This window comes from Paracoccus broussonetiae (assembly GCF_031854425.1).
GTDB lineage: Bacteria > Pseudomonadota > Alphaproteobacteria > Rhodobacterales > Rhodobacteraceae > Paracoccus > Paracoccus broussonetiae.
Window position 1 is genome coordinate 1 of sequence record NZ_JAVRQI010000020.1, and the last position, 84,044, is coordinate 84,044.

Sequence of the window (84,044 nt, forward strand, 5' to 3'; positions counted from 1 at the left end):
CCTCTACCAGGGCATGTGAACAAAACCGCAGCGCGGGACTATAAAAGCCCGCGCTGCGTCATCCGGCAAGCTGGGCGGGGACGAGACCGCGCAGCGAATTTCCAATCCACAGCCGGGCGCGGGCCAGATCCGCGCGTGGCAGGATCGCCTCGGCACATTGGCCGGTTTCCAGCAATTCCGCGCGAAGCGTGCCCGGCAGCAGCCCGCAATGCAGGGGTGGCGTGCGCATGCCCTGGCCGAGATCGAAGAAGACATTCGTGATCGTGCCTTCGCAGACCTCGTACCGTTCGTTTGCCAAAAGGAATTCGTCGATCCCGGCGGGCAACGCGGCCCGCGCGGCGTCATGAACGGGTCGGCGCGTCGACTTGACCCGCAACCAGGGATCGCCGGAATAGAGGTGCCGGTCCGACAGGGCGACCCGCCAAACCGTCAGCGCCGGGGGCAAGTTGGCGGCGACGACCTCCATCCGGCCGGTTTCGTCCATCGTCAAGCGCATCCGCGCCGGACCATCCGGCGTCGCCGCCAGAAGTGCCGCACGCGCCCCTTGCAAATCGCAACGCCAGCCGAGACGCGCGGCCGAGGCGGCCAACCGCTCAAGGTGCCGGGGCAGGTGGGACAGATCACGGCCGTCCCACAGCAACGTCTCGATCAGCCGCAGATCCGGGCCGGATCCGCGAAGCGCGCCTTCCATAGCGCCTCCTCCCATTCACCATCGGCGGTGGAATCGTGGATCACGCCACCACCCACGTTCACCATCAGCCGGCCGTCGTCGAACAGCCGCAGCGTGCGGATCGCGACGTTGAAGGCCGCGCGGCCATCCGGCGCCATCCATCCGATCGAGCCGCAATAGACGCTCCGCGCATGTGGTTCCAACTCGGCAATGATTTCCATCGCGCGGATCTTTGGGGCACCGGTGACGGACCCGCAGGGAAACAGCGCCTGCATCAGGGCTGACAGGCGTGGTCTTTCACTCAACTGGCCGATGATGCGCGAGGTCATCTGATGGACGGTCCGCAGGGTCTGGACGTGGAACAGCTCGGTGACGCGCACCGAGCCCACACGGGCGATGCGCGCGATATCATTCCGCAGCAGGTCCACGATCATCAGGTTTTCGGCGCGGGTCTTTTCATCTGCGGCCAGCGCGCGGGCCAAGGCATGATCGCGCGCCGGGTCGGGGTCGCGGGGGGCCGTGCCCTTCATCGGCCGGGTCTCGATCATGCCGTCGGCATCCAGCGCAAAGAATAACTCGGGTGAGCGCGACAGGATCGCGGGTCCACGACCCAGATCGACAAATGCGCCGTGCCCGACCGGCTGGACGCGGGCCAGAGCGCCGTAAAGCCCCGCTGCGCTGCCCTGCAAAAGCTGGCCCTGCATCGGGAATGTCAGGTTCACCTGATAACAGTCGCCCTGCGCGATATAATCGGCAAGGCGGGCAAAGCTGGCCCGATACTCCTGCTGGCCGATCAACGGCTGAAAAGGGGCAATGCGGACCCCGGCAGCCTGAGCGTCTGCCTGGGTATGGAATTCCCGCGCGGACAGGGGCTGTCGATAGACGCCGAAAGCCAGCAAGGGTTCATCCTGTGGCTGGCGCAGCAGCGGGCGCAGGCGCGATTCCAGCGCCATCCCAGCCTCATACCCGGCCCATCCGGCGATCCACGCGCCTTCGGCATGGGCGCGGTCCAGTTCCTCAAGCGCTGGCAGAACTTCGTCAGGGGTTTCGGCCAGGATCAGCCGGTCGGCGTCCCGAAAGATCGCGGGCCGGCCTTCAGGCCCGTTTTCCACAAGGATCATCGCCGTTCCCGATCTCGTTTGCCCCGGAATGCGCTTATCCCACCGGAAGCACCTGCTTTTCAAGCGCCGCCGATGGGCCTTTGGATCAATCAATTGACGCACTAGTATTTTAGTGTAACTTGACCTCGCGCCGTGACGACATCGCCGATGCAAGGCGCGATGCGAGGAGACGGCATGAACATCCAGAACCTGGCGAGGCTTGCCCGCGCTGCCCTGCCGGCTTCAAATCCGTCTTGCCGGGTTTGCCGCGACGGTCATGCCGCACAGCATGACGGGAGCATCTGAAATGGCGGGACAGCGCAGGATGGCGGTTCTGGCGATCCTGCTCGCGACCGTTCTGGCGGGGCTGGATGCCGTGATCGTGCGGACGCTGGCGGGCGGAGTCCATCCATTCATGATCGCCTTCTTTCGCGCCTTGTTCGGCCTGATCGCGGTCCTGCCCTGGATTCTGCGGCGGGTGGATCTGCGCGCCTCGCCCTATCGCGGATTGCATGTGCTGCGCGCGGCGCTGAAACAGGCCTCGCTTGTGTCGCTGTTCCTGGCTTTTACCCATGCGCCGCTGGCCGATGCGACCGCGATCACCTTTACCGCTCCGATCTTTCTGACCCTGGGGGCCGTGCTTTTCCTGGGCGAAAAGATCGGTCCTGCGCGCATCGCTGCCGTAGCGATTGGATTTCTGGGCATCCTGGTGCTGATCCGTCCCGGCGCGGCCGGGTTCGATCCCTGGCTGCTTTGCGCGCTGGCGGGGGCGATGCTGACCGCGACGATCCAGCTGGTCCTGCGTGGAATGACCCGCCACGACACCGCCGAAAGACTGGTTGCCTGGAACCTGCTTGCGATGGTGCCGCTGGGACTGGTGGCAGCCCTGCCGGTCTGGCAGATGCCGACATCGCCGCAACTTCTGCTGCTGGTCCTGCAAGGGGTGCTGGGCGCCGCCAACATGTCGCTGGTCACGCGCGCCTTTTCGCTGGCCGAGGCCTCGTTCCTGGCGCCGTTCGATTTTCTGCGCCTGCCGGTGGTGGCGGTACTGGCATTTCTGTTCTTCGATCAGCTTCCCGCCTGGACCACCTGGGCAGGGGCGGCGGTGATCGTCCTTGCAACCCTGATCGGCAGCATCGGCGGGCGCGAGCCGAAGCGCGAGAAATAAGGTTCACAAGAATTCTAGATATACTAATATATCACATAACGGGTTCCGATTCGGGACCCCGCTGAAGAGCGACGGAGGGCGCTCTTCGCTGCCACAGAGCCGAAAGGCGATGCCGCAAAAGCGGAGGCGGCTCCTGCAAGGGACCGCCGCCACCCGAAGGGAGGAGGGTGCCCCATGAATTCATTCATCGGCAAACGAGCATTGGCCAGCGGCGTGTCGCTGGTCGGGCTTGTGATCCTGGTGTTTTTCCTGTCGCGCCTGACCGGCGATCCGACGAACCTTTACCTGCCGCTGGACGCGACGACCGAGATGCGCGACCAGTTCCGGGAATTGCACGGCTTCAATGATCCGCTCGTTGTGCAGTTCGGCCGCTATGTCGGCGACTTGGTGCGCGGGGATTTCGGCGACTCGATCCGACAGGCGCGGCCGGCGATGGACGTCGTGCTGCAAGCCTTCACCTGGACCCTGTGGCTGGCCTTCATCACCATGAGCCTCGTTACGCTCGCGGCCATCGTCATCGGCTCGCTGGCCGCGTTCAAGGTCGGGGGGGTGTTCGACCGGATCGCGACCTTCTTTTCGCTGATCGGGGCCTCGGCGCCCGATTTCTGGATCGCAATCGTCGCGATCGTCATTTTCGCCGTGAACCTGCACTGGCTGCCGACATCCGGGACGGGAACGGCGCTGCATTGGGTGCTGCCGGTCGCGGTGCTGTTCATCCGTCCCTTCGGCCTGATCCTGCAAGTCGTGCGCGGCTCGATGATCACGGTGCTGTCTTCGGCCTATGTCAAGACGGCGAAGGCCAAGGGCGTGCGCACGCGGCCGATCATCTTTGTCCACGCCCTGCGCAATGCGATGCTGCCGGTCATCACCGTGATCGGCGATCAGGCGGCGGCGATCCTGAACGGCGCCGTGGTGATCGAGACGATCTTCGGCTTTCCCGGCATCGGCAAGCTGATGATCGACTCGATTTTGCTGCGCGACTTCTCGGTGGTGCTGGCCGCGATCATGGTTTCGGCGCTGGCGATCTTCATCATGAACTTGCTGATCGACCTGGCCTATGCCGCGCTCGATCCCCGCATCCGGTATTGAGCGATGTCCATGTCAGAAACACAGACTTTGACCGAATCCAAGGAACGCGGTGCTTTCTCGCGCTGGATCTCGATGCTCTGGGCCGACAAGCTGGCCTTCTTCGCGGCGTTGTTCCTGCTGATCGTGGTGCTGTGCGCGCTGTTCGGCCCCCTGCTGATGGAGACGCTGGCGACCAAGCAGAACCTGCGCGGCCGCAATGCCATGCCCTTCGATCTCAGCCGGGGCTGGGCCTATGTGCTGGGGGCTGACGCGCTTGGCCGACCGCTGCTGGCCCGCATCGTCGTTGCAGCGCAGAACACCATCATGGTCGCGGCAGGCGCGGTGCTTGGCTCGGCGGTGATCGGCTGCGGGCTTGGCCTGATTGCCGGCTACAGCCGCAAGCGCGCCGCGCAATGGATCATGCGACTGGGCGACGTCATCATGTCGTTCCCGTCGCTGCTGCTGGCGGTGATCGTGCTTTACATGCTGGAGCCTTCTGTCGGGAATATCGTCCTGGTTCTGGCGATCACGCGCATCCCCGTCTATCTGCGCACCACTCGGGCCGAGGTGCTGGAGATCCGCGAGCGGATGTTCGTGCAGGCCGCCAAGGTCATGGGCGCGTCCGACCGACGCATCGTGTTCCGCCATATCCTGCCGGTGGTGCTGCCGACGCTGGTGACCATTGCCACGCTCGACTTCGCCTTCGTCATGCTCGCCGAAAGCTCGCTTTCATTCCTGGGGATCGGCATTCAGGCGCCCGAGATCACCTGGGGCCTGATGGTCAGCCAGGGCCGGCAATACCTGACGACAGCGTGGTGGCTGTCCTTTTGGCCGGGCCTTGCGATCATCCTGACCACCCTGTCGCTGAACCTGCTGTCGAACTGGTTGCGCATTGCGCTGGACCCCGCCCAACGCTGGCGGCTGGAGATGAGGGGCCGCAAGAATGGCTGAGCACCTGTTGGAAGTCCGCGACCTCTCGGTCGAATTCCACACCGCCGCGGGCACGGTGAAGGCGGTCCAGAATGTCAGCTGGCATCTGGACCGGGGCGAGACGCTGGCGATCCTGGGCGAAAGCGGATCGGGAAAATCGGTGTCTGCCTCGGCGGTGATGAACCTGATCGACATGCCCCCCGGACGGATCACCAGCGGCCAGATCCTGCTGAACGGCCGCGACATGCTGAAGATGACGGACGAGCAGCGCCGCCAGATCAATGGTGCCAAGATCGCGATGATCTTTCAGGATCCGCTGGCGCATCTGAATCCGGTCTATACCGTCGGCTGGCAGATCGCCGAGATGGTGACGACGCATGGCGGTGCGCGTGACAAGGCTCAGGCCCGCGCGTTGGAGCTGCTGCGCCGCGTCGGCATTCCCGAAGCCGAACTGGCGATGGCGAAATATCCGCACCAGTTCTCGGGCGGGCAGCGCCAGCGGCTGATGATCGCGATGGCGCTGGCCTGCAAGCCCGATATCCTGATCGCGGACGAGCCGACCACCGCGCTTGACGTCACCGTCCAGGCGCAGGTGCTGGAACTGCTGAGCGAGCTTCAGGACGAAACCGGCATGGGGATCCTGATCATCACCCATGACCTTGGCGTCGTGGCCGAGATCGCGGACCGCGTCGTGGTGATGAATTCGGGCTGTATCGTCGAAACGGGCAACGCGCTTGAAGTCTATCGCAACCCCAAGAACCCCTATACGCGCAAGCTGATCGACGCCGCCCCCGGCAAGGGAGAGATGCCGGACGAACGCGACCGCTCGGGGCAGCCCCTGCTGCGCGCGGTCGGGCTGCACAAGCATTACGGGGCCTTCCATGCGCTGAAGGGCGTCGACCTGACCATCATGCCGGGCGAGACGGTGGCGGTGGTGGGTGAATCCGGGTCGGGAAAATCCACGCTGGCGCGAGCGATCCTGCGCTTGGACGACCCCGATCAGGGCCAGATCCTGTATCGTGGACAAGACCTGATGCGCATGTCCCCGCGCGAGATTTTTGGGTTGCGCCGCGATCTGCAGATGGTGTTCCAGGATCCCACGCAATCGCTGAACCCGCGCATGACCGTGTTCCAGCTGATCTCGGAAGCCTGGGTTATCCATCCCGACATCCTGCCGAAAGCCCGCTGGAAGGAACGCGTTGCCGAACTGCTGACCAAGGTCGGACTGCATCCCGATCACGCAAGACGCTATCCGCACCAGTTCTCGGGCGGGCAGCGCCAGCGCATCGCCATTGCCCGCGCGCTGGCGATGGAGCCCAAGCTGATCGTCTGCGACGAGGCGGTTTCGGCGCTGGACGTGTCCATTCAGGCGCAGGTGATCCAGTTGCTGGACGGGCTTCGGCGCGAATTCGGCCTGTCCTATCTGTTCATCGCCCATGACCTGCCGGTTGTGCGCGATTTCGCGGACCGCGTCATCGTGATGAAATCCGGCACCATCGTCGAGGAAGGGCCGGTGCGACAGATCTTCGAGGCGCCCCGCCAGCCCTATACCCAGGCCCTGCTGTCAGCCAGCCTTGACCCCGATCCCGAGGTTCAAGCCGCCCGCCGTCAATCCCGCGAAGAAACTGAAAGAGTCCCTGCATGAAGCCCGACGTCCTGGTCGCCTATCCCCTGCGTTCCCCGTTTATGGAGGAGCTTGGCCAGCGCTATACGCTGCATCGCCTGGATCAGGCCGACGACCGTGATGCCCTGCTGGAAAAGGCGGGGCCGGTCTGCACGGCGATGGTCGTCAACGGGCATGTCACCGTGGACAAGGCGCTGCTGGACCGGCTGCCCGCGTTGCGGCTGGCCGCGTGCTCATCGGCGGGGTTCGACCAGATGGATCTGGTCGAGATGACGCGCCGAGGTATCGCGCTGACCAACACTTCGGATGCGCTGGTCGACGAGGTGGCGAACATGGCCGTCCTGCTGGCACTCGCCTGTCAGCGGCGGCTGGTCGAGGCGGATGCCTATGTCCGTTCCGGCGAATGGGGGCGCAAGGGCATGTTCCCGCTGACCCCCTCGACCGTCGGGCGGCGCACCGGGATTGTCGGGCTGGGCAATATCGGCCATTCGATCGCCCGGCGCTGCGAGGCGTTGGGGCATGAGATCGGCTATTTCGGACGCAGCCGCAAACCCGTCGACTACCGCTTCTTCGACGATCTGGTGCGGCTTGCCGACTGGGCGGATATCCTGATCGTGGCGACTCCGGGCGGGGCAGGGACCGAGGGGCTGGTTTCGGCCGAGGTCATCCGCGCGCTCGGGCCCGAGGGCACGCTTGTCAATGTCGCCCGCGGCACCGTGGTCGACGAGGCGGCGCTGATTGCAGCCCTGCAAGGCGGCAAGCTGGGATCGGCCGGGATCGACGTCTACCTGAACGAGCCAACCCCCGACCCGGCGCTGGCGGCATTGTCGAACGTCATCCTGTATCCGCATCACGCGAGTGGCACGGTCGAGACCCGCGACCGCATGGCGCGCATGGCGCTGGACAACGTGGATGCTTTCTTTGCCGGCCAGCCGCTGCTGACGCCGGTCAACTGATCACCTGCGCCAGTTCAGGCGAAATAGTCCGGATAGAGCTGGCGCAGGTCCTCGATCTTGGCGATCGTGCGGCTCAGGTGGTCGCGCATCGCATCGACCGCACCCCCTGCCGAACGATCGGCTAGCGCATCGACGATCGCCACGTGACCGGCGATGGTCCCCTGCGCCTTGCCCTTTTCGGGCAGATGCAGGCGACGGATGCGGTCAAGATGGCCGGACCTGCCGCGCACCAGCATATGCAGCCCGCTGCGGTCGACCCCCGCGAACAGGGTCTGGTGGAACAGTTCGTCCAGTTCCTGAAACACCACCAGCTGCTCGGGATCGTCGGCGACCGCTTGCTGCATGCGGATCAGCGTGCGCGAGCGGTTCACCACCGTCGCATTATCCGTGTCCGCAAGCCTGCGCACGACCTCGGTTTCCAGCGCCACGCGCAGGAAATGCGCCTCGTGGATCTGGGGAATGTCGATCCGCGTCACAACCGTGCGCGACTGGGGATAGATGCGGACCAGACCTTCCTGCTTGAGAAGCTGCATCGCTTCGCGGATCGGTGTCTGGCTGACCTCATAGGTCTCGGTCAGGTCGGACCGCGTCAGCGTGGTGTCCGGCGGCAATTGCAGCGAGATGATCCGTCGCCGCAGGTCGTCATAGACACGCTGAACCGTTCCGCCTGCGAGCGTCCCCGCATGAGGTTCGGAAAAGCCGAAGGTCGAGGCGAGCGAAGAGTTCATGACGTGATCCTTTGCAACAAAATTCTAGGCGAGGACAGGCTGATATACAAGAATTCAAATAGCCGTTGATATAGGAGAGCAACTAAAATATTAGTATGAATGAGGAGCGCGCCATCATGATTCTGGCGCGGAAGGAGGGAAAATGGCAGCCAAGACACCCAGCGAGCTTCGTTCTGCCCGGTGGTTTGCGCCCGACGACCTGCGCAGCTTCGGGCACCGCTCGCGCATGATGCAGCTCGGCTATTCCGAGGCGGATTTCCGGGACAAACCGGTCATCGGGATCCTGAATACCTGGTCGGAACTGAACACCTGCCATTCGCATTTCCGCGAACGCGCCAAGGATGTCGCGCGCGGCGTGCTGCAAGGGGGCGGCCTGCCGGTCGAGATGCCCTCGCTTTCCGTGGACGAAAGCTTCACCAAGCCGACCTCGATGCTTTATCGCAACATGCTGGCGATGGAGACCGAAGAGATGATCCGCAGTCACCCGCTGGACGGTGTGGTGCTGATGGGCGGTTGTGACAAGACCACGCCGGGGCTGGTCATGGGCGCGATTTCGGCCGGTGTGCCGATGATCTATCTGCCTGCGGGACCGATGCTGCGCGGCAATTACGCGGGCAAGATCCTTGGCTCGGGCTCGGACGCCTGGAAATACTGGGACGAACGCCGCGCCGGGAACATCTCGGACAAGGAATGGCAGGGGGTCGAAGGCGGCATCGCGCGTTCGGCAGGGGTCTGCATGACGATGGGCACGGCCTCGACCATGACGGCGATCGCCGACGCGATGGGGATCACGCTACCTGGCGCGTCCTCGATCCCGGCGGTGGACAGCAACCACCAACGCATGGGCGCCGATTGCGGACGCCGCATCGTGGATATGGTGTGGGAAGACCTGACGCCCGACCGGATCATTACCGAGGCCGCATGCCGCAACGCCGCGGTGGTGGCGATGGCGACGGGCTGTTCGACCAATGCCGTCGTCCACCTGATCGCGATGGCGCGGCGCGCAGGCGTCGACCTGACGCTGGATGACCTTGATGCGCTGGGACGCATCACGCCGCTGATCGCCAATGTCCGGCCCGCGGGCAAGGACTACCTGATGGAAGATTTCTATTATGCGGGCGGCCTGCGCGCGCTGATGAAGCAGATCGAGGATCGGCTGGAACTGTCCTGCTTGACCGTCACGGGCAAGACCATGGGCGAGAACCTGGAAGGCGCGCAGGTCTATAACGACGACGTCATCCGGCCCCTGTCGAACCCGGTCTATGCCGAAGGCTCGCTTGCGGTCTTGCGGGGCAACCTGTGCCCGGATGGCGCGGTCATCAAGCCCGCTGCCTGCGACCCGAAATACCATGTCCATCAGGGACCCGCGCTGGTCTTTGACAGCTACCCCGAGATGAAGAAGGCGATCGACGACGAGCATCTGGACGTGACGCCCGACACGGTGATGGTCCTGCGCAATGCCGGGCCGCAAGGCGGGCCGGGCTTTCCCGAATGGGGAATGCTGCCGATCCCCAAGGCCCTGATCAAGCAGGGGCACCGCGACATGCTGCGGATTTCGGACGCGCGGATGTCGGGGACGTCATATGGCGCCTGCGTGCTGCACGTCGCTCCGGAAAGCTATGTCGGCGGGCCTCTGGCGCTGCTGCGGACTGGCGATATCGTGCGGCTGGACCTGCCTAACCGGACCCTCGACATGTTGGTGCCCGAGGATGAGCTGGCCACGCGCCGTGCCGCCTGGCAGGCGCCCGAGCCGCGCTTCGACCGCGGCTACGGCTGGATGTTCCAGCGCCACGTCACGCAGGCCGACCAGGGCTGCGACTTCGACTTCCTGCAATCGGATTTCGGCCGCACTGCCGGCGAACCCGACATTTTCTGAGGATCCCATGACAGAGCACAGCCTTTCGGACGCGACCCGCGCGAAACTGAAGAAAGTCTCGACCGCCTCGGTCGCGACGGCACTGTTCAAGCGTGGCCTGCGCAACCAGTTCATCCAGGGCGTCGGCCCGGTCTCGCCCAAGGACGAGAACATGGTCGGCCCGGCCTTCACGCTGCGCTATATCCCCGCGCGCGAGGACCGCAACCCGATCACCGTGTTCCGCAATCCCGATCACCCGCAGCGCGTCGCGATCGAGACTTGCCCGGCGGGACATGTGCTGGTGATGGACGGGCGCAAGGATGCACGCGCGGCGACCGCCGGCTCGATCCTGATCACCCGGCTGGCGCTGCGCGGTGCGGCGGGTGTCGTTACCGATGCGGGGATGCGCGACGCGGAAGGTATCGGCAAGCTGGACATGCCGGCCTATTTCGCCAAATCCTCGGCGCCCACGAACCTGACCCTGCACGAGGCGCTGGACATCAATGTCCCGATTTCCTGCGGTGACGCGCCGGTCTTTCCGGGCGATGTGATCGTTGGCGACAAGGACGGCGTGATGGTGATCCCCGCGCATCTGGCCGACGAGATCGCCGATGAATGCACCGGCATGGAAAGCTTTGAGGATTTCGTGCTGGAGCAGGTGAAGGATGGCGCCGCGATCATCGGCCTTTATCCCTGCACCAAGGACGAAAACCAGAAGAAATACGAAGAGTGGCGCGCCCGGACCGGCCGGTAACGTCGGGCGCCCTGACCGGGCCGCAGCCTTCCCTGGCGGCCCGGTCATCAGGCCGGACCGAAGGGTTGGACAGGTACCGGAGGCCTCCGGACCGGCCCCTTGCTTGGCGGATTTCGCCAGACGCTTTCCCGCTCAGACAAGAAACGTCGCAGAACCGTTAATTGAAATATTAGCGTTCATGCGTATAAGATAAATGCAGCAGTCCGGGGAATCACACGGTTGAGGAGCCGCCCCCGGCGCCAATCGCCCCGCAGCCGGGGCCCATAGGGAGGAATAGCATGACCATCCACAAGGCCGCCTTCTGGCTTTCGGGCACGATCCTTGCCGCGGGCCTCAGCCCCGCCTTCGCCCAGCAGGGCAATGATGTCACCGTGGTCCTGGCCGAAACCGTCGATGTCGTCGAACCCTGCATGGCCGCCCGCCAGGACGTGGGCCGAGTCATCTCGGAAAACGTGAACGAGATGCTGGTCGAGTTCGATTACGTGAATGGCGGGCTGAAGCCGCGCCTTGCGACCGAATGGAGCCAGGTCGACAACGACACCTGGGAATTCAAGCTGCGGCCCGGCGTCAAATGGCATGACGGCACCCCCCTGACGGCCAAGGACGTCCAGTTCACCATCGAGCGGAACAAGAACCCGAAGCTGTCCTGCGAGACCGGAGGCAAGTATTTCGGCGGGACTGAGTTCAGCTTTGAAATTCCCGACGACAACACCATCCGCATCACCACCAACCCGCCGCAACCGATCCTGCCGCTGCTGATGACAGTGATGCCGGTGCAGTCGGCGGCGACCACGCCCCCGGACGAATTCGACCGCAAGCCCGTGGGTACCGGTCCTTATGTCTTCAGCGACTGGCAGGTCGGGCAATCGATCACCGTAAGCCGCAATCCCGATTACTGGGGCGAGCAGCCGCAGGTCGAGAAGGCGACGTATCTGTTCCGTTCCGACAGTGCCGTCGCTGCTGCGATGGTCGAGGCGGGAGAGGCCGATATCGTGCCCTCGATCGCGCTGCAGGATGCGAACAACAAGGAAACCGATTTCTCCTATCCGAACTCGGAAACCACCTCGCTGCGCATCGATACCCGCGTCGCGCCGACCAATGACCGCCGCATCCGCGAGGCGATGAACCTTGCCATCGACCGCGAGGCGATGGTGGGCACGCTGTTCCCGGCGGATGCCCAGATCGCGACGCACTTGGTTGTGCCGACGACCATCGGCTACAACCCCGACGTTCCGGTCTGGCCCTTCGATCCCGAGAAGGCCAAGGAACTGGTGGCCGAGGCCAAGGCCGACGGCGTTCCGGTCGACACCCAGATCCGCATCATCGGCCGCAACGGGCAATACCCGAACGCGACCGAGGCGATGGAAGCGATCATGGCGATGCTTCAGGATGTCGGCCTGAACGTGAAACTCGACATGTATGATGTCTCGGTCTGGAACAACTACTTCGTCTCGCCCTTCGTTGCCGATGCCGGCCCGACCCTGACCCAGTCCCAGCATGACAACGCGACCGGTGACCCGGTGTTTACCGCCTTCGTGAAATATGCCTCGGAAGGCAGCCACTCGATGCTGCGCGACCCGGCCGTCGACGAGCTGATCGCCAAGGCCACCGCGGCCACCGGGGAGGAACGGACGAAGCTGTGGCAGGAGCTTTTCGCCAAGGTGAACACCGACATCATCGCGGACATTCCAATGTTCCACATGGTCGGCTTCACCCGCGTCTCGCCGCGCCTCGACTTCAAGCCGACCATCGCGACCAACTCGGAACTGCAGCTTTCGCAGATCAAGTTCAAGTGACGCATCTGCGGGCCGGGGGCTTTCCCGGCCCGCATCTTTGACAAGAGGATCCCATGCCCAGATTTGACCGCGCCGCGTTGCTGAGCTTTGCCGAAACCCTGCTGATCCGGGGCGGGATGGAGGCAGACAAGGCCTCCGCCACCGCCGAAGTGCTGGTCGAGGGCGACATGATCGGCCACGAAACCCACGGTCTGCAACTGATGCACTGGTATCTGGAATGCCTTGCGGATGGCAGCCTGAACGGCAAGGGCAGCTATGAGGTCGTGGCCGACAAGGGCGCTGGTTTCGTCTGGGACGGCCGGCTTCTGCCCGGTGCCTGGCTGATGTCGCAGGCGATCGAGCAGGCAATGGAGCGGGTTGGTGACCACGGCATCGTCGGCGCCGCGATCCGCAACTCGCATCATACCTGCGCGCTTTCAGCCTATATGCGCAAGGCGACCGATCGGGGATTGATCGTGCAGATCTCGGTTTCGAACCCGGCCGCGGCACGGGTGGCGCCCTATGGTGGGACCAAGCCTGTGCTGACGCCCAACCCGCTTGCCATGGGGTTCCCGACCTCGGGAGATCCGATCCTGGTCGATGTCTCGGCCTCGATCACGACGACGACGATGACGCAGCTTATGGCCAAGCGGGGCGAGCGCTACCCCGAAAAATGGGGGCTGACCGCCGATGGCGAGCCAACCGACGACCCGCGCGAGATTACCGAGCACGGCGGCACCATGATGCCGCTGGGTGGCGCGCTGAAAGGGCACAAAGGCTATGGGATGGCGCTGATCGTCGATCTGCTGGGGCAGGGGCTATCGGGCAAGGGGCGGGCCAATACCGCCCAACCCGGGCCGCTGGCGCAAAGCGCCTTCATCCAGGTGATCGACCCGGACTTCTTCGCGGGGCTTGGCGCATTTACCGAGCAATCGGATTGGCTGGCCGAGGCTTGCCGCAGCAATCCCCCTGCGCCCTGGAACAAGGGGCCGGTCCGGGTGCCGGGTGATAGTGCCACGCGCAAGCGGGCCGAGGCGCTGCGGGACGGCGTGCCCGTTGCCGAGAATGACATCGCGCGCATGGCCCGCCACGCCGAGCGGCTTGGCGTTCCGCTTCCGCAGGCGCTGTCCGCCTGAAGGAACCAACATAATCGAACCGGCCCCCGCATCCTGCGGGGGCCGTGTCGTTTTCAGACCACCTTCATCGAGATTTCCGCGACACCGGCGACCCGGCCGGTGATGAAATCGCCCCGAACCACGGGGCTGACGCCCGCCGGCGTCCCGGCAAATATCACGTCGCCCGGCTGCAATTCGAACAGCCGCGACAGGTACGAGATCATTTCCGGCACCTTCCAGATCATCTGGTTCAGGTCGCCGCGCTGCCGCGTCTCGCCGTTCACCTCGACTTCGACAGAGCCTTCGGCCGGATGCCCGACCTCGGAAACCGGATGAAGGGCCGAGCAGGGCGCAGAGGCTTCGAAGGATTTCGCGGTCTCCCACGGGCGTCCCATCTTTTTCGAAACCGCCTGCAAATCGCGCCGCGTCATGTCCAGGCCCACGCCATAGCCGAAGACGCAGTCCAGCGCCTTGTCCAGCGGGATGTCCGTGCCGCCAGATTTCAGCGCGACGACCAACTCGATCTCGTGGTGAACGTCACTGGATTCGGTCGGATAGGGGAAGTCCCCGCCCGGAGGGACAATGGCGTCGGGGTTCTTCTGGAAGAAGAAAGGAGGCTCGCGGTCGGGATCGTGCCCCATCTCGATCGCGTGTTCCGCAAAGTTCCGTCCCACGCAATAGATGCGGCGCACGGGAAAAAGCTTGTCGCTGCCGGCAACCGGAATCGTGGGCGTCGGGGCGGGTGCGAATACATAGTCACCAACCGTTGTCATGTCGTTCATCATCTTGCTCCTGCGTAATATTCAATGCGTTTCTCTGCCCGTTCCACGATCGACGACAGCACCATCGCCGCCGCGAAAAGGACGAAGGTCAATGCCCAGAAGCGCTCCATATCGAAGCTTCTGGAGTAAAGTTCGAAAAGCTCGCCATAGCCGATCACGGCGACCAGGATCTGGCCGATCACCACGCCCTTGACGCCGCGGATCAACCCGATGCGGATGCCGGCCAGGATCTCGGGCAGGGCCGACAGGAAGACGATCTTGCGCATGATCGTCGCGGGGGACGCGCCATAGGATGCCGCCATCTCGATCAGCGAGGGCGGGATCTGCATCACACCTGCCCGCGTGTCCAGCACGATGATCCAGACCGCGAACAGGAAGACGGTGACGACGATGGTCGTCTCTCCCATGCCGAACAGGATCATCAGCACAGGCACCAGCGCCGAGAGCGGTGCGCTGACAAACATGTTGACCCAAAGACCAAGGATATTGTCGATGATCTTCACCCGGCCCATCAACATGCCCACCGGCACGCCCACCGCGATGGCCAGCGCCATTCCGATCGTGAACGAACGTATGGTGATGACTGTGGCCTTTTGCCACGATACGGTCTGGACCAGATCGATGCCCGCACCAAGGATTGCGCTGATGGGCGGCATCAGGAAGACAAGGTCCAAGCGCCCGACAATTTCCCAGACCAGCGCCCAGACCAGAAGCGAGGCCATCATCGGAATGCGGAAACCCAAGATGGTCATGCTGCTTCACTCCGCATAGTGGCGCAGGCCCTGCCAGATTTCCTCGACCGCGTCGAGATAGCGGGGGTCACGACGGATATCGTCGGGATCCGCGGTGCGGTCGATGCGGGGGTCGATGATGTTGGAAACCCGCCCTGGCCGGGGTGACAGCAGGATGATGCGGTCCGAGACATAGACCGCTTCTTCGATCGAATGGGTGACGAAGATGAAGGTCTTGCCCTCCAGTTCGACCAGCCGCAGCAGATCTTCCTGGAACTTGCGCCGGTTCTGCTCGTCCACCGCCGAGAACGGTTCGTCCAGCAGCAGCACATCGGCATTCACGGCAAAGGCGCGGGCAATGCCGACACGTTGGCGCATCCCCCCGGACAACTCGTGCGGATAGCGGTCCTCGAAACCTTGCAGGCCGACCTGCTCGATATAGTTGCGCGCGATCCGGTTCCGTTCGGCCTGCGCCACGCCCTTCAGCTCCAACCCGAAGGCGACGTTGCGCAGAACCGTGGCCCAGGGCATCAGGGCAAAATCCTGAAAGACGAAGGCGCGTTCCGGCCCCGGCCCGGTCACGGCGCGGTCATTGATGACGATCCGCCCCGATGTTGCCGGAACCAGACCCGCGATGATCTTCAGCAGCGTGGTCTTGCCGCAGCCTGATGGCCCGAGCAGGGTCGTCAGCTTGCCACGTTCAAATTGCAGGTCGATGTCACGCAGGGCTTCGACCGCGCCATAACGCTTGCAAATTCCTTCGACCCTGACGACCGGATCTCGGGTTTCGACCAGTGCAGGGTCGAATGCTTCGGGGGCGGGGGCGGCGACAGCCATCCTATTTCCTCCTCTTTTCGGGGCGCAGGACGTTCGTCTCGACATATTGCAGGCCCGCGAGCGTCAGCGTTGAGGCCGCGATGATCGCTGCGACCGAGGCATACATGTGGGCATAATTGGCCACCGAGCGGTGGTAGGTGATCAGGTCGCCGATCCCCGTGGGCGTGATGAGCAGTTCGGCCAACATCACCCCGATGAAACCGGCGGCCACCCCAAGCCGCAAACCAGCGAAAAGCACGGGTGCGGCATCGGGGATGATGATCTTGAAGATCTGCTGTCGCCTGTTGCCCTGAAAGGATCGGCACATGTCGATCAGTGACGGATTGACGTGCCGCACGGCTTTGTAGGAGTTCAGCACGATCACTGGCAGCGCCAGCATGATGACCGCCAGCGTCTTCGACGTCAGACCGATGCCATAGATGAACGTCACCAGCGGAACCAGCGCGGCCATCGGCGCGGCCTGCAGGACAATGAAGACGGGGGCGAGCAGCCATTCCAGCCTGTCGGAAAGTCCCATCCCGATCCCAAGCGCGATCCCAAGCACGGCCGAAATGGCGACGCCCATGACCAGGGGCTGAAGCGTCAGGAAGAAGGCATAGGGCAGCGTGCCGTCCAGCATCATCTCGACAAAGGCGGCAAGCGTGTCGAGGAAGGTCGGAAAGGCAAAGCTGATCGGGATGCGGCCCGCGATCTCCCATGCGCCGAACAGACAGGCCAGCGACAGTACAACCCAGAAGGAACGCCGGTTCTCGGCGAAAAGACGCAGCGCCTCGCGCGGGGTGACCGCCGGGGCGGCCACCTTGCTTTCCTCGGTCATCACGCTCATCTCACTGTGTCCCGGTGCGGGCCAGGACCGCGTTCAGAACGGACAGATCCCAGAAATCCTCGACCTTCAAACTTGCCGGATCGCCCTGCAAGGCGCCCGATACCGTATAGAAGGCGAAATCGTTCCGGGCTGCTTCCTCGCCCCCGCCATTCAAAGGCATGGCATCCTTCATGCCCGCATAGAATGGCTCGATCTCGGCCACCATTTCGGGGGTGGCGTCGGGCAGCAGGGCATATTTCTCGCGCAGCTTCAGCGGCGCGGCGGGATCGGCCGCAATCTCGCGCCAGGTCGTCACGATTGCTTCGACCAGGACCTCTGCCTCTTTCGCATGGTCCTTGAGATAGTCGGTATTGGCAAACAGCGCCTCGTCCGTGGCCGAGATGTCGCCTAGCGGAAGAAAGGCGAAGCGGTCCGGGGCCTCTGCCTCAAGCACGCGCTTGCCCGAGGAGTCGACGATAGAGGCCTTGATATTGCCCTGCAGCAGCGCGCCGGTCCGCACCTCGGCCCCCGGAACATAGGTGATGTTGGAATATTTGATGCCCTTTTCCGCAGCGAGCAGCTGCATGATCGCCTCGGTCCCCGATCCGCGCGAATGGACCGCGACCTCTTGCCCGTCAAGATCGGCCCATTCCTTGTAGAACTCGGTGTTCACGACAGGATACATCTGCAGCTCGCTCAGCTGCATGAAGATGCGGATCGGCGCCTTGACCTTCTGCAGCAGGGCATATGGTCCACCGATCCCGATATCGGCCTGCCCGCTGACCACGGCCTGGGCTGCAATATCTTCGCTTTTCAGAAAGACCGGCTCGATTTCGACGCCCTGTTCTTTCGCGCGTTCCAGCGCGATCAGCAGGCCCAGCGTCTCGATTGTGGCAATGTCGCCAAAGGCGACGCGCATCGGTTCGGACTGTGCTGCGCCTGGAAGCGCGACTGTCATTCCCAGTGCGGCGATGACGGCGAGAGGCCGCATCTTGTCGGCAAGATATCCCATCTTCTCCTCCCATCAATCGGGCTCCCTCCAGCCCAATTAAAACCAATGCTGAACTTGATTCTGCATTGAGTCAACATTGTCGTGGGATTTGTGATCCAGCCAAGTGCTGTGTTAATTCTAACATGCAGATTAATAGTAATTAATCTATGTTTGACATCCTCTCAGCCTGTAAGCGATAATAAACCAATTGCAAATTGGTTTCAAAAATGAAGCAGATTGACGAGACTCAGCCCCTTGAACGGCTGCGCACCTTTCTAGAGACGGCCGATCTGGGCGAAGACGGTCGCTTGCCGCCCGAACGCGAACTGGCCGAAGCCCTGGGAATGGGGCGCGCGGTTCTGCGCAAGGCGCTGGCGACGTTGCAGGCGCAGGGTGTCCTGTGGCGTCATGTCGGAAAGGGCACCTTCATGGGCGACCGGCCCATTGGCACCCAGGCCGATATCAACGCGCTTGTCCAGGGCACGAACCCGATGGAGGTGATGGCGGCCCGAATCGCCTTTGAACCCGAGATCGCGCGGCTGGCTGCCGGAAACGCCACCGCCGCGCAGCTGTCGGAATTGCGGAGTTGCGCCCAGAAATGCCGCGCTGCGACCAGCTGGCGTCAATACGAACATTGGGACAACCGCCTGCACCGCAACCTGGGCGAGGCCGCGCAGAACACCTTGCTGCTGGGTTTGCTGGATACGCTGACCGCCGTCCGGCGCGCAATCACCTGGAGCAGGCGGCGAAGTCATCCCGACCGTCCGCCGCGGGATCATCACAGCTTTGGCGAACATGACGTGATCGTGGATGCGGTCGCCGCGCGGGACGGGCCCGCGGCGGCGGATGCGATGCGGCGGCATTTGCGCACGGTGGAACAGAAACTGCGCGAAAGCCTTGGGTGCTGAGGGACCGAAGGCATCGGCCCCCGCAAGACCGGGTCAGCCGAGGCCCAGCTTGCCGCGCAGCGTCGACAGGTCTTCGGCCAGGGTATTGACCTTGGCGGACAGGACGTTCCGGTCGGCGTCGGTCAGTTCCTCATACGAAACATAGCCGCCTTCGGCGGTACGATATTTGGTCAGGACATCGTCCACCGCCTTGAAGTTTCCATCGACCTTCTGGACGAAGTCGGCGTCTTTCTCGACCAGCGGGCGCAGCAGAGTGTAGATCTTCTGAGCGCCTTCGAAGTTCGCGTCGAAATCCCACAGGTCGGTACGGCTGTAGCGGTCCTCCTCGCCCGAGATCTTGGTGGCCGCGACCTCTTCCATCAGGACGGCCGCGCCGCCCACGACCACTTCCGGCGGGAAGGTCAGGTCGTTGATGCGCTGGTCCAGCGTCTTGACGTCGGCCAGAAGGCGGTCGGCATATTCGTCCAGCCCCTCGGTCGAGCCCTTTTCCCAAAGCCCGTATTCAAGCCGGTGGAAGCCGGTAAAGGCGGGGTCCTGCTCGGCCTTTTCATAGTCGTCGGCGCGGGCATCGATCGAGACGTCAAGGTCCGAGAACAGCTCGGCGATCGGTTCGATCCGTTCATAGCTGGTGCGGGTCGCGGCAAAAAGCGACTTGGCCTTGTCGACATCCCCTGCCTTGACCGCGCCCGTGAACGCCTCGACATCCGTGACGAGCTTCGCGGTATTTTCGGCCACGAAGATCTTGTACTCGGACAGCGGCCCGACAAGATCCAGCGAGGGGTCGGCGGCAAGGGCTACATGCCCCCAGCCGCCAAGCGCCAGGGCAATGGCAGTCGTCTTCAGAAAGTTTCCGGTCATGGTCACGCTCCCCGTGTCTTCCGGTTCGATTGGCGGCTTGGCGGTTCAGACCCGCCTGGCTTCAGAAATCAGGCCCGCGCCAAGGTAATCCTCGGCCCCCGCGACGCCGGGCGGGGCGAAGAAATAGCCGCCGCCGACGGGCTTCACGTATTCTTCAAGCGGTTCGCCGTTCAGGCGTTCCTGCACGGTGATGAATCCCCGACGCAGGTCAGCCTGGTAGCAGATGAACAGCAGCCCTTGATCAAGCTGACCGTTCATCACCGCGCCGCGGGTATAGTTGAAGGGTCGCCGCAGGATCTGGTTCTGTGCGCTGTCCTTGGCACGCGGATTGGCCAGCCGGATATGGGCGTCCATCGCCGTCCATTGGCCGTCGGGATCGGCCGCATAATCGGGCAGGTGATGCTCGGTCGCGTCGGGGCCGCCATCCAGCGGGGCGCCGCTGATCTTGGAACGGCCAAAGATCCGCTCCTGCTCAGACAGGGGCGTGCGGTCCCAGCGTTCGACGAAATTGCGGATGATGCGGACCGCCTGATAGCTGCCGCCCCTGGCCCAGCCCGGCTCTGACGGGTCCGAGACCCAGACCAGTCGATCCATCAAGTCTGCATCGGTTGAGTCCGGATTGGCCGAACCGTCGCGGAAGCCCAGGAAGTTGCGCGCACTTGGGGTCGAACCATCCGGCGCCGGCGTCACCGGGGGTACCGAACCTTCGATCATCCAGCGCAGGACGAGGAACTCGGACATGTTCTTCAGCACGTCGCGCAGCGCGTGGACATTGGTGTCCTGCACGTTGGCACAGAATTGCAACGAGATGTCGCCGTGGCATTCCGCAGCGTTCAGCGCGTCATTCGGGAATTGGACCATCCGCTCAAGCCGCGCCGGTTTCAGGGACTGCAACTCGGGCAGTTTCTCGAAAAAGGAGGCTCCAAAACCCAGGGTGATGGTCAGATTGTCGGGCGCGATGACCGGGCCCAGCAGCCCGGAATCGGTCGGGGGCAGCTTCGGGTCACGCTGCGGAACCTCGCCACCCTGTGTCAGGAAAGCCGCGCGTTCGGTCAGCAGGCGCAGCATCCGTTCGATATCGTCCAGTGAACCCGCGACCACGTCGAAAGCGGCGATGATCCCGGTCGCAGGACGCGGCGTCGTGATCCCGGCCTGGTGGGGGCCGTGAAATGCCACGCGGCGCGCAGCGACCTCGGCCTCTTGCGCGGGGGCGTCGACGACCTGCGGTGTAGCGGCCGGGGCAGGCGTTTCGGCATGGGCCGCGACCGCTAATCCCACCGGTGCAAGGCCAAGGCCCAATAGGACGTTCCTGCGGCTGGTGCCGGGGTGCATGGGGCATTTCGACATGTCAGTTCATCCCGATCACGGGTTTCAAGCGCGCCAGGTTGTCAGCCAGGCGCGAGAAGTCGTTGGCCAGCGCGGTGCGCGCATCCGCCGGCACATCGCCATAAGCGGCGCCCTTGGCCTGCAGCGTGGCAAGCGCGTCGCGGCTGTCCTGCAATGCCTTGGCGATGTCCTTGTCCAAGGCGGGGTCGACGGCGCCGGCCACCTGGCCCAGCAGACCCGCCAGCTTGCCGATCCCGTCGAGACTGGCCTGAAGTTCATCCGCGTCGTTTCCGGCATAGGCGTTGTCGCCTTGCGGGATCTGGCCGGTCGCGATCTGCTCGGCCATGTCGCCGGGCAATGAGATCAGCAGTTGCGGATCAAGCGGCGTTTCCTGAAGCCGCTGTGCGAGCGCGGTCAAGTCCGCGACCAGCCGGTCGGCCACGGGCTGCAGCCCATCGGTGCTGTTCTGGTCGAAAAGTCCGTATTCAATGCGGTGATAGCCGGTAAAGGCGGGATCCTTTTCGCGCCCCTCAAGATAGGCGGCGCGGGGATCGATCGCGTTTTCCAGGTCGGACAGCCGATAAGCCAGCGGCTCGATCCGACGATAGGGCAGGCGGGCCTGCCGCCAGGCATCCTGCGCCGCGGCAAGGTCGCCCGCGGCAATGGCGTCGCGCAGGGTCTCGGCCGATTTCACGGCCTGCTTGCCTTGCATGACAAGATAGACGCGGTACTCCGAAAGCGGCCCCAGGAACTTGCGCAGCGTCACCTCGGAAGCCGCGGCGCTTGCTTCGTCCGAGGCGGTGACGACCAGCTTGCCGCGTGGGTTCGACAACAGGCCGCAGGTCATCTCGTATTCGCCGGGCGCAAGGTCCGCCGACAGCGAGGTGCGGAAGCCGGGGGCGATGTTCTCGCGCTCCGCCACGACCATCACGCCATTCAGGATTTCCCATTCGATGGGGCGGTCAGAGCTGTTCACGATCTCGAAGCTGCGGCGACCGCCGGGCAAGGTAATCTCGTTCGGCTGGCAGCTTTGGGCGTCGACGGTGACAACCTGATCCGCCGTGCCGCCGCGTGTGGTGGCTTGCTGCGAGGCATACCAGAAGGCGGCCCCACCAAGGATGACCAGCCCCCCGGCGCCGGCGATGGCCAGATAGATGGCGCGTGACGGGCTGCTCATTTCGAGACCTCCATCCCTGAACGCAGGGGCGGCGCCGAGGCGGGGCGCAGAAACAGCGTCAGAGTGACGGCCAGGAAGCCCGCCCAGGCGATGAATTCGCTGAGCGAGGGCGCGTCGCGATAGCCGATCAGGCCGGACAGGATGCTGCCGACAAGGCCGGTTTCGGGCAAAGTGCCGCTCAGGTCATAGACTGGCGACTGCAACGCGTTCCACAGGCCGGCCTCGTGCAGTGCCCGCAGCGCGCCTGAAAACAGTCCCGCCGCGACGAAAAGGATGAAGATACCGGTCCAGCGGAAGAACCTGCGCAGGTCGATCCTGAGCGCTCCGGCATAGATGGCCCATCCCGCGCCCAGCGAGACGAGAAGTCCCAGCGCGGCCCCGATTGGCGCAGCCGCGTCGCGGCTTTGCTGGAAGATCGCAAGCAGGAAGAAAACCGACTCGAGCCCTTCGCGCGCCACGGCCAGAAAGACCATCCCGATCAGGCCCCAGGTGGCCATGCTGCCCTTGTGCTTCAGGGCCTCGTCCACGGAATGCTGCAGCTCAGCCTTGATCGAGCGCGCGGCGCGGCGCATCCAGAAGACCATTCCGACCAGCACCGTGACGGCGATCAGCGCGATCACGGCCTCGATCAGCTCCTGCGTTCTTTGCGGAAAACTGGCGCTGGCCAGTTGCAGGCCGGCGCCAACGAAAAGCGAAACGGCGACAGCCAGAAGCACGCCAAGCCAGATGGCGGGCAGCCAGCCCCGGCGGCCGGTCTGGCGCAGATAGCCGGCAATGATGCCGACGATCAGGGCCGCCTCCAGCCCCTCGCGCAGCATGATCAGAAACGGTGCTAGCATCCCCCGGTCCCAGTTCTTGTCGTGGTGCGGGTCCGTCGCAGGGAAGCTGCGCCAGAAGGGCATCGCGGCGTTGATCTCGCGCCAGACTGGCGCCTTTTCGCAGATGAAACCTGTCGCCCCGCGAATGTCAATCCAGACGGAAACTGTCAGACGCACGATGGCTTGATGCACCCCTGAGGGGGCCTTTCGGAAGGTGGCGTTAAGCCCGCCCGACTCGGGCACGCAAAGGGCCGCAGATCAAGGCAGTGCAGGCAGGATGCGGCCTGCGCAAGGGCCGAAACCGATCCGATAGCCATCCCCTTGGGCATGGGCGAAAAGGTCGATCTCATCCCCGTCCTGAATGAAGCAGCGACTTTCCCCGTTCACAAGGATCGGGTTCTGTCCGTTTTCGGTCATTTCCAGCAGGGCGCCGCGGGCATTCCGCTCGGGGCCGGAAATTGTGCCGCTGCCCAGCAGATCACCGACGCGCATCGGGCAGCCCGAGCCGGTATGATGGGCGAGTTGCTGCGCGCTTGAGTAATACATCTGCGCGTAATTGGTCTGCGCCGTATCCTGACCGTTCATTCGCCAGCCGACGGTCAGATCATAGAATCCCGGCCGCGCCTCGTGCAGATAGGGTAGCAGCGGGTTGCTGCGTGGCGCGCCGGGACATCGGAACGGCTCCAGCGCGGCCTGCGTCACGATCCACGGGCTGATCGTGGTCGCGAAGGCCTTGGACTGGAACGGTCCCAACGGCTGGTATTCCCAAGTCTGGATGTCGCGCGCTGACCAGTCATTCAACAGGACATAGCCGAAGATCATCTGCTCGGCGCGCTCGACATCCACCCTTTCCCCCATGGCGCTGTCGGCGCCGATTATGGCACCCAGTTCCAGCTCAAGATCCAGGCGGCGCGAGGGGCCCCATTCAGGTCCGTGATCGCCCAGGATCTGACCCATCGGCCGCCTGATCGGCGTCCCGGAGACCACCACGGATGAGGCACGCCCGTTATAGCCGATGGGCATATGCGTCCATTGCGCGGGCAGCGCGTTCGCGGCCCCGCGAAACATCGCGCCGACATTGAAGGCGTGGTGGCGAGAAGCGTAGAAGTCGGTGAACTCGCTGACCTTGATCGGCAAATGCAGCCGGGCGGCGGTCATCGGGACAAGGGGCAGGCGCGCATCGCCGCCCTCGGCCAGCAATTCGGTCAGAAGGCTGCGGGTATGGTCCCAGGTCGCCCGGCCCAAGGCCATGAAATCGTTCAGCTGCGGCTGCGCGAACGCCCTGCCAGTTTCCAACACGCCGCTATCTTCGCAGGCGGCAAGATCAAGGATCATGTCTCCAATCGCGACACCGCAGCGTCGCGCCGTGCCGTCCGTGGAGAAGACGCCATAGGGAAGGTTCTGGATCGGGAATTCGCATCCCGCCCTGTTTGCCGAGGCAACCCAGCTTTTGGCCAGACCGGTCATGCGCCCCCCGTGATCCCTGTTTCCGCATTCCTAGCAGATTTCGTTTCACTGGCAACGATCATGCCAGGATCCACCATTGGGGAACATTCCTGGCCGGGACCGGTTGTCTTGCCGGGCGGACGGCGACCGCCTTGCGAGGCACGGAGCAGGATCATGGCCCCCCGTTCGTTCTGGAAAGGCTATCTCAAGCTGTCGCTGGTGACCTGTCCGGTCTCGATGATGCCCGCCACAACCGAGAACGAAAAAGTGCGCTTCCACACGCTGAATGCGCGCACCGGGCATCGTGTCGTCAGCCGCTATGTCGATGCCGTGACGGGCAAACCAGTCGCGCCCGAGGATGAGGTCAAGGGTTATGCCAGGGGCGAGGACGACTATATCCTGCTGGAAGATGACGAGATCGAGGCCGTTGGCCTGGAAAGCACGCGCACGATCGATATCGACATGTTCGTCCCGTCCGACAGCATCGAATGGATCTGGTATGACCGTCCGCACTATCTGACCCCAGCCGACAATATGGGAGAGGAGGCGTTCTCGGTGATCCGGGATGCAATGGCGGCGACGCGCATGGTCGGGATCTCGCGTCTTGTGCTGTATCGCCGCGAACGCGCCGTCATGCTTGAGCCGCGTGGCAAGGGGATCATCCTTTGGACCCTGCGCTATGGTGACGAGGTGCGGGACGAGGCGGATTATTTCGCGGGGATCGGCAAGGCAAAGCCCGATGCCGCCGCCATGAAGCTGGTCACGCGTCTGATTGGCGAACGCAGCAAGGACTGGACTCCAGAAATGGTTCACGACCCAGTTCAAGAGAACCTGCTTGCCCTGATCGCGAACCGGAAAAAGGGACGCAAACAGAAGAAAGCCGCAGGCGCGAAAGTCCAGGAAACATCAGGAAACGTCGTCAACATCATGGATGCGCTGAAAAAAAGCCTTGCGGCAGAGGGCAAGGGGAAGGCTCGTTAGCCCGGATTCTTGGCCTTGCGCCCCGCGCCCGGCAGGACCACCGCCTCGGACCTGAAACCGTCCCAGGGATCCGACGACAGGGCAGCAAGCCGCGTCGGCATGTTCTCGACCGTGAAGTAGTTCGGGCGGATGTCCGGACCAAGCTCATCCCAAGCCAAAGGGGCAGAAACCGGCGCGCCTTCGCGGGCACGCGTCGAATAGGCCGCCACGGCCGTCGCGCCGCGCTGGTTGCGCAGATAATCGACCAGGATCTTGCCGCGCCGCCGGGACTTGGCAATGGTGGCGACGAAGCGATCGGGCGCGTCCGCGGCCATCGCCTCGGCCATGGCCTTGGTGAAGGCCTTGACGGCAGGCCAGTCCGCCGCCGGTTTCAACGGGGCGACGACGTGCAGGCCCTTGCCGCCCGAAGTCTTGACGAAGCTGGCAAGGCCCGCGTCCTGCATCCGCTGCCGCACCTCTTGCGCCGTATCAACGATGGTCGGCCAATCGACGCCTTCGCCTGGGTCGAGGTCCATGATGATCGTGTCGGGGCGCTCCCAATCCGCGATGGTCGAGCCCCAAGGGTGGATCTCAAGCGTCGCGGACTGGACCAGCGCGATCATCCCGTCGAGGTCGCTGATGCTGATGAGCGGCTGGCCGGACTTGTCGCGGGGATCCTTGACCAGGTCGATTTTGGGGTTCAGCCCCTTCCACGCGTGCTTTTGAAAGAACTGTTCGCCCGTGATCCCGTTCGGACAGCGCAGCAGCGCAAGCGCGCGACCGGTGACAAAGGGCGCGATGTGGCGCCAGACCTGCGCATAGTAATCGGCCAGCCCTTCCTTGGTGACGCCCGTTTCGGGCCAATAAAGGCGGTCAGGATGGGTCAGAGCTACCGTACGTTTTTGCGCAGCGCCGGGCTTCACGGCTGATTTCGGGCTTTCGCGCATGACGCTTTCCGCCTCCTTGTCTTCTCGCAGTCCCCGGAATGAGGCATGGCGCAGATGCCCGTCCGCGGTCCAGGCGCGAAATTCCACCTCGGCCACCAGATCGGGACGGACGAAGACGGCGCCGCGTGTTTCGTCCGCTGTCAGCTTGCCATCGAAGTCCGGAGCAGGCTGGCGCATCTGGTCAAGTCGCGCGAACAGATCTTCGGCTACGGTGCGGCTGAAGCCGGTTCCGACGCGGCCGGCATGGTGCAGTGCACCATCCTCGTAGACGCCCAGGATCAGCGAACCGATCGCCTTGCGCGAGGTGGTCGAGGGCACGAAGCCGCCGATGACGAATTCCTGCCGGGCCGAGCATTTCGACTTGACCCAAGATCGCCCGCGTCCCGCCCGATAGGGAGAATTGCGCAGCTTTGACACCACCCCCTCAAGGCTGAGACGGCAGGCATGGCGCAGGACCATGCTGCCGCTGGCCTCGAAATGCTCGCTGAAGCGCAAGATCGCCTGGGTTCCGGGCAGCAGGGGGCGCAGAAGATCCTTGCGGTCGACCAGAGGAACGGATTGCAGGTCGAAACCGTCAAGATACATCAGATCAAAGACATAAAGGCGAAACCTGTCGCTTCGCCCGGCGCTGAGATCGGCCTGCAGCGCCGAGAAATCCGACGCGCCGCTGTCATTTTCGACGACAAGTTCGGTGTCAAGGATGGCGCTTCCGACCGGCAGATCCCGCAAGGCCTCGACCAAGGGCTTGCCGAAGCGCTCGGTCCAGTCCAGACCGCTGCGCGTCAGCAGCTTGACCCGCCCCGCCTCGATCCGGGCCTGCAGGCGGTAGCCGTCGAACTTGATTTCGTGCAACCAGCGATCATCCGCGGGGGCCGAGGTGACCAGTGTCGCCAACATCGGCTGGATGAACGCAGGCATCGAAGCCCTTTTCGCGCCCTTGATTTGGGTCAGGTCGGTTGTCGACGACTCTGGCAGGGCAGAGTTGCGCGCCGGCTTGCGCTTCAAGGGCGGGGTGTCGCGGGCAACTTCGGCCAAATCGCGACCGGTCTTGGCCGATTCCGGGCGCTCTGCAAGGATATCCGGGCCGTCGGGGCGGGCAAAGTCGTCGTCGCCCTTGATAAGCAGCCAGTTCTCGCGCTTTTCGCCGGGCTTGTGCTGCATGCGCACAAGATGCCAGCGTCCACGCAGCTTTTCGCCCTGCAGTTCGAATTCCAGATGCCCCTTGGCATAGGCCTTTTCGGGATCTCCCAGGGGCTTCCACTCCCCCTTGTCCCAGACAATGACGGTTCCGCCGCCATACTGGCCCTTCGGAATGGTGCCCTCGAAATCGCCATAGTCCAGCGGGTGATCCTCGACATGGACCGCCAGGCGCTTTTCGCCCGGATCCAGGCTGGGTCCCCTGGTCACGGCCCAGCTTTTCAGGACACCCTGCATCTCCAGCCGAAAATCATAATGCAGACGTGTCGCATCGTGTTTCTGGATGACGAAGCTGTGGCCATGCTTGCGGGTCTTTGCGCCCTTCGGTTCCGAGGTCGCCTTGAAGTCTCGCTTGCTGCGATAGGCTTCCAGCGCCATGACCTAGCCCGACTTCCGGCGCGTTCCGGTGCTGGCAGGCTTGCGCGCGGGCTTGGCGGCCATCCCCGCGCTTTCGCGCAGCGCCGCCATCAGGTCGACAACCTTGCCGGCGCGGTTGGGCTGTTTGCGCGCGATCTTGCGCCCCTCGGCCTTGGCCTTGACCAGATCGGCAAGCGCGCCTTCATATCGATCTTCGAAGGCGGTGGGATCGAAGCTGCCTTTCTTGGTGTCGATGATGTGGCGGGCCAGATCCAGCATCTCGCCCTTGATCTTCAGGTCAGGGATGTCATGGAACGCCTCGACGGCCGAGCGGACCTCGTAGTCGAAGTTCAACGTATTGGCGATCATGCCATCGTCATGGGCGCGGATCAGGACGGTCCGTACCCGACGAAACAGGACCGTCTGGGCCAGGGCGGCGACACCCTTCCGGCGCATTCCGTCGCGGATCAGCGCGAAGGCCTCGGCCGCGGTTTGCTGAGCCGGGCTCAGATAATAGGGCTTGTCGAAATAGACCTTGTCGATCTCGCCACATCCGACAAAGGCTGAAACGGCCAGCGTCTTGTCGCTGTCGGGCACGGCGGCGGCGATTTCGTCGGGCTCAAGGATGACGTAATCGTCCGGGCTGATCTCATACCCCTTGACCTGGTCGTCGCGTTCAACCGGCTTGCCGTTGTCGCTGTCGACGAACTCCCGCCGGACGCGATGCCCTGTCGCACGGTTGATGGTGTGAAAGGCGATCCGGTCCGAGGTCGATGCCGCCGTGTAAAGCGCCACCGGACAGGTCAGTTCGGCGACTTGCAGGATACCCTTCCAATTGGCGCGGGGTGCCATACCGATCCTCGCTGGGACGAGTGGGAGTGTCGGTCGCTCAACCTTTCAGCGCCCCGATTGTTCCGGCTGACAGTCAGCCAAGCCGCTTGATCATTGCCATTGCGGCCTGCGGGTTATGTGCCTTGTGGCCGCTGATCACGAACAGAAAGACGTCGCGTGGCGCCCCCGGCTTTGGCGTTGCGACGTAGTCCAGACCCTCGGGGACGCCACCATCGGCCCAAATTCGGGCGCGTTCCGTCCACGCATCCAGTTGGGCCGACGTGTAGCCCAATGGCTCGCTTTCCGTCGTTCCCATGATCCGGGCATAGATGAAGGATGCGGTCGGATCCGCGATCTGGGGAAACTCTCCATCGGCCGAAATAATCGCCGCCACATCATGCGCCCGCACCAGATCCAGAAACTCGGGGTGGCGAAAGCTGTCATGGCGAACTTCGACCGCGTGGCGCAGATGCATTCCTTCGACCGTTTTGGGAAGCAGTTTCAGGAAAGCTTCGAAATCCTCGGGATCGAACTTCTTTGTCGCCATGAATTGCCAGTTGATCGGTCCCAGCTTGTTTCCAAGCCTTGCGATGCCGCCGGTAACGAAACGCTCGATGGACTCGCCGGATTCAGCCAGAACCTTGCGGTTGGTGGCGAAACGAGGTGCCTTCAGCGCAAAGACGAAATCGTCTGGCGTTTCGTCATGCCATTTCTGGTAACTGTCCGGGCTTTGGCTGCGGTAATATGTCCCGTTCACCTCGATCGCAGTCAGGTGGCGGCTGGCATATTCCAGTTCGCGTTTCTGGGGCAGGTCGTCCGGATAGAAACTTCCCCGCCATGGTTCAAATGTCCATCCACCGATTCCGATCCGGATTTTCCCGCCTCCAGTATTTTTCATTCCGCCCTCATATTTTCAGCAAAGGTTGGTGCAGAAAGAACACATCGGCATCCGGATTCCTGCTGTCAAAGCCGATGGATGTGTCGCCGCAATGCACGAGCGATGACACAGAAAGAATGAATATTAAAATTAATGAAATCAAGATTAATGGCTTGCGAAGACTTGGCTATGGCGGAAACGCGCCAAACGCGCTCGCGCCAGGGTGTAGTTGACGTAACGGAAGCGCGAGCGGACGTGATGTCGAACCATCCAGCGAACTGTCGCCTTTAAGGCGCATTCTGAAAAGGATTGTCCAATGCCCTATGTTACAGCAATGCCGGACGCCACCATCGACCTGACGGCGGACACTCCCGTCGTTTCCCTGGGCGATAACCTGGTCCTGAACGACCTGAGCGCATCACAGGAATTCGATCTTTACGACATTCAGGAAACCTCTGGCGCGACGGTCGATCCCGGCGACCAATTCGATGCCGTGCAAAGCGACGGAACCCCCGTCGTGAGTGGACAATATGCGGGCGATGCGACGATCTCGACCGCATCCTCGACCGTCAACGTGCTCGGCGCTCTGGGCGTCAACCTTGGCAGCCTGACCCTCGATGTAAACTCGATCTCGGGCGAGATGATGATCGATGGCTCCGGCAACGCCTATTTCGTTTCCGACGATCCGCTTGACGAAGACCACATGCAGGTGACGGTGAACTTTGCGCTGTTGGGCATCAACACACCTTCGATCACCGTTCCGATTTCCGGTCTGGCCGATGCGTTGGCGGCGAACCCGCTTCTGGCAGGAATCATCGGTCCGGTGACCACAGCTGCGACCAATGCCGTGCAGGGCATCCTGGATACCGCAATTGTCAACGTCGACTACGACCCGGACGCCACTTTGACACTGGCGGATGATCAGGTCTTCTGCTTTGTCGCCGGCACGATGATCCAGACCGAGACGGGTCCGGTCGCGGTCGAGACGCTGGTGGCGGGCGACATGGTGCTGACACGGGATCGCGGCTATCAACCCATCCTGTGGGTCGGCAGCGTCCGTCTGGCCGATGCGTCGCTGCGCCGCAATCCCCGCCTGCGCCCGATCCGGATCAAGGCCGGGGCGCTGGGTATGGGTACGCCCGAGGCTGATCTGCTGGTCTCGCCACAGCACCGCGTCCTTGTCCGCTCGAAGATCGCGGTAAAGATGTTCGGCACCAGTGAGGTGCTGATCGCGGCCAAGCAGCTTCTTCAGGTCGACGGCATCGATTACGCCGATGACGTGAACGAGGTCCTGTATGTCCACTTCACCTTTGACCGCCACGAGGTCGTACTGTCGAACGGCGCGGAGACCGAAAGTTTCTATACCGGTGAACAGGCGCTGAAATCCGTGGACAAGGCTGCGCGGGAAGAGATCTTTTCCTTGTTCCCGATGCTGAGGGACCCGGCTTTCGTGCCTGAACCGGCGCGCCTTGTTCCCTCGGGGCGGCGTTCGCGCAAGATGGTCACGCGCCACGTTCAGCACGGTCGCGAACTGGTCGGCTGAGGTTTGGGGCTGATGGGACGGGCCGCGATTGCGGCCCGTTTTTCGTCGTCTTGTCAGGTGGCTGCCGGTCCCTCGGCACGCAGCACGCAGCGGAAGCTGAGATGGCTGGTCGATGTGTCCACCGCCTCGGCGTGGCGCGCGGCGGGGCGATAGCGGCGGCAATAGTTCGGTGCGCAAAGATGCGAGCCGCCCTTGATGACGCGGCGCGGAATGCGGATCGCCGGTTGCAGGGGGTCGAAGCTGCCGTCCATCGCGGCGCCGCGGGGGTTTTCGGGGATGCAGCAAGCCTTTGCGGCGTCGGCTGGGTGCTTGCTGGAAAACCAGTCCTGCGTCCATTCCCAGCAATTGCCGATCATGTCCTGCAGCCCATAGCCATTGGCCGGAAAGGCCGTCACGGGCGAGGTGCGGTCAAAGCCGTCCAGGGACAGGTTCTCGACCGGGAAATTGCCCTGCCAGGTATTGGCCATCTGGCGCCCCTCGGGGTTGAGTTCGTCCCCCCAGGCGAACTCAGCGCCATCAAGCCCCGCGCGCGCCGCAAATTCCCATTCTGCCTCGGTCGGAAGATCCTTGCCCGCCCAGGCGGCATAGGCCAGCGCGTCGGCATAGGCGACATGGACCACCGGATGGTCGTCCAGCCCGTGGATATGGCTGCCTTTGCCATAGGGGTGCCGCCAATCCGCGCCCTTCATGAAGTTCCACCATTGCGACCAGTCGCGCAGGTCGGTGATGCCGGGCCGGGGCAGAAAGACCAGCGAACCCGCATAAAGCATCTCGGGCAGGGCGCCCGGATATTGCTTTGGGTCGGGCCTGCGCTCGGCCTGGGTGACATGGCCGGTGGCCTTTACGAAGCGCTTGAACTGCCCGTTGGTGACCGGAGTCGTGTCCATCCAGAAGCCATCGACCTTGACGCGGTGGCTGGGCGCTTCTTCGGGGTAATGGTCGTCAGACCCCATGCGGAAGGTTCCGCCCGGCACCCAGGTCATGCCCCGTTGCGCCCGCTCGGCCTTGCCGTCGGGGCGGGTCGCGGCGGAACGGGTTGCGGTCTGGTCGTTCATCCGTTTCTCCTTTTGGCCGGGCGGGCGGCTGTCATGCCCGGCGCCGGTCAGTCTGCATCTTTTGCATCGCGCTTGGCAATCGCGGGCAGATCGGTCGCTTTACCAAGGGTTCAGCGGCGGAAGTGCCGGGGCGCTTTCCGCTTTTCGCCGGTGCAGCAGGTCGTGCCGCGCGGCACGCAATGCCTCGGCCAAGGCCCGTCTGGAGGCGTCCGAGGGATGGGTCCGTGTTCCCTCCGGTCCCCAGATCTCACGGTCGGCCAGGGTCAGGGCGTCAGCAACGCCCGCGGGGGTGCCAGTTGCCCCGATGCGGTCAAGCCAGTCGGCCAGGGCGGCGCGGATCGCGCCCGGATCACCCCGACGCGTCTGGCGGCGCAGGCGGTGGAACACCACAGGCTCCGACCGGGACAGGCGGACCAGCGCTGCCCGCGCGGGACGCCGCCCCAGCCATAGCAGGGCCAGGACCAACGCGCCAATGCCCGCGGCCCAGCTGAGCGCCCGCAGTCTTGGATCAGGGGTGCCGGGCGGATGCCAGCCGGGCGGCGCCGGGATCGAGAAGGAGATGCCCTTTGCTGTCGCGCTTTCGACCTGCGCGGCAGGGCTGTTCCACCAGTCCAGCCGGACCTCGGGCAAGGTATAATCCCCCGGTGCCTCGGCGACATAGGTGATGCTTTCGACACGCCGCGCGATGTCGGGCCCGCCCCTTTGGCCCGGCTCGTCCGAAAGCTCGGGTTCTCGGGGATAGGCGCGCAGGCCGGGAGGAGGATCGCCGCCCAGCAGCGCGGGCAGCAGCATGGACTGCGTTCCCTGCGCCTCGATCGTCAGCGTCCGGGTCACGGCCGAGCCGGGGCGGGCATCGTCGCCGGGCCCCTCGACGGTCTGGGTCATCGTCAGCGCATCCGCGGCAACAAAGGGCGACAGTCCCTCGGCCCCCTTCGGAACGCTGGCCGTGAACGAGATCGCGGGAACTTCAACCGTGGCCGGTACGGGCTGGTTGGTCTGCGGATCGGCATAGGTCAGCGTGATCTGGTGGGGTTCCAGCGCGTAATCGGCGGCGCGCTGCGCGGTGATCTCATAGATGCGCGAGACGACAGTCCATGTCTGCCCGCCGATACGGCGTGATGCCGGCCGCGCGGCATTCGCGGGCGTGCGCGTAATTGCATCCGCAATCTGCATGTCCGGCCAGTCCGGCGGCTGCACCAGATAGTTGGGGGTCAGTACGCTTAGCGTGATCCGCAGGGGCGTGCCCACCGTGACCCCATCGGTCGGATCAAGCGTCACTTCGACCTGCGGCGCATCGGCCGCATCCTGGGCAAAGGCCGAAGGGGCCAGAAACGTCAGCAGAAGCATGGCCAGAAGGATGCGCGGCAACCTCATTCCTGGCCTCCGGACGAGGGCGTCGCGGGTGCGGCCGGGGGAGCGTTGGCGCGCGTCGCATCTTCGACCGCGAAGCGCGAACGCAGGAAGTCGGCAGGCTTGGTCTGGACCTGCTTCATCCATTGCTCGGCCGCGTCCTCCGACAATTGGGTATCGCCAGTGATGCGCATCATCTTGCCCTGGTCCCCGGTCAGATCCTCGACGGTGCCATCGGCGGCATTGTCCTTGTCGTCGGCTTGGGGATCCTCGTCCGCGCGGGTCTCGGCCAGATAGGCAATGATGCGCTTGGCGAGATCCAGGTTTTCCTGAGCTTGGCGGTCCGTTGGGTCAAGGGCGACGGTGGCGGTGAATGCGTCGACCGCGCCTTGGTAATCGCGACCATGGACCAGTGCGACACCACGGTTGAACTGGGCATCGCGGTTCTGGCTCGGCTCCAGCAGCTTCGCGGCATCCGTGTACTTGCCTGCCCGCATCAAGGCCACCGCCTTCCAGGCGGGTATGGTGAAATGCTCTGCAGCAGTGGGGAAGTCGCGCGCGGCATAGGCTCGGGCTCCCTGCTGATCGGGTGTCCAGAACAGGTCCGCAAGCGGTCCGGCGTGGGCGTCGGGGGGCGCCGCCAGCAGGGCCATCGCCGCAATCGCCCAGTGCATGGTCGTGCCGCGCCGGAACCACAGCAGAAGCAGCAGCGCGGCCGGGATGGCCAGAAGCCAGCCATCGTCCTGCAGTTGGCCCTGTTCCCCGGCCGCCCGCGCCAGGTTCGAGGATACCGCCCGGTTGACCGCGCGCAGGTCGCTGTCATCGACGGTGACGGCGACGGTCGTGACATCGGCATCCCGCGCCCAACGGTCAAGCTCGGCCCCGCCGCCGTCTGCGGCGACGACCAGAGCCACGCGGCCCGGCCCGTCCTTGGGGAAGTTCGCGATGTCGGTCGGATCGACCCCGTCGGTGACAAAAAGGACGGTGCCCGCCTGATCCTCGGTCGAAAGCAGCGTCGCGGCGAGGCGCATCGCCTCGGACGGGCGTTGTCCCGCACGCGGCATGACTCCCGGCGCCAGCCCCTCAAGAAAGCTTTGCAGAACCGTCGGATCCTCGGTCGGGGGCATGACCAGATGCGCGCTGCCGGCATAGGCGATCAGGCCGGTCCGCCCCCCGGCGCGCAGGGCGATCAGGTCCCGGATCTTCTGCTTCGCGCGTTCCAGCCGCGAGGGCGGGACATCGCCATTCGCCATCCCGTCGGACAGGTCCAGCGCAATGACCAGAGGCGCAGTCTCGGTCACGAAGGGCGAGGGGGCAGGGCGAAAGGCCGGACCCGCCGCCGCGATCGCCATCAGCGCCGCCGCGCCAAGGATCAGCTGCGCCGCGCGGGTCCGGCCCGCCTCGCCCCCGCCGATGATAAGTGCAGCCAGAAGATGGGGCGCGATTTGCGGCAGGCTTGGCCGTTCAGCGACCTCACGCCGGCGCAGACCCCACCAAAGCAGCGCCAGGACCGGCAAAGCCAGCAGCCAAAGTGGTCGCAGCAAGGTCAGGTGGGCAAGATCCTGCAGGATGTTCATGCCGCGGCCTCGTCACTTGACCCGGCTCGCGCCTTTTCGTGTTGCCCGACGGTCCGTCTGTGCCAGCCACGCCTTGCCAGCATCCAGGCATAGCCCAGCACGGTCATCAGGACGAAGGCTGCGGTCGTCCACTGACCCAAGGGCAGGCGCGGACGCCACGACACCGACTTTGCCTCGACCGGGTGCAGGGTGTCGATCTGCTCATAGATCCGGGTCAGCCCCGCCGCGTCCTCGGCCCGGTTGAACGTGCCCCCGGCGGTGGTGGCGATGGATTGCAGCGTGGCCAGGTCGACACGGTCCTGCTCATCCTTGCCATTGGGATCGCCGACTGCGATCGTGTGGATGGTGACGTTGTTCTTTGCCGCGATATCGGCGGCCTTGGCCGGAGCCATGCGAGACGAGGTGTCCGAGCCATCCGACAGCAGGATCAGCACGCGCTCGTCGACGTTACTGGCTGCGAAGGATTGGATCGCAAGGCCGATCGCGTCGCCCAGCACGGTGTTCTGGCCCGCCATGCCTGGCGAGAGCGTGGCCAGCAACTGGCGCGCTGCCGTCGTGTCGCGCGTGAACGGAACCAGCACATAGGCGGCCGAGCCAAAGGCGATCATTCCCACCCGATCATCCTTGCGCGCGGCGATGAAGCCGTCCAGCACCTGCTTGACTCCGTCCATCCGAGTGCCGCGCTGCCCGTCCGACCCGATGAAATCACCGGTTTCCATCGAACCCGAGATGTCGACGGCCAGCATGATGTCTCGCGCGGCCTCGGTCCGGGTGACGGGATCACCCAAGCGGACGGGACGGGCGATGGTGGTGATGGCCAGCGCCCAAAGCAAGGCGACGAACACGATCTGGACGGCGCGCCGGGCCGGAACTACCGCGCCTTCGCCGGTGGGCAGCCCGGCACTGACCCGTTCGAAAAACGGCAGGCGGATGGCCTGCACCCGCTGACGCCGCGGCGGCGTCAGCCACCAGACGAGGATCGGCAAGGGCAGGGCCAGAAAGGCAAGGGGGGCGTCGAATTCAAGCATGATGATGCCGGATCCAGTGCCGCGCCAATTCGGCCAGCCGTGCGCCCTGAACATCACCGGGTTGCCGCATATAGGGCGTATCGGCAAGCGAGGGCGAAAGCTCGCGGAAACCACCATGCGGCAGCTCCGGATCGGTATGGTCCAGGTAATCCGCCCAGGCTGGGCCGGTCAGCGCAGCGACATCCTTGCGCGGGAATGCGGCCAGCGCAGTTCGTCGCAACAGCAGGTCAAGCTGCGCCAGCGCCGGGACGTCACCGCGGGCCAGCGCCGGTTCGATCGCACGCAGCGCCGCCAGCGCCGCCCGCCGATAGGCATTTGCCCGGCGCCGTTGCCGCCAGCGCCAGGCGACGAACAGAAGCAGCAGTGTCACAGCGGCGGCCAGAACCCACCAGATTGGAGTCGCCGGCCACATCGACACCGCCGCCGGCTCGCGCAGCTCGTGAAGCTGCGAGATCAGCGAGACCAGGTCGTCGGCCTTCGCGGCGGGCTCGGCTGCATCGTCCGGGTTCACGACATGTCCCCCTTGACCATGGCGTCGTCGGGCAAGCTCAGGCCGCGGGGTGCGCGGCCCGACCCGAACAGACGCAGGACCTGGGGCAGGGTCTCCTCGGCCGCGGTGATCGGCAGGATGGCGGCGTCCAGCCGCTCTTGCCAAGCCAGCAGACGCCGCAGGCGTTTACCGCCGGTTTCGGCCAGGTTTTGCTGGACCTTGCGCGCCGACAGGTCCAGTTCAACCTGCAGGCGCCCGTTCCCGACCACAAGCCGCCCTTCGGCCGGCAGTTCATGGGCCATCGGGTCAAAGACCAGACCCAGCACCAGGTCGTTGTTCCGGGAAAGCCGCGACAGCGCATGGAAGGTCTCGTCATCGGCGCCGTCGAAATCCGACAGGATCACCACCAGCCAGTCATGCTTGACGATCCTTGCTGCCTGCTCAAGCGCAAGGTTCAGCATCCCCGGCGCATCGTCGACCACCGGAGCCTCGGCCGACAGCGCGGCGTTTCGCTGGGCGATCAGCGACAGCAGGCGCAGAACCGCGCCGCGGCTGCGGGCGGGACGCTGATCCTCGATCCCGCTGTCCGACAGGACAAGCCCTCCGACCCTGTCCCCTGCGGCGAGAATGCGCCAGGCGGTCAGCGCCGCCAGTTCGGCGGCCGAGACGGATTTCATGTTGAGCCGTGTGCCGAAGAACATCGCCTGTCGCTGGTCCACGACGATCAGGGCGGGGCGGTCGCGTTCCTCGCGCGTTACCCGGACATGCGGGCTGCCGGTCCGGGCGGTGACGCGCCAGTCCATGCTGCGGGGGTCATCGCCGGGCAGATAGGCGCGGATTTCTTCGAACTCCAACCCGCGACCGCGCAGGCGCGAGGCGCGCCGGCCCGACAGAACGCTGCCCACCGGCTGGCGCGGCAGAAAGTCAAAGCGCCGCGCCCGCCCCTCCAGCGCGACAAGGTGCTGCAGGGTGGTGTGAACCCGCGGGTCGCCGCCCGCCAGCTGGGGCGCCTGACCCGCTGACAGGGACGGCTTTCGCATCACTTGGCGTCCGGATAGACGCGCGACCAGTCCTTGGCCATGTCGACCAGCAGCCAGCCGCGTTCCGGGGCCGCGTCCAGCGCCTTGTCCAGCTTGCCGAAATGACTGTCGCGGTCATAGGCATATTCGCGCTCGGCATCCGTGTGATGGACAATGACGCCCAACCGCGGACCTTCGCCGGTGGTCGTATATTCCAGCATCTGGAAATCGCCATCGGAATTGCCGAAGGCCATGACCGGACGCCTGCCGATATGGCGGTCGATGCCCACCGGCTTTCCGGCACCGTCATCGATGAAGAAGATGTCGGGCTTGCGCATGAATTGCGGCTTGCCGTCGATCACTTCGTAATCCTTGGCGATCTGCGAGCCGACCACCTGCTGCGGGGGAATGCCATAGGCCTTTTCCGCCCAGGGTCGCATGAAGTCGATGCCGCCGCCCGACACGATCCAGGTCTGGAACCCGTTCGCGCGCAGGTAATCAAGCATCTCCACCATTGGGGCATAGATCATTTCGGTATAGGGGCGCTGGCTTTTGGGATGGCGCGCCTCGGCGAGCCATTTTTCAAGTATGTCGTCGAAGCCTTCGTCGGTCATCCCGGCATGGGTCGCGGCCAGAAGCTCCATCAGCCCCTTCTCGCCCGAGGAGGCCAACCCGGCCATATCGTTTTCCAGCACGTATTTGAACGGGGGCTGCTCTTTCCATTCGGGATGGCGCGGGGCCATTTCCTTGACCCGGTCGAACACGAAGAAGGCTTGGAAATAGGCCGGCTGCTCGGTCCACAGCGTGCCGTCATTGTCGAAGACGGCGATCCGATCCTCGGGCGCGATCCAGCCCGGTCCGCCCTCGGTCGTGGCGGCCTTGACGAAGTCGACGATGGCGGTCTTGGTCGCGCCGTCATTCCAGCTGGCCAGATCCTGCGCAAGGGCGGCGACGGGCAGCACCACGGCAAGGGCCGCGGCACGGGCAAGGGCAAGAATACGATCCATGTCCGGTCTCCTCAGGGAATTGCGACAAGGCGAAGCAGGTCTGCGATGACGTCGTCGGCTGGGCGGCCCGCACCCTGCGCCTCGTAACTCAGCGCGATGCGGTGGCGCAGCACGTCCGGCGCGATCGCCTGGACGTCGCCCGGCGATACGAAGTCCTGTCCCCGCAACCAGGCATAGGCGCGGGCACAGCGATCAAGGGCGATGCCGCCGCGCGGACTGGCCCCCAGCTCGATCATCCGGCCGAGGTCGTCGGACAGCTTGGCGGGTTGGCGTGTCGCGGTGATGATGTCGATGATGTAACGCTCGATCCCCTCTGCGACATGGATGTCCGCAATTTCGGCGCGCGCCGCGTCCAGCGCCGCGCGCGCGACGCCGTGCCCGTCGGACGCCTGCCCCGCAGCAGGCTCGGCGGTCGGGGCCGCGGGTGGATCCAGCGCTGCCTTCTCCTCGGATCGGACGAGGCGCAGGACATTGCGTTCATCCTGTGGGGCGGGATAGTCGACCAGCACCTTCATCAGGAAGCGGTCGGTCTGCGCTTCGGGAAGGGGATAAGTCCCTTCCTGTTCGATGGGGTTCTGAGTTGCCAGCACCATGAAGGGCGACGGCAGCGGATGGCTTGCTTCGCCCACGGTGACCTGCCGTTCTTCCATCGCCTCCAGCAGCGCGGCCTGCACCTTGGCCGGCGCGCGGTTGATCTCGTCGGCAAGAAGGATGTTGCCAAAGACCGGGCCGGGCTGGAAACGGAACTCTCCCGCGCCGTCCTTGGAAAAATAGACATCCGAACCGGTCACGTCCGCAGGCAGCAGGTCCGGCGTGAACTGGATCCGGGTGAAGTCGAAATCCAGCGCCTGCGCCATCGCCTTGACCGCGCGTGTCTTGGCAAGGCCGGGCAGGCCCTCGATCAGGACATGGCCATCGGCAAGCAGGCCGACCACCATCCGTTCCACCAAGCGTTCCTGCCCGATGACGGATTTGTTCATGGTCGCCATCAATGCCGTGAATGAGTCACGCGCAGGCATCGGGAACACCTCTGTTCTGGTTCTCGCGAAGGCGGGCAGGGGCGGGAACGCCGCCTCTGCCCGGGTTCGTCACTGGCCGCCGCCCATATTGTCCAGCGACTGCATCAGATCGGCCTGCACCTGGTCGATCGAGAAGCTGTCGGGCCGCTGTGCCGGCGGGAATTCCTTGAATGTCGCAAGGAACTTGCCCACTTCGGCACTGGCCGGAGCAACCAGGAAGGCGTGGTCGAGCAGCCAGTCGTAATAGGTGTTCGAGGTGACGTCGGCACGCTCATAGGGGTCGGCGCGCAGGTCGAACATCTTCGGCACGCGCAGTTTGGTGAAGGGTTCGGCCCAGATGGCCATCGTGCCCTTGGCGCGCTGTTCGGCAAAGACGAACTTCCAGTTTTCGTAGCGCAGGCCGACCACCTCGCCATCGTCGTTGAAATAGAAGAACTCGTTGCGGGCGCCCTCGTCCGACTTGCCGGTCAGGTAGTCGAGCTGGTTATACCCATCCAGGTGGTTCTTGTAGTCCTTGCCGGCGATGGTCGTGCCTTTCAGCAGGCGGTCCTTGATATCGGTATCGCCGGTGGCTGCCAGCAGCGTGGGGAACCAGTCCAGCCCCGAAACGATGTCATTGGCAGTCGAACCGGCTTCGATATGGCCGGGCCAGCGGATCATCGCCGGAACACGGAATGCGCCTTCCCAGTTGGTGTTCTTTTCGCTGCGGAAAGGCGTCGTGCCTGCATCCGGCCACGAGTTCTGGTGCGGCCCGTTGTCGGTCGTGTAGATAACGATCGTGTTGTCCGCGATCCCCATGTCGTCCAGCGACTTCAGCAGGGTGCCGATCACGTTGTCATGCTCGACCATCCCATCCGCATATTCGGTCAGCGCGCTCAGGCCGGGCTCGCTGCGATGTTCGGGGCGGACATGGGTGCGGAAGTGCATCCGGGTCGTGTTCATCCAGGTGAAGAATGGCTTCCCGGCATCATGCTGGCGTTTCATGAAGTCGATCGCGGCGGAAGAAGTCTCGTCGTCGATCGTCTCCATCCGCTTGCGGGTCAGCGGCCCGGTATCCTCGATCTTGCCATCGGCCGAGGACTTGATAACGCCCCGCGGTCCGAATTTCTGAGCGAAAGCCGGATCCCGCGGATAGTTGAAGTTCTCGGGCTCTTCCTCGGCGTTCAGGTGATAAAGGTTGCCAAAGAATTCGTCGAAGCCGTGCGCGGTCGGCAGGAATTCGTCGCGGTCGCCCAGGTGGTTCTTACCGAACTGGCCGGTCGCGTAACCCTCGTCCTTCAGGGCCGAGGCGATGGTCACGTCCGATGCCTGCAGCCCGGCGTTTGCCCCCGGCAGGCCGACTTTCGACAGGCCGGTGCGGAAGGTCGTCTGGCCGGTGATGAAGGTTGACCGGCCTGCCGTGCAGCTTTGCTCGGCATAGTAATCGGTAAAGATCATCCCTTCATTGGCGATGCGGTCGATATTCGGGGTGCGATACCCCATCACGCCCTTGGTATAGGCGGAAATATTGCCCTGTCCGATATCGTCACCGAAAATGACCAAGATGTTCGGCTTTGAAGTATCGGGCGCGCTTTGGGCCATCGCTAGGCCGCTTGCACAGAATGTCAGTGCGGCCGCCAGTCCGATCTTTCGTAGCATGGGTCTCTCCACTCTGAATTATCACCGCGGTCGTGCGAATATCGCACCCTTCGGTCCATCAGGATGGAAAGGCCTCTTGCTGCCCGCGTTCGGTCGGGACGCGTTCAGACGATGCATTCCCTTCACGATGGCGTCAGGGCTTCCGCCCCCGCGGAATTGACTATGAGCAGGATAGGAAGCCTCACGCAAGACCTTATCGCGCTTGGTAAAAATTCGGCGGCATTCTATTGCCTATCGCGGAAAAATGGGAATCGGTGTCCGGCCGAATCTCTCGGAGGCTCGCGTCAATGCGAGCAGTTGACGCGGTCAGTTTCATGGCACGCCATGCGGAAAGTCGGATCCAAATAGCGTTATCGCGCGCGATGTTCTTTTGCTTGACGCTTCGGCAAACCGATCACTACTAATGGGAACAGGAACGTCGGCATTTGTTGAAATGCCTGTGGTTCAACGCGATGAAGGAAGGTTCTCGATGCTGAAGCATCTGTTCATGACTTCTTCGGTTGCGATCCTGCTGATGACATCCCAGGGTCACGCCCAAACGGCACCGGCCACGACGCCGCCGCCGCCGCAGAAGCCTGCTGCAACGCCCGCTGCCGCCACCGACCCGGCCTTTACCCAGGCCGAGCTGGAGACGATGGTCGCGCCGGTCGCGCTTTATCCGGACACCCTGCTTATGCAGATCCTGGTGTCCTCGACCGAGCCGCTCGACGTGATGAAGGCGGATCAATACCTGCTCAGCAACGACGCCGATGATGCCACCCGAAAGCAATATGCCGAGTCCCAGGATTGGGATGAAAGCGTCAAGGTTCTGACCAGCGCATTTCCCGACGTGGTCGAGGATATGGCAGATCACATCGACTGGACCGAAAACATGGGCAACGCGATGCTGACGCAAAGCGATGACGTCATGAGCGCGGTGCAGACCATGCGCCGTCTTGCGGTGGACAACGGAACCCTGACCAGCGGCGATCAGCAAAAGGTGGACGTGCAACAGGCACCGGGCAGCAGCGACAGTGCGGCCCGGACGGTGGTGGTCACACCAACGGATCCGCAAAGGGTCTATGTCCCGCAATATAATCCCAGCACCGTCTATTCCAACAACCTTGGAAATATCGTCGCGACGACCGCGGTGGCTTTTGGAACTGCGGCGCTTATCAATGACATCTTCGACGATGACGATGATTGGGGTCATTATTGGGGATGTCATGACTGCGGCGGCTGGAACGGCCAGCCGATCATCCGCGACCCGAATGTCAATCTGAATGTCGACGGCAATGTCCGGATCGGCAACCGGGTCGATATTGACCGCGACAAGCTGGCCTGGAAGCCAGACCGCAACAAGGTCCAGACGGCCCGCACCCGCATCGACTCGGAGCGTCGCAACAACAACGGGCGACTGACTGCGATCAACAAGAACGCCTCGGTCCAGGACGACCTGCGCAACCGCCTGCAGGCCCGGCCCGGTCGCGGGGATCTTGGCGGCGCGCGCGCGGGCATCCCCTCGGGTGCGGCAAAGGCTCGGTTGGACCATCGGCCGGATATCGACCGAACTTCGCATTTCAGCGCGGCCGACAAGGCCAAGGCCATCAACCGGACCAAGGTGGCGCATCATCCCCAGCCGGGGGCCGGGGCCAATCGTGCCGCCGTCGCAGCGAAGAAGCCGGTCGCCCATCGGGCCCAGCACCCCAAGAAGCCCGCGGTGCACCAGGCGAGCCACAAGAAACCGACCGCGATCAAACGTCAGGCCTCGGGGTCGCGCACCAAGATGGCGTCCCAGCGCGGCCATGCCAGCCGCGGTCACCATGCGCATCGGAGGTGACATGAGCAGCCTGCGCAAGTTCCGCATCGCCACCGTCCTTGCATTCCTGCCTTTTGCGGCCCATGCCGCGCCCGAGGTCTTTGCGACCGGGCAGGACGCATTGGACGCCATGATTGCCGCCACCAAGGGACAGGACCGTGACGGCCTGCTGAAGGTCTTTGGCCCCGAGGCCGAGGATCTGATCTTTTCCGGCGACCCTGACGAGGACAAGCAGAACCGCGAACAAGTCCTGACGATGTATCAGCAGGGCTTTCGCCTGACACCCCAAGAGGACGGCTCACTGCAGATCGAATTGGGCGAGGATGACTGGCCCTTTCCGATCCCGCTGGTGAAGGGGGCGGACGGGTGGAGCTTCGATATCGCGGCGGGCCGGGATGAGGTCACCAGCCGCACCGTCGGCCTGAATGAGATTGAAGTGCTGACCCTGATGGACGCCTATGGCGACCTTCAGGCCAAGTTCCGCCTGACCGATCAGGATGGCGATGGGGTGATGGAGTTCGCGAAATCCGTGATCTCGACCAGCGAGGAACGCAGCGGTCTTTACTGGCCGGGTGGCGACAGCCCGCTGGGCGAGGCTGCGGCCCGCGCCTCACTGGACGGCTATAGCGACGGGGATGCCGATCAAGAGGCCGAGCCGTTCGACGGCTATTTCTTCCGGGTGCTCGACCAGCAGGGCGAACATGCGCCGGGCGGGGCAATGAACTATGTCATCAACGGAAATATGGTCGGCGGTCATGCCTTGCTGGCTGTTCCCGCCGAATATGGCGTGACGGGGGTGCACAGCTTCATGGTGTCCGAAAACGGCATCATTTTGCAGGCCGACCTGGGGCCGGACAGCCTGACGAAGGGGTTCGACATCGTCAGCTATGACCCCGACGATGCCTGGACCCCCGCCGAAGTGCCGGCCGAAGGAGATGACGCACCCTAGCGGGACAACCGCCAGAGCCGCCCTTCGCTGGTATCCTCGATGGCCCAGATTGCGCCATCTGCCGCGACGGCCACGTCCCGGACGCGGCCGCCGATGCTCCAGCGGTTACCTTCGGTCACACCGCCCTTGTCATCGAAAGCGAGCCTGACCAGCAGCTCGGAGGCGAGCCCGCCGACAAATGCCGACCCCTTCCATTCGGGGAACATGTCGCCCTGATAAAAGGCCATCCCGGTGGGGGCGATGATGGGGGACCAATACAGCAGCGGAGGCGTAAATTCCGGCCGGGTGGCGTGGCGCGGGATCGGCGTGCCATCGTAATTGTCCCCCTCGGAGACCTCTGGCCAACCATAGTTCTTGCCGGGTTCGATCAGGTTGACCTCATCCCCGCCAAACGGTCCCATCTCGATCGACCAGAGCTTGCCGTTGGCGTCAAAGGCCAGGCCATAGGGATTGCGGTGCCCGGTCGTCCAAGTTTGGGCGCGGACGCCGCCGCTGGCGAACTGCGGATTGTCCTCGGGCGTCGTTCCATCCAGGTTCAGCCGCAGGATCTTGCCGCGGGCCTCATCAGGGTTCTGCGCGCTTTCCGCAGTCATCCGATCCCCAAGCGCCAGGAACAGGTGCTGTCCGTCCGGGTCGAAGGCGATGACCCCGCCGGGCTGTTCGCCGCCATTGGGAGGAGTCTGCGTCCAGATTTTCCTGAAATCCTCCAGCCTTGCCCCTGTGGCGTCCTCGACCAGCCGTGCCTTGGCCAGAACCAGCATCCCGCGCTGGTCTCCGGGCTGCAGATAGGTAATGTAGAATTCGTTGCTGGACGCAAAGTCGGGGGCCAGCGCCACATCCAGCAGACCGTTCTGGCCCACGAACTCGACCTTTGGCACGTTGTCGAGCGAGGTTTTCTTGCCCTCTGGCGTGACGATGAACATGCGTCCCGGTTTTTCGGTGATCAGCATCCTTCCGTCCGGCATCATCGCGATGGCCCATGGCGTGTCGAGCGTGGCCACCGCGGTGATCGTGAAGGGCATCGGCGCTTCGACATAGGGAACTTCCCCGACATGGACCGGTGCGGCCTGTGCCATCGTCGCGGTCAGTGCGATCAGGGTCAGTCCCAGGAAGGTGTTGCGGCGGGGCGACATCGTGTTCTCCGTTCAGGTGGGGAGGAAGGCGGGTCGTCATCGGGAAGCGGTCCAGCCCATTGTTAAGCCACGCGGGCTTTGCCGCAATGCCCCGCGTCGTCCGCCGCGCAAATGCACAATGCCGAAGCAGGCCGACTTCATCGGAAGATCCGGGAAAAGCGCGCGGAAATCATTGCAAAAGCGGGAGGCCTGTCAGATGCTGCACTGCGGAATGCCGATCCGGACCATAGCGGAGCGACAGATGACCGACGCTGAACTTCCGATCAATCTTGCACTCCAGGGCGGAGGGGCGCATGGCGCGCTCGCCTGGGGCGTGCTGGACCGCCTGCTGGAGGAGCCGCGCCTGCGGATCACCGAAATCAGCGGCGCCAGCGCCGGGGCCATGAACGCGGTCGTCCTGGCCCAGGGCATGGAGGTCGGCGGGCGGCAGGGCGCACGCGACGCGCTGTCGGCGTTCTGGAAGGCGGTCAGCCGGGCCGCGCGATTTTCTCCGATCCAGCGCAGTTATTGGGACCGGGTCAGGGGCAGTTTCTCGCTGGACGCTTCGCCGGGTTACCTGATCTCGGAAACGCTCAGCCGGATCTTTTCGCCCTATCAACTCAACCCGTTCGACATCAATCCCCTGCGCGCGGTACTGAAGCAGGCAGTGGATTTCGACGCTGTCAACCGCTCGCAGGTCAGGTTGCATGTGACGGCGACGAATGTGCGCACCGGCCAACCTCGCATCTTTAGCAGCGGTGAAATCACGGTCGAGGCGGTCATGGCCTCGGCCTGCCTGCCGCTGATGTATCACGCGGTCGAAATCGACGGCGAGGCCTATTGGGATGGCGGCTTTTCGGCAAACCCGGCTTTGACGCCGCTGATCCTGGACAGCAAGGTCGTGGATGTCCTCATCGTGCAGCTCAATCCACTGCGGCGCGAGGAATTGCCCCGCACCGCGCGCGAGATCATCAACCGCATGAACGAGATCAGCTTCAACACCAGTCTTGTCAAGGAATTGCGCGCGCTGAGTACCTTGGGCCGGATGATCGACGAGGGCATCGTCACCCTGACCGAGGGCAATGACCTGCGCCTGCATCTGATCCACGGAGAAGCGGACCTGCAGGAGCTTTCGGCCTCAAGCAAGCTGAATGCCGAATGGGCCTATCTTCAGGATTTGTTCGCGCGGGGTCGTATCTGGGCCGACGACTGGCTGGCAAAGAACCTCGACCAGGTGGGCAAGCGTTCGACCTTTTCCGTCGACGAATTGATGTCGATCCCGCAAAGACCTGCGGGGCTGGCCCCGTTGCGTGACAAATGACACGAAAAAAGGGCCGGAAATGTATGATATTGCGGTGATCCTTTCCTGCCTTTGCCTGTTGATGCTGCTGGCTTTTCGCGGCGGGAACATGGTGTTGCTGGCCCCGGTCATGGCGACGCTTGCCGTCCTTGCGGCGGAACAGGGTCGACTGCTTGCAAGCTTCACCCAGATCTTCATGCCCGCAATGGGCGAGTTCATCATTTCGTTCTTTCCACTGTTCCTGCTGGGCGCGGTGTTCGGCAAACTGATGGATACGACGGGTTCGGCCCGTGCGCTGGCCCATGGCATCGTGCGCTGGCTGGGACCAGAGCGGGCGATCCTTGCGGTCGTGCTGTCCTGCGCGGTGATGACCTTTGGCGGCGTGTCGCTGTTCGTCGTGGCCTTTGCCACCTATCCGGTTGCGGTCGGGCTGTTCCGGCAGGCCGACATTCCCCGCCGGCTGATGCCTGCGACCATCGGGCTGGGCGCCTTTACGTTCACAATGTCGGCGCTGCCGGGATCCCCCTCGATCCAGAACGCGATCCCGATGCCGTTCTTCGGAACCACGCCCTTTGCCGCGCCGGGATTGGGGCTGATCGCGGCGGCGATCATGTTCCTTGGCGGTTGGCGCTGGCTGGAATGGAAGGCCGGCCGCATGTCCGAGGGTTTCGGAGCAGGCGATCCGCAAGAGGACGGCGAAGCGCGACCGAACCCGCCGCTTGTCCTTGCTGCCTTGCCTTTGGTGCTGGTGCTAATCCTGAACGCGCTGTTCACCTGGGTTCTGATCCCCCGGATGGATACCTCGTATCTGGCGCTGCCGGTCTATGGGGAGACGACGGTCGAGGATCTACGGGGGATCTGGTCGGTGATCGCGGCGCTTGGCATTTCCATCCTGACCCTTCTTGCGATGAACCTGCGGCATCGCAGGCTGGTCGTCGCCGCGCTTTATCAGGGGGCGGACGATTCACTTCAGCCGATCTTCAACACTGCAAGCCTTGTCGGTTTCGGCGCCGTGGTCGCCTCGCTGTCCGGGTTCCGGTTGATAACCGAACGAATGATGGAACTGGGGACCGAAAATATCCTGGTCTCTCTGGCACTTGCGGCCAGCTTCCTTGCCGGTCTGACCGGATCGGCCTCGGGCGGAATGTCGATCGCGCTGTCGACGCTGGGTGATAATTACCTGGCGCTGGCCGAGGCGCGGGGCGTGGCGCCCGAGCTGCTTCACCGGGTCACGACGCTGGCGACCGGCAGCCTAGACACGCTTCCCCATAACGGCGCGGTCATCACGCTGCTGACCATCTGCGGGGTGACCCATCGCCAGGCCTATGGCGCGATGGCGATGGTCTGTATTCTGTTCCCGGTATTGGCCTTGCTGGCGGTGATCCTGCTGGGTTCGGTCTTTGGCAGCTTCTGAGCCGCTATAGATCGGCGCCAAATTCCTCGATCAGATGCATGACGACCGCGCGATGCGCCTCGTCACGGCTGGCGCCGGCGGTGACCGCGGCGTTGAAGATCGCGCGCTGGCGGTCGGAGGAATTTCCGAGCGCCACGATGTCGCGGACGCGCGCGGCTGCGGGCTGGCAGTTCAGGCGGTCGGCATCTTCGGCGATCATGGCAAGCCAATCCTCGGCAATCTGGGTGAACGGCTGGATGCGCCCGGCTCCGAAATCGATCAGCCCCTCGGACAGGCCATAGCGCAGCGCGCGCCAGCGGTTCTCTCCGATCAGGAAGTTGTCATATTGGCGCCAACGCTGGTTTCGGCGCGACAGGCGCAGCAACATGCGCAGGGTGGTCTGGATCAGCGCGGCCATTGTGATCGTGTCGGAAAGACGTGGGCAGGCATCGCAGATCCGAGTTTCCAGCGTCGGAAACCGCGCCGATGGGCGCAGATCCCACCAGATCTCACTGCTGTCCTCGATGATGCCCAGATCGGTCAACGTCTGCGAAGCTCGTTCGAATTCGTGCCAGCTGGTGAAATGCGGCGGCAGGCCGGTGCGGGGATAGCCGCCAAAGACGGTCGTTCGATACGAGGCAAGGCCCGTATCCTCGCCCTGCCAAAAGGGGCTGGATGCGGAAAGTGCAAGAAGATGCGGCAGGAAGTAGCTGAACTGGTTCATCAAATCGATACGCGTCGCCGGGTCGGGCAGGCCGACATGGACATGCATCCCGCAGATCAGCATGCGCCGGGCCATGCCGCGCATCTGGTGCGACAGGCGGTGATAACGCTCCTTGTCGGTGCGGCCTTGTTCGCGCCAGTCGGCCGAGGGGTGACACGCGACCGAAATCGGGGCCAGTCCGAATTCCCCGGCGTGACGGGAGATGGCGCGGCGCAGTGTCGCCAATTGCGCCCGCGCCTCGGTGATGTCCGCCGCGACCGGGGTGCCGATCTCGATCTGGCAGCGCAGGAACTCCGGGCTGACCTGATCGCTCAACTCGGCCTTGCAGGCCTGCATCAGGGCGTCGGGCGCGTCGCTGAGATCGCCCGTCGCGGCATCGACCAGCAGATACTCTTCTTCGATGCCAAGGGTCAGGTCGGGAAGGTCGTCCATATTGCCTCCATCCGTCAGGTTCACTGGGACAAGGCAGATCAGGGCGTCTTCGTTCCCGCCGCGTCAGGCCAGCCAGTCCAGGAAACGGCGCTCTCCCTCGGCCGAAAAGCGCAGCACGCGCGAGCCGGGAAGGCGCTTTGCCCAGCCCAGATCCAGGACCCGCTGCAGGATCATCTTGCCAACGGTTCCCGCCAGATGTGGACGGCGCTCGCTCCAATCCAGGCAGGCGCGACATGGCGGCCGATTGCTGCGCGGCAGATCGTCCCGGCGCAGTCCGATCACCGCCAGCCGGTGCCAGCCTTGCTCGGTCACGTCGGGCTGGCCCGATGCCTGCGACAGCGCGCCTTCGGCGCCAAGCCGGTCGAACATGGCGACGCCCAGCTCTCCGGCAAGGTGGTCATAGCACAGGCGCGCTCGTCGCAATGCGGGATCGTTCGGCCCGGTGCGCAAGGGCGGCGCGGCGTCCGAAGAAAACACCATCAGCGCCTCAAGCAGCTGAGCGACATGCGCGCCTGCGAGACTGAAATACCTGTGTCGACCCTGGGTGCGCAGGACCAGCACGTCGGCATCGGTCAGTTGGGACAGGTGGCTGCTGGCTGTCTGGCGGGTGACGCCGGCGATGGTTGCAAGCTCGGTCGCCGTCAGCGCACGGCCATCCATCAAGGCCAGCAGCATCATGCTGCGGGCGGGATCGCCGACCAAAGCGGCAATGCGGGCAATGTCCGGACCTTCGCGCATGGTTCGATGCTAATCGAAGCATCGGGCCCGGGCAATCGGCTAGGCTGTGGGCATCAACAGGAAAGGCCAACCATGATCACCTGCATCATCACCTATGACATCGACCCGAACCGACGCGAACTTTTCGACGAATATGCCCGGAACTGGGGGCAGGCGATCCCGCGAAGCGGCGCGGATCTTTTCGGATATTTTTCCCCTCATGAGGGCTGCGCCAGCACCGCCTATGGGATCTACTCGCTTCCCTCGCTTGCCGATTACGAAGCGTATCGCGCGCGTCTGGCTGCCGACCCGCTGGGGCGCGAGAATTACGACTTTGCCCGGCGCGAGGGATTCATCCGGCGGGAGAGCAGGCTGTTCCTGCGCCGAAGCTCGGCCCCACATGGAAAGCAAGCAGCATGATCGCGGTAATCTTCGAGGTCGTCATCAAGGACGGTCACCGCGACGAGTATCTGGATTTCGCCGCCGCATTGCGACCCGAGCTTGAGCAGATCGACGGCTTCCTGTCGATCGAACGGTTCCAAAGCCTGACGACGCCCGGCAAGCTGCTGTCGCTTTCGTTCTGGAGGGACGAGGATGCGGTCGCCCGCTGGCGCGCCTTGCCGCAGCATCGTGCCGCTCAGGCGGCCGGGCGCGATCATGTGTTCCAGGACTATCGTCTGCGGGTTGCCGCCGTGCAGCGGGATTATGGCATGGCGCGGCGGGACGAAGCGCCTGAAGACAGCAGACAGGCCCATCAGGCCCACTGATCTGGTACGCAGGATTTGAAAGGGGCCGGCATTGCTGCCGGCCCCAAGGGCATCAGGCTGCGTTGGCGCGAACTGCGCCCGGCAGTTTCGACCAGTTGGCATACCAGGTGTCGAACAGCTTCAGCTGCGCTTCGGCATAGCCGCGCTGGCTGTCGGTCAGGGCGTCGTCCTCGTTGAAGTGCAGGACGTATTCCGGGTTCCCCTTCAGCACCATCATGTGCTTGAAATACAGGACCAGGTCCGGGCCTTCGTCGAACGAGGACAGGATGGCGAGCGCGGCCTCAAGCTCCAGCGCGCGCTGACGTGCCTCGACGTCGCCCTGTGCGGCAGCCTTGCTCAGCGCCACCAGATGCAGCACCTCGCGCGGCAGCACGCAGCCGATGCCGGTGATCGCGCCGCTGGCGCCGCAATTGACGTAGCCGTGGAAGACGCAGGTATCGACGCCGACCATCAGTGCGACTTCATCATCGCGGCTGGTGATGTTTTCGGCTGCATAGCGCAGATCGTCCGGCCCGCCGAATTCCTTGAAACCGACAAGGTTCGGATGTTCGGCGCGCAGGGCGAAGAACAGGTCGGCACGCGTGGCGAAGCCGTAATAGGGGCTGTTATAGATGACCGCAGGCAGGTCCGGCGCCGCAGCAAGCACGGCCTTGAAGTGGTTGCGCTGCGCCGTGATCGACGGGCCACGCGACAGAACGCGCGGGATCACCATCAGGCCCTGTGCGCCGACTTTCTGGGCATGGGCGGCCAGAGCGACAGCCTTGGCCGTATTGATCGCGCCAGTTCCGACGATCACCGGAACGCCAGCGGCAACCAGGCGGGCAACGCCTTCCATCCGCTCTTCGTCCGAGATCAGCGGCCAGTCGCCCATCGAACCGCAATAGATCACCGCCGACATCCCGGTGGCGATCAGTTCCTTGCCCTTGCGGACCAGCGCATCGAAGTCGGGACGGCGATCCGCGGTGCAGGGGGTCATCAGCGCCGGCATGCAGCCGGAAAAGATCTGGGCGTTCATCAGGGACTCCTGTTGGCTATGGCATCGAACGGCGGCAGGGCGCGACAATGCGTCCCGAATCGCTTCCGGTCGACTGTTAGAATACCGTTTGTATTTTTTATGTCGACAACTTTTCGGCGCATGCGGAAACTCGGCGCATCCCTGCCATTGATGGGGTCAAAGAGAGATCTGTTGGCGTCGGTCGCGCGAGAACATCTGCTGGATCTGCAGCACGATCTGGTCGGCATGCTGCTTGGCCAACCGGTCCGCGGTGGCAATGTCACGCGCCTCGATTGCGCCGATGATGTCCTGGTGCTCGTCGACGAAACGCTGGGGCAAGCGATCGTTATAGGATGAGTAATAGATCCGCAGGATCCGGCGTCCCTCGTCCAGCAGGCGGCAGAACAGCCCTGTATAATAGGGGTTGCGCCCGGCCTCGGCGATGGCTGCGTGGAATTCTCGGTTGGTGGCGATCATGGCCAGAGCATCCTGGGCGTCGACCGCGGCAGCGAACTCGGCCTGGCGCGCGCGGATGATCTCAAGATCCGAGGCGCTGCGATACTCGGCCGCCAGCCGTGTCGTCACCCGATACATCAGCGTCAACGCATCGAAGAATGTGTGCAGGTTCAAGACATCGATATTCGACACCACGGTCGAGCGGTTCGGCAGCGTCGTGACCAGCCCCTCGCCGGCCAGCCTGACCAATGCCTCGCGGATGGGTGTGCGCGACATCGACAGGCGCTCGGCCAGCTGGATCTCGTCGATCGGGCTGCCCGGAGGCAGCACCAATCCCAGAATGTCGTCGCGCAGGATGTCGTAGACCAGCTTGGCGCCTTCGCCGCGCTTGCGTTCGGAAAGGGCGCTCGATGCGGGTTTCTTTGTCATTTTGGGCACTTTCATGGCGACGAATATGCTGGTCGAAAACTGGCTAAACCAAGGTCGCAGCCGCTAGCGCGCGCCCCAGCTGTCCGTCAAGCGATATCCTTCGGGCCAGGGGTCCGAGGGGTCCAGCATGTGTTGGTGAATTCCCGTGATCCAGCCCCGGCCCGAGATTTCGGGAAGGATCGCCGGGGTGTCCCCGACCGAGGTGGTGCCAAGGATCCGGCCGCCGAAGGTCGATCCGATCAGCGACACCGTGGTCAGGCGGTCGTCCAAGCCCATCTGGCCCCGCGCGTGCAGCACCGCCATGCGGGCCGAAAGCGCGGTCCCGGTGGGCGAGCGGTCGACCTTACCCGGCTGGATCGCGACCGCCGCGCCGGCGCGCAGATCGTTTCCGTCGCGCTGGACCGGCCCCGCGAACAGGCAGAACGAGAAATGCCGCCAGTCGGGCAGCGTCGGGTGGCGGAAGGACAGGGCCTTGTTCGCCGCATCCGTGATACGCACGCCAAGCCGGGCAATGTCATGGGCTTCATCAGCCTGCAAGGAAAAGCCCATCGCGGCCGCGTCGACGATGACAAAGCTGTCGCCGCCAAAGGCCGTGTCCACGGTCAGCGTTCCCAGGCCCTCGACCTCAAGCGCCTGGTCCAGCGGCCCGGCGAAGCTGGGCAGGTTCTGGACAAAAATCCGCTCGGCCTTGCCATTGTGGCACTCGGCGCGGACCCGAACCAGACCACCGGGCGCTTCAAGAACCAGATGCGTCTCGGGCTCCTGCATCGGGATCAGGCCGCCATCGAGCAGCACGGTCGATACGCAGATCGAGTTCGAGCCGGACATGGGCGGAGTGTCCTCGGGCTCCATGATGATGAAGGCGGCATCGGCCTCGGGGTGGCGGGGGGGAACCAGCAGGTTCACGTGCCGAAAGACGCCGCCGCGCGGCTCGTTCAGAACAAAGTTGCGCAGGCGCCCGTCGCGGGCGATCCACCGGCTCTGTTCCCACACCGTTTCTCCGGGAGGGGGCATGACGCCGCCCACGATGACGTCGCCGACTTCGCCTTCTGCATGAGCAGAGATAACGTGGATTGTCTTTGTACTGCGCATGGTTGCTGTTTCTTCCTAGAAAGATTCAAATGAATTTCCGCGATGCCCGCCAAGCCATTCTGGCGGTCCCGCAGGCGCCCGTCCTGTCAGGGCGGCCGCCGCGCAATCGGCCATGCTGCCAAAGCGGATGGCGCGGCCGGACAAGCCGGGTCCGTAATGGGCGTATTTGCCGGAGTTGGTCATGACGGTCCGGGCGGCGGGGGGAAAGACCGGCTCGGTGATCGAGCACCAGCACAGATCCGGGATCACCTGCACGCCAGCCGTCTCAAGCCGCTCCAGCGCCCCGTCAAGGCGGAGTTCCTCGATGATCTGGCGTCCGGCGGTGACGATGACCGGGATCGACGGACGATCTCCGTCCAGCGCCATCGCCAATGCGCGGCATTCCGTGGCCGAGGCATGGGGACTGCCGATGGCGATCAGGTCCACGTCCTGCGGCCCCTTATTCAGCAGGTTCCATGCCCGCGCCAGATCCTCGGGACCGATGTGGTACTGGTCCGCATCGGCGGCAACAGGGCCGGCCTCGGGCGTGACACCGTCGATATGCAGCATGGGCGCGGCGGAAGTGGTGCCAAAGGCCGCGCAAAGCGCCTTCAGATCGTCGGACGTCGGAGACAGCGCCGCAAGTCCTCGCAAAAGCGGGATACGGTCAGGAGAGGTCAGCCCGGCCAGATAGCCCAGCAGCGGCCAGATTGCGTCGTCATGGTCCGGGGGCGGCGCGATGTCGATCACGCGGCGGGGCAGGCGGCCTTCGTCCAGATAGACGCCCGTCAGCGGCGCGCGCCCGGTGACCGCCATGCACAGGTCCAGAAAGTCTGGATGCTTGGGCGAACGCGCGCCCAGCACGCTATTGGCATAGACGACTGCGTTCGACTCGGCCCATGCGATGGGTTCGGCAAGTCCGGGCCGATCCTCCAGCAGATAGGGTGCGCAGGTAAAGCTGGGCCGGCAACCCATGCGGACATAGGCATCCGCCAGCCGCGAGGCCTGGTTGCCAAAAACCGGCGGGACGCCTTGTTCGTGCCAATGCTGTCGGTCGACCGAAATAGCGTTGATCGTGGTGGGGACCCGGACCCTTGCTCCCAACTCGTCCATCTTTTCGGCGAAGATCAGGTTCGCCGGATGGGCCAGAATGCAGCCGTCGATATGCCCTCGGGAAATGTCGGTCAGCCGCGTTGCACCCTGCTGCCGCGCCATTGCGCAAATGATGCGCATGGAAAGCGCCGCCGCCTTGCCGTCGCGCCCGTCAAGGATGGCGCGGTCATCCTCGGTCAGGCTCAGTGAGGTATCGCGCGGCGCCAGGACGGGCATGCGGGTTCCGTCCGCGACGATTTCCCCTTCGCGGATCGACAGCCGGGGCTGCGCAGCCAGCCGGGCAAAGTCGCCCTCGGCAACACGCAGGACCGGAAAGCTGCGCCCGAACATCTCGGCCCCGATCAGGCTGCCGAGCGTCAGGATGTCCTCGGGTTCGGAAAAGATCAGCGCAGCCGGGGCATTGCCCTTCAACAGCAGGTCCAGCACCACGCCAGAGCCGGAGCAAGAGCCCCGGCTGGTCGGCATCATCACCACCGCGCCCGCAAGGCAGGCACCGTGCAGTGGATGATGCGCATCGATCACGCGCGCGGTCGCCGGGTCCACCCCGCCCCAGAAGCTGAGCCCCTCGGTCATCGCGAGGACGGGCCCCTCGGCATTGCCGGGCAGGATGGACAGGGCCGCGGTCATTTCACGACGAAGCCATGCGCAAAGGGATCGCGCTCGTCGATAAAGATGGTGTTGTAGCCGGTCATCCGCGCCCAGCCCGCGATCGAGGGGATGATTGCGGGACGGCCCGCCACGGTGGTCTCGGCCTCGACCCGGCCCTTGAAGATCGAGCCGATGATGGATTCGTGCCAGAACTCGTCCCCGGCCTTCAGCTTGCCCTTGGCGGCCAACTGCGCCATCCGGGCCGAGGTGCCGGTCCCGCAGGGGCTGCGGTCGATGGCCTTTTCGCCATAGAACACAGCGTTGCGGGCATGGGCCCCTTCGACCGTCGGTGCGCCGGTCCATTGGATATGGGACAGGCCGTTGATCTCGGGATGCTCGGGATGGACGAATTCGTATTTCGCGTTCAGCGCCGCGCGCAGCTTCGGCGACCAGCCGACCAGTTCGGTTGCGGTGTGATCTGCCATGTCGCGGAAGTTCTTCTGCGGCTCGACGATGGCGTAGAAATTGCCGCCATAGGCCACGTCGACGACAATCTCGCCCAGCCCCTCGACCTCGGCTGTCAGGCCCTCGGCGTAAAGGAAGCCGGGGACGTTGGTCAGGCGGACTTCCTCGACGAAGCGGCCTTCCTGGCGATAGGTGATGTCGACCTTGCCCGCGGGTGCGTCGATCGACAGCTTACCCGGTTCGCGCGGCTGGATCAGCCCGTTCTCGATTCCCATGGTGATGGTGCCGATGGTGCCATGGCCGCACATCGGCAGGCAGCCCGAGGTCTCGATGAACAGGACCGCGACGTCGCAATCGGGTCGGGTCGGCGGATAGAGGATGCTGCCCGACATCATGTCATGGCCGCGCGGCTCGAACATCAGGCCGGTGCGGACCCAATCGAATTCGCGCAGGAAATGGGCACGCCGCTCCAGCATGTTCGCCCCTTCAAGGCGGGGGCCGCCCCCCGAGACAAGGCGGACGGGGTTGCCGCAAGTATGCCCGTCGATGCAGGAGAAGGTATGGGTCGTCATGGCTTAGAACCTTTGGGGCGAGAAGGGGGTAAGGTCGATGGCGGGGGCGCGGCCCGTCACCAGATCGGCAACAAGGCGCGCGGTCCCGGTGGATTGGGTCTTGCCCAGGTGGCCATGCCCGAAGGCATAGATCACGCGCGGGGTGGCGCGGGCGCGGCCGATCACGGGCAAGCTGTCGGGAAGCGAGGGGCGGAAGCCCATCCATTTCACGCCGCCTTCGGTCCGAAGCGCGGGCAGGAAGGTTTTCGCCTTGGCCAGCATCGCATCGGAGCGCTTGAAGTTCGGAGGCAGGTCCAGCCCGCCCAGCTCCACCGCGCCGCCGACGCGGATGCCGGTCGAAAGGTTCGTGACGACGAAGCCGTGACCGCCGAAGGTGATTTGGGTGCGCAGGTCCAGCGCGCCGGGCGGCAAGGTGGTGTTGTAGCCGCGCTCTGTCTCAAGCGGGATCTTCTCGCCCAGGGACCGCGCGACGCGGTGCGAGAATGCTCCGGCCGCCAGAACGACATGGCTGGCGCGACGGCTGCCGTCGATCTCGACCCCGCCCTCCACTGGGCGCAGGGAGGTAACCTCCGCCCGCTCGATCTCTCCGCCAAGGCTGCGGAAGTGATCGGCCAAGGCCAGCGTGTAAATCCGCGGGTCATCGATGGAGAACCATCCAGGGGTGAAGGTGCCCTTGATGAAGCGCGGCGCGATGCCGGGCTGGATCGTTGCCATCTCGGCTGCGTCCATGTGCCGGAATTCGATGCCGTGGCGGGCACGGATCTCCCATCCGGGAAGGGAAGCCTGAAACTCGGCCTCGGATTCATAGACTTGCAGATTGCCGTTCTTGCGCAGCATCGGCATCGTGCCCGATGCGGCGAGGAAGGGTTCCAGTTCCGACCGCGACAGGTCCATCAGCGCAGTTTGCGCCGCCGTCGATTGGGCGACGCGGGCGGGCGAACAGGCCCGCCAGAACCGATACATCCAGGGCAGGATCCGCATCGCATAGGACGGCCGCACGGTCAGCGGACCCAGCGGATCAAGCAACCATTTAGGCGCCTTCCTGAGAATGCCGGGAGAGGCGAGCGGCAGGATGTCGGTAAAGGCGAAGGCGCCGGCATTGCCGGCCGAAGCGCCGGCAGCCGGTCCTTCGCGGTCAAGGACCAACACCGTCAGCCCACGGTTCTGCAGGGCGATCGCGGCCGAAAGGCCGACGACACCCGCGCCGATGACGGTTACGTCGTATTGTGGTTGCATCATTCTCTCAATGCGTCGCGGCCAGGAACTTTTGCAGCTCCGGGTCTTTCGGTGTGCCGAACAACTCGGCCGGGGGGGCGATCTCGGCAAGAACGCCCTTGTGGAAGAAGGCAACGCGATCAGATACTTCGCGCGCAAACTTCATCTCGTGTGTCACGCAGATCATCGTCATGCCTTCCGATGCCAGCATGCGCAGCGTATCCAGAACCTCGCCCACCAGCTGCGGGTCCAGTGCCGATGTCACCTCGTCGAACAGCATGTATTCGGGCGACATGGCCAATGCGCGGGCAATGGCCATCCGCTGCTGCTGTCCCCCCGACATGCGCGAGGGATAGACTTTCAGCTTTTCGCCAAGGCCGACATGGGTCAGCTGCTTGACGGCAATCGCCTCGGCCTCGGCCTTTGGAATGCCCAGCACCTTGCGGGGCGCCAGCATGACGTTTTCCAGCACGGTCAGGTGGGGAAAGGCATTCCACTGCTGGAACACGATCCCGATCTTCTGGCGCAGCTTGTTCAGGTCGGTGCCCTTGGCATGAACCTCGGTCCCATTGACCAGGATCTTGCCGGAATCGATCGGCTCGAGCCCGTTGATGCAAGTCAGAAGCGTCGATTTCCCAGACCCCGACCCGCCGATCACGGTGACGACTTCACCCTTTTGCACGGTCAGGTCGATGCCCTTCAGCACTTCCAGCTGGCCAAAGGATTTGCGGACGTTCTGGATCTCAATCATTGGGGGACCACCGTTTTTCCAGGTACCCGCCAAGCCGGGCAATGGGGAAGCTGAGAAGGAAATAGATCAGGCCGCAGATCGACAGAATGAACAGCGGCTCCTGCAGGCGGGTGACCAGAACCTGGGATGCCCGCAGCAGCTCGATCAGGCCCAGCCACAGGACAAGCGAACTGTCCTTCATCACGCCCAGCGTCAGGCCGATCCACGAGGGAAGCGCGATCCGCGTCGCCAGCGGCGCCACGATAAAGCGCATGTCCTGACCCCAGGTCATCCCAAGCGAACGTGCCGCGCGCCGCGTCGTTCCGGGCACCGCGTCGATGGCGCCCCGCACGATCTCGGTGCAATAGGCGGCGGTGTAAAGCGACAGGATCACGCAGGAGGTGGTGAAGGGCCCCCAGCCCAGCTTGGCGATGGACTGGAAGGCGTTGCCCAGCACAAGCTGGATCAGCAGCGGGACTGAACGGAAGATGTCCAGCACGAAGGTCAGCGGCGCGGCCCACCAGGCGCCCAGCTGGACGCGGACGACGCCGAACAGGATCCCCATGACGGTGCCCGCGGCGACGGAAACTCCGGTCACCGCCAGCGTCATGCCCGCGCCCTTGGCCAGGAACAGCAGGTCGTTCGCTGTCATTGCAGTATCAAACATGCGTTCCTCCCTTCAGTAGCGGAACATGCGCCAGGCGATCAGCCGCGCGCCAAGGGTGACGACCTTGGCGATCAGGTAATAGATCGCGGCAGCAAGCGCGAAGAACTCGAAGGTGCGGAAGGTCCGCGCGTTCAGTTCCTGCGTGATCCCGGCCAGGTCCGTGTTCATGCCGACGGTGACGCCCAGCGAGGTCATCAGGATCGCCCAGACCATCTGGTTGGTGATCGGCAGGAAGGCGATGCGCAGCATCTGTGGCAGCACGATCAGGCGAAAGGCCTGCAGCGCGCTCATCCCCAGCGAGCGTCCGGCGCGGGTCTGGGTGTCGGGAATGGCCTTCAGCGCACCGCGGAAATTCTCGGCCAGGTAGCCCGCGTTGTTGAACGCGATCCCGACCAGCAGCGCGGTATAGGGGCTCAGATGGATGCCGAAGCTGCCCAATCCGAAATGCGCCATGTAGATCTGGAAAAGCGCCGGAGTGTTCCGCGCCACCTCGACCCAGGTTTTTGCAACTCCGCGCAAGACACGGCTGCCCGAAAGCCGCATGAGGGTCAGAAGCAAAGCGCAGGCAAGCCCGATGGCCATTGACAGCAACGCGATCTGAAGCGTGACCAGCGCGCCTTCGAGCATTTGCGGCAGGGCGCGCAGCGCCTGGTGCCAGTGGAAGGTATAGTTGAACATCAGCGTCCCGCCTCTGATCGAGGGCCGCCGGCGCGGCAGGGCAGCGCCGGCAACCGTTCCGTCATATCAGCGGTAGACGTTCGGCACCGTCAGGTCCGGCAGATCGCCACCCACCCACTTTTCATACAGTTCGGCATAGCGGCCGGTCCGCACCTGCTGGTTTACGAACAGGTTCAGGTAGTTGATCAGGCCGTATTCCTCGCGGTTGGTGAAAAGCGCGACGTAGTCGGTGTCGAAGGGCGCCTTGCCGACGACCGAGATGCCGGGGAAGTTGCCGGTCTTGACGTTTGCCTGCGCCACGGTCGAGGTCGAGACGGTGGCGTCGATCTGGCCCTGGCTCAGTGCCAGGAAGACATCGGCCTGGGTCTGATACGGACGGAATTCGCCCGAGCCCCATTCCTTGACCTGCTTTTCAAGCGCGATCGCCTCGAACGTGCCCGCGGTGGCGCCGACGGTCTTGCCCTTCATGTCGTCAAAGGACTTGATGCCCGACTTGTCGTTCGAGGTCACTGCCATCTCGAAGGCGAAATAGGGGACCGACATACCGACGGTCTTGGCGCGCTCAAGCGTGTCCGAGGTCGAGGCGACGCCGACATCGACGCGGCCCGACATCAGCGCGGGAATGCGCTCGGGGAAGGGTGTCTCGACGATCTCCGCGGTGACGCCCAGGGCGGTCGCAAGATCGTTGCAGTAATCCACGTCGAAACCCACGGGATTGTTGTTCGCATCGCGCGCGCCCATCGGCGGGAAGTCCAGCACGACCGCGCAGCGCAGCGTACCCGAGGCGATGATGTCGTCCAGCTTGTCGGCAAATGCGGGTGCCGCAAGAGCCGTCGCCATCGCGGCCAGCGCGAGAACCGAGGATTTCATGTCTTCTCTCCCATATTGGTGTGTCGGATCACTTTGGACCGATTCCGTTCAATTTGTATCTGACCAGTCGGAGCGAAAATCAAATGAAAAATACATAAAGTATACAAACGGGCAGTCAAATGCGGGGAATGCGCGGGTTGCCCAATTTGCATACAAATAGTATGCACAGAAAACGCAAGACTTGACGAGCGAGGGATAAGATGACCCCAACCACCACGCTGAGTGTGCCGCGCCTGACCGAAATGGTGACCGGGATCCTTGCCGATGCCGGCCTTTCGGATCTGCAGGCACGGACAGTCGCCGAGGTCATCGTCGCCGGAGAACGGGATGCCTGCAAGTCCCATGGCATCTATCGCATCGAGGGATGCTTGCGGACTCTGCGCGCGGGCAAGGTGCAGGGCAAGGCCGAGCCTGTCCTGACTGACGACGGCAGCGCGGTGATCCGCGTCGATGCGCGCGGGGCCTTTTCCCCGGCGGCCTTCGCAATCGGCGCGCCGGTGTTGGCCGTTCGTGCGCGGGAACTGGGCATAGCGGCATTGGCGATCAATTCCTGCACGCATTTCTCGGCCCTGTGGCCCGAGATCGAGGTATTGACCGATCAGGGGCTGGCGGCGCTTGCAATGTGCCCCAGCTATGCGACCGTCGCGCCTGCCGGAGGCAGCAGGCCGCTGCTGGGCACGAACCCTCTGGCATTCGGATGGCCGCGGCCGGGCAAGCCGCCTTATGTCTTCGATTTTGCCACATCTGTCGCCGCGCGGGGCGAGATTGAGTTGCACCGCCGCAGCGGCAGCCCGTTGCCCGAGGGATGGGCCATCGATGGCGACGGGGCGCCCACGACCGATCCGACAAGCGCCCTGCAAGGCGCGATGCTGACCTTCGGCGGGCACAAGGGATCCGCGATCTCGACCATGATCGAACTGCTTGCCGGGGCCATGATCGGCGACCTGACCAGTCCAGAGGCCCTTGATTTCCTGGGCAGCACCGATCTTCTGCCCCACCATGGCGAGTTGATCATCGCCCTGTCGCCCGAGAAATTCTCGGCCGGTCGTCCCGGCGCTGCTTTCGACCGGGCCGAGCGGCTGTTCGAGGCCATCGTGGGGCAGGGCGCGCGCCTGCCTTCGCAACGCCGCTTCACCGCCCGTGCCCGTTCGCTGGCCGAGGGGATCGATCTGACCGCCGACGAAATGGCGGGGCTGGAGCGACTGGCACAGTCGGTGCGCAGTTGATGCGCGGCGGCGCGGTTGCTGGCCCAAGGGGCGCAGCGCCGCGCGGCCACCCGCTATTGATACCCGAAGGAAATGTTTGAAGCTTCCGCTTTTCATCCTCAAGATGGGGATGATCACGGGCGGGGCGGATGATTATGGCAAAGACCTGGTCTCGAAGCTTTCGACAGGGCAATGCGATCTACAAACTGAACATGCTGGCCACCGAATCCATCCGCTCAGTCGAGGACCGGTTCGTCAATCTTGTCGGCCTCGACATCCGCACGATCCGGGTGCTGAGGCTGATTGGGGACGACCCCGGAACCACCTTCGCCGAATTGACGGTCATGACGGCGATGGAGCGCAGCCTTGTTTCGCGCATGATCCAAAACCTTGTACGAAGCGGCTATGTCGAGCGCCGGAACGACCAGTCGGATGCGCGTCGCTTTGGCCTGTTCATCACCGCCGCCGGACAGGATGCGCGCACCCGAGCTGACCTGCTGTCCGAGCGCGGGCTCGAGGCGGTCTTCGAGCCGCTGACGAGGGCCGAGGTTCGGGCATTCATCGCCACGATGGACCGGCTGGCTGACTGGCTCGACAGCGAGGAATTCCTGCGCAAGTCCGAGCATGTCTTTGACCGGATCGAAGATGGCGGGGAAGCTGACCGCCCAATGATGCTGCCGGAACGATGACTGCCATGGGCCATGCGCAGGCTCAATCACAGCGACATGGTTCGCGGGATCAAACCGGGACGGCGGTGCGGTGCTTGACGCGGCGCAGCACAAAGATTGAGGAAGAACTCGCGATTGCCTCGTGATCCAGGATGCCGTGCATCAGTACCCGTTCGTAATCAGCGACATCCTCGGCGACGATGTGCAGCAGATAGTCCCAGTCACCGCTGATCGAATAGCATTCGACCACGTCGCGCTGCGCCTCGATGAACTCTTCAAAGGTGGCGCGCATGGCGCGTCCCTGGGACTTCATGCGGATCTGGCAGAACACGTCCAGACCCCGCCCCAGTCGCGCGGGATCGACAAGCCTGACGGCAGGACCAAGCACGCCCGCCTCTTCCAGCGCCTTGACCCGGCGCCAGCAGGATGCGGCAGAGGAACCGACACGCTCGGCCAGTTCCTGGTTCGACAGCGAGGCGTCTTCCTGCAAGGCGCGAAGGATCTTTCGGTCAAGCGCGTCAATCTGGATCATTTGGTTCACTGCATGGCTAAGAGTGAATTGAATGAACCAATATTCACCCTGGAAGTGAAGCGATTGAAAGCCTGTTCCACCACTTGCGCGTAAAATGGTTTCAAATGCGGGCAGGAGGACGGCATGGCACGACAGGCAGCGGCACTGGTTCACGGATCGGCAGCACCCGAGGTCGATTGGCGCGCGGTCATGCGCCACATGGCGCTAAGCCGTGCGCTTGACGAGATCGAAGAAACCCGGCTCGTCCCTGAACGCAAGGTTCTGTATCAGTTTTCGGCCCGCGGGCACGACATGGCCCAAATCCTGCTGGGATTGCAGCTTGATGGTCCGCATGACGCTGTCTGCGGCTATTACCGATCTCGGCCGCTTTTGCTGGCGCTGGGGGTCGATCCGGTCGATGCGCTGGCTTCTGCGATGGGGCGCTCGGGTGGTTACTCCGACGGGCGCGACATCGGGGTCGTCTTCAACTTCCCAAACCGCGAAGGCACCATTGCGCTGCCGATGTGCGGCGGGGTGGGCGCGCAGTTCACACCTACCGCAGGATGGGCGCAGGCGCTGGAGTACCACGCCGAGGTGTTGGGATCGAGCGCGCATCGACGTTCGATCGCGGTCGTGTTGGGTGGAGACGGTGCGGTCGCCTCGAACGGGTTCTGGTCGGCGCTGACCATTGCAACCACCAAACGCCTGCCGATGCTTTTCTATGTCGAGGATAATGGCTTCGGCATCTCGGTCCCCTCGACGCTGCAGACGCCGGGCGGGAACATTGCCGCCAATCTTGGTGCGTGGCAGGGCCTGAAGATCCTGTCCGGCGATGGCACCAACCCGGCCGAAGCAGCAGGCCTTGTCGCCGACGCCGTCGCCTTCGTGCGCGACGAGCGCGCCCCCGCGCTGCTGCGCCTGACCGTCCCCCGGCTGGAGGGGCACAGCTTTCAGGACACCCAGGCCTATAAGCCCGCCGCTTTGGTCGCTGCCGAGCAGGCACGCGATCCCTGGCCTAAGTTGCGCACGCATCTTGTCCCCGGCCGGATCAGCGCCAGCGAATGGGATGCTGCCATCGCCCGAGCCGCCCAGACGGTCGAGGCCGCACGCATTGCCGCCGAGGCCCGTCCGGTTTCAGATCCTGCCTCGATCCTGGGGCATGTCTTTTACGAAGGCGAGATCCAGCAGGTGGGCGGTCTGATGCCGCAGGGCTGGACCCCGCCACCCGCGGACGACACGCCCCGGCCGCAGGGGCAGCGCCTGAACATGGTCACGGCCATTCGGCGCGTGCTGGACCAGGAAATGACAGCCAACCCGCGCATGGTGATCTTTGGCGAGGATGTCGGGCCAAAGGGCGGGGTCCATGCCGTCACCCTGGGTCTGCAAGAGCGCCATGGGGCTGCCCGTGTCTTTGACACCTCGCTGTCCGAAGAAGGGATCATCGGTCGTGCGGTCGGGATGGCGCTGGCGGGTCTTCTGCCCGTCCCCGAGATCCAGTTCCGCAAGTATGCCGAACCCGCGACCGAGCAGTTGAACGATTGTGGCTCGATGCGCTGGCGTACCAACAACCGCTTTGCCGCGCCTATGGTGGTGCGGATGCCGGTCGGCTTCTTCAAATGCGGCGACCCGTGGCACAGCCAGACGAACGAGGTCGCATTCGTTCACAGTCCCGGCTGGAAGGTCGCGGTACCCTCGAATGCCGAGGATGCGGCCGGCCTTCTGCGCGGTGCGCTGCGCGGCAACGATCCGGTGATCTTCCTTGAGCATCGGGCGATGCTGGACCACGCTTGGGCGCGGCGCGCATGGCCCGGCGATGACTATATCCTGCCGTTTGGCAAGGCGCGCATGGTCGCACAAGGTGAGCGGGCCACCATCGTCACCTGGGGCGGGCTGGTCGATCGCTGCGAACAAGCCGCGCAGGGGCTGTCGGTCGACGTGATCGACCTGCGCAGCTTGGTGCCCTGGGATCGCGAGGCCGTGCTTGCCTCGGTCGCGCGTACCCATCGCTGCCTGATCGTGCACGAGGATCTGCGCACGGCGGGCTTCGGCGCCGAGATTGCTGCGGTGATCGCGGACGAGGCCTTTACCGATCTCGACGCCCCGGTGGCGCGGCTGACCATGCCCGACATCCCCAGCCCGCATAATCCGGCCTTTCTGGACTGGGCCGTGCCCTCGGTCGCAGCGATCCGCGATCGGCTGACCGAATTGCTGGAGTTCTAAGATGGTCGATGTGCTGGTGCCGCTTGAACAGGAAGGAACGCAGGCCACAGTTTCGGCCTGGGTGCACAAAGTGGGTGAACTGGTCGCCAAGGATGACCCGCTGGTCGAATTGGAGACGGACAAGGTCTCGGTCGAGGTGCCCGCCCCGGTGGCAGGCCGCCTGAGCGAGATCCTGATCGCAGCGGGCGCCGAGGCGCGCCCCGGAACGGTTCTGGCGCGGATCGAGGTCGGGAACGAGTCCGCTGGGGCGCCATCCTCGCCTGCCGGTCCCGCTGGCGCGCCCACGGGAGGGGAAAGGGACATGTCGTCCTGGCACTCACCTGCGGTGCGACGGGCGCTTGCGGAAACTGGCATTGATCCGGCGTCGATCAAAGGAACCGGTCGTGACGGCCGGCTGACTCGCGCCGATGTCGAGACCGCGGCGCGAACCGCCCACGCGCCCGCAGCCGTGGCCAGCAACAATGCTGGCCGGTTTGTTCCCCACGACCGGATGCGACTTGCCATCGCGCGAAACATGCTGGCCTCGGTCTCAGAGGCGCCGCAGGTGACTGCCGTGTTCGAGGCCGATTTCAGCGCCGTGACCGCCCATCGCAAGCGGCACCGTGATGGTTTTGCGGCGGCTGGGATCGCGCTGTCCTTTACGCCCTATATCATCCTTGCCGCCGCGCGGGCGATGCGCGCGGTGCCACAGGTGAACAGTCGCTGGCACCCCGACCGGCTGGAAGTTTTCGACCGGGTGAATATCGGGATCGGCACCGCGCTGGGGGACAAGGGACTTGTCGTCCCGGTCATCCGCGACGTTCAGGACCTGTCCCTGCGCGGCGTCGCGACGCGTCTTCAGGACCTGACTGCGCGAGCCCGGCAGGGCCAGCTTGCACCGGCAGACATGGCGGGCGGAACGTTCACCATTTCGAACCATGGAGTCTCGGGCTCGCTTCTGGCGGCACCGGTCATCATCCAGCAGCCGCAATCCGCGATCCTGGGCATCGGCAAGCTGGAAAAGCGGGTCGTCGTACGCGAGGTCGAAGGCGTCGACACGATCCAGATCCGCCCAATGTGCTATGTCACGCTGACCATCGACCACCGTGTCCTTGATGGCCACCAGACGAATGCCTGGCTGGCCGCCTTTGTCTCGGCGATCGAGGGTTGGGCGGTCGACGCCGACGAACACCCGGCGCAAGACTGACATCTGGACTGGCACGCCGTCCCGATTTACCCGAAGCTTGCGGCCAGCTTCGGGCGGAAACACGGGCGTGCCGCCTGAACTTCTTTCGCCGCCCGGCGTTCTGGCTGGACGTCGCAAGGGGACAGGACATGAAGCCACGCACCGATCTGACGACGGGGCCGATCACCTCGACCCTGCTGCTTTTCGCGCTTCCGACGCTGGGATCGTCGGTCCTGCAATCGGCGAACGGGTCGATCGACGCGGTCTGGGTTGGCAATCTGCTGGGCGAGAATGCACTGGCCGCGACCACCAACGGCAACCTTGTGATGTTCCTGCTGACCGCCTTTGTCTTTGGCTTCGGCATGGCGGCTACGATCCTGATCGGGCAGGCGATCGGGCGAGGATCGATGCACGAGGCGAAGGAGGTTGTCGGCACCGCTGTCGGAACATTCGCCCCGCTGGCGGTGCTGATCGCCGTGGTTGGCTGGTTTCTTGCGCCGCATCTGCTGGCGGTTCTGGGGACCGGCCCTGAAATCACGCCCCTCGCCCGCGCCTTCCTGCGGGTGACGTTTCTGGCGATGCCAGCGATCCTGATGCAGACGATGCTGATGATGGCGCTGCGCGGCGCGGGTGATGCGCTGACCCCGCTGATCTTCATGGCATTGGCGGTCGTGCTGGACGTGATCCTGAACCCGCTGTTCATCCTGGGCAAGGGTCCTTTCCCACAAATGGGGATCGGGGGATCGGCCTTTGCGATGGCAGTTGCGAACTATACCAGCCTTGTCGCGATGCTGGTCTATGTCTACCTGCGCCGCCACCCGCTGAGACTGACGGGAACCGAACTGCAGATGCTGCGCCCCGCGCCGCATATCCTGCGCCTGATGCTGTCGAAGGGCCTGCCGATCGGTTTGCAGATGGTCGTCGTTTCCAGCGCGATGCTGACGATGATGTCGCTGGTCAACCGTGAGGGCGTCGATACGACGGCGGCCTTCGGCGCAAACCAGCAACTTTGGACCTATGTCCAGATGCCCGCGATGGCGCTGGGGGCGGCGGTCAGCGCCATGGCCGCGCAGAATATCGGGGCGGGGCGTTGGGACAGGGTGTCGCGGATCACGCGTGTCGGGATCGCGTTGAACTTTCTGCTGACCGGCGGGCTGGTGCTGGCACTTGCCTTTGCCGACCGCTATGCGCTGGCGCTTTTTCTGGGCGCGGACAGCCCAGCCATCGCGATCGGGCAGCATATTGCGAATGTCGCCACCTGGGGCTTCATCGCTTTCGGGATCACGATGGTTCTGTTCGGAACCATCCGGGCCAATGGGCAGGTGATCTGGCCGCTGATCATTCTGACGATCTCGCTTTATCCGGTTCGGTTGGGAGTCGCGCTTGGCTTGCGCGGCTGGCTGGGTGTCGATGCGCTGTGGCTCAGCTTTCCGGTCGCGATGGTGGCGACGATGCTGATGGCGGGCGCCCTTTACCTGCATGGCGGCTGGCGCCGTGAAAGCGCCATTTCCCATCTTGAGGATGCCGAGGTGGCCGAACTGGGGCCGCAGCTGTCCGTCACGACAGAAGCGAGCCCGCCGACCAGTCCTCGCAACCCTGGCTTGCCTCCAGCGCGCGAGACGACCCCGGCCGAGTGATCCATCGGGCGTTCCCTTTCCGTTCCGAATTGGTTAACCTTGCCGAAAAACGGGGGCGGGCATGGGATATCTGGAAAAGCTGAACGACCGCCAGCGGCAGGCGGTCGAGTTCGGGAACGGCCCGCTGCTGGTCATTGCGGGGGCGGGTTCGGGCAAGACCAATACCATCGCCCATCGCGTCGCGCATCTGCTGGCGACGGGGTCCGATCCCCGCCGGATCCTGCTGATGACCTTTTCGCGCCGCGCTGCCAGCGAACTGGCCCGCCGGGTCGAGCGGATCACGATGCAGGCCATGGGTCAGGGCTTTGCGGCTGAGGCCCTGACCTGGGCCGGGACATTCCACGGGATCGGCGCCCGCATCCTGCGCGAACACGCCTTGCAGATCGGGCTGAACCCGGACTTCACCATTCATGACCGCGAGGATTCCGCCGACCTGATGAACCTGTGCCGGCACGAGCTGGGCCTGTCCCGGACCGAGGCACGCTTTCCCACCAAGGGCACCTGCCTGTCGATTTATTCCACCGTCGTCAATGCCGATGAGCCGCTTGCCGACGTGCTGCGCGATCGCTTTCCCTGGTGCGCGCAATGGGAAGCCGAGCTTCGGCGGCTGTTCGGTCATTACGTCGCCGCCAAGCAGGCTCAGGGTGTGCTGGACTATGACGATCTGTTGCTGGCCTGGGCGCAGGTGGTCGATGAACCGGCATTCGCCAGCCATCTGGGGGCGATGTGGGATCATGTGCTGATCGACGAATACCAGGACACGAACCGCCTGCAATCCCACATCCTGCTGGGGCTGAAACCGGACGGACAGGGGCTGACAGTCGTCGGCGACGATGCCCAGTCGATCTATGGCTTTCGGGCGGCGACGGTGCGCAACATCCTTGATTTTCCCGAGGCGTTCAGCCCGCCTGCGGGAGTGGTGACGCTTGATCGCAACTATCGTTCGACCCAGCCCATCCTTGCGGCTGCGAATGCGGTGATTGCGGGCGCGCGCGAACGCTTCACCAAGGATCTGTGGACCGAGCGGGAATCGGTCGAGCGTCCGCGGCTGGTCACCTATGGCAGCGAGGCCGAGCAGGCGCGGCACTTCGTCGATCAGGTTCTTGCCAATCGAGAAGCAGGCATGACCCTGCGCCAGCAGGCCGTGCTGTTCCGCACCTCCAGCCATTCCAGCCAGCTTGAGGTCGAGCTGACCCGCCGGAATGTGCCCTTCGTCAAGTTCGGTGGGCTGAAGTTTCTCGACTCGGCCCACGTCAAGGACATGCTGGCTGTTCTTCGCTTTGCCCAGAACCCGCGGGATCGCGTCGCGGGTTTCCGCGTCCTGCAATTGCTGCCGGGGATCGGGCCGGGCAGCGCGGGGAAGGTGCTGGACCGCATCCAGTCCGATCGCGATCCGCTGCAGGCGCTTCGGGACATAGCTCCGCCCCGCTGCACCGGTTGGCCCGACCTGATGGATGCGCTTGCCCCCTGGAACTGGCCTGAGCAGGTGGCCCGGATCCGCTGCTGGTACGACCCGCATCTTGACCGCATCCATGAGGATGCCGAGTTCCGGCGCGCCGATCTGTTGCAGCTTGAACAGATCGCCACGGCCAGCCCGTCGCGCGAGCGGTTCCTGACCGACCTGACGCTGGACCCACCCGACGCCACCAGCGGCCCGGCGGGCGTTCCATTGAAGGACGAGGATTACCTGATCCTGTCGACCATCCATTCGTCGAAGGGTCAGGAATGGAAGTCCGTCTTCGTCCTGAACGTCGTCGATGGATGCATTCCTTCGGATCTGGGGACCGGCCAAACCGCCGAAATCGAAGAGGAACGCAGGCTGCTTTACGTTGCGATGACGCGTGCCAAGGATCGCCTGACCTTGGGCGTGCCGCTGAAATTCTACGTCACCCAGCAGACCCGTCGCGGCGATCGCCACGTCTATGCCGCGCGCAGCCGCTTTATCCCGCGCGATCTGCTGGAGCGGTTCGAGGTCATGCACTGGTCTGCGGCACCCGTGACGGGGGGACCATCGCCGACAATGCCCGTCATCGATATCGGGCAAAGGATGCGCGGGATGTGGGGTTGATCGGGCGTCTGCAACGGGTTGCCGGATTGAATTGAATTTCCCGAAAGTCCGCACCACAGTCGATTTCGCACAAGGCAGGCGAAATGAAGAACAGCAGTCTATCTCAATCCTCCGACCGGTTTCGCGCCCTTGCCTGCTGGCGGAGACGCGCGGGTTCGGCAAGCCTGATCCTGTTGATGGCATTGTCGGGCTGTGCGGCCCGTCCCGGACCGGAAACGCTGCAGCCCGTGGTCCAGCCGGCGGGCGGACCTGCGCCGATCACGCTGTTCGCGGTCACCGACCGGGCACCGGGCGCGGGTACGCCACCTGTGCCCGGCAGCGGGCGGGGCGATGCCTCGTATGAACAGCTGATGTTCCAGCCGCGCCCGAAGCCGGCACAGAAGGACGGCAAGGTCAGTGGTCCGGATGCCGATCCGTCGAAGGATTTCGTCACCACCGGACGGCGACTGATGAGCGCGCCTGCCTTTGACGCCGAGGTCGCGCGTCTTGCGCGGTCACGAGACAAGACGATCATGGTTTTTGTCCACGGCTATAACTACAACTACCAGGAGGCGGTGTTCCGCGTCGCCCAACTCAGCGCCGAAACCGGAGAGGGGGCGGTGCCGATCCTGTTCTCCTGGCCCTCGGATGCGCGCGCCACTGGCTATCTGGCGGATCGCGACGGCGCGACCTATGCGCGCGACGATCTGGCCCGGCTGCTTATCCGGCTGAGCGAGGGGCATGGCGAACGCCAGATTGCCGTGGTCGGGCACAGCATGGGCGCATGGCTGGTGATGGAGACGTTGCGCCAGTTGCGCTTGCAGGGCAGGGGCGATGTCGTCGACCCGCTGCGCGTCGTGCTGGCGGCACCGGATATCGACATGGATGTTTTCCGCCGGCAAAGCGAGGTGGTGGGACCGCTGAGGACTCCGATGGCGGTGCTGGTCTCCTCGGACGACCGCGTGCTGGGAGTCTCGGGCAGTCTGTCGGGCGGGCGTCTTCGCGTCGGTAACGCGCCCCTGAATGACCCGCGCCTTCTGGCCGTTGCCGAACAGAACGGGATGCGCATCTTCGATATCACGGCCGTGCCCGCGACCGATGCCCTGAACCATGACCGTTATATCGGCTTTGCCGCGCGCTATGCCGCCGCCGCCGAAGATCATCACGGTGGCGGTTTGCGGCGGGCCGGCACCTATCTGCTGGACGCCACCGGGCGCATCCTGTCCAGCCCGTTCGACGCGGCGTCGCGGGCACTCGGCGGATCCTGACCCCGCGATCGGATGCATCCTCCTGGGGAAAGTGGGGGGCATTCTTCTCTCTCCGGTGCGAAAAACCGGCCCGACCTGCTGTCGGGCTGTCGGGATTCCGACCGCCAATCCCGGCGCGCTTTTGCCGAAACAGCAGCGGATTTCCTTTCCGGCCCCCCAAAGGGGGATGGCGTCCTATTTCCTGCCCGGGCTTTGGAATGGCACGGCGCAGGCGTCGGGCGGATATTCCAAGCTACAAGAGGCCGGGACAATCGGCCGCAAGCATGAGGAGCACGGGCGGTGTCTGCACCCATCGAAACCCAGGTCAGGCCGTCGGCCCAGGGCCGCGACGATATACTTGTCTGCTCGTTCCACACGCCCGACGACTATTACGCCGAAGCCGCCGAACAGCTTCGCGGCTCGCTGTCGGGGCTGGGCATACCCCATCGCATCGCCGAGGTGCAAAAGGCCCCCGGCGAGGAATGGATCGAACTTTGCCGCAAGAAGATCCCCTTCCTTCATTCCGTGTGCGAGGATCACCCTGACAAGCGGATCTTCTGGATCGACATCGATTGCGACATCGATTACCTGCCCGGATTTGTTGCCGATTTTTCCGCCGATATCATAGGGTTCCAGCGCGGATTTAATACTCCGCTGCGGATCGGATATGGGCACAGCGCGCGCTTCTGGGAACCGTGCTTCTGGGGGATCAACACGACCCCCGCTGCCCGCGCCTATATCTCGGACGCGGCGCGTGCCTCGGCCAGCATGTCCATTCGTGCCACCGACGACTATTTCTTCGAAGAAGCGTGGCGCCGCAACGCAGACCGACTGAGCTTTCAGGTGATCCCGGCCTCGATGCTGGGCGGACGCACTGCGCAGGATGGAACGGGCGCGCGTCCCTTCTTCTTCTTCGGCTCCAGCGGCAATGTCGCGACGTTCAAGGGGCTGGCCGCGCAGCATGACCGTCGGGCGCGGCCGAACCCGATGAAACCTGCGCCGGGGGTCAAATCCATTGCCCTGCAGACCGCACGCCAGATGCAAGGCGTCCTGCCGTCGCGCATTGCTGGGCCACTGCGGCGGCTTTCCGACCGGATCGGCGTTACCGAGTTCCTGTCGCCCACATTGCCGGCGACCAGCAATGGTGGCAGCGGGCTGTCGCCGAACAGCATCTATCACCTTGTCCACGAGGCACGAGAGGGGCGCGCCGAGGCAGTGCGGGACCGGATCGCGGCAATGGATGCCCGCCGATTGCCCGCCGCGACCGACCTTGCCGTGATCGGTGCCGCCAATGCGTTCCTGGAGCACGCCGGGCAAGTGTCCGAAGACGCGCTGCGCCTGCACTGGTGGGACAAGCCTTATCCGGGGAACTACGGCGATTGGCTGTCACCGCTGATCCTTGGCAAGCTGACCGCGCGGCCCGTCCGCTTTCAGCGCCATGACGAGGCGGATGCACCGCCGCATCTGATGGCCCTTGGTTCGATCGGGCGCTTCGCACAGACCTCGTCGATCCTAGTCGGGACCGGGATCAGCCGCAGCGATGCGGCGCTGGCGCCGGACGCGACATATATTTCGCTGCGCGGACCGTATTCCGCGCAGGCGGTGGCGGCGGCGGGCGGTCCCAAGGTCGAGCGCTTCGGCGATCCGGCTGCAATCCTGCCAAGGCTGTTTCCGCATCCCCATCCCGCCAACAGCAATGGCCGGATCGCGCTGGTCCGCCACTTTTCGCACCGGTCAATTCCGCTGCGGATGCCCGAGCATGTCGACGAACTCTCGATCCTGAGGTCCGGCCGGGACGCCATCCTGGCGTTGATCCACAAACTGCATGAATACGATGCCGTGCTGACCAGCGCGATGCATGTCTATATCACCTGCCATGCCTACGGCATCCCAGTCGCGCTTGTCACTTTCGAAGGGCACGAAAACGCGGTCCACGGCGATCAGGTGAAATATCGCGATTATGCGGCCGGGATCGGGTTGCCCGAACGAATGCCGATCCCGATCGGCCCGGACCTGCGCCGCCGTGCACTTCTGGACCTTGTCGAGCATGACCGCATTTCCGAAACCGCGATGGACGAAGTGACGGCGGCACTGCACGATGCCGTGGCCCTGTATGACCGGGTCGAGCGGCGTCCGGCAGAACGACGGGCAGCGCGGTCATGAAGGATCTTGAGACCCCCCTTCAGCCGCGAGTGCGTTCGGCCAACCCTCGCATCCCACCTCCGGTCGCGCGGGCGGGATGGCGTCTGCGGCACAGCATCGTGGGCCTAAGCTTTGTGCTGGGTTTCCTGCTGCCCGCCGGGCTTGTCGCCACCTATATGTTCGCGATTGCACGGGACCAGTTCGTTTCCGAGGTGTCCTTCGTCGTCCGTGACGACGAGTCGACCAACCTTGGAATGCTGGCGGGACTGGGACTATCGACGGCGGGAAATGCCACCACCGACGCAAAGATGCTGTACGAATACCTGCGCAGCCCTGGCTTCGTGGCAGATCTGGACCGCACGGTGGATCTGCGGGCGATCTATTCACGGGCGGCGGGCGACCCGGTCTTTGCCCTGAAGAAGGACGCGACGCGCGAGGAGCTGGTCGATTACTGGCGGCACATGGCGACGATCAGCGTCGATTCCGCCACCGGGATGATCGGGATCCATGTCCGTGCCTTTGCCCCTGACGACGCACAAAGGATTGCGGTGGCCGTGCATGATGCGGCGGCGCGGCTGGTCAACGCGGTCTCGGACGAGGCGCGCGACAGTTCGTTGCGGCACGCCGAGCGCGATCTTGCGGAAACCGAGCAGCGCCTGAGCGCGGCCCGCGTCGCCATTGCACGGTTTCGCGACGAGCACCGCCTGATGGACCCGCAGGCGGCGCTGAACATAAACTCCGCAGTCATCGCGGGTCTGTCGCAGGAACTGACCGAGGCGATCATCCAGCTTGAGACACTGCGCGAACAGGGCACCGCGGATATCCGTCTGGCTCAGGCACAGAAGCGCATCGACGTGCTGCGCCGTCGCCTGCAGGATGAACAGCAAAGCTATATCGGGGCCGAAGGCAGCGCGCTAAGCTTCAGCGCCGTGCTTGACGGCTATACCAAGCTGCAACTCGATCTGGAACTGGCCGAAAAGAGCTATTCCCTGGCTCTTGCGGGGGTCGAAGCCACGCGTTCGAAGTCCGAGCAGGACAACCGATATCTGGCGACATTCGTGCAGCCATCGCTGCCGGAAGCCGCGACCCGCCCGCGTCGGGGCACGATCACGCTGCTTGCCACGGTCTTCATCTTCATCGGCTGGCTCAGCGTCGTTCTGATCGGCATCAGCAACCGCGATCGGGCATCATGATCCGGCTGGAGAACCTGTCGAAAAGCTTCACGGTCAATGGGCGAACGACCGTGGTGGCCAGAAACATCAATGTCAGTTTTCCGGATCGCACCGCCATCGGGCTGCTGGGGCATAATGGCGCGGGGAAGTCGACCCTGCTGCGCATGATCGCCGGCGTGGTCCGGCCGGACCGGGGCAACGTGGTCACGACCGGGACCGTATCATGGCCGGTCGGCTTCTCAGGCAGCTTTCACCCCGATCTGACGGGCGCGCAGAACACGCGCTTCATCGCGCGGGTCTATGACATCGACGCCGAGGGGCTGTTGGGTTTCGTCGCCCGGTTTTCGGATCTGGGGCATCACCTTTATCTGCCGTTCAGGAACTACAGCTCCGGGATGCGGTCGCGGCTCGCCTTTGGCGTGTCGATGGGGATCCATTTCGACACCTATCTTGTCGATGAGGTGACCAGCGTCGGCGACGGGTATTTCCGCGAGAAAAGCAAGGCCTATTTCCGCAACCGCCTGCTCAACAGCGGCGCCATCATGGTGTCCCATTCGATGAGTATGATCCGCTCGATCTGCGACGCGGCGGCGGTGCTTCATCAGGGACGGCTGACCTATTTCCCCGATGTCGAAGAGGCCATCGCCACCCACACCGCCAATATGGGCGGCGCCGTGGACGAGGATGATGATGAATAGCCGCGCCCGCCGCCACCCGTTGAGCCGGACCCGGGGACTGCGCACGCTGGGGGCGCTGATCTTTCGCGAAATGGCCACATCCTATGGAAAGTCTCCTGGTGGTTTTGTCTGGGCCATTCTCGAGCCGGTCGGGGGGATCGCGCTGCTGACGGTGATCTTTTCGCTTGCCGTCAGGGTGCCGCCGGTCGGATCCAGCTTCGCACTTTTCTATGCGACCGGGCTGCTGCCGTTTCTGATGTTTCTGGATATCGCCCGCAAGATCGCGCAATCGCTTTCATTTTCGAAACAGCTTCTGTTTTATCCCGGCGTGACGTTTACCGATGCGATCTTCGCGCGGTTCACGCTGTCCTGCGTCGTCCATGCCATCGTCTTCACGACGGTGATCATCGGCATTGTGCTTTACGACCGGGTCGAGCTGATCCTGAATCTGCCGCAGATCGTGACAGCGTTTTTCATGGCCGCCGGGCTGGGTCTTGGGGTCGGCTGCATGAATTGCTTCCTGATGCGCAGGTTTCCGATCTGGTCGAATATCTTGGCCATCGCGACACGGCCGCTGTTCCTGCTGTCCTGCATCTTTATCCCCTTCGATTCATTGCCCGAGGGATTCCGGAATGTCCTGTGGTTCAACCCGGTGGTGCATATCGTCGGCATGAACCGCAGCGGATTTTATTCCACCTATCGCGCGGAATATGTCGAGCCGACCTATGTCGCGCTGGTCGCCGCGTCGCTGTTCGGATTGGGGCTGGCGCTGCTGTTCCGCTGGCACCGCGACCTGGTCCTTCGCTAGATCGCGGCGGTGGCGTCACCCAGACGTGCCGCCGCCATCTGGGCAAGTCGCTGCTGGCTGTTCGTGATCATGCCCCGATACCTGCGATTGCTGAATCCCCAGGCGGTCGAGGACAGGGCATCGCAGTGATCCACCAGGAAAGGCATGGTCGTCACCGCCCGCAATCCCGGCATCGATTCCAGGTGCGCGTCTATGGTGATGCCCTGCCGACCATGTTCGTCATAGCGCCAGGCGGCCAGCCGCTCCAGCGCGCGGCGGTTGACGATGTTGAAGACCATGCCTGTGGTGCGGTTCAGGTGCAGGAATGTCTCGCCACGAAAGCTTTCGACCTGTTCGGCATGATAGCCCTGCCGCACATGGGTCGACAGACCCGAGAACACGTCCCAGTCGCGACTTTTCAGATAGGCCATGACCTTTTCCAACCGGATCTCGAAATCCGGTGCGATCTCGACGTCGTCTTCGCAAAAGATCGCCTGTCCGATCCCTCTGGCCAGGCAGGCTTGGGCCATTGCGCGATAGCCCATGGCGGCGCCGATCCAGCCCGGATCCTGCCGCAGCCCGTCGCAGATCACGAAACCGCGCGGTCCCTGCTGCAGGAAAAACTGCCGACGGAACTTCACCTCTCCCAAGCTGAGGCACAGGCGCGGCATGCGGTCATGCCCGACCTGGAAATCCGGCACCATCGAGCGCCAATCGACAGCGTCCGGTTCGACCGCCCGCGCCGCCAGCAAGAAGCGATAGATGCCAAGCGCAAAGCCATCAAGTCCGCCAACCGCAAGGAACAGACGGTCGCGCCCCATCCCGGCCGCCGCCAGTTTCTGATAACGCTCGGGGCACATTTCGACCACAGCCTGGGCCGACTTGCCGTGCTGCACGATCTGGTCCAGATGCGGACCGGCTTTGCGCGATAGGACAAGGATGTCGTTCGACCCATAGGATTCAAAGGGGCCAAGCGCGGGGTCGATGTGAAAGCGGGTCAATTCGTGCCCGCGCCGATCCCGGATCACCTGCCGACCGGCGCGGCGCAAGACGCAGCGCAAACGGTCCTGCAGGTCGGGACGGCCACCAGTGACCGAAACCTCGGGCGTGATGGGAGAGGGGGACCAGCCGCCCGACGCCGCCTTGGGAAAGCGAAGCCGCGAGTACAGGCCCGTCACGCCTTCGTCGTGAAGAATTTCGGAAATCCTGATGATCCGCATCGCGCGCCTCCGAAAAGTCACCACATTCGCAATCCCGATCGGGAAAGGCCGGTACCGGAGTAAGGAGCCGGCGGCCGGAACATTCTGAAATCATATGGTTGAAGTCGAAAAAACTCTATAGTTGCCGGATGTTTACCTTTTGCGTCTCGCAGGATCTGCCTTCCCTGTGATGCCTGCGGGGGAAATTTCCCTTCTCTTGCCGCGACGCTAGAAAGCGACCCCGCGGCTCTGATGCAGGGCAGGGGATCCGACTGGTTCGACCTCGGCGCGCCACAGCTTTTGGTTGCGCCCGCTCAGCAGGTCGGCGATCGCGGCGCGGGGGGATCTTGTCAGTACACTCAGCGGATTCCCGTTGAAATTTGGCACCTCTCCGGTCCGGCGATCAATCAGCCTGACCGCGAACAACTGTTCGCCTTCGGCATTCGGGGCGGTTCCATTCGTCACGTTGGGTCTGCTCATCTCGCTTCGATCCTCCACGATCTGGCGCTGCACATAACTACATTATACACGACTCACCCTATCGACAATAGTGATAAAACGGAGGATAGTGCACCCGGTTGTGCCGAACTGGGGGAAGGCGGGAAGGAATGCAGAGTCTGGATCTGATCGACCGGAAGATCGTCGCCGAGCTGATGCGGGACGCGACCCTGCCCATTGCGCAGATTGCGGAAAAGGTCGGTCTTTCGCAGACACCTTGCTGGAAACGTATCCAGAAGCTTGAAACTCTGGGGGTGCTGACCGGGCGCGTCGCCCTGGCCGATCCCGGCAAATTGGGCTTCGGCATCCTGGTCTTTGTCGAGGTGGAGGCCCCGAACCATTCCCATGAATGGCGCGAAGAGTTCACCCAAGCCGTGGCGCAGCTTCCCGAGGTGATGGAGGTCTATCGCATGGCCGGGCGCATGGATTACATGCTGCGCGTTGCCGTGCCCGACATGGATTCCTTCGATCGGCTTTACAAGCGCCTGACCGATGCGGTGCCGATCAAGAACGTCACATCGCATTTCTCGATGGAGCGGATCCGCTTCAGCACCGCCTATCCGGTCGATACCCGCAATCGCTGACCTGACCGGAGGATCCGTTTCGACGTTATGTGATCCGCAGACGCCGCGCCGGAGCCAATGAAAAACCGCCCTGCTCTTTCGGGCAGGGCGGTTTTCCGACTTTCAGGCGTGGTTCAGTGAACCTGCTTCTCGCGCACCTTGGCCACGTCGGCGGCGGTCACGGCCGCTGCGTCATTGCCCCAGCCCTTGCGCAGGAAGCTTGCCAGCTCGGCAACTTCATCGTCGTTCATGCGATCGGCATAGCCCTGCATGACCAGATGCATCGGCCGCTTGGCGGTCGAAGGCACCTGCGCACCGTTCAGGATCACCGAGATCAGCGGTTCCACTTCCGAGCCGGTGACCAGGTGATTGCCCGCAAGCTCCGGGAAGATCTCGGGCGCGCCCTTGCCGGAAACAAAGTGACAGGCCGCGCAGTTGTCGAGGTAAAGCCGCGGACCCAGTGCCATGTCGGGGGCGGCTTCGGTCAGCATCTTCTCGGTTTCCTTGCCCGCCTCGTCCGCGTCAAGCGCGGGCATGGCCAGGCTTTCCTTTGCCGCGAAGCTTTCCGGCAGATCGGCCGGCGCACCGTCGAGCCCCTTCAGGAAGGCGGCAATGGCCAGGTTGTCCTGGTCGGTCAGGTGTTGCAGCGAATGCTGCACCACCAGCCCCATTTCACCATTGGCGGTCGAATGGATGTTCCGACCCGTTGCCAGATAAGCCGCCATGTCTGCGGCATCCCATTTCTGGGCTGCCGAGTTCGGACCGCGCAGCGACGGAGCGTTCCAGCCGCCGACGACGCCGCCGGCCAGGAAGTTCGCGTCGCTTGCGCTGACGCCGTCCTGTGCCATCAGCGCATTGCGCGGGCTGTGGCAGGCGGCGCAGTGCGCAGGGCCTTCGACCAGATACTGGCCACGCTCTTCGATCTCGGTCTTGCCGGTGGCCGGGGTGAAGCCCGCGTCATGCGTCAGCGCCAACCAGTTCCATGCCCGGATGCCGAAACGCATGTTGAAGGGGAAGGAAAGCTTCGTTTCCTCGACCTTGTTCTGGACCGGCTCGACCTCATGCATGAAGTAGTCGTAAAGCGCGCGGACGTCCTCCTCGGTCAGCTTGCGATAATTCTCGTAAGGCATGGCCGGGTAAAGATGGGCGCCATCCGCGCGAATGCCGTCCTGAAGTGCGGCGCGGAACTGATCCAGCGTCCAGTTTCCGATTCCGGTTTCCGGATCCGGGGTGATGTTCGTCGACCAGATCGTCCCCATCGGGCTTGCGATTGCGCGCCCTCCCGCAAAGGACTTGCCGCCATCCGCCGTGTGACAGGCCATGCAGTCCGAGGCATACATGGCGTATTTCCCCTGACCCTCGGCCGGTTTCCAATCATCCGGCAGCTGGGTCGACGGACCGGTGATCTGCGTGGGCACGAAGGCAAAGGCCAGCCCGCCAACGACGCCGACCGCCGCAAGCGCAGCGACGATGCGAAGAGATTTTTTCATCGTCTGGCTCCTCAGATCAGCGGGCGGGGGTTCGACAGATACTGCGTGCGGATCGCGTGGGCCGTGTGATAGGCCAGCCCGCCGACAAGCCCGGTCGGGTTGTATTCGGTGTTCTGCACGAAGTTCCCTGCACCGGTGACGAAGACGTTGTGCTTGTCCCAGGCCTGCGAATAGCGGTTGACCGCACCTTCGCGCGGGTTGGACGACATGGCATGGCCGCCGGTATTGTGCGTCGTCTGATACGGACGGACGTCATATTGCGTGCCGTCGCCCTTGAACGCCGATTGCATCAGGTCGGGGCCCATGGTCTTGGCCAGTTCCTCCATCTTGCCCTTCATGAACTGGTTCATGCGAAGGTCATTGGGGTTCCAGTTGAAGGTCATCCGCATCAGCGGCCGGCCGTGGCGGTCCTTGTAGGTCGGGTCGAGATCCAGGTGGTTTGTCCGATAGGCCATGTGCGAGCCATGCGAGCCGATGGACATCGAATGGCCGTACCATTCCTTGATGCCCTTTTTCCAATCCGCGCCCCAGCCCGGGGTGCCCTTGGGCAGCGGCATCGAGCGGATGGGTTGACCATTGGTCGTGCCGGAGCGCCAATAGGCGCCGCCGATGAAGCCTTCGCGGCCGAAATCGATCTGATTCACCCCGAAATCGTCGATCGACATGCCGTTGGCGCCGGTACCGATGAAGGGATTGAATTCTTCGTCCTTGAAGAACATCGTCACGCCGCCCGTCATCTGATAGGCATAGCTGCGCCCGGTTACGCCTTCGCCGGTCATGGCGTCATAAGGCTGACCGATCCCCGACACGAGCATCAGGTGGACGTTGTTCAATTGGAACGACGACAGGATCACGATGTCGGCGGGCTGGAACACTTCCTCCTGCGTCTTCTCATCGAAATAGGTCACGCCGGTCGCGGTCTTGCCGTCGGGTGCCATTTCGACGCGCAGCACCTCGGACTCGGTGCGATACGAGAAGTTCGGCATCCGCTTCAACGCGTCCAGGATGGTCGTCTGCGGCGAGGATTTCGAGTACTGATAGCAGCCGAAGCGCTCGCAGAAGCCACAGAGGTTACAAGGGCCCATCTGCATGCCGTATTCGTTGACATAGCCGGTCGAGGCGATGCCGCCCGGTGCCTTGAACGGGTGATAGCCCATCGCCTTCGCGGCATCCGCGAACTTCTGTCCGTCCCAGGTCGTGGGCATCGGGGGCATGGGATAGTCACGCGACCGCCAGCCCTCGAATGGGTTGCCGCCGTCGATCTTCTGGCCCTTGAGATTGCCCGCCTGGCCCGAGATGCCCGCGACACGCTCAAAGCGGTCGAAGAAGGGCTCCATCTCGTCATAGGTGACTGGATAGTCGGCCAGCAGCATGTCCTCAGGGATGATGCCTGCGCCCCAGCGTTCGGTGACATAGGAACGCAGTTGCATTTCCTCGGCTTGGGGACGCCAGTTGAGGCCGTTCCAGTGCGTGCCCGCACCGCCGACGCCATTGCCGGGCAGGAACGAACCGAAGCTGCGATAGGGCAGGGCGGTCTCTGCCTCGTTGCGGCGCACGGTGACCGTCATCTGGCTGGCGCGCTGCATCATCTTCAGCCGCACACCATAGCGCAGCTCGTCGATCATCTGGGGATACTGGAAATTCGGCACCGTGCTTTGGTCATGGCCACGCTCAAGCGCGACGATGTCCAGGCCTTCCTGCGCGAGTTCCATCCCAAGGATCGAGCCGGTCCAGCCTAGGCCGACGATCACGACGTCTTTTTTCTTTTCCTGACGTGCCATCGCTTATGCCCTCTCGCCTTTGATGGAAACCGGCCCGAGCGGGTAGCGGATATTGTGGCGCGTCGCCCATTCGCGATAGCTCGCGCGTGCGCCGGGGAAGCCGATATGGGTCCAGGCCTGCATACCGTGGTTGCCGCCATACATCGGGTCGGCGAAATAGCCTTCCTTGGTATTGGCGAGCAGGATCGTGAAGAAATCGCGCAATTCGGCCTGCAGGCCGACATCGCCCTCCTGCAATGCGGTCAGCGCCGCGTCCTTCTGGGCGTCATCCAGTGCGATGAACGCCTTGCCATGCTGCGCTTCGCACCACGCGTTGAACGCGGGGATGGCCTGGCGGTAGATCTGGGCCGGGTTCAGCGGGCTTTGCCAGCCCAGCAGCGGATCCGCGGACGGATCATGCGGGCCGACCATGTACCAGTCGTCCGCGCGGCCGAAATCGCCGGCAAGCTGGCCGTCGATGAACACCGGCACGCGCGCCTCGATGGCGCCGGGCCCGTCACCTTCGGACGGAATAAGCCGCGCGGTCGCGGCAATCACAAAAGCCCATTCTTCGGGCGTGAAATATTGGCAATCATAGTCTTCAAGCGGCGCCGGAGGTTCGACGGGCTGGGCTTTGGCCGAGACGGCCAGGCCTGCCAGAGCGACACCTGCGGCGGACCCCTTCAGGAATCCACGACGGCTGGGATATCCGGGAAGATCGGTCATATTGGTCTTTCCTGCCGATGGCTTATGGGTGGGAAATGCCCAAGGGCAATGGGGCGTCCTTAGACCCCTCGTCCGGGGGGTGCAATGCGATGAAGCCATTCTTGCAAAAAGCAAGTCACCCTTTCGTCGCGCGTCGTCATGCCACGCCCGAGGGATCTGCCAACCTGAAAAAGCCCTGCCGCTACAGGGCAATTGACCCGGGGCCTGACATTTCCGCGCTTTCCGATTAGTGTGGCGCGCCTGATCGCCGCCATTGATGGAACGCCGCATGACAATCACGCAGGAAGACGAACTGGACGGCATGAAGGAGATCGGCCGAATCGTCGCCAACACCATGCATGCAATGTCCAGGGCGATGGAGCCGGGAATGACGACCCGCGAACTGGACGCAATCGGTCGGTCTTTGCTTGAACGCGAAGGCGCGCTGTCTGCGCCCGAGGCGAGCTATGATTTTCCGGGCGCGACCTGCATCAGCGTGAACGAGGAAATCGCCCACGGCATCCCCGGCGATCGGGTGATCGCGCCGGGAGACTTGGTGAATATCGACGTTTCCGCATCGAAGAACGGCTATTTCGCCGATACCGGTGCCAGCTTTTGTCTTTCGCCGAAGCGGACGCAGCTTGATCGCCTATGTCGCGACGGCAAGCGGGCGATGCAGATCGGGATCGCGCAGGTCGGTGCGGGTAAGCCTCTGGCGGGAATCGGGCAGGCCATCGGCCGCTTCGCCACAGCCCGCGGTTATACCCTGATCCGTAATCTTGCCAGCCACGGCGTCGGCCGTTCCCTGCATGAATACCCCGAGGAAATCGCGACCTGGCCAATGCGGGACGAAAGGCGTCGTATCGACAAGGGACTGGTCCTGACGGTCGAACCCTTCCTTTCCACTGGCGGCCGCTGGGCCAGCGAGGGCGAGGACGGCTGGACCCTTTACAGCGACCCCTGCGCGCCGGTCGTGCAATATGAACATACGGTCGTGGCGACTGAACGTCGCGCTATCGTCGTCACGTTGCCCGGCTGATCGCTTTGTCTTAACGGCGGCAGGGCGCGCTCATCCAACTGATGGCGTCGCCATGCCGTGGGGGCGTGTCTTATCCTTGCTTTCGTCATGACGCCCGCGCCGATGGCAATGGCAGGTCTCAGGCATCCGGTCGAACGCGGCGCATGGAAGCCAGTGCCCTGCATTGGCTGTGCCCGCGCCGAAGGCTGATGGGTCACGTCTTGTCATGCGCCATTTCGGCAAGCTTTGCGATGGTGTTCAGGTTGCGCGCCGTCCCGATCGCCATAGCGGCCAGTCGCAGGCGCGAGGTTCCCATGCCGGAGGGATAATGGATGATGACCTCGTGTCTTCCGAAAGCGACCTCCTCATCCTTGCGGCCCTTGCCGATGTCGTGTCGATCCAGCGGCGCATCGTGTTCAACGAAAAGGACCAGGACCCGGTTCGGCGCTGCCGTCGGGAAGGGATTCTCCCGGATCAGCTGTCTCAGTTCCTCCGCTTCTCTCAGGATGACGCCCACCGGCTTGCTACACCGCGCCGCCAGGCCGTTCTTCAGGGCCGTCGCCGCTGCATCCCTTGCCATGCGAGTCCGAAACACGACATTCCCGGACTGGATGTAGGTGCGGACATCCTCAAAGCCGATCTCCTCGCAGGTCTTGCGCAATTCGCTCATCGGCAACTTGCCGGTGCCGCCGACATTCACGGCGCGAAGAAGCGCGATGTAGACAGCCATGATCCCTCGCAATGGTGGTCGAAGGACATTGAGGCTAGCCGCAAAGCTGTGGAAAGTCGCCAGGTAAGGGCCCGGCAGACCGACGCGATGACAGCAGAAGGGGATGGGGCGCCACCTTGCTTCGCAGAGTTCGCAGCGGACGCTGCCCCTGTTGTGGGTGCCAGGAAGAAAATTTCCCTCGCTGTGATTTTCTTCTTGCAAGGGTGATTGGGAGTCCCTAGATACGCCTTCACCGAGACGGCGACG

General features: G+C 63.9%; 76 protein-coding genes. 31 read left to right on the forward strand and 45 right to left on the reverse strand.

Features of this window, described 5'->3' with window-relative positions:
- Positions 1-58: 58 nt before the first annotated feature.
- Together RM190_RS20525 and RM190_RS20530 are read right to left on the reverse strand one after the other, a co-directional pair.
- Positions 59-691, reverse strand: coding sequence for an aminotransferase class IV family protein (locus RM190_RS20525; RefSeq protein WP_311761343.1), 633 nt, complete (start codon positions 689-691; stop codon positions 59-61).
- Positions 649-1,791 (reverse strand): aminodeoxychorismate synthase component I, encoded by a 1,143-nt coding sequence (locus tag RM190_RS20530; protein WP_311761344.1) that lies wholly within the window; start codon positions 1,789-1,791, stop codon positions 649-651. Before RM190_RS20530 ends, RM190_RS20525 begins: the two co-directional genes overlap by 43 nt.
- Before the next feature lie 268 nt (positions 1,792-2,059).
- On the opposite strand from RM190_RS20530, the gene RM190_RS20535 reads away from it, so the two are divergent.
- The 5 genes from RM190_RS20535 to RM190_RS20555 all read left to right on the forward strand — a co-directional run bounded on the left by RM190_RS20535 (position 2,060) and on the right by RM190_RS20555 (position 7,516).
- Positions 2,060-2,938, forward strand: coding sequence for a DMT family transporter (locus RM190_RS20535; protein WP_311761345.1), 879 nt, complete (start codon positions 2,060-2,062; stop codon positions 2,936-2,938).
- 174 nt (positions 2,939-3,112) lie between these two features.
- Positions 3,113-4,027: an ABC transporter permease gene (locus RM190_RS20540; RefSeq protein ID WP_311761346.1), complete on the forward strand. Its 915-nt coding sequence runs from the start codon at positions 3,113-3,115 to the stop codon at positions 4,025-4,027.
- 27 nt (positions 4,028-4,054) lie between these two features.
- Complete coding sequence (locus RM190_RS20545) at positions 4,055-4,957, forward strand: ABC transporter permease (protein ID WP_311761347.1); 903 nt, start codon at positions 4,055-4,057, stop codon at positions 4,955-4,957.
- Positions 4,950-6,581, forward strand: a complete 1,632-nt coding sequence (locus RM190_RS20550) for an ABC transporter ATP-binding protein (protein WP_311761348.1) — start codon at positions 4,950-4,952, stop codon at positions 6,579-6,581. The genes RM190_RS20545 and RM190_RS20550 overlap by 8 nt, the downstream gene beginning before the upstream one ends.
- On the forward strand, positions 6,578-7,516 hold the full coding sequence (locus tag RM190_RS20555) for a 2-hydroxyacid dehydrogenase (RefSeq protein ID WP_311761349.1): 939 nt from the start codon (positions 6,578-6,580) through the stop codon (positions 7,514-7,516). The genes RM190_RS20550 and RM190_RS20555 overlap by 4 nt, the downstream gene beginning before the upstream one ends.
- Before the next feature lie 14 nt (positions 7,517-7,530).
- On the opposite strand, the gene RM190_RS20560 is transcribed toward RM190_RS20555, so the two are convergent.
- The gene (locus RM190_RS20560) at positions 7,531-8,244 is read right to left on the reverse strand and encodes a GntR family transcriptional regulator (RefSeq protein WP_311761350.1); all 714 of its coding nucleotides are present in this window, start codon (positions 8,242-8,244) and stop codon (positions 7,531-7,533) included.
- Positions 8,245-8,386: 142 nt separating this feature from the next.
- Between RM190_RS20560 and araD the strand changes: the two genes are divergently transcribed.
- From araD to RM190_RS20580, 4 genes are all read left to right on the forward strand, one after another.
- Complete coding sequence (gene araD / locus RM190_RS20565) at positions 8,387-10,120, forward strand: L-arabinonate dehydratase (RefSeq protein ID WP_311761351.1); 1,734 nt, start codon at positions 8,387-8,389, stop codon at positions 10,118-10,120.
- Positions 10,121-10,127: 7 nt separating this feature from the next.
- A complete protein-coding gene (locus RM190_RS20570; RefSeq protein WP_311761352.1) occupies positions 10,128-10,853 on the forward strand; it encodes a ribonuclease activity regulator RraA in 726 nt (241 codons plus the stop codon).
- Positions 10,854-11,131: 278 nt separating this feature from the next.
- Entirely contained in the window at positions 11,132-12,649 is a 1,518-nt protein-coding gene (locus RM190_RS20575; protein ID WP_311761353.1) for an ABC transporter substrate-binding protein, read from the forward strand.
- Positions 12,650-12,702: 53 nt separating this feature from the next.
- A complete protein-coding gene (locus RM190_RS20580) occupies positions 12,703-13,764 on the forward strand; it encodes an Ldh family oxidoreductase (RefSeq protein WP_311761354.1) in 1,062 nt (353 codons plus the stop codon).
- A 53-nt stretch (positions 13,765-13,817) separates the two neighbouring features.
- Here the strand turns inward: RM190_RS20580 and RM190_RS20585 are convergent, their stop codons facing one another.
- The 5 genes from RM190_RS20585 to RM190_RS20605 are packed head-to-tail and all read right to left on the reverse strand — an operon-like array spanning position 13,818 to position 17,910.
- The gene (locus RM190_RS20585) at positions 13,818-14,528 is read right to left on the reverse strand and encodes a fumarylacetoacetate hydrolase family protein (RefSeq protein WP_390908778.1); all 711 of its coding nucleotides are present in this window, start codon (positions 14,526-14,528) and stop codon (positions 13,818-13,820) included.
- Positions 14,525-15,277, reverse strand: a complete 753-nt coding sequence (locus RM190_RS20590) for an ABC transporter permease (protein ID WP_311761356.1) — start codon at positions 15,275-15,277, stop codon at positions 14,525-14,527. The genes RM190_RS20585 and RM190_RS20590 overlap by 4 nt, the downstream gene beginning before the upstream one ends.
- Positions 15,278-15,283: 6 nt before the next feature.
- The gene (locus tag RM190_RS20595) at positions 15,284-16,093 is read right to left on the reverse strand and encodes an ABC transporter ATP-binding protein (RefSeq protein WP_311761357.1); all 810 of its coding nucleotides are present in this window, start codon (positions 16,091-16,093) and stop codon (positions 15,284-15,286) included.
- A gap of 1 nt (position 16,094) precedes the next feature.
- On the reverse strand, positions 16,095-16,919 hold the full coding sequence (locus tag RM190_RS20600) for an ABC transporter permease (RefSeq protein ID WP_311761358.1): 825 nt from the start codon (positions 16,917-16,919) through the stop codon (positions 16,095-16,097).
- Position 16,920: 1 nt separating this feature from the next.
- On the reverse strand, positions 16,921-17,910 hold the full coding sequence (locus RM190_RS20605) for an ABC transporter substrate-binding protein (protein ID WP_311761359.1): 990 nt from the start codon (positions 17,908-17,910) through the stop codon (positions 16,921-16,923).
- A gap of 206 nt (positions 17,911-18,116) precedes the next feature.
- On the opposite strand from RM190_RS20605, the gene RM190_RS20610 reads away from it, so the two are divergent.
- Complete coding sequence (locus tag RM190_RS20610; protein ID WP_311761360.1) at positions 18,117-18,797, forward strand: FadR/GntR family transcriptional regulator; 681 nt, start codon at positions 18,117-18,119, stop codon at positions 18,795-18,797.
- Between the two features lie 33 nt (positions 18,798-18,830).
- On the opposite strand, the gene efeO (RM190_RS20615) is transcribed toward RM190_RS20610, so the two are convergent.
- The 5 genes from efeO (RM190_RS20615) to fahA form a co-directional block, all read right to left on the reverse strand.
- Positions 18,831-19,655 carry an iron uptake system protein EfeO gene (efeO, locus tag RM190_RS20615; protein WP_311761361.1) on the reverse strand — a complete coding sequence of 275 codons (825 nt, stop codon included), beginning with the start codon at positions 19,653-19,655 and terminating at the stop codon, positions 18,831-18,833.
- A gap of 45 nt (positions 19,656-19,700) precedes the next feature.
- Positions 19,701-21,002 carry an iron uptake transporter deferrochelatase/peroxidase subunit gene (efeB, locus tag RM190_RS20620; RefSeq protein WP_311761362.1) on the reverse strand — a complete coding sequence of 434 codons (1,302 nt, stop codon included), beginning with the start codon at positions 21,000-21,002 and terminating at the stop codon, positions 19,701-19,703.
- Between the two features lies 1 nt (position 21,003).
- The gene (gene efeO, locus RM190_RS20625) at positions 21,004-22,158 is read right to left on the reverse strand and encodes an iron uptake system protein EfeO (RefSeq protein ID WP_311761363.1); all 1,155 of its coding nucleotides are present in this window, start codon (positions 22,156-22,158) and stop codon (positions 21,004-21,006) included.
- Entirely contained in the window at positions 22,155-23,153 is a 999-nt protein-coding gene (gene efeU, locus RM190_RS20630) for an iron uptake transporter permease EfeU (RefSeq protein WP_311761364.1), read from the reverse strand. The genes efeO (RM190_RS20625) and efeU overlap by 4 nt, the downstream gene beginning before the upstream one ends.
- A gap of 81 nt (positions 23,154-23,234) precedes the next feature.
- Positions 23,235-24,443, reverse strand: coding sequence for a fumarylacetoacetase (gene fahA / locus RM190_RS20635; protein ID WP_311761365.1), 1,209 nt, complete (start codon positions 24,441-24,443; stop codon positions 23,235-23,237).
- A 153-nt stretch (positions 24,444-24,596) separates the two neighbouring features.
- Here fahA and ku (RM190_RS20640) point away from each other — a divergent pair, with 153 nt between their 5' ends.
- Entirely contained in the window at positions 24,597-25,403 is an 807-nt protein-coding gene (gene ku / locus RM190_RS20640; RefSeq protein ID WP_311761366.1) for a non-homologous end joining protein Ku, read from the forward strand.
- Here the strand turns inward: ku (RM190_RS20640) and ligD are convergent.
- The 3 genes from ligD to RM190_RS20655 all read right to left on the reverse strand — a co-directional run bounded on the left by ligD (position 25,400) and on the right by RM190_RS20655 (position 29,612).
- Positions 25,400-27,904 carry a DNA ligase D gene (gene ligD / locus RM190_RS20645; RefSeq protein WP_311761367.1) on the reverse strand — a complete coding sequence of 835 codons (2,505 nt, stop codon included), beginning with the start codon at positions 27,902-27,904 and terminating at the stop codon, positions 25,400-25,402. The genes ku (RM190_RS20640) and ligD overlap by 4 nt on opposite strands.
- Positions 27,905-27,907: 3 nt before the next feature.
- Positions 27,908-28,735 carry a non-homologous end joining protein Ku gene (gene ku / locus RM190_RS20650; protein ID WP_311761368.1) on the reverse strand — a complete coding sequence of 276 codons (828 nt, stop codon included), beginning with the start codon at positions 28,733-28,735 and terminating at the stop codon, positions 27,908-27,910.
- 73 nt (positions 28,736-28,808) lie between these two features.
- Positions 28,809-29,612: a DUF72 domain-containing protein gene (locus RM190_RS20655; protein WP_311761369.1), complete on the reverse strand. Its 804-nt coding sequence runs from the start codon at positions 29,610-29,612 to the stop codon at positions 28,809-28,811.
- A 295-nt stretch (positions 29,613-29,907) separates the two neighbouring features.
- Here RM190_RS20655 and RM190_RS20660 point away from each other — a divergent pair, with 295 nt between their 5' ends.
- Positions 29,908-31,134, forward strand: coding sequence for a Hint domain-containing protein (locus tag RM190_RS20660; RefSeq protein ID WP_311761370.1), 1,227 nt, complete (start codon positions 29,908-29,910; stop codon positions 31,132-31,134).
- Between the two features lie 53 nt (positions 31,135-31,187).
- Here RM190_RS20660 and RM190_RS20665 read toward each other — a convergent pair whose 3' ends face one another.
- The 9 genes from RM190_RS20665 to RM190_RS20705 all read right to left on the reverse strand — a co-directional run bounded on the left by RM190_RS20665 (position 31,188) and on the right by RM190_RS20705 (position 41,317).
- On the reverse strand, positions 31,188-32,189 hold the full coding sequence (locus RM190_RS20665; protein WP_311761371.1) for a formylglycine-generating enzyme family protein: 1,002 nt from the start codon (positions 32,187-32,189) through the stop codon (positions 31,188-31,190).
- Between the two features lie 99 nt (positions 32,190-32,288).
- Positions 32,289-33,563, reverse strand: coding sequence for a hypothetical protein (locus RM190_RS20670; protein ID WP_311761372.1), 1,275 nt, complete (start codon positions 33,561-33,563; stop codon positions 32,289-32,291).
- Positions 33,560-35,116, reverse strand: coding sequence for a VWA domain-containing protein (locus RM190_RS20675; RefSeq protein ID WP_311761373.1), 1,557 nt, complete (start codon positions 35,114-35,116; stop codon positions 33,560-33,562). Before RM190_RS20675 ends, RM190_RS20670 begins: the two co-directional genes overlap by 4 nt.
- Entirely contained in the window at positions 35,113-36,144 is a 1,032-nt protein-coding gene (locus tag RM190_RS20680) for a vWA domain-containing protein (protein ID WP_311761374.1), read from the reverse strand. Before RM190_RS20680 ends, RM190_RS20675 begins: the two co-directional genes overlap by 4 nt.
- A complete protein-coding gene (locus tag RM190_RS20685; RefSeq protein WP_311761375.1) occupies positions 36,137-36,655 on the reverse strand; it encodes a DUF4381 domain-containing protein in 519 nt (172 codons plus the stop codon). The genes RM190_RS20680 and RM190_RS20685 overlap by 8 nt, the downstream gene beginning before the upstream one ends.
- Positions 36,652-37,674: a DUF58 domain-containing protein gene (locus tag RM190_RS20690; protein ID WP_311761376.1), complete on the reverse strand. Its 1,023-nt coding sequence runs from the start codon at positions 37,672-37,674 to the stop codon at positions 36,652-36,654. Before RM190_RS20690 ends, RM190_RS20685 begins: the two co-directional genes overlap by 4 nt.
- Complete coding sequence (locus RM190_RS20695) at positions 37,674-38,660, reverse strand: HAD family hydrolase (RefSeq protein ID WP_311761377.1); 987 nt, start codon at positions 38,658-38,660, stop codon at positions 37,674-37,676. The genes RM190_RS20690 and RM190_RS20695 overlap by 1 nt, the downstream gene beginning before the upstream one ends.
- Before the next feature lie 11 nt (positions 38,661-38,671).
- A complete protein-coding gene (locus RM190_RS20700) occupies positions 38,672-39,679 on the reverse strand; it encodes an AAA family ATPase (protein ID WP_311761378.1) in 1,008 nt (335 codons plus the stop codon).
- A gap of 69 nt (positions 39,680-39,748) precedes the next feature.
- Complete coding sequence (locus RM190_RS20705; protein WP_390908782.1) at positions 39,749-41,317, reverse strand: arylsulfatase; 1,569 nt, start codon at positions 41,315-41,317, stop codon at positions 39,749-39,751.
- 469 nt (positions 41,318-41,786) lie between these two features.
- On the opposite strand from RM190_RS20705, the gene RM190_RS20710 reads away from it, so the two are divergent.
- Together RM190_RS20710 and RM190_RS20715 are read left to right on the forward strand one after the other, a co-directional pair.
- Positions 41,787-43,136, forward strand: a complete 1,350-nt coding sequence (locus RM190_RS20710) for a DUF3300 domain-containing protein (RefSeq protein WP_311761379.1) — start codon at positions 41,787-41,789, stop codon at positions 43,134-43,136.
- Between the two features lies 1 nt (position 43,137).
- On the forward strand, positions 43,138-44,064 hold the full coding sequence (locus tag RM190_RS20715; protein WP_311761380.1) for a DUF2950 family protein: 927 nt from the start codon (positions 43,138-43,140) through the stop codon (positions 44,062-44,064).
- On the opposite strand, the gene RM190_RS20720 is transcribed toward RM190_RS20715, so the two are convergent.
- Complete coding sequence (locus RM190_RS20720) at positions 44,061-45,197, reverse strand: PQQ-dependent sugar dehydrogenase (RefSeq protein ID WP_311761381.1); 1,137 nt, start codon at positions 45,195-45,197, stop codon at positions 44,061-44,063. The genes RM190_RS20715 and RM190_RS20720 overlap by 4 nt on opposite strands.
- 241 nt (positions 45,198-45,438) lie before the next feature.
- On the opposite strand from RM190_RS20720, the gene RM190_RS20725 reads away from it, so the two are divergent.
- A complete protein-coding gene (locus tag RM190_RS20725) occupies positions 45,439-46,497 on the forward strand; it encodes a patatin-like phospholipase family protein (RefSeq protein ID WP_311761382.1) in 1,059 nt (352 codons plus the stop codon).
- Positions 46,498-46,516: 19 nt separating this feature from the next.
- Positions 46,517-47,890, forward strand: coding sequence for a GntP family permease (locus RM190_RS20730; RefSeq protein ID WP_311761383.1), 1,374 nt, complete (start codon positions 46,517-46,519; stop codon positions 47,888-47,890).
- 4 nt (positions 47,891-47,894) lie between these two features.
- Here the strand turns inward: RM190_RS20730 and RM190_RS20735 are convergent, their stop codons facing one another.
- Together RM190_RS20735 and RM190_RS20740 are read right to left on the reverse strand one after the other, a co-directional pair.
- On the reverse strand, positions 47,895-49,025 hold the full coding sequence (locus RM190_RS20735; protein ID WP_311761384.1) for a carboxylate-amine ligase: 1,131 nt from the start codon (positions 49,023-49,025) through the stop codon (positions 47,895-47,897).
- A gap of 63 nt (positions 49,026-49,088) precedes the next feature.
- The gene (locus RM190_RS20740; RefSeq protein WP_311761385.1) at positions 49,089-49,763 is read right to left on the reverse strand and encodes an ArsR/SmtB family transcription factor; all 675 of its coding nucleotides are present in this window, start codon (positions 49,761-49,763) and stop codon (positions 49,089-49,091) included.
- 72 nt (positions 49,764-49,835) lie between these two features.
- On the opposite strand from RM190_RS20740, the gene RM190_RS20745 reads away from it, so the two are divergent.
- Positions 49,836-50,162 carry an NIPSNAP family protein gene (locus RM190_RS20745; protein ID WP_311761386.1) on the forward strand — a complete coding sequence of 109 codons (327 nt, stop codon included), beginning with the start codon at positions 49,836-49,838 and terminating at the stop codon, positions 50,160-50,162.
- Complete coding sequence (locus RM190_RS20750; RefSeq protein ID WP_311761387.1) at positions 50,159-50,509, forward strand: antibiotic biosynthesis monooxygenase family protein; 351 nt, start codon at positions 50,159-50,161, stop codon at positions 50,507-50,509. Before RM190_RS20745 ends, RM190_RS20750 begins: the two co-directional genes overlap by 4 nt.
- Positions 50,510-50,561: 52 nt before the next feature.
- On the opposite strand, the gene RM190_RS20755 is transcribed toward RM190_RS20750, so the two are convergent.
- The 10 genes from RM190_RS20755 to RM190_RS20800 form a co-directional block, all read right to left on the reverse strand.
- Positions 50,562-51,524 carry a dihydrodipicolinate synthase family protein gene (locus RM190_RS20755; RefSeq protein WP_311761388.1) on the reverse strand — a complete coding sequence of 321 codons (963 nt, stop codon included), beginning with the start codon at positions 51,522-51,524 and terminating at the stop codon, positions 50,562-50,564.
- Between the two features lie 156 nt (positions 51,525-51,680).
- The gene (locus RM190_RS20760) at positions 51,681-52,388 is read right to left on the reverse strand and encodes a GntR family transcriptional regulator (protein ID WP_311761389.1); all 708 of its coding nucleotides are present in this window, start codon (positions 52,386-52,388) and stop codon (positions 51,681-51,683) included.
- Between the two features lie 63 nt (positions 52,389-52,451).
- The gene (locus tag RM190_RS20765) at positions 52,452-53,480 is read right to left on the reverse strand and encodes a trans-3-hydroxy-L-proline dehydratase (protein ID WP_311761390.1); all 1,029 of its coding nucleotides are present in this window, start codon (positions 53,478-53,480) and stop codon (positions 52,452-52,454) included.
- A 15-nt stretch (positions 53,481-53,495) separates the two neighbouring features.
- Positions 53,496-55,199 carry a cis-3-hydroxy-L-proline dehydratase gene (gene lhpI, locus RM190_RS20770; protein ID WP_311761391.1) on the reverse strand — a complete coding sequence of 568 codons (1,704 nt, stop codon included), beginning with the start codon at positions 55,197-55,199 and terminating at the stop codon, positions 53,496-53,498.
- On the reverse strand, positions 55,196-56,197 hold the full coding sequence (locus RM190_RS20775; RefSeq protein WP_311761392.1) for a 4-hydroxyproline epimerase: 1,002 nt from the start codon (positions 56,195-56,197) through the stop codon (positions 55,196-55,198). The genes lhpI and RM190_RS20775 overlap by 4 nt, the downstream gene beginning before the upstream one ends.
- A 3-nt stretch (positions 56,198-56,200) precedes the next feature.
- Positions 56,201-57,436: an NAD(P)/FAD-dependent oxidoreductase gene (locus RM190_RS20780; RefSeq protein WP_311761393.1), complete on the reverse strand. Its 1,236-nt coding sequence runs from the start codon at positions 57,434-57,436 to the stop codon at positions 56,201-56,203.
- A gap of 4 nt (positions 57,437-57,440) precedes the next feature.
- The gene (locus RM190_RS20785) at positions 57,441-58,163 is read right to left on the reverse strand and encodes an amino acid ABC transporter ATP-binding protein (protein ID WP_311761394.1); all 723 of its coding nucleotides are present in this window, start codon (positions 58,161-58,163) and stop codon (positions 57,441-57,443) included.
- Complete coding sequence (locus RM190_RS20790; protein WP_311761395.1) at positions 58,156-58,809, reverse strand: amino acid ABC transporter permease; 654 nt, start codon at positions 58,807-58,809, stop codon at positions 58,156-58,158. Before RM190_RS20790 ends, RM190_RS20785 begins: the two co-directional genes overlap by 8 nt.
- 12 nt (positions 58,810-58,821) lie before the next feature.
- Positions 58,822-59,487, reverse strand: coding sequence for an amino acid ABC transporter permease (locus tag RM190_RS20795; protein WP_311761396.1), 666 nt, complete (start codon positions 59,485-59,487; stop codon positions 58,822-58,824).
- A 66-nt stretch (positions 59,488-59,553) separates the two neighbouring features.
- Positions 59,554-60,357: an ABC transporter substrate-binding protein gene (locus RM190_RS20800; RefSeq protein WP_311761397.1), complete on the reverse strand. Its 804-nt coding sequence runs from the start codon at positions 60,355-60,357 to the stop codon at positions 59,554-59,556.
- A gap of 200 nt (positions 60,358-60,557) precedes the next feature.
- On the opposite strand from RM190_RS20800, the gene RM190_RS20805 reads away from it, so the two are divergent.
- Both RM190_RS20805 and RM190_RS20810 read left to right on the forward strand, forming a co-directional pair.
- Complete coding sequence (locus RM190_RS20805) at positions 60,558-61,583, forward strand: Ldh family oxidoreductase (protein ID WP_311761398.1); 1,026 nt, start codon at positions 60,558-60,560, stop codon at positions 61,581-61,583.
- A gap of 134 nt (positions 61,584-61,717) precedes the next feature.
- A complete protein-coding gene (locus RM190_RS20810) occupies positions 61,718-62,251 on the forward strand; it encodes a MarR family winged helix-turn-helix transcriptional regulator (RefSeq protein WP_311761399.1) in 534 nt (177 codons plus the stop codon).
- Positions 62,252-62,300: 49 nt separating this feature from the next.
- Here the strand turns inward: RM190_RS20810 and RM190_RS20815 are convergent, their stop codons facing one another.
- On the reverse strand, positions 62,301-62,762 hold the full coding sequence (locus RM190_RS20815) for an Lrp/AsnC family transcriptional regulator (protein WP_311761400.1): 462 nt from the start codon (positions 62,760-62,762) through the stop codon (positions 62,301-62,303).
- A 123-nt stretch (positions 62,763-62,885) separates the two neighbouring features.
- Between RM190_RS20815 and RM190_RS20820 the strand changes: the two genes are divergently transcribed.
- From RM190_RS20820 to RM190_RS20860, 9 genes are all read left to right on the forward strand, one after another.
- Positions 62,886-64,961: an alpha-ketoacid dehydrogenase subunit alpha/beta gene (locus RM190_RS20820; protein ID WP_311761401.1), complete on the forward strand. Its 2,076-nt coding sequence runs from the start codon at positions 62,886-62,888 to the stop codon at positions 64,959-64,961.
- 1 nt (position 64,962) lies between these two features.
- Positions 64,963-66,147 carry a dihydrolipoamide acetyltransferase family protein gene (locus RM190_RS20825; protein WP_311761402.1) on the forward strand — a complete coding sequence of 395 codons (1,185 nt, stop codon included), beginning with the start codon at positions 64,963-64,965 and terminating at the stop codon, positions 66,145-66,147.
- Positions 66,148-66,275: 128 nt separating this feature from the next.
- Positions 66,276-67,763, forward strand: a complete 1,488-nt coding sequence (locus RM190_RS20830) for an MATE family efflux transporter (protein WP_311761403.1) — start codon at positions 66,276-66,278, stop codon at positions 67,761-67,763.
- Positions 67,764-67,824: 61 nt separating this feature from the next.
- Complete coding sequence (locus RM190_RS20835) at positions 67,825-69,831, forward strand: ATP-dependent helicase (RefSeq protein ID WP_311761404.1); 2,007 nt, start codon at positions 67,825-67,827, stop codon at positions 69,829-69,831.
- 83 nt (positions 69,832-69,914) lie between these two features.
- Positions 69,915-71,078 carry an alpha/beta hydrolase gene (locus tag RM190_RS20840; protein ID WP_311761405.1) on the forward strand — a complete coding sequence of 388 codons (1,164 nt, stop codon included), beginning with the start codon at positions 69,915-69,917 and terminating at the stop codon, positions 71,076-71,078.
- 279 nt (positions 71,079-71,357) lie between these two features.
- Complete coding sequence (locus tag RM190_RS20845) at positions 71,358-73,220, forward strand: polysaccharide pyruvyl transferase family protein (protein ID WP_311761406.1); 1,863 nt, start codon at positions 71,358-71,360, stop codon at positions 73,218-73,220.
- Entirely contained in the window at positions 73,217-74,392 is a 1,176-nt protein-coding gene (locus RM190_RS20850; protein ID WP_311761407.1) for a hypothetical protein, read from the forward strand. Before RM190_RS20845 ends, RM190_RS20850 begins: the two co-directional genes overlap by 4 nt.
- Positions 74,389-75,069 carry an ABC transporter ATP-binding protein gene (locus tag RM190_RS20855; RefSeq protein WP_311761408.1) on the forward strand — a complete coding sequence of 227 codons (681 nt, stop codon included), beginning with the start codon at positions 74,389-74,391 and terminating at the stop codon, positions 75,067-75,069. Before RM190_RS20850 ends, RM190_RS20855 begins: the two co-directional genes overlap by 4 nt.
- Positions 75,062-75,856: an ABC transporter permease gene (locus RM190_RS20860; RefSeq protein WP_311761409.1), complete on the forward strand. Its 795-nt coding sequence runs from the start codon at positions 75,062-75,064 to the stop codon at positions 75,854-75,856. Before RM190_RS20855 ends, RM190_RS20860 begins: the two co-directional genes overlap by 8 nt.
- Here the strand turns inward: RM190_RS20860 and RM190_RS20865 are convergent.
- Positions 75,853-77,055 (reverse strand): hypothetical protein, encoded by a 1,203-nt coding sequence (locus tag RM190_RS20865; protein WP_311761410.1) that lies wholly within the window; start codon positions 77,053-77,055, stop codon positions 75,853-75,855. The genes RM190_RS20860 and RM190_RS20865 overlap by 4 nt on opposite strands.
- 207 nt (positions 77,056-77,262) lie before the next feature.
- Complete coding sequence (locus RM190_RS20870; RefSeq protein WP_311761411.1) at positions 77,263-77,514, reverse strand: hypothetical protein; 252 nt, start codon at positions 77,512-77,514, stop codon at positions 77,263-77,265.
- A gap of 128 nt (positions 77,515-77,642) precedes the next feature.
- Between RM190_RS20870 and RM190_RS20875 the strand changes: the two genes are divergently transcribed.
- A complete protein-coding gene (locus RM190_RS20875; RefSeq protein WP_311761412.1) occupies positions 77,643-78,116 on the forward strand; it encodes an Lrp/AsnC family transcriptional regulator in 474 nt (157 codons plus the stop codon).
- A gap of 113 nt (positions 78,117-78,229) precedes the next feature.
- Here the strand turns inward: RM190_RS20875 and RM190_RS20880 are convergent, their stop codons facing one another.
- From RM190_RS20880 to RM190_RS20890, 3 genes are read right to left on the reverse strand one after another with little or no spacing between them, the layout of a single operon-like run.
- Complete coding sequence (locus tag RM190_RS20880; protein ID WP_311761413.1) at positions 78,230-79,585, reverse strand: cytochrome c; 1,356 nt, start codon at positions 79,583-79,585, stop codon at positions 78,230-78,232.
- A gap of 11 nt (positions 79,586-79,596) precedes the next feature.
- Positions 79,597-81,366, reverse strand: a complete 1,770-nt coding sequence (locus RM190_RS20885) for a GMC family oxidoreductase (RefSeq protein ID WP_311761414.1) — start codon at positions 81,364-81,366, stop codon at positions 79,597-79,599.
- A gap of 3 nt (positions 81,367-81,369) precedes the next feature.
- The gene (locus RM190_RS20890) at positions 81,370-82,071 is read right to left on the reverse strand and encodes a gluconate 2-dehydrogenase subunit 3 family protein (protein WP_311761415.1); all 702 of its coding nucleotides are present in this window, start codon (positions 82,069-82,071) and stop codon (positions 81,370-81,372) included.
- 268 nt (positions 82,072-82,339) lie between these two features.
- Between RM190_RS20890 and map the strand changes: the two genes are divergently transcribed.
- Positions 82,340-83,089, forward strand: a complete 750-nt coding sequence (gene map / locus RM190_RS20895; RefSeq protein ID WP_311761416.1) for a type I methionyl aminopeptidase — start codon at positions 82,340-82,342, stop codon at positions 83,087-83,089.
- 193 nt (positions 83,090-83,282) lie between these two features.
- On the opposite strand, the gene RM190_RS20900 is transcribed toward map, so the two are convergent.
- Positions 83,283-84,044, reverse strand: a 762-nt coding sequence (locus RM190_RS20900) for a DUF1697 domain-containing protein (protein WP_311761417.1), incomplete at its 5' end; no start/stop codon positions are given.

Coding starts and splice junctions, on each gene's coding strand:
- RM190_RS20525 (WP_311761343.1), bottom strand. CDS start 691: ATGGAAGGCGCGCTTCGCGGATCCGGCCCGGATCTGCGGCTGATCGAG.
- RM190_RS20530 (WP_311761344.1), bottom strand. CDS start 1,791: ATGATCCTTGTGGAAAACGGGCCTGAAGGCCGGCCCGCGATCTTTCGG.
- RM190_RS20535 (WP_311761345.1), top strand. CDS start 2,060: ATGACGGGAGCATCTGAAATGGCGGGACAGCGCAGGATGGCGGTTCTG.
- RM190_RS20540 (WP_311761346.1), top strand. CDS start 3,113: ATGAATTCATTCATCGGCAAACGAGCATTGGCCAGCGGCGTGTCGCTG.
- RM190_RS20550 (WP_311761348.1), top strand. CDS start 4,950: ATGGCTGAGCACCTGTTGGAAGTCCGCGACCTCTCGGTCGAATTCCAC.
- RM190_RS20555 (WP_311761349.1), top strand. CDS start 6,578: ATGAAGCCCGACGTCCTGGTCGCCTATCCCCTGCGTTCCCCGTTTATG.
- RM190_RS20560 (WP_311761350.1), bottom strand. CDS start 8,244: ATGAACTCTTCGCTCGCCTCGACCTTCGGCTTTTCCGAACCTCATGCG.
- araD (WP_311761351.1), top strand. CDS start 8,387: ATGGCAGCCAAGACACCCAGCGAGCTTCGTTCTGCCCGGTGGTTTGCG.
- RM190_RS20570 (WP_311761352.1), top strand. CDS start 10,128: ATGACAGAGCACAGCCTTTCGGACGCGACCCGCGCGAAACTGAAGAAA.
- RM190_RS20575 (WP_311761353.1), top strand. CDS start 11,132: ATGACCATCCACAAGGCCGCCTTCTGGCTTTCGGGCACGATCCTTGCC.
- RM190_RS20580 (WP_311761354.1), top strand. CDS start 12,703: ATGCCCAGATTTGACCGCGCCGCGTTGCTGAGCTTTGCCGAAACCCTG.
- RM190_RS20585 (WP_390908778.1), bottom strand. CDS start 14,528: ATGATGAACGACATGACAACGGTTGGTGACTATGTATTCGCACCCGCC.
- RM190_RS20590 (WP_311761356.1), bottom strand. CDS start 15,277: ATGACCATCTTGGGTTTCCGCATTCCGATGATGGCCTCGCTTCTGGTC.
- RM190_RS20595 (WP_311761357.1), bottom strand. CDS start 16,093: ATGGCTGTCGCCGCCCCCGCCCCCGAAGCATTCGACCCTGCACTGGTC.
- RM190_RS20600 (WP_311761358.1), bottom strand. CDS start 16,919: ATGAGCGTGATGACCGAGGAAAGCAAGGTGGCCGCCCCGGCGGTCACC.
- RM190_RS20605 (WP_311761359.1), bottom strand. CDS start 17,910: ATGGGATATCTTGCCGACAAGATGCGGCCTCTCGCCGTCATCGCCGCA.
- RM190_RS20610 (WP_311761360.1), top strand. CDS start 18,117: ATGAAGCAGATTGACGAGACTCAGCCCCTTGAACGGCTGCGCACCTTT.
- efeO (WP_311761361.1), bottom strand. CDS start 19,655: ATGACCGGAAACTTTCTGAAGACGACTGCCATTGCCCTGGCGCTTGGC.
- efeB (WP_311761362.1), bottom strand. CDS start 21,002: ATGTCGAAATGCCCCATGCACCCCGGCACCAGCCGCAGGAACGTCCTA.
- efeO (WP_311761363.1), bottom strand. CDS start 22,158: ATGAGCAGCCCGTCACGCGCCATCTATCTGGCCATCGCCGGCGCCGGG.
- fahA (WP_311761365.1), bottom strand. CDS start 24,443: ATGACCGGTCTGGCCAAAAGCTGGGTTGCCTCGGCAAACAGGGCGGGA.
- ku (WP_311761366.1), top strand. CDS start 24,597: ATGGCCCCCCGTTCGTTCTGGAAAGGCTATCTCAAGCTGTCGCTGGTG.
- ligD (WP_311761367.1), bottom strand. CDS start 27,904: ATGGCGCTGGAAGCCTATCGCAGCAAGCGAGACTTCAAGGCGACCTCG.
- ku (WP_311761368.1), bottom strand. CDS start 28,735: ATGGCACCCCGCGCCAATTGGAAGGGTATCCTGCAAGTCGCCGAACTG.
- RM190_RS20655 (WP_311761369.1), bottom strand. CDS start 29,612: ATGAAAAATACTGGAGGCGGGAAAATCCGGATCGGAATCGGTGGATGG.
- RM190_RS20660 (WP_311761370.1), top strand. CDS start 29,908: ATGCCCTATGTTACAGCAATGCCGGACGCCACCATCGACCTGACGGCG.
- RM190_RS20665 (WP_311761371.1), bottom strand. CDS start 32,189: ATGAACGACCAGACCGCAACCCGTTCCGCCGCGACCCGCCCCGACGGC.
- RM190_RS20670 (WP_311761372.1), bottom strand. CDS start 33,563: ATGAGGTTGCCGCGCATCCTTCTGGCCATGCTTCTGCTGACGTTTCTG.
- RM190_RS20675 (WP_311761373.1), bottom strand. CDS start 35,116: ATGAACATCCTGCAGGATCTTGCCCACCTGACCTTGCTGCGACCACTT.
- RM190_RS20680 (WP_311761374.1), bottom strand. CDS start 36,144: ATGCTTGAATTCGACGCCCCCCTTGCCTTTCTGGCCCTGCCCTTGCCG.
- RM190_RS20690 (WP_311761376.1), bottom strand. CDS start 37,674: ATGCGAAAGCCGTCCCTGTCAGCGGGTCAGGCGCCCCAGCTGGCGGGC.
- RM190_RS20695 (WP_311761377.1), bottom strand. CDS start 38,660: ATGGATCGTATTCTTGCCCTTGCCCGTGCCGCGGCCCTTGCCGTGGTG.
- RM190_RS20700 (WP_311761378.1), bottom strand. CDS start 39,679: ATGCCTGCGCGTGACTCATTCACGGCATTGATGGCGACCATGAACAAA.
- RM190_RS20705 (WP_390908782.1), bottom strand. CDS start 41,317: ATGCTACGAAAGATCGGACTGGCGGCCGCACTGACATTCTGTGCAAGC.
- RM190_RS20710 (WP_311761379.1), top strand. CDS start 41,787: ATGCTGAAGCATCTGTTCATGACTTCTTCGGTTGCGATCCTGCTGATG.
- RM190_RS20715 (WP_311761380.1), top strand. CDS start 43,138: ATGAGCAGCCTGCGCAAGTTCCGCATCGCCACCGTCCTTGCATTCCTG.
- RM190_RS20720 (WP_311761381.1), bottom strand. CDS start 45,197: ATGTCGCCCCGCCGCAACACCTTCCTGGGACTGACCCTGATCGCACTG.
- RM190_RS20725 (WP_311761382.1), top strand. CDS start 45,439: ATGACCGACGCTGAACTTCCGATCAATCTTGCACTCCAGGGCGGAGGG.
- RM190_RS20730 (WP_311761383.1), top strand. CDS start 46,517: ATGTATGATATTGCGGTGATCCTTTCCTGCCTTTGCCTGTTGATGCTG.
- RM190_RS20735 (WP_311761384.1), bottom strand. CDS start 49,025: ATGGACGACCTTCCCGACCTGACCCTTGGCATCGAAGAAGAGTATCTG.
- RM190_RS20740 (WP_311761385.1), bottom strand. CDS start 49,763: ATGCGCGAAGGTCCGGACATTGCCCGCATTGCCGCTTTGGTCGGCGAT.
- RM190_RS20745 (WP_311761386.1), top strand. CDS start 49,836: ATGATCACCTGCATCATCACCTATGACATCGACCCGAACCGACGCGAA.
- RM190_RS20750 (WP_311761387.1), top strand. CDS start 50,159: ATGATCGCGGTAATCTTCGAGGTCGTCATCAAGGACGGTCACCGCGAC.
- RM190_RS20755 (WP_311761388.1), bottom strand. CDS start 51,524: ATGAACGCCCAGATCTTTTCCGGCTGCATGCCGGCGCTGATGACCCCC.
- RM190_RS20760 (WP_311761389.1), bottom strand. CDS start 52,388: ATGACAAAGAAACCCGCATCGAGCGCCCTTTCCGAACGCAAGCGCGGC.
- RM190_RS20765 (WP_311761390.1), bottom strand. CDS start 53,480: ATGCGCAGTACAAAGACAATCCACGTTATCTCTGCTCATGCAGAAGGC.
- lhpI (WP_311761391.1), bottom strand. CDS start 55,199: ATGACCGCGGCCCTGTCCATCCTGCCCGGCAATGCCGAGGGGCCCGTC.
- RM190_RS20775 (WP_311761392.1), bottom strand. CDS start 56,197: ATGACGACCCATACCTTCTCCTGCATCGACGGGCATACTTGCGGCAAC.
- RM190_RS20780 (WP_311761393.1), bottom strand. CDS start 57,436: ATGATGCAACCACAATACGACGTAACCGTCATCGGCGCGGGTGTCGTC.
- RM190_RS20785 (WP_311761394.1), bottom strand. CDS start 58,163: ATGATTGAGATCCAGAACGTCCGCAAATCCTTTGGCCAGCTGGAAGTG.
- RM190_RS20790 (WP_311761395.1), bottom strand. CDS start 58,809: ATGTTTGATACTGCAATGACAGCGAACGACCTGCTGTTCCTGGCCAAG.
- RM190_RS20795 (WP_311761396.1), bottom strand. CDS start 59,487: ATGTTCAACTATACCTTCCACTGGCACCAGGCGCTGCGCGCCCTGCCG.
- RM190_RS20800 (WP_311761397.1), bottom strand. CDS start 60,357: ATGAAATCCTCGGTTCTCGCGCTGGCCGCGATGGCGACGGCTCTTGCG.
- RM190_RS20805 (WP_311761398.1), top strand. CDS start 60,558: ATGACCCCAACCACCACGCTGAGTGTGCCGCGCCTGACCGAAATGGTG.
- RM190_RS20810 (WP_311761399.1), top strand. CDS start 61,718: ATGGCAAAGACCTGGTCTCGAAGCTTTCGACAGGGCAATGCGATCTAC.
- RM190_RS20815 (WP_311761400.1), bottom strand. CDS start 62,762: ATGATCCAGATTGACGCGCTTGACCGAAAGATCCTTCGCGCCTTGCAG.
- RM190_RS20820 (WP_311761401.1), top strand. CDS start 62,886: ATGGCACGACAGGCAGCGGCACTGGTTCACGGATCGGCAGCACCCGAG.
- RM190_RS20825 (WP_311761402.1), top strand. CDS start 64,963: ATGGTCGATGTGCTGGTGCCGCTTGAACAGGAAGGAACGCAGGCCACA.
- RM190_RS20830 (WP_311761403.1), top strand. CDS start 66,276: ATGAAGCCACGCACCGATCTGACGACGGGGCCGATCACCTCGACCCTG.
- RM190_RS20835 (WP_311761404.1), top strand. CDS start 67,825: ATGGGATATCTGGAAAAGCTGAACGACCGCCAGCGGCAGGCGGTCGAG.
- RM190_RS20840 (WP_311761405.1), top strand. CDS start 69,915: ATGAAGAACAGCAGTCTATCTCAATCCTCCGACCGGTTTCGCGCCCTT.
- RM190_RS20850 (WP_311761407.1), top strand. CDS start 73,217: ATGAAGGATCTTGAGACCCCCCTTCAGCCGCGAGTGCGTTCGGCCAAC.
- RM190_RS20855 (WP_311761408.1), top strand. CDS start 74,389: ATGATCCGGCTGGAGAACCTGTCGAAAAGCTTCACGGTCAATGGGCGA.
- RM190_RS20860 (WP_311761409.1), top strand. CDS start 75,062: ATGAATAGCCGCGCCCGCCGCCACCCGTTGAGCCGGACCCGGGGACTG.
- RM190_RS20865 (WP_311761410.1), bottom strand. CDS start 77,055: ATGCGGATCATCAGGATTTCCGAAATTCTTCACGACGAAGGCGTGACG.
- RM190_RS20870 (WP_311761411.1), bottom strand. CDS start 77,514: ATGAGCAGACCCAACGTGACGAATGGAACCGCCCCGAATGCCGAAGGC.
- RM190_RS20875 (WP_311761412.1), top strand. CDS start 77,643: ATGCAGAGTCTGGATCTGATCGACCGGAAGATCGTCGCCGAGCTGATG.
- RM190_RS20880 (WP_311761413.1), bottom strand. CDS start 79,585: ATGAAAAAATCTCTTCGCATCGTCGCTGCGCTTGCGGCGGTCGGCGTC.
- RM190_RS20885 (WP_311761414.1), bottom strand. CDS start 81,366: ATGGCACGTCAGGAAAAGAAAAAAGACGTCGTGATCGTCGGCCTAGGC.
- RM190_RS20890 (WP_311761415.1), bottom strand. CDS start 82,071: ATGACCGATCTTCCCGGATATCCCAGCCGTCGTGGATTCCTGAAGGGG.
- map (WP_311761416.1), top strand. CDS start 82,340: ATGACAATCACGCAGGAAGACGAACTGGACGGCATGAAGGAGATCGGC.